The organism is Cyclobacterium sp. 10D3-21 (assembly GCF_055809755.1).
Genome location: NZ_CM147924.1, coordinates 2,710,555 through 2,825,897, shown reverse-complemented (window position 1 = coordinate 2,825,897; position 115,343 = coordinate 2,710,555). Strand labels below are relative to the sequence as shown.

Here is a 115,343-nt window from a genome sequence, read left to right as displayed (position 1 = left end):
GATGTATCCTGAAAACAATAGTTCCAGCCCCACTTTGGTACCAGAACTGTATGGGCATATTATTAAAGGGAAATTGCTCGACAGCGTAATCGATACTGCTGAAGTATTTTATCTTACCGTTCATGGTAGTCAATCCCATATGTTTATCGATAAACCCAATGATAAAGGAGAGCTATATTTTGACACCGGTAATTTCTCTTATTATGATTACGCTATCATCCAATCTGCTCAAACAGGGCAGCAAGTGAACTTCATCCTTACTTCTCCTTTTTGGGAAAAGGTTCCTGAGGGAAATTTTCAACTACCTGTTTTAAATTTAAGTCAAAGCAACGAGGAATTTATTAAGGAAAAGATTTTGGCAAGGGCAAGTCATCAATACTATCTTGGACCAATAGAAATTCCTGAAACACCTTTGCCTTTCCAATACATTACGGATTATAGCTATGCGTTAGATGATTATAATCGATTTGTAGATATGGCCACCACCATTAGAGAATATGTACCTATGGTATTGGTGCGAAGTCAAAATCGTAAAACCATATTTAAAAATTTCAATATCCCTTACAACCTAGTGTTCAAAGAAAGCCCCTTATTAGTCATTGATGGAATGCCAGTCTTTGATAGTGAAGCTTTTGCTAATTTTAATCCAAAAGGCATAGAAAGCATGGACATTATCAACCGGTATTTTTACATCAATGATCAAAAATTTACTGGGATGGTCAACCTCACCTCATTTAAAAATGATTTTGGAGGTTTTGATTTGCCTAAAAATGCCTTGTTTATAACCTATAATGGCATTCAAAAACCCTATCAATTTCATTCTACTTCGGCGTTTGGAAAAGACAATAACCATTTCCCTGATTTCAGAAGCACTTTGACTTGGCAAACGAACAAAGAAACAGATGAAAATGGCAATCTCACGTTTTCTTTTAAATCCTCCCTGCTTAAGGGAAAGTATGTTTTGAGAATTCAATACCAGAACAGTCTAAACAATGCCTTGAAAACTGCCCAGTTTTCTATGGAAATGGATTAGTTATTTTTGCTTAGCTTACCCTATTTTCACCTGTTGAGTTCAAGATAGTTTTCCATTCTTAAGCTATCCTTTCTATCGTACAAATAATTCCATTTCGTCATGTATTCGTCAGCAGGAAGAAACTCATCGTTAGTGGCCTTTAGTTTTGCATTTAAAACACCATCAAGGTGATTTTTTAATTGGCCAAATTGGGGCATGTCCACCAGGTTGTGCATTTGGTAAGGATCCTGTTCATTGTCATACAATAACCATGGTCCCAACAAATCTTTAACATAGGTATATTTTTTAGTCCTGACACCTCTGAATTCCCTCCCGCCATTCATGAACTGCCACTCATGAAAAGGTACAGGAAGCATGATCAAGGCAGCTTCATTTCCCAATTCATCTCCATCGATAAGGGCTTTTGAAAAGTCCGCTCCTTCGATAGAATTAGGTATTTCCAGATCACTTAAGCCTAATAAAGTGGGCAAAAGGTCAGGCGTATTGATAGGGTCGTAAATCTGATGTGCCCTTTTACCCAATTTGTCAGGATACCTAATAAGTAAAGGCACTTTTATGGATTCATCCCAGGGACGTTGTTTCTTTAACACTCCTTTTGACATTAGCATATCTCCATGCTCAGAGGTAAAAACAAAAATTGTATTGTCTGCAATTCCTGCTTCATCAATTGCAGCTAACAATTCACCAACCGAGTGATCCAAGGCAGTACAATGAGCATAATAATTGGCCATAACATTTCTTGCACTGTCTTCAAAATCTTCAGGAACATTAGGTCTTACCTGTATTTTTGAAGCATCATACATCTCTTTATATTCTTCTGGTGCAGTATGGTATGGGTCGTGTGGCGGCCCCCAAGACAACACCAATAAGAAAGGATTGTCCTTGTTTTTGTTAATATAACTTATGGCACTATCTGTTTGAGAAAATGCATCATACCCTTCCCAATATTGCTTTTCATTCTCCTCATCAAAATAAAAAGAGTCGTTATAATTATGGGTAACTTCCCTAACTTTCCAATAATCGAAACCTTGTCTTCTTTCTTTTGGTACAGGTTTATTTCTTGAACTAAAATGTTCCTCTCCACGCGCATGCCCGTTTAAATGCCATTTCCCAATATACCCTGTTTGGTACCCTGCCTTTTTATATATTTTGGCGATCGTCGTGGCCTCAGTAGGAAAAGGTTTGTCATTATAAAAAACCCCATGGGTCAAAGGATACTGGCCAGAAATAAAACTTCCTCTCCATGGTGCGCACACTGCCATCACAGTTACAGCGTTGTGAAACACAGCACTCTGCTGGGCAAGGCTGTCCAGGTTTGGGGTGATTACATCCTCGTTGCCTAGATAACCAATTGATTGTGCCCGCCACTGATCTGCCAAAACAAAAACCACATTTGGTGCAACAGAGGGCTTTTCAATTTTAACCTCTTCTTTTGATTGCTCCTTGCAAGAAAAGCCAAGAATAAGAAAACAGCTAAAAATCAGTGATTTATAAAAATTCATCTTTAGTGAAATTTGGGTCAAGTTGAAATTGGTGAAAATTATAGAAAAATCAATCCCCTCGACTAAAAATTTTTAAAGAATGGATAAACTATTTATAAATCACAGCATTGAATCTATTGCCTAAAGGAGAAGCAAATCATTTGTTCTGGAATAAGCCCAAATCAAAATTTCTTCGCGCGACTTTTCTTTCTGGATGGATTTCATCAAATACCTCTTTTCTTAATTCACTTTCGCTTTTCTTTTTGTACCAAAGTTCATCTGCTGATAATACTATACCAGCTTCATACAAATCCAATAAGTGATCATACGGACCTCTTTTTGCCAAAAGCTTGACCAATATTGGCGCCATTTCTATCATAATAAACAAGGCCATAATTAAGAGGTTGGCCCAATATACTGCGGTGTTTGCGTTGGTGAGTGTATCCAATGCCTGGATCCTTGCCGCCAGCCCATTATTTGAAGTCACCGATACCATTTGATAATCCAGTTCAGCAGCCATTTTTTCGTTGAGTTGGTTGATTTGATCTACTCTATCCTGAATCTTTTCCCGGTTCAAGTTTTGGGTGTATTCCAAGTCCTTTTGGGCTTGGTCCAGTTGCGTTTCTTTTTTCTCAGCATTGATTCCTATACCTGCTCTACCAGTTGTTTCGCCGGTTTTCACGCCAAACCGTTCATTGTCGTATTCTACTTGCTTTTCATTTCTAAAGGCTTCTTTGCTTTTAATTTCAGCATTTAAAGCTTCTATTTCCTCTTCCAACTTGAGTAGCTCCGGGTAACCCGCTTTTATTTCATCTTTACTTTCACTTATAGTTGACAATCGTTGTCTGTCCAGCTCCCGATTGATTTCTTTTTCAAATATTTTCAATTCTAAAGGTTTTGCAATGACTAAGGCAATCAATATTGCCAATATTAGTCTGGGAATTGCCTGTTTAAGCTCCGAAAGAAATTTTTCTCTCTTTTTAAGTGTTGAAACGATATACCTATCCAGGTTAAAAATCATCAACATCCATACAATACCAACAGCAAAAACGGCAAAAATGGATTCAAAAATGGTAAACAGGGCATAGCCTACGGATAATCCAGCAAACACAGCCGTAAATAGAACAGTCCCCCCTATTCCTATAAACTGATGAATGGAACCTGGGCACCGCTTTACCAAAGGAAGGTATGCTCCAGAACAAAATACGAGAAAGCGTTCTAATTTATTCATAAAAGGCTGGTACTTCTTTAGATTTTAAACGAAATACATTTCAAGGACACTGCCAAATATTTTCTTTCATTTAAATTTAAAACGGCTTTTTAAAAAATTATTATATTTATTTGACAATCAATACTTTAAAAAATTATTTTTAGATAAATATTGGTGTTTTATCAATTGTCTTTTCAACTCATGACAATAAAAAACCTTTTAAAAGCACAAAACAGAAAAATGTCCGGTTCAATTGTCCGATAATGATACAATCAAAATATTTTAAAATTCACATAATTAAAGTATTTTGGAACCCAAAACCCATATAAGATTATGAAAAAAAATAATTTCCTTTTAACAGCTCTTTTACTTTTTATAGGTTTGTCGGTTTTTGCACAAGATCCTGCAAGATTTAAGAACCAGGTAGCACAGATTAATAAAGATTATCCAAGCCAGAACAATTTAAATACGATAGTTTTCACTGGTAGTTCTACTATTCGAATGTGGAAAAGCCTTCAGGAAGATTTCCCAGAACACAAGGTTATAAATGCTGGGTTTGGTGGTTCTCAGTCTGCTGATTTACTTTTTTATTTAAACGAATTGGTATTAGATTATAAGCCTTCGAAGGTGTTTATTTATGAAGGTGACAATGATATCTCAGGAGGAAAATCTACAGAAGAGATTTTGGCCAATTATGATCTTATCGTTAGCAAAATTCACCAGGCACTACCAGACACAGAAATTATACTAATTAGCCCAAAACCAAGTGTTTCCAGATGGGAATTAGTTGATAAGTACCTTGAATTAAACAAAAATCTAAAAAAATCAACCAAGGGTAAAAAATACTTGAAATATGCAGATTTATGGAAGCCTATGCTTAACAAGGACAAAGAACCTATGAAGGACATCTTCCTTGAAGACAACCTCCATATGAATGCAAAAGGCTATGCCATTTGGGCCAAAACGATCAAGAAGTTTCTGTAAACCACTTGCCAATATTAAGTCAAATTAGTCAAACGTAAACATCGCATGCTATAAATTGATTGTCAATAAGAAATACTTTCTTATTTAACCTCAAGATGGTTTACTCCGCTATATTTAGCCCGAAATAGGTAAACAACTGCCTAATTCGGGCTAAATTTATTTCTGGCGTTATAGCATTCTCATTCCTTAAAGGCTTAAGTAAAAAAAACATAAAACAGAATGGCGGCCTATTTGTTCCAGTTAATAGTATACAATTCTTTCAAAAGGTCTCGTAAGCCAATATAAAAAACAAGTGAGATTTGGAAAATAGCCGTGTCATTCCTTTATTTGCATTGAATTTCAGGAAACTGATTTATATAGAAGAGGCGAGAGATCAGGCTCTGTGAACCTCTGGCAACCTTCCGAACCAAGGAAAGGTGCCAATACCTGCCCATTAAATAGGGAACGATAAATTAGAAAATATGACAGCACTTACATTCTCCTTCTTTATCTACCTCGTTTATTTTCACTATTCAGCTATTTCGCCGAATGGGTTATATTCATGTATCTACGGTAAGAAAAATTTCTTTTATGGATTATAAAAATTTTGAAACACAAGCAGTAAGAATAGCTGCCTCTTCCTCAAATCAGAGAGAACATTCCGCTCCTATTTACCTTAGTTCCAGTTTCGTATTTGATTCTGCAGAACAAGCCAGGCAAATGTTTGCAGATGAAATTGAAGGAAATATATATTCCAGGTATGCCAATCCGAATACCAGTGATTTAATAGAAAAGGTATGTGCTGCAGAAGGCACTGAAAGTGGTGTTACAACTGCTTCTGGAATGGCTGCAATGTTTGGTAGTATGGCATCATTGTTAAGGCAGGGAGACCATATTCTTGCCTCCAGGTCATTGTTCGGATCTACGCACCAACTTTTAACGCGCATATTTCCTAAGTGGGGAATTTCGCATACCTACGGTGACATATCAGATATTGATCAGTGGGAGCAACTGGTACAACCTAATACTAAGATGTTGTTTATCGAAACCCCATCCAACCCGGGTTTGGAAATTATTGATTTGGAATATATTGCAAAATTTGCAAATGCACATAACCTCGTTCTGGTTGTGGACAATTGCTTTGCTACTCCTTACCTTCAGCAGCCAGCAAAATGGGGAGCGCATATTGTCACCCACAGTGCTACTAAATTCATTGACGGACAAGGACGGGTTTTAGGAGGGCTCATCTTAGGGAAAAAGGAGCTGATAGACGAAGTTCAGTTTTTTATGCGACATACCGGACCATCATTGTCCCCTTTTAATGCCTGGATATTGTCCAAGAGCATGGAGACTTTGGCCGTTAGAATGGACAGACATTGTGAAAGTGCGCTTAAAATCGCCCAGTATTTTGAAGGAAACAAAGAAGTGGAAGTGGTGAAATATCCATTTTTAGCCTCCCATCCACAATTCGACCTCGCTAAAAAACAAATGAAACATGGCGGAGGAATTATCACCTTAACCTTAAAAGGGGGATTAGCCAGAGCTAAAAAGTTTATTGATCAATTACAGATGATCTCTGTCACTGCAAACCTTGGAGATACCCGTAGCATTGTCACCCATCCTGCTTCTACCACACACAGCAAACTTACCCAAGAGGAAAGAGAAAAAGTGGGTATTTTAAATGGATTGGTCAGGCTATCTGTAGGACTGGAACATGTAGACGACATTATTCTTGATATAGAAAGCGCATTGGAGAAATCCAAAAGCTAAAAAGCAGGTTTACAAAATTCCAGGTAGAATTTATGTAAACCTGCTTTTTTAGAAGTATTAAACTTCAACTCAAACCAACAATATGCAATGGATCTCTCCTATTGCATATTGTTGGTTAATAAGGATTATTTTTTATTGTCAGGACCTTCCGGTACTGCAATCGTTACTTCCTTTTCATTTTCAAGTTGGGTACTGACAACAAAATAAGGACCTGTTATCACTTCTTGCCCTTCTTCTAATCCCTCCAGAATTTCGATATTCTCAAAATCAGAAATCCCTGTTTTTACTTCCTGCACTTCAGCCTTATCCCCTTTTTTCAAAAACACCAATTCCTTCATATTTCCCTTGCCATCACCGGATTCAATAACCTGACCCGTTCGAACAGTTACAGCAGCAAGTGGAATGGCCAAAATGCCTACTTTTTTATCTGTGATTATTTCCACGCTGGCAGTCATTCCTGGCCGGAAAGGAAATGGATTCCCTTTACTGACGAGGTCTTTATAAGAATCATTTATAATCCGGATACGTACTTCAAATTCTGTAACCGCATCAGTGCTGACTTTTTCATTGGCTGAATTGGCAATGGCTGTAACTACTCCGGTGAATTTTTTACCAGTAGAAGAATAAGAATCCACTTCTATCAAAGTGGTATCTCCCATGCTTATTCGAACGATATCATTCTCATTTACATTTACCCTCACCTCCATTTTTGACAAATCGGCAATCCTTAACATTTCTGTTCCAGCCATTTGAGCCGTTCCTACTACTCGCTCTCCTTTTTCTACAAGAAGGTTAGAAACAATCCCATCTGTCGGTGAATAAACATTGGTCAACCTTAGGTTTTCACTCGCTTCATCCACAGATGCTTTTGCACTTTTTACAATAAACTCTGATGCAATGACGGATTGTTTGGCTGCTTCAAGGTCATTCTCACCAGTAAGGAAATCCGCCTTTATTTGTTCAAAATCAGCATCAGAAATAACTTTGTCATTGTACAAAGAGAGATTTCTGTCATAATTGAGCTTCGACCTATTAAATTGCGCTTCAGCACGTTTCAAACTCGCCCTTGATTGGGCTAAATTTGCCATTTGTTGGTTTAAATTGGCCTGTGCCCTATCAAGGGCTGAAATGAAATTATCAGGTCTGATTTTAACCAATAAATCACCTATTTTTACAGAATCCCCTTCATTTACATTTAATTCTATAATTTCCCCTGCAACATCCGGGCTCATTTTTACTTCAATTTCAGGCTGAACTACACCCGAAGCACTTACCTTTTCTACGATGTCTTTTTTATCTACCTTACCTATTTGTACCTCTAGTGGTTTCTCTCCTCCTATCCATCCTGCCTGCCTGCCAACGACCATCCCTATTACTAAGAGAACAACTACTCCCAATAAAATGTAAATTAATTTATTTGACTTTTTCTTGGCCATTTTTCTAAACTATTAAAGTGTAAGTGGATTCCCTAAATAAAAATCCAGAACCTTAACGCTAAAAACAAACTGGTACTTTGCGGTGACCAAATCTGCTTCTGCATTGAATAAATTATTTTGTGCAACTTGAAAATCAACAGCATTGATTGCCCCAACTTCAAAACGCTGTTGGGCCATTCTGAAGGATTCACCAAGAGCCTCTACCCTTATCAATGAACTTCTGTAAGATTGTTCGGCCGCTGACGCTGAGGTGAAGGCTGATTCTATATCCTGTCTCAAAACATTCTTTGCTTCTACTTCCTGAATTTCGCTCAAACGTTTCTGTACCCTTGCCCTTTGAACACTTGCCTTGTTTCGGAAATTGGAGAAAACAGGAATGTTCAAACCTATATTTGCAGACTGAGATAGGTTGTTTTCAAATTGTTGTAACAGTGGATCTGGAGTCATAAACGTACTTTGATCAACATAATTTGAAAACACATTGGCACTAAGATTTAAACTGGGTGCAAAGCTCCCTTTAGCTATTCTAACTCCATATTCTGCACTTTTTACGGCCAATTCAGCTGCCTTTATCTGAGGTAATCTACCTTCTGCAATTGAATAAACTTCCCCTACACCAACACTACCTATTTCTAATCCATCTATCCCTACCTCAGGAATTATAATGCCAAATGAATCATCAAATGGTATTTGAAGCGCCTGAGACAAATTTAATTTCGCTATTCTTAAATTGTTTTCAGCATTAATCACTTCCAACTCATTGGTCGCTTTCTGGGCTTCCAAATCCAACTGATCGGCTTTTGGTAAAGCCCCTGCTGCTACCAAGCTTTTTGTTCTTGCCAACTGATCCGTGCTTGTCTTTAATTGAGACTTTGCAATGTTCAATTGCTCCATGGAAAAGGCAATGTTTATAAATAAATTGATCGCATTTAAAGTGATATTATTCCTTGTGGTCTCTACATTTAGCCGGCTAACTTCCACATTTAATTTGGATTGTTGTATGCTGTTTCGCACCCTGCCTCCAGAATAAATAGGTAAACTTGAATTGCCGGAAATATTAACGTTTCCAATTCTTCTACTCTCAAAATCATTGGTAACTGGGTTGATAGATCTACCCCAGCGAAAACCTGAACTAGCACCCATAGAAAATGAAGGCAACATCTGTCCCTTTGATTCCATTAGGGTCGCTTCTGAACTAATCAGGTTCATTTCAGACCTTTTTAAATTTAGATTATTTTCCAATGCTATTGCTACACTTTGCTCTAAAGTCAATTTACCCGAATTATCCTGGGAAAATGCAACCGGTAAGAGCCCAGTAACCAATAACAATAGCAGTAAAATATGCTTTCTCATGAACTTTGGTATTTTATCAATTTTCCAATTAAAAAGTTTATGTTTTTCATCGAGACCTTTCGAAACCTAAATAAACCTGCTTTTATTATGCAAATCAAGTGCTAGTTAGTCATTTACTTTCAAGTTTAAACCTTTCTCTTTAAAAACCAGCTATGAATGGGTATATTTAATTAATTTTAATTTTAAATATTAAGTTAAAATTATAAGTGTTCGATTATGGACATATTACTGTACAAAAATGAGACAGTTTTTCAAAAATAAAACGAGTAGCTTTAGTGAGGTTAGGGAATTACCATTAAACAGAGCACTTCTTTTTGGAGACGGTTTATTTGAAACCATGGTGTTCACCAATGGACATTTTAGATTTCATAAAGATCACCAGGAAAGGGTTAACATGGGGCTCAATATATTACGAATTGAGTCCATTCCGGATCTTCAAGATGTCAAACAATTGCTCAAAATTACCTATGGTGAAAATGCTACCTTGCGAGTGCGCTGGAACATCTTTAGATCGGGTATTGGGAAATACAGTCCAATGGAAAACAATCATTTTGAACATTTGATGGTTACTGATTTTCAGTCTTCACCAGCAGTTAAAAACAATGCCTATATTAGCCAGTCCATTCAAGTCAATGCCTCTCCATGGGCAGGGACAAAAACCTTAAATGCACTTACCTATGTATTGGCTAATATAGAACGCCTGGATAGAGGCATGGATGATGTAATCCTCTTAGACGACAAGGGCAATGTTTCGGAAGGGGGCAGTGCTAATATTTTCTGGGTAAAAAACAACTATTACTTTACCCCCTCCTTACAGACAAATTGCATTGCAGGTATTGCCCGAAAGCAAATCCTGGAGCAACTCAAAAACAAGGGTTTCGCTTGCAAAGCTGGGATTTTCACAGCAAAGGATTTAATGGATGCAGACCAGGTATTTGTAAGCAACGTTACGGGAATAAGTTACTTGCTTAATATCGATGGTAAAACTTTCGACACAAGCCCTGAACCTGCACTCCTTTCCCTTTTTGAAATCTGATTCCTTTTTTAAGCAAATTATACGGTTACCCAATTCCCCAAAATTTGCAAAGCCTCTCTATTATGTAAAGAAGCCACTTGCATAATCCAAGTTATACTGAGACCTCAGCTTTGATCCGTGGATGAGGATCATAATTTAGCAGTTCGATGTCTTCATATTTAAATGAAAAGATGTCCTTTACCTCTGGGTTTAACTTTAGTTGCGGTAAAGGTCTGCATTCTCTGCTTAGTTGAAGCCTGGCTTGATCCAAATGGTTATTGTAAAGATGGGCGTCTCCCAAGGTATGAATAAATTCACCTGGTTCTAGCTCACATACTTGCGCTACCATGGCTAAAAATAGCGCATAGGAAGCAATATTAAAGGGGACCCCTAGAAACACATCTGCACTGCGTTGGTACAATTGACAAGACAATTTGCCATCAGCCACATAAAACTGGAACATTAAATGGCAAGGAGGCAAAGCCATTTGATCTACATCTGCTACATTCCAAGCGCTAACGAGAAGGCGTCTTGAATTGGGGTTTTTCTTGATTTGATCGATTAGATTTTTAATCTGGTCAATCTCTCCTCCTTTACCATCAGGCCAATGCCTCCATTGGTAACCATAAACTGGTCCCAGGTCGCCTTTTTCATTGGCCCACTCATCCCAAATAGACACTTTGTTGTCTTTGAGATATTGGATATTGGTATCACCAGCTAAGAACCAAAGCAATTCATGGAAAATCGAACGGGTATGGCATTTTTTAGTGGTGACCAAAGGAAAGCCTTTAGACAAATCATACCGCATTTGGTACCCAAAAACACTCAATGTGCCAGTTCCTGTTCGATCTCCTTTTTTGATACCATGGTCCAATATATGTTGTAATAACTGATGGTATTGTTGCATAATGTATTGCTTTTTAACTGTAACGCTCTTGGTAATATTTTTGATAGTCACCGGAAGTAACTCCATCTAACCATTCCTCATTTTCCAGGTACCAATCTACGGTTTTCTCAATCCCTATTTCAAAGGTTAGACTAGGTTTCCATCCTAGTTCTTTGTTGATTTTATCTGCATCAATTGCGTACCGTTGGTCATGTCCTGCACGGTCTTTTACAAAGGTAATTAATTGTTCTGATGCACCTTTATCTCTACCAAGTTTTCGGTCCATGATTTCACAGAGCAGCTTTACGATGTCAATGTTTTTCCATTCGTTAAATCCACCAATATTGTAGGTCTCTCCAGTTTTTCCTTTGTGAAAAACCATGTCAATGGCTATGGCGTGATCTAATACAAACAACCAATCTCTAATATTATCACCTTTACCATAGACTGGCAAGGGTTTATTTTGCTTGATATTGTGAATACAAAGCGGGATTAATTTTTCAGGGAATTGATTAGGACCATAATTGTTTGAGCAATTTGATATCACGGTTTTCAAACCATAAGTATTGGCATATGCTCTCACAAAATGGTCTGAGGCAGCCTTAGAGGAGGAATAAGGAGACTGAGGGTCATAAGGTGTGGTTTCAAGAAAAAAACCACCATCATCAAGAGATCCGTAAACCTCGTCAGTAGAGACATGATAAAAGAGATGGTTCTTTAAATCTTTCCAATGGTTCTTAGCGGTGTTCAAAAGATTGACCGTTCCCATGACATTCGTTTTTACAAATGCCAATGGATCAGTAATCGATCTGTCCACATGAGATTCAGCTGCCAAATGGATGACATCTGTAATTTGATAATCATTAAAAACCTCCTTTAATAGCTCTTCATCATTTATATCTACTTTTGCAAAGGCATAATTTTTCTCCCCTTCAACGTCTTTTAAATTCTCCAAATTACCTGCATAGGTCAGGCAATCTAGGTTAACTATCCTGTAATTGGGGTATTTTTTTACAAAAAGTCTTACAACATGAGAACCTATAAAACCAGCACCTCCGGTGATCAATATTGATTTTTCCATAATCCAAAATTTTAAAATAAAATGAGTTTATAAAAGTATAAGTTTAACCTTAAATCGGTGATTTCAATTTTTTAATGGGTTGAAATTACTACACAATCGATTTTACATATTTTTTCCTAATCAAAGGAAAGTTGCTTTAATATTGACTTCGAATTACCTGAAACCAATTAATCAGCAACCTTCACCATAAATTCGATAGTCACTAAGAGGTTTAAAAACGACCTCTAATTAAACCTTAAATTTTGCGAGAAATTTTGCCAGCCAACTTGTTTTGAATTTCTTCTCCTCTGCATAATAACCGTCACCATAGCTATTCTTCATCATATAAGAATAATTGTAGCCATATCCATAATTATACCCACCAAAGTCATAAGTATCTCCTCCACCTTTAAGACCATTAAAAATAGCATAAAAATTTCTCACCTGATCATTTGAGTAGAGGTCATTGATCATTAATAAATGATTTTTATGGGTAAAATCATGCCTTACTATATAGAGGTTGACATCCGAAAAACGTAGTAAATCCATGGTTTCTGACACCAATCCTACAGGAGGGCAATCCATAATTATGATGTCGAAGTCTCGCTCTAATTGCTCTAAAAATTCTCCCATTTTATCTTTCAACAACAATTCTGCCGGATTAGGAGGGACAGCCCCTGAAGGCACCGCATACAGGTTTTCATATTGTGTTTTAAGGATAATTTCGTCAGCTGAATCTTTATCAACTAAAAATGTAGAAAGTCCCTTTTTATTCGATACTCCTAGGTACTTGGCAAGTTTAGGTTTTCTAAGATCAAGTCCAATAATACAGGTTTTTTTTCCACTCAATGCCATTGCTGATGCCAAATTCAAGCTTATATAGGTTTTACCTTCACCTGAAATACTGGATGTCACCAAAATCTTTTTGCATTTCTTTTCACTGGCGATATAGAAAAGCGCAGAACGAAGAGACCTAAACGATTCAGAAGCAAGTGACCGGGGATGTTCTGCAACTAGTAAGTTGGTGTTTTTATCACTAAATCCAATGGTACCTAGCATAGGGATTCTCAACAGGTTTTTTAGCTGTATTTGATCCATTACCCTATTGTTTAGATAATGGAATAAAACTAAAAATCCAAAAGGAAGAAAAAATCCCAGACCAATTGCATAAGTATAATTTTGCGTTTTTTTAGGGTAAATTAGCGTTCCTCTTTTCGCATAATCCACGATACTGTTGTCCGGCACATTTGAAGCTTTCGCTATTCCAGCTTCTGCCCTTTTCTCAAGTAAATAGGTATACAAATTTTCCCTTAACTTAAATTCTCTTAATATATTGGTATAATCCGACTCTGCCTTAGGAAGATTGGAAAACTGTTTGTCAAAAGAATATAATTTCTTTTGATTTTCCTTCTTTTTATTTACCGTATTTGAAATAAGATTCTGGATATTCTCAAAAATATTTTCTTTCAATCGTTCAATTTGCTGATCTAAAACTTTTACATCTGGATGTGTCTCTTTGACTATAGAAAGCAACTTTCGCCTTTCCAATGAAAGTTCTACCAATGACATCGTCATGTCATTAAAAAGTCCATCACCTATTCCAACAATAGAGGGGGCTACAATTTCTTCAAATGAATCCGTTTTAGAGATCAGGTAATTTTTTAAAGTATTGTAATAGGCCAATTCAAAATCAATGGCTTGGATATTTGCTTCCAAAACCTGAATATTATTTAGCACCCCGCCAAATTCTGCATTCACATCCAACATTCTATTTTGCACTTTAAAACGTTGTAAACTTCCCTCCGCAGACTTTAAGGAATCCTCAACAATATAAAGTTGTTCTTCGATAAACTTCAAAGCATTTTCTGAGATTAGATTTTTTTCTTTTAGGTCGTATTCAAGAAAAGCATCCATTAATGCATTGATATAATCACTCCCCTTTTCTTCAATTTTAGTAATCGTACTAATTTCCAGCACCGTTCCATAATTGACAAGTGGCTTTACTTGAACAGCATTAGAATAACGGTCTATTAGTGAAGATGGGGCATGAAGCAAGAACTCATAAGTGTCATATTGTCGGGAATTGTTTTGTAAAAAAATTTTAAACTTAGCATTTTCACCAATAATCTCTTCCCCAAATTTTAAATCTTTTCTGAATATGTCTCTGTCTTCTTCCACGTATCTGTAACTCATAAATAAGTTATCTAAAAACATGTTTTCTCCGGGAAGTAATCTAAAGGTAGAATCAGTAAGAATATTAATTCTAATTTTTCTATTGGTAATTTGTGGGTAGTCCCAATCTACATCTACTTTTATGGGACTATTTTTATACAATTCAATTTCTTTAATGTTGGTAGAAGCAAAATAACTAACATCAAAGTGCAATTTATCCAAGGCTTCAGAGGTCAGGTTTTTGGAAGAAAAAAGCAATATATCATTTGTAAGATTCTCCCCTCCTGAAAAAATATTTGACCTGTCCAGAATTCTAACTTCAGGTGCAGCATTACTTTTAATCATAACACTACCTTTTACCTCAAACTTTTCCATGGTATATCGGTGGAAAAGGAAGACAGCAATCAGCCCGATCAAAATACAAATTAAATACAAAGGCCAATACCTGAAGTATTTGATAAGGTAATATTTAATATCAATGGGCTTCTCCTGTTCGTCAAACTTCGATAGATCTAGATTCTCCATAATTAAAAAAGTCCTGAGGTAATTCCATAGACAAACATCATTGCAGTAATAATGGATATACCTAACTGTAAGCTGGCGGTTAAATTCTCTCCTGAACCAATTTGCCTGATTTGCATAGGTTGCAAATATAAAATGTCATTGGGCTGAATAAAATAATAGGGAGAAGCCAAGAGTCGCCTGTCATTGAGGTTAATTTGATGAATTTTTGTTCCTCCATCATATTGCCTGATCAAAAACAATTCATTCTTCCTGGCTAAAATGCTTGACTCTCCAGCCATGGAAATAGCGTCAAAAATTGTAGCTCGGTTTTTCAAAAGAATTTTGGTCCCTACACTATTAAACTCTCCCATAGTCGTAAACCTAATGCCACCGATCCGAAGTTTTACTTGTACTTCGTCTTTAAAATAAAAATTGATTGCTTCCTGAACTTTATCTCTGGCCTGAATTTCAGATAATCCGGAAATTTTGATCGGATCTAAATTTGGTATTTGAATGTATCCATCCTTATCTATTGAGTATCCGGAAAAATAAAAGATATCCATATTACCTCCTGAACTTCCGCTTCTACCTGAACTTGCGGACTTAGCTCCCTGAAACTCAAAGGCCCTAAGTAATTCCTGATTGGGAGACGCAAAATCCACATCTATGATGTCGTGGGGTTGTAAAATGTACTCATAATCTACCTCTGCATATGGAATAAATTCATCAAGTCCTATAGGCTCATTCCCTTTCAAATTCTGAAGGTAATTTATTCGCTTATTACTTATACAGGAAGTAATTAAAACAAAAATCAAAACCGGTAATACCAGTCTTCTCATATAAAAATAATTTGTAATCACCTTCAAAATTAATTAAATATGAACGTATTGAAAAAAAAGAAGGTAATTAATTTAAAGTATATTATTTCGTGTCCAACAAGCGATTATACGCATTAAAAATCTCCTTTTGTATGGATTTTCTTTCAAATCTATTAATTACTCTTTGGTAAAGATTGTCAGCATAGCCTTGCATATCAGCTCTTTTCACAAATGCGAACTCCATAGCCTCCTTAAGGGCGGACACAAGACCGACCTGAAATACCAGAGCCGTTTTTTTATGCTTCACTAAGTCAGTGTTACCTGGGATATCAGAACAAATGATAGGACAGCACATCGCTCCTGATTCCAATAAGACATTTGGGAAACCTTCCCTATAAGATGGATGGATAAGTACATCTGAGATAGCCATGTAATGCGCTACATGATCTGTCCATGGTACATGTACTATTCGGGGATGATCATTTATCTGATTAATGGTTTTGGGGTCAAGGGGATTAAGGTCTTGCTCAAAATCTCCCAGCAATATTAATTTAGAACGGTTGACTATTTTAGATTGGATAAAAGCTTCTACCAAATCTGCTATTCCTTTATCCTTTACTAACCTACCCACAGTTAACATCAAAAAATCATCATCTCCCGGCACAATTCTCATGGTAGCCGCCACCAAATGGTTTTCTTGAAGATTATTCCTATCAAAGACATTTAAGTCAACTCCATTAGAAGATCCATCACCAATTACCCTAACCTTCTTTGGGTTAACCAATTTTTTTTCCAATATATATTCCATTAAAGAATGGGAATTGGGCCAAACTTCATCTGCAAAACGATAGGTTATTTTCTCTATATCAGATAGAAACTTAGCCTTCTTACCTTTTTCAACTATAAAAGGAAGACCAGCCAATGTATGAATCTTTACTGGAACGCCTGCCAATCGAGCGGCAATCATGCCAAGTAAGCCTGCTTTTGGCGTATGTGTATGTACAATATCAGGTTTTTCCCTTTTAAAAAGTTTGTAAAGTAACCACAAGCAATAAATGTCTTTAAGTGGTGTAATCTTTCGGGTAAAAGGTATTATCTCTTTTCTTATGCCTTTTTCGTTTTTTAATACATCATACCATTCTTTTCCTTCTGCACTTACCATGAGCACGTCAAAGCCAGCATTTGACATGTAACTCATTTGGTTTTTTAGTAATAATTTGAGAGAAATGGGAACAGTAGTGATCCTAATCAATTTTGGCATTCAGCTATTATTTAATTAAAAGGTCAAATATACCTATTAAATCGGTTGAAAAATAAAATATTCAATTCAGTAGTCAGCTATTTTTTCACTTTAGAAACGAATGGAATTGGTAAAAAGTAGCAATTCAAGAGGATTTATTTTTCCCGTTCAAAAGGCAAACTGAATTATACCTTGAAACTAATCAATAAACTTTTTCCTCCGTCTAAAACATTTGATACAAAAGTGGAGAACTTAATCGGAATATCGAGCAATTAGGGTATTTAGATCACCTCTATAATTAAGAGCGTCTTATCCGAACAACAAGAATGTTAGTATTTGTAAAGGGTTACTCACAATTTGTCAATAAAGAGCCTAATAATTTTGGATCTAACCCCTTTATTACGGCTGTTTTAAAATAAAAACATGCTTCCATAGTTTTTTTCAATTTCAGGTAGATTTCACCCTTGGTGGCATAGGCAATTGCATATTCAGCATCAAGTTCAATAGCCCTCTCTATGTCTTCCATTGCTTTTCCAAAATCATTAAGCTTCATATGTGTATCTGCTCGATTATTGTACAATATAGCTTCATTGGGATTAAGGTTTATTAATCTATTAAAATCTTCCAAAGCTTCTTGATATTCACCTTCTAGCTTCTTTAAAATAGCCAAATTCGAGGCAACTGCAAAGCTCTCAGGATTAATTTCAAGGTACGTTTCCAAATCCATTCGAGCTTTTTCCAGATCACCTATTTTTCTAAAAAGTTGTGACCGATTAATGTAAGCATTTTCATTTTCCGGATCCAATATTAGTGCTATTTCGTAATCCTTTAATGCCCCATTTTCATCGCCTAATTGTGATCTCAAAGATGCTCTATTTGTGAAGTAACTAGGTATGTCTGAATTTAAATCAATGGCTTTGTCGTAAGACTTTAAGGCTTTTTCATTCTTGTTTATTCTCCTTTGAACAGTACCTAAATTTGAGTAGTAAGTAGATAGTTTATCCCTTTTTTATCTTTCTTAATAAGTTTCTTTAAATTGATTTCAGTGCATTCGTAATCTTTATTTTCCAAACACCGTGTCAATGAGAGACTTAATTCTTGGATTGACTGAGAATACGTATTTGTTAAAGAAATAATAAATAAAAAAATCACTGATAAAATAAATTTCATAACCTTTTTTTAAAGTGGTTAAACCCACGGTTTAAACAATCTGCGTTTTTAATTATTTAATTTGCACTACAAATCTAGTATGTTTTTAATTATAATTACAATGGCAATTACTTTGAGTATTCAAGTTTATACCCGCGCAATAATTATGGCAGATAAGTCTTAATTGAATTCTAAATTTAGATTCAAGAATAGCATTTTACCTAACAGACTTCACTACTAGCTTATATGCTGAACTGAAACTTATCTGCTTCACTGACTTTCAATATTGATTGCCAAAAAAAGGTTTCCTGGCTCTATTATTAAAGAGTGTAATCACAAGATAGTCAGATTTTGAAGTGATTTTAATACGTGGAAAATAGTCTATTGCATATTTCAAGTTAATTGATTTTAAGGGCATTTTTAATTTTTTCAACCACAATTTGCTTGAAAACATTTTTGAATCGGGGATGAAAATTACAAAAAGCAAAAAGGGTGAGAAAATTCTCACCCTTTTCATAATTAATAAGTTGAAATAAATTAGTCGAATGCTGGGTCTTGAACCAATGTTGGTGAACCATCCTTGAACGAACGTTCTATAGCTTCCAAAGGCACTGGAAAATATTCATGCACTCCTTTGTCAAAATTAGCACTGCTGAGATAGGTTCTTTTCGTACCTTCCTCGTCGAGGTATTCGTTCATTGTTTCCGCTGAAATGCCCCAGCGTTGCAAATCAAAGAACCTATGCCCTTCCATGGCAAACTCAAGCCTGGTTTCCATTCTTACAGCTTTTCTCGCAACAGCCTGATCAGTCCATGGCGAATCATACGTTGATATCATATAATTGGCAGCATATTCTCCATCAACTATTGTATAATCATTTCTTTCAGCTCCCTGAATGGCCTTGGGTACAAAACCTTCAGGATTAGCAGCTCTCGTTCTGATTATATTAACAAGTTCTCTTGCTCTTTCAAGATTTCCAAGCTCCACTTCAGCTTCAGCAAGCCACAAAATCACCATACCCAAACGCATTATTCTATAGTTGTTAGCCGACAGTCTGGGATTGGAACCGATCCCGAAAAACTCAGGTTCTGCCACATGTTTGATTGGGGAATAAGGCCCTGCATAATTTTGGTCCCTAATGAAGTCACTTCCGTGAATTTTATACCTTTTATAAAGCACCCCTCTTCTACCTACTGTATGGTCTAATCTAGGATCTAATGGAGCTGCATAAGCATTGAAAGGATCGTCCCAAGCCAATCCCTGATCATTGTTCACATCACTATCATTGAAAGTGTCCAATAAAGGGAGGCCCTCTGAGGTAGTTTTAAATGCATTTACCAAATTTTGAGAAGGCTGGTAAAATCCGCAACATCCCCATGGATCTGTATAGGGATAATTTAAGGTAGTACCTTCATTGGCAGCAGCTGTAGTTGCACTTGATATAGAAAATTGAATCTCAAATATTGACTCCTCATTGTTCCTTCTTCCTACCAGGAAATTTTCCTCAAAGGTATTTGTCAATGTAAACGGTCCATTGTTCAAGATATCGTCCAAAAGCGTTTTCGCTTCAGCTAAAACTGTGGTATTCGCTACACCTGTAGATTGATCCCAACCTTGAAACATTTTGGCTTTGGCCAGAAAGGCTTGCGCTGCCCATTTAGTAGGTCTACCCACGTCCACTTGAGATTCTGGTAACACATTCATTGCTGCCTCAAAATCCGCCTCAATGTCAGGCCAAATTTCCTTGTCATTCGGAACCTTACTACTCTCCAAATCTATCAGATCGAAAGTATTGTCGTCAATATAAGGGACTTTTCTCCACATTTTTCTGGCTTCAAAATGGAAAAATCCTCGCAAAAACCTGGCCTCAGCAATAACTTGCGCTCGTCTTTCGGCCGATACATCATCGGCATCCTTCAGCGTGTTTAGAACATCATTTGTCCTTGCAACTCCTTTGTAAACGGCCCTCCATTTGTTTCTTAAGTGAAGATTGGTGGGCTGAAAATCAAAAGCTTCTAAAAAGGATTGTTCAGGTTGGTCACCTGCATCTGTACCTTTATAGGCATCATCGGAAACTACTCCCCCATATACCCAATTGTCTATGGTGCCATTCCATCCAGACTGACCATCCAAACCGTATCCATCTATCATTGCATAGGCTCCAAGTAAAAGCCCTTCAACTCCTTGGCCATTTGCCAAATCTACTGTACTGAATTGGCCTTGTGGCACTGTTTCCAAGAACTCTTCCTGACAGGAAGAAATGGACAATCCCAGTACAATTGCTGTAGCTATTTTAAAATATTTATGTCTCATTTGTTTGCTTCTTTATGTTATGATTGATTAAAACGTAACATTTAATCCCAAAATCAAATTTCTGGAGATCGGCATATAACCTCCATCAAACCCAACTGTATTGTTACTTCCTGTTTGAATTTCAGGATTAGTTCCTGAATATTTCGTCACAGTGAACAAATTCTGTCCTTGGAAATAAATGGCTGCATTACTCATACCAATTTTCTTTAGCAAAGCATCAGAAAGGTTATAAGTCAATTGCACGTTTCTCATTCTAAAATAAGAGCCATCCTCAACAAAATAACTGGAAGGTCGGCTACTCACCTGGTCATTTATATCCATGATTGGGAAAGTTCCTCCAGGATTACTAGGTTGCCAAGCATCATACAATGCAGTCTTGGATTTATTCCCCTGAAACGTATTAAAATCAGTCCAGTAATTGATATAATTAAAGATATCATTGCCAACAGATCCATTCCCAAATAAAGCAAGATCCCAATTTTTATACCCTAAACTAAGGTTAATTCCATAAACAAAATCTGGATGAGGATTTCCAATCACTGTCCTATCAGCATCGGTGATCACACCATCCTCGTTAACATCCTGAACTTTGAATTTACCCACAGCATTGTAATTACCGTAAGCGGGATGGGCGTCAGCTTCCTCTTGAGTTTGGAATATCCCCAGGTTGTTGTAACCAAAGAAGGAAGAAATTGGATAGCCAGTTTGTGTGATGGTAACCGATGGCACCCTTGTGGATGTTCCAAACAACACATTGTCATCATTTGCAGCCAAATTATCCACGTTATTTCTGTACATAGAGATGTTTCCAGAAACACCATACCTAAGGTCTCCACCCAATGCGGTATCATCCATTCCTAAATTTAGGTCAATACCCTTATTGGTCATCTGCCCAACATTGAAGAAGGGAGCCGTAGCATCTCCATGACCATAATTAATGGGGGTTTGAAACAACATGTCAGAAGTTACCCTGTTCCAAAGGTCTAATTCAAAATAATACTTACCGTCCATAAACTCTACATCCAACCCTATATTATTGGAGGTAGTTGTTTCCCATTTTGCATTAGGATTCCCAAAACGCTGGGTGTCAAAACCCAATGCCGGAGTAGAACTCGATCCATCAATTGGATAACCTGCATTAAAGATATTAGACCTATAAGTAGTATAAGCATTGTAATCTCCTATCAGTTGATTTCCGGTTTTACCCCATCCGTACCTTAATTTCATATCGGAAACAAAAGGCAATGCCTCAGCTACAGCTGCCTCATCTGATAATCTCCAACCCAAACTAAAGGCAGGGAAGGTCGCATTCCTAGAAGCTGCCAGGAATCTTGATGATCCATCATTTCTCAAAATGAATTGAACCATGTACTTACCATCGTAAGAGTAATTCAATTTACCAAATTGAGAATACAGTCGGTAGTCACTTTCTACACTCCCAAAGTTTGTCGCCGTGTTTGGATCTCCTAAGTCAAGATATGAAATAATTGGATTGGTTTCAAAAGCAAATCGCTGACGGGAGGCACCGAATATTTCTCCAAATTCTTTAATGGATTCTAAGCCCAGATAAGCATCAAAAGCATGAACATCATTAAATGTTTTTGTATAACTTACTGTATTGGTCCATACCCACTGATAAGAATAGGAGTTTTCAGCAGTAGAGCTATTTACAAAATTACCCTCCACATATTCAGGCTGAGGTCTACCTATATACCTTGCTCTACGGTTGTTGGCATCTATACCAAAACTAGACCTGACATTTATATTGTCTGTTAAATCTATTTGCGCATAAACATTACCAAATGCCCTCAACTCAAGATTCCTATTGTCTTTCGCTCTTTCCAAAAAGGCTACTGGGTTGTAGTTGTTCCCAAGATTTGCACCACGGCTTCCAGCAAAATTACCCATAATGTCATATACAGGCAATAGAGGATGTTGGAGGGAGGAACTAAAAACAGCATTTTGCTCTTCATTGTTTCCTCTTGATCCATTGCCAAAACCACCTTTTCTGTTCCCTACTGTCACAGAAAGATTTTCGCCCACAGTAAGTCTATTATTCAGAGCTTTAAATTCTGTATTTGCCCTTAATGAATACCTATCATAGCCAATATTGTTGATTACTCCATCCTGACTGAAGTAATTAAGGGAAAGGGCATACCTTCCATTTTCGGTACCTCCATTAGCCGTTACCTGATAACTTTGAATAGGTGCTGTCCTTGTGGATTCTTTCCACCAGTCCGTATCCGCAGATCGGGTAATCGGGTAAATATTTCCCGGCCTAAGGGCGTAAAGGCTTGGATCTACTCCAGGGTCTCCTTCCATTGCTCCACTTGGGAAAACATAATCCGGAATACTTACTTCACCATTTGGACCCCAGCTATATTGCCCATGAGTCGGAGTAGTATTTGGATTGCCGTAAATATTGGCAAGATACAAATACTCACCTAACTCCTCTGCATTTAGTGGATCAGGACTACGGTCTGAGGTTTGAGTGCCGTAATAGGCATTAAATGAAATTGTTGGCTTCCCTACTTTACCACGTTTTGTGGTAATAATAATCACCCCATTGGCCGCTCTAGAACCATAAATGGAAGCTGCAGAGGCATCTTTTAATATCTGGATGGATTCGATATCATTCGGGTTTAAATTACCCTGTTCCTGAGTTGGAACACCATCAATAACATACAAGGGATCGTTGTTATTAATGGTCCCAAAACCCCTAATTCTCACTGTCGCTCCACCTCCGGGAGTAGCATCATTGACAATCGTGACACCAGCAGCTCTTCCTTGTAACTGTTGGGCAAAGGTGGTAGCTGGAATGGCCAATAATTGTTCAGAATCAACCGAGGTTACCGCACCGGTAATTTCCCTCCGTGATTGAGAGCCATAACCTGTTACAACCACTTCATCAAGACCACTCAGACCTTGCTCTAAAACAACATCAATGGTATTTCTATTTCCAACTACTTCTTCCACATTATTAAAACCCAAAAAGGAAAAAACCAATGTAGATTGTTGGTTAGCAACTGAGATTGTGAAATTACCATCCAGATCAGTGACTGTACCACTAGATGTACCTTTTACTAATACGGCAGCACCTGGAAGAGGGTCTCCCAAGTCGTCCGTAACGGTACCTGTAACTTCTATTTGTGCTAAAGCAAAGCTTGTACTCACAAATATCGAAAACAGTACCAAACTGCATAATTTGTAAATTTTTAACATAAGCAAATTTTAGGTTTAAGTTATTAATCGATTAATTAAAGCTTATTCATTCTTATTGGTATATAACGTAATCAAACAAACCATATAAAACTAATATATGTTTAAAATTATAAAATTTAATTGGAAGATTTTGGCTGAACTCCCATCTTGTAGAAAATCCAATTCCATTATTTGGAAATGTATCCGATATGGATAATAACTAGATTAACATAAATTGTTTAAATTTGGCTGTCTGTTTTAGCTAAACAATAATAAAATTTTTTCGACTAAATTTTAATTAACTATTGATTGCAATTTTACCATTTTTTCCATCAAACAAAAGCATTTTTAGATTATTTTTTCTTCGATAAAAAATTCAATTTTTAATCCTCGATTACATTCATTTTAAAGCAAAAACAATAGTATTTCACCACTTAAAGTTAAAAATATTATATTTTAATTGTATGATTTTTTCATAAAAGTATATGTTTTATTGGGCTAATAATCTGTTTTCAGATTTATATTCTAAACTAATTGTTTGTTTAATTAAAAAATTTTAAACTCAAAATACCACTATTATAAAGAATCAGTCCAATTTAAATTTATTTAGTTGAGGGTTTATCCTATCTCTTTAAGGCTTATTTTAAGCCATTATATATTATAAATTTTGGATGCCAATAAATACATCATTTTCCGGTAAGGTTACCGATCCAAATTCGCTCTATTAAAAAATAATAAATCATAGCTCATCTCTAATGCTGGCTTCTTATAAAAATTCAAATCCTAAGTATTCCACCTTAAATTACTTTTTACCTTAAAGGAATTAAATGGTAGCGTACACATTTTCACTTCCTTAATTGTTAGGACGATTCAGCTTCACACCCCAAACTCAATAAACAATAGTCTATCTAACCAAAAACTCAATGAAAATGCTACCCTAGGAAGTGGTTATTTTATTTTGTGCAAAAAATTATGAACTGAGAAAAATAATTCTATCCTCATTCTATTGAATTTAATTTGAATTTCACCAAACAAATATTAGATTTAACACCTCCACACCAAATCCCAAAATATTGCCAAATTCATTCTTAATTCTAGTGAAGAACTCCTTTTGGTTAGGAATATGGATTAATTGCTTTTTCATGGTAAGTTGTAATTCCCCAAGAGACCAAGGGCCCTCCCCTGCCATGTCACCAGAAGAAGCCCTTCAGTTATTTGAAATAAACAATGACTTATCCATCCAACTTGTAGCAGCAGAACCGTTAATTGAGGATCCTGTTTTTACAAGTTTTGATGAAGATGGTAGATTGTGGGTAGTTGAGATGAGGGGATTCATGAATGACATCGCCGGATCGGACGAATTAGAACCCAATGGTAGAATTTCAATATTAGAAGATCGAGATGGGGATGGCTTAATGGACATAAGCACCATCTATTTAGACAGTATCATTATGCCCAGAGCCCTTGCTGTAGTTAAGGGTGGTGCATTGGTAGTTGAAAACATGTCACTTTGGTGGACCCAGGACCTGGATGGAGACCTAAAAGCCGACACAAAGGTTTTGATCGACCCTGATTATGCTGGAAGTAATTTACCAGAGCATTCGGGTAATGGATTACTTAAAGGGATTGACAATTGGTATTACAATGCTAAATCTAGGTTTCGGTACAAATTCAAAGACAATCAATGGATAAAAGAGACCACAGAATTCCGGGGCCAATGGGGGATTAGTATGGATGATTTTGGCAGGCTTTATTACAATTACAATTGGTCACCCTTACATGCTGACCTCGTTCCTCCCAATTATTTCACCAGAAATGAGCATCATAGCACCACTTCAGGGCTTGACCATGGCCTTACCATAGACAGAGGGATTTATCCCATCCGAGAAAATCTAGCCATCAACAGGGGTTATATTCCAGGGATTCTGGATGAAAAAAACCGATTGAAAGAATTTACTTCAGCATGTTCCCCATTCTATTTTAGAGAAAACGGACTTCCCTCTCAGTACAAAGAAAATGTTTTTGTTTGTGAGCCCTCTGGTAATTTGATAAGAAGAAATGCGATTGTTTCCAATGGAATCCAGCTTTCAGCGGTTTCCCCTGATGTTGGTCATTCAGTGGTTGCCTCACATGATGAAAGGTTTCGACCTGTAAGCCTAACATCAGGCCCTGATGGGGCATTGTACATCACAGACATGTACAGAGGATTGGTACAACACGGTGCCTATATATCCCCTTATTTAAAAGAAATCACGATCGAACGGAAATTGGTGCAGCCTACTCATTATGGAAGAATTTGGCGTGTTACTGCTAAAAATTGGCAACCAAAACCTTTACCGAAATTATCCAGCTACACTGGTCCTGAACTTGTAGAAACCCTGGCACATCCCAATGGTTGGTACAGAGATATGGCACAAAGACTACTAATAGAAAGTAATGATAGCTCGACCTTATCCCTTCTGAAAAATATGGCTTTGAATAAGGAAAATCCAATTGGGCAGCTTCATGCCTTATGGACCCTGGAAGGACTTGAACGATTGGATGAAAACATGCTTTTTACCTTATTGGAAAAACCAGAAAGACAGCATGCGATGGTTTATACACATGCCCTAAGACTGGCAGAGCAGACTTCCAAAACTAACGCTCAAATTAGAAAGCGACTTGAAAAAGTTATTCTTCAAAATTTGAAAAAAATCACCAATGAAGAGTTGGCACTTCAAATGATTCTTTCTGCTGGAAGTTTGTCTCCAGATGTTTCCAATGCCAGTATTTTGGCTATTCTCGAAAACACAATTGATCAACCGATATTCAGGGATGCGGCACTAAGTAGTCTACCTAACCAGGAATTTAACTTTTTGCAATTTTTGATGGAAAATAACGCCTGGAAAGAAAAATCAGCCCCAAAAGCAATCTTTCTGGAAATGCTCTCTTCTGCTATCAGTAAAAAAAATAGCCCTGAAGAAATGCAACAGCTTATAGCCATTTTAGAGCAAAGAAACCCCTCTCAAGATTGGCAGGCTTTATCCATTTTCACTGGTATGGCCATGGCTGGTGCCCAAAACAAGAGCGAACCAATTGACCTAAAATCAGCTCCTAAATTCCCCAACACTATCGCATTTGTCAAAAGTAATTTAAAAACCACAGAATGGGACAACCTATTCAATTGGCCTGGGAAAGAGGTTAAAATTGACTCCTTGTCAAGTATTAACCAATTGTCAGCCCTTGAAAAAGCCTCGTTTGCCAAGGGAAGGCAGTACTTTTTAAGTACCTGTGCAGGCTGTCACGGAGGAAATGGTGAGGGGGTAAAAAGGATGGGCCCTCCGCTAAACAAATCAGAATGGGTAACCGGAAACGAGACAAAGCTTGCCATGATCCTACTTCATGGACTGGAAGGTCCGATTTCAGTAAGCGGAATAAAATACAGTAGCCCTGATATATTACCAGTAATGCCATCCATGGCTAGCCTGGATAACAGCACCATTGCAAACATCCTTACTTATATAAGGAATGAATGGGACAATCAGGCAAAAGCGGTAAAGAGTGGTACAGTGGCCGATATTAGAATTTCAACCCAAGGAAGGGTTTTTCCATGGAAACCTGAAGAACTACTGCTCTTCAAGCCTCCGGTAAATGCCCCTAAATAACCTTAAGCGAATTATGGAAGAAAATATAAAGAATGGCTTTGATTCAAATTCATTTAATGCCCGACGAAAGTTTTTAAAAAATGCTGGTTTGGGCTTATTGGCGATGTCAATGCCTGAGTTGCCTGCAATTTTTGACAAGACAAAATTGGGTATCGTGGTTCATTCCTATGGGAAAAGGTGGCATGCATCCCATCAAAGCAGCAATTACCCAGGATTCTCCGACGCAAGTGATCTATTGACGCATTGTTATGAAATCGGAGCTGGCGGTATCCAGGTGGGTGTCAATGGTTGGACGGAAGATTTTACCCGGAAAATAAGAGACCAGCGGGAAAGTCTTGACATGTACCTGGAGGGGTCAATAGGAATACCTAAAAAAGAAGCTGAATTGTCTGATTTTGAGAAACAAGTAATCCTGGCCAAAGAAGCAGGGATACAAGTTCTAAGAACAGTAAGTCTTGGTCCGAGGAGGTATGAAGCGTTACATAGCCAGGAGGCATTTTTAAGCTTCCAAAAACAGGCAGAGCAGATGCTTGAAAAAACGGAACGAATATTACGCAAACACAAAGTCAAACTGGCTATTGAAAACCACAAAGATTGGCGTGCAAATGAATTGGTTCAATTGATGAAGGGGATCTCGAGTGAATGGGTTGGTGTAACCCTAGATTTCGGGAACAGTATTGCACTAATGGAACAACCTGAACACACCCTCCAACTTTTGGCACCCTATGTATTCTCTACGCATGTAAAAGACATGGCCGTAACTCCTTACTCGGAAGGCTTCCAACTATCAGAAGTACCATTAGGCGAGGGCCTCATTGACCTCAAGAAGATTGTCAACACTTGTAAAGCGCACAATCCATCCATAACTTTTAATCTTGAGATGATTACCAGAAACCCTTTGCTTATCCCTTGTTTGACACCTGCCTATTGGACAACCCTTGAGCAAGTTCCAGCCTCAGAATTGTCCGAAATCCTGGCTTGGGTTAACTCAAATGGCAGCACACTTCCAAGCATCAACGCCTTAGCTCCAGAAGCTTTATTGGCAAAAGAAGAGGAAAACGTTTTAACCTCATTAGCATACAGTAACAAAAATTTAAACCTCTAAATTAAGAATCATGATCAACAGCTTACCAGGAATAAAATTATTTAACCTAAGTGGAAAAACCGCAATTGTAACAGGAGGCTCAAAAGGTTTAGGACTGGCCATGGCCGCAGGGCTAGCCTCAGCCGGAGCTAATCTTCTAATCGTCAATAGAACAGAAAGAGATGGGGAAATAGCTGCTGAAGAAATCAGCAAAGGATTTGGCGTAAAAGCCCTGTCATTTGCCGCTGATATTTCAAAAGAAGAGCAAACCAATGCGATGGCTGACTTTGCTATGGAAGCTTTTGGTAGCATCGATATTTTGATAAATAGCGCTGGAATAAATATCAGGGGGGCAATAGATGAAGTTAGCCTTGAAGATTTCAATAAAGTGATGGAAATCAATGTCACCGGCACCTGGCTTTGTAGTCGTTCAGTGATTCCCCATATGAAAGCCCAAAAGTCAGGGGCAATAATAAATCTGGCGAGTACACTAGGCGTGGTAGGGCTTGCCAACCGTACGCCATACACTTCTAGCAAAGGGGCTATCGTACAAATGACCCGAGCGCTAGGTCTCGAAATGGCTCCATTTAACATTAAAGTCAATGCTATCTGTCCGGGACCATTTCTTACAGAGATGAATATCCCAGTGGCCGATGATCCTGCCACCAAACAATTCATTATTGGTGCAACAGCCTTGGGAAGATGGGGTGAACTAAAAGAAATACAAGGAGCAGCCATATTCCTGGCCAGTGATGCGGCAAGTTATATGACTGGTTCCTTACTGACAGTAGACGGTGGCTGGACAGCTAAGTAAACTTCGTTTTAGTATAAATATTGATTAAGCCAGCACGCTGGCCAAAATCAAAATAATGCCCATTGCCGTAAAGGAAAGAATAACTGTTCCAAGACTATGTGACTGGTAGCCTTGTTTGATATTCATGCCTGACAACTGCGTCATGGCCCAGAAGAAACTATCATTCGCATGGGACACGGCAATGGCTCCGGCACCGGTGGCCAATACTGTAAGTACGCGCATAATCTCTGTATCCAAGCCTAAGGCTGGCATCAAAGGCACCATGATTGAAGCCGTTGTCACCAAAGCGACGGTAGAAGAACCCTGTGCTGATTTCAAGGCAAAGGCCATGGCAAAAGGTAGGAATAAACTTAAATTCCCTGCGCTCATCAAACCACTTATTTGATCAGCAATTCCAGAGTTTTGTAACATTTTACCAAATACGCCTCCTGCACCAGTGATTAGAATTACTGGTGCACCTATCAACAATGCTTCACCAAACCAACCTGAAGAAGACAAAACTTTTTTATCAAGTTTTTCAGGCAAGCTAAATGCTAAAAAAGCACCTAATAACAGGGCTATTATTGGGTTACCAATAAATAAGATCAGAGAGGTAAACAGGTTATCGCCAAAAGGTTGTGTAGGGTATGCTGCTATAGAAGACAGGATAATTAGTACCAATGGAATGATGATAGGCATGAAGGATTTACCTAAGGAAGGATTTTTTGTTGTTTTGCCCAGTTTATCAATTTCAGCAAATACAGGAACCAAATGAATTTTTGAAACCCAATATTTACAAAAGAAATAACATGGCACCAATCCTAGTGCACTAGTAATTAGGCCAAAGAAAATTATCTGGCCTAAATCCGCGTCAAGTATTCCAGCTGCCGCTATGGGTCCGGGGGTTGGCGGCACCAAAGAGTGGGTTGCAGTAATCCCCAATGTCAAGGCTACTGTAGTGGCCGTATACGGCAGTTTTCCTTTAAAGGACAGGGATTTATTGATGGGGTTGAGCATGATAAAAGCACTGTCTCCAAAAACTGGAATAGAAGAAATATAGCCTGTAATCATCATTCCCAGCATGACCGACTTTTTTCCTACCCAGGACAAAACCTTTTGAGCAATTACAAATGCACCACCTGATTTTTCTAAAAAAGTGCCAATTACTACTCCAAAAAGAATCAATAAGCCGATCCTACCCAGCACTCCCCCAAAACCCTCAGTAATAGAACTAATGATCAGTTCTGCAGGCATGCCTGACATAAGACCATACAGGATGGCCCCACAGAACAAAGCAAGAAAAGGATGAATTTCAAATTTGATAATCGCCACAATTATTATGGCCAATGCCAATAGAATCAAAATAAAGATAAACATAGATCGGTTTTTGGGTTTATATTCTATAACAAATAAAGCAATTTTATTTAAACTTCAATCGTTAAACAGAATTTTCATGAAATAGAACGCTAAAAGCTCTATTTTCACCACCCTAACCAATTAGAGTCGTTTAATATATTGTATTTCAACTGGCTCAATCAGGTATTGGGCATCTTCCTTCCCTGATTGTATTATTTTTACTATGTCCATTCCTTTAGTCACCTGACCAAATGCGGCAAAACCGAATCCATCAGCATTTCTCTCCCCTTCGAAGTCCAACTCAGGCTGATCATTAATACAAATAAAGAAGGAGCTTTGCGCACTATTGGGTTCAAACCGAGCCATGGAAAGTGTCCCATCCTTGTGTTTTAAACCTGTTACCCTGGTTGTTTCTATGGGAATTGGGGGTAATAATAAGCTATCAGGAACATCTCCCCCCTGAATTACTTCTATTTGTATTTCCCGGTCTGCCTCATTTTCTGGCGTACAAACTCTGAAAAAGCTGGATTTTAGGTAAGCACCACTGTTAACATAGGCCCGGAAGTTCTCAACCGTGATCGGTGCGATCTCTGGATACACCTCCACATCAATAGTACCGACTTCGGTCACAATTTGGTACTTTTCTATTTGCTGGGCTTGGATTGAACCGCTTAATAAAACCAGCAGCATGCACTTGAAAAATCTAATCATTGTTTTCACATTTAAAGGTATAGAAGGTGCCATTTAAAAATACGAAAAGTAAATGGATTATGGGCTACAACAACTCCTTTGGAATATTAAAAACTGCAATTCCGGGGTCTTCGTCAGTAGTCATACCATAGATTTCATTCGTCTCTTCATTGATCAAGAAATTGTTGATCGATCTATCCAGCATTAACTTCCAGAGTGGTTTTCCTTTGTGATCAAAAACCCAAATTTGTTCAGCCATTATAGCTGTTTTGTTAAATTCAGATGAACTTACTCCTGCATAAGAAGCAAAAATATGTTTTTTAGTGACTACAGCATCTCTATAGTGATAGCGATGGTTCGAACCTAAAAACAAATTACCATCAATTATTTCGAATGGAGGCAATTCCAAAGCTGGCCCATCTATGATGACAAACGATTTGTCTCGATTATCGAAAATCTCAAGTCTGTCCCTTCTAAGGCCAACCCTAATAAATAACCCTTCATCTGCATTTCCTTTAAAAAAACCACCGTTTAATTCTGCCAGTTGATAATCATTCAGGTCAGGCCTATCCTTTTCCTTCTCCCATTCTCCATATCCTCCAATTTTATTTCCAGCTTTATCAAATTCCAGAATTCGGTTTTTAACTTCTTTCGATATACCCAAATAACTACTGTAAGTAGCCAGTTTAAAAGACCGAAGAACCTGCATAGGCTCGGGCAGTTTCCACTCACTTTTACCCAATAATGTAGCATCAGACATTGAATATTCAACCAATCTCCTCCTATTGACTGAATAGACCCAAAAAGTATCGTCGTTTTTTTCGCTATAAACCAAGCCAGCATCGGTTACCTCCAAAGGACCTTCTCCATATTTTCCTTTTGGTTTATCATAAGTCCAATCTTTAGAATCGATAATATGAATACGAGGATGTTCTTGAGGAACTCTCATTCTTTCAAAAAGCAGCACTTTCCTACCTACTAAACCAATATTAGAAGGGCTGAGAACCTCTTCAAAAAAATATTTTTCAGAAGCAATGGACATTACTTTGAAATCCTCCTCCTTTATAATTCTGTAATTACCTTTCTCAGATTCTTTCTGACAAGAAACGAGTGCAAAAACAAATAAGACTAGAATTAATCTGTTCATTCTTAAAGATATAGGTAATCTATCACAATTCCACTTTCAAAAGGAATTTAAACAGCCCAGTCGAAAGCAATTGATTTATTCACAATGGGTAATGCCACTGTCTAATAGTTCTACTGCATGAGCCGTAGGCAGTCCCAAATTAGGGCTTAGGTAAGGAATCCCCCAACCCATACCTCTTAAAACAAATAAGACACCCATAAACATCACAAAATACGGCATTGCCTTGTTCATTTTCATCCTAAAGTTCATCGAAAAAATATCTTTTGAAAACATTAGCAAAATCATCACTGGAAAAGTGCCTAAGCCAAAAACGAACATATAAGCCATCCCCATCACCGGACTTTGTAAAGCTAGAGAGGCGACCAAGGCCATGTAAACCATACCACAAGGCAAGAACCCATTTAGAATCCCTGTCATAAAAAATGCTTTTCTACCACCTCTTTTTATCGATTTCCCCAGCTGCGACTTAATTTTTATTAATGTGGTGGAAAAAGAGGAGCCTGTAATCCATTTTTCAGATTTCTTGTAAAAAAAAGCCAGGCCTATAATTAATAATCCCAATACAATAGAAACCCACTGCTGTATTCCTGCAAGAGAAAGGGAGAAACCGACCATACCTACCAGGCCTCCCAACAAAGAATAAGTCACAGCCCTTCCGGAGTTGTAGAGTAATTTATTGAAAAGGTATTTGTTCCTGTCTTTCCCTGCTAAGGCAAGCGCTATCGGTCCACACATACCTATGCAATGAAAAGAACCCAGTATTCCCCAAATAAAGGCTGTCCAGATCATTTAGATATCAATTTTCTTTTCTTCAAAATAAGCAATTCCATCTGCCTCCCAGGTCATTTTCATTTTCCAGTATCCAGGCGCCAGCTCTTCAAGTGGCAAAACATTGGCTGCAGAATCTTTTATTTCCACTTTAATCTTTCTGTCCAACCTGGCATCCGAAGGCCTAAATAAATGCAATTCTCCACTCGCCCCTACAGGTAATTTGAACTGTAAAGTCTTGCTTACCGCATCAAACTGCATGACCTTACCTTCGGTGGCTTTGGTGTTTGTCACCCTATCAATATGTTCCTGGTATTTGATTTCTTCTGCATAATAATTCTCAGTAACCAAGTGAATATCATCTTGTTTAACACAAATGGTCACCAAAGTGGCCATTAATCCGATAAAAACGACCAATAACAAGAAAATTCCATTTCCCCAATTCATATAGCTCTCATTTAAAATGTGTTATTTACCGACAGGTCCCATAAAGCTGGTGGAAATCCTATCAATTGTTTCCCCATTTTGTTGCAATAAAAGGTCAACATTTTGTTGAGGGACTTTCATGTCCTTCTGTGCTTTAACCAGAAAGAATCTACCTTCAAATTTTGATTGTCCATCAAGACGCCAATCCGTATGCCCCACTTTTTCAATGGTAAAGGTAGGATCATCAGGAACCAGGGTAACTTCTTGTTCCTCGAAAGTCTTATTAATTAAGGTTACTTCATAAAGGTTACTTATTTGCGCATCCTCTCTGGCCTGATAGGTCATTCCTCTAAACCTGGTGACGGTAGCCCCTAAGTCCTCTCTGGTTGATAACAATGCCACAAAACCAATGATCAGCAACAAAAGAATAGCAGAATATGCTTTTACCCTTCCAGTAATTAATTTCGAAGTACCTGTAATTATACTGTTTTCAGAAGCATAACGGATTAATCCTTTAGGTCTATCCACTTTCTCCATTACATCATCGCAAGCATCCATACACGCAGTACAATTAACGCACTCCATCTGCACGCCATTTCTGATATCTATTCCGGTAGGACAAACTTGTACACATAGCGTGCAATCTACACAGTCTCCAGCTGGCTCAGCTTCCACCTTGTTTTTTCTAATTGGAGCCCTGGGTTCACCTCGCTTATAATCATAAGTCACATTAATGGATTGGTTATCGAGCAATACTCCTTGAAGTCGGCCATAAGGACACACCACGATACAGGCTTGCTCTCTAAACCATGAAAATACAAATAGGAAGATTCCGGTAAAGGCCAATAGGCCAAAGAAACCTGCTAAATTCTCCGATGGCGAAGAGGTAACGATCTCCATGACATTGTCAATTCCGATAAGATAAGCCATCACGGTATGTGAAATCAGCAAAGAAATAAGAATAAAAAGAGACATTTTGATTGTCTTCTTTCTTATTTTCTCTCCATTCCAAGGCATGGCATCCAATTTTCGTTGCTGATTGGCATCTCCTTCTATCCAGTACTCTATCTTACGGAAAACCATTTCCATAAAAAGTGTCTGGGGGCAAGCCCATCCACAAAACACCCGCCCAAATACCACCGTGAACAGAATGATAAATACAAAGAAAATCAAAAGTAAGAATATCAATAAATGCGTATCCTGCGGCCAAAAAACCGCTCCAAAAATGATGAATTTTCGCTCAAAGATATTGAACAGTAACCAAGGTCGACCGTCCACTTTGATAAATGGTCCTGCAAATAATATCCCCAGCAATAACCAAGAAAAATAGGTTCTGTATTGATAGAATTTTCCAGATACTTTTTTGGGAAAAACCCAATTTCTCCCTCCATCTTGGTTTACAGTACCGAGTGCATCCCTGAATTTTTCTGGATTAAGATTTTCATTTTTGATAGCCATGTTTTTATGAAGTTTTAATGTGAAATGTCGGGTTTGGAATAAACACCAAACCCGACTTCTAGGCTTTATTCCGCAGGTACTGCACCTAAATCTTCATCTCCCAATGCATCTATTGGTTTCTCGATGGCTGGTTCATATTTCTCACCTTGTGGCTCTTTTGGATTGGCTGGTGAGGTGCCTTGTAATGAAAGAATATAACTGGAAACCTGTTGCATTTCCTCGGGCCCAAGCTGATCCTGCCATGGAATCATTCCCTTTTCAATTACACCATACTTCACCACCTTAAAGACACTCTTGATATCCCCTCCGTGTAGCCAGTATTCATCCGTAAGATTTGGACCTACTCCTCCTCCACCATCCATTGCGTGGCAGGCGGCACAATTGCCCGTAAACAATTCTTTGCCAGCTGCTAATGCTGGAGTAGAGGTATCCTCCTCCACATTGGTTTCATCTATTGATGTCAGCATCATCGCACCTCTTGCTTCTTCTTCTATAGCTGCTTGTTCTAAAGACGCTTCATATTCCTCTATTTGAGTCATCCCAATTCCGAGTACAGAATAATAGAGAAAATAAACAATAGCGGAAAAAATGGTCAGGTAAAAGACATATCTTAACCATGGTGGCATAAAATTGTCAAGTTCCACGATTCCATCATAGCTATGATTCAACTGGATATCTTTCTCTTCTTCTATAGGTTTGAATTTTCCGACCACATATTTGGTCTTGAATTTTTCCCACCAAGAAGGGGCTGCTTCAAGAGCAGGGTTTTCCTTTCTCAACGCAGTCATTAAAAATGAAAGCATATAGATCATCAATCCAATTATGATGACTATCACAAGTAAAACAACCACTATAATGGCCAGAAGGAGCAAAGTGTTGCTATCCATTTGCTGCATTTGTGATGTAAAGCTTGTTTCCGTTTCCTGCGCAAAGCCAGGGACAGCCATCAACAAACACATCAGGGTGACTCCAATCAGTTTAAACGTTTTCATTAGACTTATCGTTTTGAGGTTCATCATTGAATGGCATTTCTTTCATGTGGTCCACGTAGGTTCTATCTACCTTAAGGACCCACCAAAACATTCCGATAAAGAAAATTACAAATATCAATAAGGAAATGATGGGGTATATCTCAACGTTTTCCATCGAGCTTAAAATATTTTTTTTCATCTCTTTTTTATTTTATTCGTTGTCAGGCGAAGCCTTTTTAATATCAGTACCCAATCGCTGCAGGTAAGCAATCAAAGCAATAATTTCAGTATCTGGCAACACTTCAATTCCAGCTTCTTTAAGATTATTTGCGATCAATTGTGCCTGACTTTGAAGGTCTTCAATGGCTTTGACATCATAACCTTCTGGATAAGGAACGCCTAGCTTCTGCATGGTTCGAATTTTAGCTTCGATATTGCTATGATCCATGACATTGGTGGTCATCCATGGATAAGGGGGCATCAATGAACCCGGAGACATACTTCTCGGATCTACCATGTGGTGGTAATGCCAGCTATCTGGGTACTTGCCTCCCACCCTATGTAAATCTGGACCAGTCCTTTTGGAGCCCCACAAAAAGGGTCTGTCATATACAAACTCTCCAGCTTTGGAGTATTCGCCATAACGTTCCGTTTCAAACCTGAAAGGACGGATCATCTGAGAATGACAGCCAACACAACCATTGGAAATGTACAAATCTCTACCCTGTAACTCTAGCGGCGTATAAGGCTGCACACTGCTAATTGTAGGTATATTGGATTTCACGAGAATGGTAGGAATAATCTCTACTATACCACCAATTAAGATAGCGATGGTTGCCAAAATAGTGAAAAACACAGGTTTTCTCTCCCATGCCCTGTGCCAAAATTCCTTTTTATCAGGAACATGTTTTGCCAAGGCTGGTGCCTCATCTTCTTCTTCTTCCAGAAAGGATCCGGCCGCCGCTGTTTTGACAAGGTTATAGACCATCATAATGGCTCCACTTAGATAAAGTAATCCTCCAAATGCGCGAAGCATGTACATGGGAACTATTTGGATAACCGTCTCAAGGAAGTTTGGATAAGCCAAACGGCCTGTGTCTGCAAATTCTTTCCACATCAAACTTTGGGTAAGTGCTGCAACATACAACGGCAAGGCATAAAAGAGTATCCCTAATGTACCTAACCAAAAGTGGGTATTGGCCAATTTGGTTGAGTACAATTTTGTTCTCCACATTCTAGGCCATAACCAATACAACATGGAAAAAGTAAGGAATCCATTCCAACCCAACCCACCAATGTGAACGTGTGCTACAATCCAGTCAGTATAGTGAGCTATAGCATTTACACTTTTAATAGAGAGTAGCGGACCTTCAAAGGTGGCCATACCATAGGCAGTCACAGCGACAACCATAAACTTTAGTACAGGGTCTACCCTAACTTTGTCCCAAGCTCCTCTAAGCGTAAGAAGTCCATTCACCATACCTCCCCAACTTGGAGCAAGCAACATGATTGAAAAGGCAACGCCTAAAACCTGTGCCCATTCAGGCAATGCGGTATATAGCAAGTGATGTGGTCCTGCCCAGATATACAAGAATATAAGCGACCAGAAATGTACGATAGAAAGCTTATAGGAGAATATAGGTCGATTGGCAGCTTTCGGTAAGAAATAGTACATCAATCCCAGAAAAGGGGTCGTAAGGAAAAATGCAACTGCATTGTGTCCATACCACCATTGCACCAAAGCATCTTGAACCCCGGCATACACTGAGTAACTTTTGAACAAAGAAACTGGTAAAGCGAGGGAATTGAAAATGTGCAAAACGGCTACTGTGACAAATGAGGCAAGGTAAAACCAAATGGCCACATACATGTGCTTTTCACGGCGTTTGATGAGTGTACCAATCATATTGGCACCGAATGCAACCCATATGATGGTAATGGCAATATCAATTGGCCATTCCAACTCTGCATACTCCTTTGAAGACGTTAAACCCAATGGAAGGGTAATAACTGCAGAAAGTATAATGGCTTGCCATCCCCAGAAATGAATCCAACTAAGGGTTTTATTCCACATTGGAGCCTTCAGTAGACGCGGCATAGAATAATAAACGCCGGCAAAAATGGCATTCCCAACAAAGGCAAAAATTACCGCATTCGTATGAAGCGGCCTTATCCGACCAAAAGTCGTATAAGGATTGCCTAAATTGGCTTCGGGTAGAAATAGCTGGGTAGCAGCAAGCAGCCCTATCAGCATGCCAGCAAGTCCCCAAATCATGGTGGCCGCGCCGAAGAATTTTACGATCTTGTTATCGTAACTAAACTTTTCAAGTGTCGTTCCTGACATATCACTTCTCTTTTTTAGGTGGTTTTTTGTTCGCTTTATTTTTTGTTTTTTGATCAAATAATATCCTGATAGCTGGTGTGTGTTGGTCATCAAACTGTCCGCTTCTCATCGCTTTAAAAAAAAGCCATAAAAACCCTCCAGCCAACGTCAAACTCACCCCGATCAAAATAAAAATTACTTCCATTTTATTATCTTCTTATCGTTTAATCCTATCCTATACGCCTGATAATTTGTGGCTAATGTCGTAAACAACACCACTGAAATACTACTTGCAGGCATTAGAATTGCACTCAAAACCGGACTTACCAATCCTTGAATTGCAAAAAAGATCCCAACAGCATTGTAGGTAAAACTCAAACCAAAACTGGCTTTTATTATGCTTCTTCCCGTCCGTGCAAACTTTAAGTACTGTGGCAACAGATTAAGCTTGTCTCCATCCAGAATAGCATCACTTGCAGGACTAAAATGAGAGATATTATCGGTAACGGCAATCCCAACTTCACCTGCCTTAAGTGCTCCTGCATCATTCAACCCATCGCCAACCATCAAAACATGTTTGCCCTGTGCTTGCATGTCACGAATATGTGTCAATTTATTCTCTGGAGACTGCTGAAAATGCATTGCCACCTTATCCCCCAGCACTTTCTTTAAGTATTTTTCTTCATGATTATGATCACCCGAAAGCAAATGAACCTCATAAGAATTTGCTAAACCCGGCACCATTTTCTCTATTCCCTCTCTTACACCGCTTGCTATGCTGAAAACGCCCCAATGCATCCCGTCAATTACAAGATACACTTCATTTCCCGTATTAATGGCTTTGTTCTTATCTCCTACTCCTAAAAATAATGCTGACCCTAAACTTATGCTTCTGGATTGGTAATTGGCCGATAAACCTTTTCCCGGAATCTCCTTTACATTATCCAGAACTGCTGGCTTCACACCATTTAGCCATTGATTGATCCTATTGCTCAATGGATGCACAGAATAATTAACCAAAGCCTTAATCATTCGCTTTGATTCATTTGTTAAATTTTCTCCATGATAGGTAACAGTTGCTTTCGACGGAGCTGTGAGGGTTCCTGTCTTGTCAAAAACAAGCGTATCAATACCTGCTAGTTTTTCTATCACCTGGGTGTTTTTTAAATAAAAGCCACCTTTTCCAAAGATCCGCATCACATTTCCTAAAGTAAAAGGGGTAGACATGGACAAAGCACATGGACAGGTAATAATCAATACAGAGGTAAATGCTTTGACCCCAACAGAAATATCATTAAAACTCCAATAAATTAATGCCCCAAATGCAATAAAAAGAACTGTGAAAGTAAACTTTCCACTTATTCGGTTGGCCAATGAAGCCAGAGAGTCTTCCTGATTTTCCTTGGCAAAAGTTTCATGGTTCCATAGGTCCGTAAGGTAACCTTGAGAGGGAGATTTCTGGACAGCTAAGGTAATGGCTGCCCCCTTTTGCCTTCCTCCTGCATATACAAGCTCTCCTTTCTTTACAGGTACTGGTATTTCTTCTCCCGTCACAAAACTATAATCAATAGAAGCTTCATCGGCCAAAAGAAGACTATCTGCAGGTACCAGTTCTTCATTTCGAACTTTAACAATATCTCCCACATTAAGCTTTGTCAAAGGTATTACCTCCTCAAGGTCCTTCACCATTTTAGTAATGGCAATTGGGAAATAGGCCTTATAATCTCTATCAAAGGATAGGGTATCGAATGTTTTCTGTTGATAATATTTCCCTATTAAAAGAAAAAACAACAAGCCACCTAGTGTATCGAGATAGCCTTCCTGCCCAGAGACAAAAATCTCAAACAAGCTATAGGTAAATAAACTAATAATACCCAAGGCTATAGGCACGTCCATATTTACGGAACGATTTTTTATCGCTATCCATGCAGAACGAAAATAATCGGTAGCCGAATAAAAGACGACCGGTAAAGCCAAAAGAATGTTCAGGTAATTGAAAAGGCTATTAAAGCCATTTCCTAACAATTCTGCCTCTGAAAAATATTCAGGAAGACTGAAAAACATCATGTTACCAAAACAAAACCCTGCTACTGCCAATTGGTAGATAAGTCTTTTGTTATTCTGCGGCTTTTTTTTCTCACCCAAATCAGAAAGATTGATTCTCGGCTCATAACCGATATGGGATAGCAAACTAACCACAGATTTAAGACTGGTTTCTTTCAGTTGAAACTTTATTTGTACCTTTTTTTTAATAAAATCTACGCGAGAGGATATCACTCCTGGATTAAGCACGTAAAGGTTTTCCAATAGCCAAATACAGGATGCACAGTGGATCATCGGGATAAAAAAAGTCACATGAGCCTGCTCTTCATCCTTAAAGTCTATCAGCTTATTTATTACCTCTTCATCATCCAAATAATCAAATCGATTTTCTCTTAATGGATTCTTTTTCTGGTTGGTCCCGGGCGTTGTTTCAATATCATAATAATCACATAAATTATTTTCATTCAACACCTCATAAACAGTCAGGCAACCTGTGCAACAAAAATTTCTTTCGTCGTACATAAGCATCTCCTCATCACAGTTTTCACCGCAATGATAACAGCATATAATTTTGGTTTCTTCTGTTTTGCTTGGCATTTCTTGCATTTTCGGACAAGTTAATCCTTTAATATAAGTAAAAACATGACGAATATCATTGAAAACAATAATTTATAAAGCCAGATAAAATGATAATTTCTCGTACCACAGTCCTCCTTTATAAAAGTGAAACAGAACCTTGGCCAAATCGGCTTGATTATTTTTAGTAGTTACTAACACGGTTACCTGTTGTTTGACTGCATAAGACCAGAAATCTCCGATTCTATTGAAATTAAATTTAATGAAGGAGGTTTCAGAGGTACAATTGGTTACTTCCTGTATTATTTCCTGTTCTTCTTTTAATTTTGATTTGGGGATAAAAGCAGGGGATATAATGGTGGCTTTACTGTTTTGAAGGTTATTAGCGAATAAATTCAAGAATTGTTTAATAATCTTAGCTGACGCAGGACTTCCATCATAGTGAAAAAGAAGGCGGTCAAAAGAAAGCGCGCTATCATAAAGTAGTACTGGAATTTCGCATGGATTTTTTTCCAAAGGACTTGGCTGCTCCAACTTGTGTAGCCAATCTAGAATTTTAGGTAAATGTGCCGTATAAAGTACCGGTTGGGTGGCTAAATGAAATTGTTTCTTGCATGCTCCCTCACCAACACTTTTCTCGAAATCTTCTGGTATTGGGATTTCTTGATGTGCAGTAATTAATTCGCTTGGGAAAGCAAATTGTGTATCTAGCTTGGTTTGCATATACCTTTTATTTTCTACAAAGTTACGCTTGTAAATCCGTAGTCGAATTGACATTAAGAAGGTGTTAATATGATTAAAATCATGTTATTAATAGTAAAATATACAAGGAGTGAAATAAGAACTGCTTCAGAAGAAGCAGTGGTTCGTAGGAATTGACAAAGCGCTAAGGAAACATATAGCAGCCTCTCAGCCTATAGTCTATTCAGACTTTAGTTAAACCAAAAACAGGTCCTTTAGGGTTTGTTAATTTTTGCACCTACGCCTAAATAAACAAATCTTTGCCAGCCGCGATATAGCCCTAGGTAGGCTATTCAGTAAATTATTTTAATTATTAAGAGTTATCGTTACAGCCCTTACCTAGGTAAAAAGTTACCAACTTTTAAATTTTGAATTCAATCCGCTGACATCCATTTAATTGCAACCCAATTTAAAAAATCATCCTAATAATTAAAGGTAAATGGAAATAGAACAATTATATTTAAATATAATTATTTAAAGAAACAAAATATTTTTTCTACAATAAAATAGAAACTTATATGTTTTGTCTTTTTAATAATATTATATTGCTTTGATAAACGTAGTTTTACGTATTAATCTAGTTCCAACAAAAACCTCTCTATTTTTTTCTCAGTATAATTCCCAAAAAAGTTCAATAATATTTTTTGGCCAGTAAACGAATTTTAAAAACTAAATCAATATTTCTATACTTAAAATTTACCCAATCAACACAATGAAAAAAAGGAAACATTTTAAATTTCGCAGGATACCCCTGTATTGTGTACTCATTTTAGTATCACAATTGGTATGCTTACATCCGGCAATGGCCACGACGAAGCAGCCTTCCACCACAGTGAAGGCCATGGTAGATGTAACTATTAATGGTAAGGTTACCGATGAAAGTGGAGAACCTATTCCCGGAGTAACAGTATCCATTCCAGGTACCAATATTGGAACAGCGACCGACCTTGATGGCAATTATTCTCTTTCTGTTCCAGAGCAATCCACCTTGGTATTCTCCTTTATAGGTTTTAATTCAAAATCCATTAAAGTAGGTGACCAAAGCATCATCGATGTCGTTTTATCTGAAAACATCTCTTCTTTAGATGAAGTGGTCGTGGTCGGGTACGGTACTCAGAAAAGAGTAAATGTAATTGGTTCAGTTACTACCGTTAGTGCTGATGAGATTTCTGCTGCTCCGGTAGGTTCGGTTTCCAATGCATTAGCAGGTAGGCTTCCTGGGGCTGTATTTATGCAGAGTAGTGGTGAGCCTGGAAAAGACCAGGCAAGCATCAGAATCAGGGGGAATGCTACATTAGGCAACAATTCACCTTTGGTGGTTATTGATGGTATTATAGGAAGAGACTTAAATTCCCTTCACCCCAATGACATTGAGAGTATAACCGTTCTTAAAGATGCCTCCGCTGGTATTTATGGTGCAAGAGCTGCCAATGGCGTAATCCTTGTAACCACAAAAAGAGGGCAGAAAGACACCCCTACTAGAATCACTTATGGTTTTTATAAAGGATGGCTTTCTCCAACCAAATTACCTGAAATGGCAGATGCGGCAACTTATGCTACCATGATCAGAGAAAACCAGTCTTATCGTGGAGTGGATGAATCCAACATGCTTTTTTCTTTAGAAGATGTAGAGAAATACAGATCAGGAGATTACCCCTGGACCCATCCCAACACAGATTGGAACGAAGTAGCATTAAGAGACTTCAGTAGCACCGATCACCATAACTTATCTGTTACAGGTGGTGGAGAAAAAGTGAGTTATTTCACTTCGTTTGGTACGCAGGCGGATGATGGTATTTATACCAATTCCAATACCTCTTATAAAAGGTACAATTTAAGGGCAAATGTTGATTTCAAAATCAATGCGTATTTGGATTTAGGTGTAGACATCTCAGGAATTCAGGAAAACAGAATGTATTCTGGAATGTCCACTTCTAGTATGTTTCAGACCATCCGAAGAATGTACCCAACCAATCATGCCGTATATCCCAATGGATTGCCAGGACCTGATATCGAATTTGGTTACCAACCTATGGTAATGGCCTCAGACCAAACAGGTTTTGATGATGACAAACAATTCCGAAGCAATAATATCTTCTCTGCAAAACTTAGAATCCCATGGGTAGAAGGGTTGTCAGCATCCAGTTATTTTGCGTATGACCTGTATTTTCAAAAAAGAAAGTTGTTCCAAAAGCCTTTCACCTTATATAGCTTCAATGAAGAAGCTTATTTGGCGGATGGGAATACTGGAGTTGAGGATGGATCAGATTATATCATTGGCAGTCAGAAAGGCCCACCAGAGCCTAGACTAACGGATTATTCAAACTATTCTAACACCAGTACTTTCAATTTTAAAATTGATTATACCAAAACATTTAACGAAGTACATAATGTTGATGCCTTTATGGCTTATGAGCAAAATGAAGGGTTTCAGGAAAACTTCAATGCTTACAGACGGTATTTTGTATCTGATCAACTCCCCTACTTATTTGCCGGAGGTGATGCAGAAAAAGACAATTCAGGATCGGTAAGTTTTGGTGCCAGACAAAATTATTTTGGTAGAATCAGTTATAATTTCAAAGAAATTTACTTGTTCCAATTTAGTTTTAGGAGAGATGGATCAGTTAACTTCTCCAAAGAAGCAGGTCGTTGGGGTAATTTCCCTTCTGTTTTGGCAGGATGGCGTCCATCTGAATACGATTGGTGGAAGAACAATTTGGGTTTAATCGACCAATTTAAATTAAAGGCCACCTGGGGACAAATGGGGAATGATTTGGTTTCTCCATTCCAATATTTGGCTAGCTACGGTTTTGTACAAGGACTCGCTTTGGGTGAAAACAAAGCATACCTTCCAGGTCTAAGACAACAAGGAATTCCTAACCCCAATATAACCTGGGAAAAAGCGAGTATCTTCAACATAGGTTGGGAGTCACTTTTATTTGATACCAAGTTAGGTTTCGATGCAGATTTCTTTTACGAAAGAAGGAGTGATATTTTGGTACAGAGAGATGTTTCTATACCTCGTTTCGTAGGTCTTTCTTTACCTGATGAAAATTTTGGTGTAGTAGACAATTATGGGCTTGAAGTGATCATGAGCTATGATGACCAAAAAGGTGACATCGGTTATGGTGTTTCAGGTAATTTTGCTTTTGCACGCAATAGAATCATTGAATCTGATGAACCAGAACGTCCAGTTCCATGGCAAGTAAGAACAGGCCATCCACAAGGTGCCTTACTTCTGTACAATTCAATCGGTATCTTTAGAGACGAGGAACAAGTGAATTCTATGCCACACATCGCTGGTGCTAGACCTGGCGACATTATCATTGAGGATTTTGATAACGATGGAGAAATCACCACAGATGATCGCCAATTGTTTCCTTTGACAACAACACCTGAAATTACATTTGGCTTGAACCTTAATTTTTCTTACAAAAATTGGGAGGTAACGGCTCTTGTACAGGGACATGGCAATGCTATTCGCGGGATTTACGATGATTTACGTTCTGGAACTGCTGGCAATTACTTCCAATATGACGCTGAAGACAGATGGACACCTGAGAATATTGATGCTACAAAACCACGTGCTTACCAATGGTTGGAAGAATACTGGAGAAGTAACCATGTTACAGATTATAACTATGCCAATGTATCTTATGCCAGGCTAAGAAATTTACAGATCAATTATAGGGTACCTAGTAGTGTACTTGATTTTGTAGGTATTGAGTCAGCTAAAGTTTATGCATCAGGCCAAAACCTTTGGTTGATTTATTCGGGGAATGATATCATGGACCCAGAAGTAAGTGGTATGGGAGCTTACCCAATTATGCGAGTTGTTTCAGTTGGTGCTCAAATCTCCTTTTAATTGATTAAAAAACATTACGTTATGAAAACAAATATAAGTAAACTGACAATAGTAGTTGCTTTGCTGCTTGGAAGCTTCTCTTGCAACGATGATTTACTGGAGAGGTCTCCCCTTGACAGCTATTCTGACCCTGTAGTTTGGTCGGACATAAACCTGGTAAAATACTACCTTAACGATCTTTACAACAGTGTGGAATATGGATGGAACCAAAGGAGCCATGGCTACCAGACAGGTCTATTTGTGGGGGAAACCACAATGACAAAGGGGGCTGAGTTGACTGACTATGGTAGAGGAACCATCAGTGCTGGAAATCCAGGTATTGACAGGGGACATTTAACCTGGCAACATTATTCCAATATCCACAAGCTAAATTTGTTTCTTTCCCAGATTGATGCTTTACCGGATGCTTATCCTGATTCAGAAAAACCAAGAATCCAATCAGAAGTAAATGTCTTAAAAGGAGAAGCAATTTTCCTTCGAGCTGTATTTTACAGTGATATTTGCAGATCCTACGGAGGTGTTCCTTTATTGGACACTCCTGCTAAATTGGGGGAAGACTTTTCCGGATACTTGCGAAGCACTTTTGAAGAAACCATTGACTTTATTGTAAAGGATTTAGATGCTGCTGCCGATTTATTGTTGGTGAAAAGCGAAATGGAAATGGGCAGGGCTACCAAAGAAACCGCGATGGCGCTTAAATCCAGGATGTTGTTATTTGCAGCCAGTGATTTAACGGCAGATGGAACTGCTGTGAATGAATATGTAGGTTATGCGAATCCTAACAGGCAGGAACTGTGGACTGCTGCTAGAGATGCGGCAAAAGATTTAATAGATTTCGGAACTGTCTTTTTAGCAGATTTTGGAGCACCGGATCAGGAGACTGCTGCTTATAATTACTTTGCTTTCTTTAAAGCCAGAGATTTATCAAACCCTGAAGTTATTTGGGGAAAAATGCACAGAGCAGATGATGGCCCTAGGATTAACACCAACCTAAGAAATGGCCTCAACGGTTTATCTTGTCATGGAAACAATGCTCCTTATGGAAATTTTGTGGACAGCTACCAAATGGCTGATGGCACAGATTTCTTTGACCATTTTCATTTTAATGCCAATGATGAATACATCAATGTCTCATCAGATTTTACAGATGAAAGTCCTTATAAGCATAGGGAGCCTAGATTCTATGGCAGTATCTTATATGACAGCGCTGTTTTTCAGCCAAGATTTGATGATTTAGCTCAAATAGATCCACTTGGAATCTACGAAAGGAGAACGAGGACAGTAATCGAAAACGGTGTTGTTATAAGCGAACGTTTCGGTTTGGATACCAGACAAGGCCCACTATCTCCTTCCAATGGGAATTATACCGGATACGTGATGAAAAAATTCATGGACGATGAGATTATTGGTAGAGACATGGCCAATGAAAACATCTTTGTATGGATTCGTTATGCGGAAATACTATTGAATTATGCTGAAGCCTCTCTGGAATTGGGAGATACCGAAACGGCTACTACTTATATCAACATGATCCGTAATCGGGTAGCCTTACCGGATTTTACGGGAGATATCATGGAAGCCTTAAGGTATGAAAGAAAGGTAGAGTTCTTCTCTGAAAATGTGGGTTGGTTTGACACCAGAAGGTGGAAATTATTGGAAGAAAATTTTGCTCCTGACCTTTATGGGGTAGATATCAAAGAAGTTACAGAAGATGGTGTTACAACTACCACCTGGAAAAAAATATCTGCAGCTCCTAAAAGAAACTTTTCAGAAAAACTATACTGGGTTCCAATTCAACAAGACGAGTTGAACAGAGCTCCTCAACTGGTGCAAAACCCAGGTTATTAAGAACAAGTTTATAAGGAATAATTTTGGCTAATATAGCCTAGATTATCCCTGAAGAATACAAGCGGTGGGCGTACGAGGAATTCAGTAAAGCTGAAAACTGAGAACGCTCACCGCTTTTTTTATCATGGAAGGCTAGAAAGACTCAAAACAAATCAGCAATTATTACATAATTTTGTGTCTGTATCCCGTATACCTTTAGTAAATAAAAACCTTCCCTATGAAACAGCATCTTACAGCAGTCATTTTTGCCATCGCAATGGTTGTTTCTGCCATTGTTCTAGGCAATGCCTACTGGAAACGAAACCAGGCTCCGGCTAAAATTACGGTAACTGGCCTGGGTGAAACTGACTTTGTCTCAGACCTTATCGTATGGGAAGGTCTATTTGAAAAAGAGGCACTTAGCCTTGGGGATGCTTACTCAGGTCTTGAAAAAGACCGACAGATAGTTACAGCCTACCTCAATTCCAAAGGAATTGCCAAAGAAGAAATTGTTTTTAGTGCCGTAAAAACCCGTCAAAATACCCGCGCAGAATACAACAATCAGGGGGGATTTATGGGCAACACCTTTTTAGGTTATATTCTAAGTCAAACAATCACCATCGAATCCAGAGAAGTGGAAAAGGTGGAGAAAACGGCCAGAGAAATCACCGAATTGCTCAATAAGGAAATTCAATTTTATTCTCAGGCACCTCGCTATTACTACACGCAGTTGGCTGATTTGAAAATTGAATTAATCTCTAAAGCTACCGAGGATGCAAAACTAAGGGCGGAGATGATCGCTAAAAATTCTGGGGCAACGATTAGTAATTTGATATCCGCCAATATGGGTATATTCCAGATTACAGGTCAAAATTCGGGAGAAGACTACTCTTGGGGAGGAACGTTTAATACCTCTGCTAAAGCAAAAACTGCTTCTATTACCATGAAGCTGGATTACAGCATCAAATAAATGCCAAAAGAAAACAAGCTTCCTCCACCCCACCTTCTTAAGGAAGGGGTGCATTACTATTTTGAAGGTGGTTTAATGGTCTTCACCAAAGACTATCATCTACTCCGAGGGAAATGCTGTGGTAGCGGTTGCAGACATTGTCCTTACCCAGCAAAGGATTTGAAACAATAATCGCTATTTACCTAAAAGTCCCTAATTCCTCAACTTTATATCCTTGTGGATAGGTTTTCCGTTTACGAAGTGTGCCTAAAATTGGCTTTTTCCTTTCTGGTAACCATCTCAGCAACCTTCCACGAAAAACCATGGATTGCTTTATGGTTTTTATTAACCAGTTGGGCGGCTTCTTGTACCCCATTGCATCCCTTAAAGGTGCATCCATCAGACACAATGCTACCGGCTTGCCAACTGGAAACAACCATGTAGGTAAATAAAAACCCAGCAGAAGATCAAGCGTTTTATTGCCTATTATGGCATTGGATTCCTGAAATTCAAAATGCTGTTGCTCATAAGCCAGGTTAAACGCTTCAAATTCAGCAAGCGTTTGGGGAATATCAGTGATATGCATCTTTTCACCCAATATTTGATAATTGTAAAGTATGGCTTCTTTTTCTTTAGTAGAGAAAGGCCTCCAGCCCCATTGATCCATCCAGCGAATCGGTTCAAAAATAAAGGTGGAAAGCACATAGAGGTAATCTCTATTCGCAATTTTGTACCTGCCATGCATGTTATTGATCCTGTCAATTGCTGTTGTTCCTCGTTCACTGTCCATTCCGTTTTCCAGAATTTCGTACAACAGAAGCTCCGTATCATCGTAGCGTTTGCGCGTATGCTTGATAAACGCACCCGTAGCAGCGAGCAAACGGGAAACGGACGGAACAGCAAAAGTTCTGAACAAGGCAAATTCCAATGCCTTCTCCATGTCCCATGGGAAGCAATGATAAGTAAGTAAAAAGCAGATTTTTTCAAAATCCTCCTTTGGATCCAGCTTCTCTATTTCTTTGGTAAAAGGCTTATTAGACATCTATCCTAAATGTACAATTAAGGCCGGAATTCTGAAAAGTTATTCCTGTTAAATTAAGGCTGGAGCCATTTTTACAGTAGTAAAAAAGGAAAATTATTCAATTCATCCTTCTTTACTCCTATTGCCGAGGTAGAATAGGCTACCTGGAGAAAAACAAACGGGTAATATAAATGCCTTTTCCATCATCCGCTCCTGCATTGCTCTCTACTCCACTTGCGACAAAGGTGAGTTTCCAACCATCAGCCAACATGGTATTGATTTTAGAAGCAATTACTGCATCATTAGAGGCAATGTTTTGAAAATTAATACCAGTGGCACTAAAAAAGTTTAGCAGCTTGGTTTCTTCCAGTTCATCAACTTTAATATCGGACCTCTTAATTTCCTTTTGGTTACTTTTCTTTCCATCTGTCCTATCAGTGGTGAATTTTTCATAATTATTTTCCGACTGGCTATCAATAATTCGAGACCTCCCAATACCCATAGGTACAATAGATTCTACAACGGTAACAATTTTGAATTCTTGTTGGGCTTTTGCCTCTATCTGAACAGCTCCCAGAATTAATAGGAGTGCAATCATCCCTTTTTTGATCATCTTTGAATAAATTTGAGAAAGATATGTTGAAATAAATATAAATCTAAGACGAGATTGATTTAAAAAATGTTGTATAGAACAGTTAAAACATCCCTTACATTAAGCTTTAAACCGGAAATTCCCCTGCTTTTATTTCAAATTTTACCAGATCGGTACTAATTTGAAAACCATACAGCTATTTTAATTTATCTTTCTTAATTCTCCTTAAATGTGTCTCTCCATCCCTACCCTATTTTTACTCCTATTACAAACCGTAGTTCCTACCAAAAACATCCATCAGGGGGACTATACAATTTACGAGACGGCAACAGGAAATGAGTTGACCCTTGATGTATTGGTAAATAAAATCAACAGTGCTGATGTGATTGTTTTTGGCGAGGAACATGATGACAGTTTAGGGCATGTACTCCAATACCAGTTGTACAAGGGCTTGTTGGAGAACCATGAATCCGTGAGCCTAAGTTTGGAGATGTTTGAAAGAGATGTGCAAATGGTTTTGGATGAATACTTGGCAGGACTGATTACAGAAAGCAAACTAATCCATGCAGGAAAAGCCTGGAGCAATTATTCGGATTATGCTCCTTTGGTAAATTTGGCAAAGGATCGTGATCAAAAAGTAATCGCAGCAAATGTACCTGGCAGGTATGCAAACATGGTCAGCCGGAAAGGGCTTGGCTCTCTAAACCAACTGGACAGAAAAGCCAGTCATCTGTATGCAAAAGTGAAAATCCCTGAAAAAGACGATGCCTACCTCGCGAAATTCAATGCAGCAATGGGCGCACATGCCCATAGCATGGGGCCTACAGTTTTTCATGCCCAACTCCTAAGAGATGCTACCATGGCAGAAAGTATATTAAAGGCATATCGCAGAAACCATAACATCAAAATCCTTCACCTGACAGGCAGGTTTCATAGTGATGAGCGACTTGGGACCCTCTCGGAATTGATAAAAAGGAAACGAAAAATAAAGGTCATTACCATTTCTTGCTTTGCTTCACCAGAAGGGGCAACTAAAGATTGGAGCACAAACAAAGCATTCGCTGATTTTATCATCCTGACGAATTAATGGTATTTTGCATTGTTTCTGGCAATCTAAGCCTAATGTCGGGCAAATGTCGGGTCAAATCCGTTGCAAATACAGGCTGATTCATTGATTTTTAACAGACATTGCAACAGAAATTAAATAGGCAATAACCATGGAACAACCCCAATTAGGAAAGAAAATACTTGAGCTTAGAAAAGCCAACGGACTGACACAGGAAGAACTGGTCGCTCGTTGTAATATCAATGTGCGCACGATCCAACGGATAGAGGCAGGAGAAGTCACCCCCAGAGGACATACGATTCGCTCGATCTTTGCAGCGCTTGACATCGATATCGACCAATGGCAGACAAAAGCTACCGTTCCAAAAGGCGCCAAGAAAGCGGCACAATGGATAATATTGGCTTTCATCAGCGGTTTGGTGTATTTTTTATTGGCTTTCTGGGAGGGATTTATGGACTATCAGCTGACCGTTTCCATGGATGCTGATATTTCTCCATGGGAATATTCCCTGGTCAAACTGGGCATACTATTTTTCTATTCCTGCTTTATGCTTGGTTTTTATCAGGTAGGTAGTCTCTGGGAAAATAACTGGATAAAACCGGCTTCATTACTAGGGATCGCTGGAATTGTGATCTGTATTGTCGCGGACCTGTACTTGTTTCATATCAATGATACCAATGCCATGGCAGTGATGGCCGGCGAAGCCATCGTTTTCGGCAGCATTTACCTTGTTTTTGGTTACGGGCTGGTCAAGTATCAAAAGGAATTTGGCAACATGGCATTGGCTGCCGGAATTGTAGGCATACTGACCGGTTTGGCTTTTATATCTGTTGTTTTTACCTTACTGGGATTGGTCTTGCTGGCAGTAAGTGAGGTGCTAGCCCTTGTGATCTTGTACCGCGCTTATGATAAAATCCGGAATCAAGGGGCATAAGAATCGATATTCACAGACTTATTTAAAAGGGTTAAGCTGAACTACATAAAAAAAGTGAATGGGGGCTATTATTGGTTTGGCCAGTTACCTGGCTTAAACAAAAAAAGTGCGGCAAATAAAACATTGCCGCACTTTCGATGATTGGAAGCCCTTCTTACTTCAACTGTGTCCAAAAACTAGGCACATCAGTTTGTACCATTGTTGCTCCTTTGTCAAGCCATTCTCTGGCCCATTCTTGGTCGGGATTGGCTAGCATTTTTCTATCAATATCACCCAATGCATTGATCCAAAGTCTCACTCCGTATTTCTTGGCGACTGCCACTGTTTTGGGTGTATAAAAACTCGGGTCAATATGCACTGCCCGAGGATTGAATTTCTTTACGGCCTTTTTTATCTCTCTTGTTTTGTAAGTTCTAGGCATGATAAAAGCATCTGGAATCCTTTCTTGAAAAACGGCCAATACATCCCAGTCTGAATCAAAAAATAGTAATTCGTCCGATACATCCATGGCATTAACCACCTCAAGCACCTCTTCCACCTTATCTGTTTTCATGTCCATGTCCACCATAATACGGCCTTTAGTTACTTTTAAAGCTTCTTCCAGTGTAGGGATTTTTTCCTTTGTTGGTGCATTTTTATGCAACAAATGCAAGGTTTGCAAATAGCTATAATCCAATGTTTCAACATCTCCGGTACCAGTGGTGGTTCGGTCTATGGTCTGATCATGCATCAAAACCACTACACCGTCAGCAGTCACCCTGATGTCAAGTTCTATAATGTCTACTCCCATGCGGATAGCTTCTTCGATAGCGATGATACTATTTTCCGGGAAATTTTGATTGGCTGCCCGATGTGCGATCACCATCAAATCATACGAATTAAGAAACTTGTCTTTAATCTCATCGACTTGGGCCTGTCCCAATTGGATGAACAAGAAAAACAATAAAAATGGCGCAAAAATCCTTTTTAAATTCAGGTGCATAGGTTTTTTTTAATCTATTAGTAAAGTAACACCTAGCTATACCTCAAAAGGTAAAAGCAGGCCATTATTTTTTTTTAAAAAAATCATAAAGTCATCAGAGGACTTAACCGGGAACAGCAATGAATTATAATCTATGGCTCCATGGCACATTTATTATTTGCAAAATCCTCCAATGTAGGGTTATAAGCATTCAATTGAGCGATAAAGGTATCCTCTTCTCCCTTTTGCGCTACGAAATTCACCAACGCACATAAGTCCACAAGGGAATCATTAGAATAAACCCTTATATCAGCAGATTTGCTTAAGTTATCTAAACCATCCAATGTTATCAGGTTAATATTATTGGTGATCAATACTTGATTGGCTTCCTGTAATTTTTCCAGCCCATTTAGATTGGTCAGAGATAGGTTATCAAAAAGCACAAATTGCTCGTTCAAGGATGTCAAGGCTTTTAAGCCTTCTAAGGAAATCAATTTGTCATTGTCTTTGATCGACAGTATCCTTGAAACAGCTTGCAAATTTCCCAAACCTGTCAATTCCTTTAACTCAAGGTTGCTTTCAATTTCCAAAAAATCAATTGTTTTTATGTTCTCCAAGCCTTTTAAGCTTTGGAGATTATCATTGTACCGAATGATAAGTCCTGCCACTTCCTGAAGACTTTTCAAGTGGGACAAGTCCTCCACTTCATCGGTATAATGAATGGCCAGAACGCCATTTATTTTCGTATAACCTTTCTCAGCAATGTCCTCAAGATCTGAAAGAGAACGCACTTCCAGGTTCCCTTCATAAACTACGGGCTGTGAAGGCACTTCTTCTTCCGTACAAGCGAGGATCAAAAATAAATAGGCCAAAAACAATGGTTTTCTCATATCATGCAATTTAATGAGGCAAAAGTAATGGATTTTAATGTTTAGGCCAAAGTATTCGTTCTTATTGAGACTTGCATTGATTTCCATTGTATTTCTGGAAGACTCCAAGTGTTTTCCAAATTGGCTCCTATCGGCATTAAACAATTCATGAAGCATTCCTTTTGAATCTCCATTCATTCCTTATCGATACTTATCTGTTTCTTAACGCTTCTCATGCCGTTCTTATTACTTTCGATAGATTCAGCAGAATAGTCATCACCAGAAATAAAATTAAACCCAAATTCGAAGACATGGAAAAATAGGGACAATGATCCAATTTTGCTAAACGCTAATTCTATAGAGAGTTAAATGGGATTTTACAATAAATTTTTCCCTCTCGGACAATAGTCAGAGACAATGCCTATCCTGACTATTGTCAGTGGAAAGGGAAGCAATCAAGTTATTGGGATATTTCAAGTTAAAATTTTATAAAATAATTTGCCTTAACGTAGGAAACATTACCCAAATATTTTAGCGTTAATAATGTCCCTTTTGGCATAAATGTGTACAAAATTCAGCAATAAATAAACTACCTCTATTCGGCATTCATTGGTGATTTTTCAACTTCAATATAGACCCAAATCCTCATCCCCAGAAGCAGGTTATCTTTTCACCTAGGGCAAAAATTCTTTACATTTTTCATTAACATAAAAATTAATTTCTATATCCATTTTATACTAAAAAGATAATCATAGCTTATACCACTTTTTAGATGGCATTAAACCATTATATAAAAATATTATAGTATACATTAATTATTTATTTGTATTTATTATATTTAATGTAATTATTTAATCATAAAAACCATATTATATTTTGTTTGATTTTCTTTTAATTTAAACACATTACTTATGAAAAATAATTTACGTATTAAGGGCTTGGTTTCCCTTTTATTTGTTCTACTCCTCTTTCTGGAAGAGGTAAAAGCCCAGGATGCAATTGTTCGGGGGACGGTAACGTCCTCGGAAGATGGTCAGGTAATTATTGGTGCTACCCTATTATTGCAGGGTGGTCAAAGCTCAAATCAGGGCACAGTGACAGATGTGAATGGTCATTACAGTATATCTGTTCAGGGACCTGAATCGATTCTTATAATTTCAAGTATCGGATATACCCCACAAACCATAAAGGTGGGTAACAGGTCCGAAATCAATATACTATTGGATCCTGAAGTGAGTGAACTTTCAGAAGTAGTGGTAACTGCTTTTGGAATTAAGCGAGAGAAAAAGGCCTTGGGTTATTCTGTTCAGGAAGTGAGTACCGAAGCATTGACCCAGGCAAGAGAACCCAATGTGGTCAATTCCCTCAAAGGGAAAGTGGCAGGCGTTCATGTCAACCCTACCTCTGGTGGTCCCGGTGGATCTTCCTATGTGGTCATCCGTGGAAACAGCTCTTTAACAGGAAACAATCAACCCTTATACGTAGTGGACGGTATACCCATTGACAATCAAACCCTTGATCCTGCATCCAGTTTCTCGGGTTATGACTATGGAGATGGAATAGGCAATATTAACCCCGATGACATAGAAAACATTTCTGTATTGAAAGGACCAAGTGCTGCTTCTATGTATGGTGCTCGTGGAGCCAATGGTGTCATTTTGATCACTACCAAGTCGGGAAAAAAAGGACAGGGAATAGGTGTGGAAATCAATTCCAATTACACCTTCGAAACACCAAGTGTGAACCCAACCTTTCAAAACACCTGGGGAGGTGGATATGATGACAATTACAGTGCTTTTGGCACAGAGGTTATTGATGGGCAAGAAACCTTGGTTTGGCCCGGTTGGTTATTGGACCAATGGGGAGGCGCTATGGACGGAAGACCTGTTATTTATGATTATGCCAGAGATTGGGGAGTAAAACCATACACTGCCCAGCCTACCGACAATATTGAGAAATTTTACAGGACAGGAACGACAAGCACCAATACAGTCTCTGTGTTTGGAGGAAATGAAACCAGTACCTTACGGCTTTCATTTTCAAACATGAACAACAAGAGTATTGTACCCAACAACACCCTTGATCGGCAAACCATCACCCTAAGAGGATCTCACCAGGTTTCTGAAAAGCTGCTTGTAGATGCAAAGATCAACTACACGAGGCAAGAAGGCAAAAATCGAATTCAAAATGGAATCAGCTTCAGCAGTTTACAGTCCAGCCTGGAAGTGATGCCAAGAAGCATAGACCTGGATTGGCTCAGGGAGCATACCAGAGCTGATGGGCTTATGTCAAGTTTTAAGCCTGGCTCACCTTATAACCCCTATTGGATTACTGAAAAATTCAAAAACAATGACACCAGAGACCGGGTAATAGGCATGGCCAGGGTAAAATATGATTTTACTGATTGGCTGAGCATACAAGGTAGAACCGGGACAGATTTTTATACTGACAACAGGTTTGCAATGGTTCCTCAGGGAACTCCTGGAGGGTCCAATCTTAATGGGCAGGTAAGAAATACCATGTGGCGCGTAAAGGAAGAAAACAGTGATGTATTGCTGACCGCTACAGGGGATTTAAACAGTGATTTCAACGGTACCCTTTCTATAGGAGCCAATCATTTGAACCGAGACCAAGAGGTGGTACAAGTAAGTGGTCAAAACCTGGACATTCCCGATTTGTATCACATCAACAATGCCTCTTTGGTTTTCCCACGTAATTATAGCATTCAAAAACAAATGAATTCTGTCTATTTTCAAAGTCAACTGGCATTTAGAAATTACCTGTTTCTTGATATTACGGGAAGAAACGATTGGTCCTCTACTTTAGGAGTGGAAAATCAATCCTTCTTTTACCCTTCCGTTAGTACGAGTTTCGCTTTTACAGACTTCCTGGAAATGGATTCCCCCATCTTAACATTTGGTAAGTTTAGGGCCTCCTATGCAGAAGCAGGAAATGATGCCGATCCTTATTTGACCAGAGCAGGCTATTCTTTGAGTACCCAAACTTTCGACGGCCTTCGCCTGGCTTCCATCCGAAGCAATGTTCCCTTAGAAGACTTGAAAAATGAGCTAACCACCTCTTTTGAGCTGGGCATGGATTTAAGGTTTTTCGACAACAGGCTGGGAATTGATTTCACTTATTATACCCAATCAACCACAAATCAAATCCTTCCTGTAGAGATCTCTGCAGCTACTGGTTTCAATACTCGTTTGATCAATGCAGGCGAAATCCGTAACCAAGGCTTGGAATTAATGATCAATGCCAAGCTGGTAAAGGCAGGCGATTTTACCTGGGACTTGGGCATCAATGGATCTAGAAACAGGTCCGAAGTTGTCTCTCTGGCACCGGGCATAAACAGTCACACCTTATTGAGTGGCACAGGAACTATTGAGGCCAGAGTAGGCCAACCTTATGGTAATATTGTAGGCTTTGCTAAAAAGAGAAATGAGGACGGCAGGATTTTGGTATCAGAACTTGGCAAATGGCAAAGAGCAGACGAAATGACTGTTTTGGGAAATATTCAACCAGATTTTCTAGGTGGCATTACCAATACTTTTTCCTATAAAGGATTTGTATTAAGTGGAATGCTCGACTTTAGATTAGGAGGTCAGGTTTATTCTTACAGTAAATATGATCAGATGGCCAAAGGCACTGGGAAATTTACAGAAGCAAGGGATACGGAGGATCTTATTGTGGATGGTCTGATAGAAAATGCTGACGGAACATTTACAGAAAATAACATTTCCTTATTGTCTCATCAATATTATGCCGAGCAGGGCCCTTGGGGAGGAATTGCTGAGACCATGGTCATCGACGCTGATTATATGGCTTTAAGGGAAGTTACTTTTGGCTATAATTTCAGCAAAGGATTTTTAAGCAAGACCCCATTTATCAATGCCCGCTTATCCATTGTAGGAAGGAACCTGTTGTACCTGTACCGTGATCCTGAATTTAAGTTGATGGGCATCAGCCCTGAAACAGCCTTTAACAGTTCCACAGCGGCGCAGGGGGTAGAAGCACGTGGCCTCCCTACTACCAGGAGCATGGGTTTTAACTTATTTTTGACTTTCTAATCAACTGAGTTATGCAAATAATAAAATTAAACATAAAGAGTAAAAGCATTGCATCTCTTTTGGTGCTGCTTATGATGAGCCTTGCTTGTACATCTGATTTTGACGCCATCAATACGGATCCAACATTGTTGACGAAGGAGAAGATTCAACCCAAGACCATTTTTACCAATGTGTTGAAGAGCTCCATCTTTGAGTCCTATAACAGTGGGACGATCGGAGAGTTTTCAGGGTACTTTGCCAATCAGGCGAGTGGTAATATTTTCTCCAATGCGGATTACACTTCCCCTTTCAATTATTACAGGGATTATATCATCAACATCAGTGAAGTCATGCGCCTCACTGCTGACGATCCACAGAAAAATGACCAAAACGCAATGGCCAGGATCTGGAAAGTGTGGTTGTACCATTGGGTTACAGATGCTTATGGAGACATCCCTTACTTTGAAGCTGCCCAAGGAGTCGAGAATGTGATTAATCAGCCTGTATACAATACACAGGAAGAAATTTATATAGACATGCTCAAAGAGCTGGAGGAAGCAGAAGCGCAATTGGGAGCCCAGGGAGATCAGTTGTCTTTCGGTAATGCGGATATCCTATACCAGGGAAATGTGGAAAATTGGAAGAAATTCGCCAATTCCCTACGTTTTAGGCTCGCCATCAGGGCCCGCTTTGCAAGTCCAACGCTGGCTTCCGAACATATTTCTGATGTGATTAATAGTCCTTTAATTGATGAAAATTCTGAAAATGCCTCATTGCGCACCCTTCCACCAAGTTCATCAGAAAACACGAACAATGTCAATTATATCTGGACCAGAGAATTGACGGCCACTACCCCTATGTTTGTAGGATTCCCTATAATGGATGTTATGATTCCCACTGCCGATCCGAGATTGCCAGTATTGGCCAGTCCTGCACTTGACGGTTCCGGCTCTTTCCGAGGTAGACCTATACAATTACTCCAGGAGGAAAAAGAACCTTATGGACAGGAAATGGTGGCCAGTGTAGGCCCTTTATTAAAAGAGGAAACCTATGATATAATCGTGATGAATGCTGCCGAAGTGTTCTTCCTAAAGGCAGAAGCTGCCTTTGCAGGCATTACCGGAGAAGATGCCAACCAGCAATACCGTCTGGGTGTACAAGCCTCTATGGAACAATATGAGATTTCTGAAACAGCTATACTAGATTTTCTAGGTGGGGCAACAGGAACTTTAGCTGGTACCCAGGAGGAGCAATTTGAAAAGATTGTTACACAAAAGTACATTTCCACCTTTTTCCAGCACTATCAGGGATGGGCTGAATTTAGAAGAACAGGCTATCCAAGGGTATGGATTGGAAGTGATGCGGGAGTTACAAATGGGCAGGTACCAAGAAGGTTGACCTATCCAAATGACGAATACCTCAAAAATGAGGCAAATGTCAAAGCAGCAGCGGATAGAATGGGTGGCAATGAATTGTTGACCCGAGTTTGGTGGGATGCACGCGAAGGTGTACCTTTCAGACATCCACTCCAAGATGTATTCCCTCCAAATTAACATCCATAAATAAAACTTTATTCTATTAAGACAAAAGCCGGCAACAATTGCCGGCTTTTTCTATGTGTATTACCTTTTGAAAGCACTGGCTTCCAGCGATCGGCATGGTAAGTCTTAGGTAAAGCTGAATTTATTTAATCCCATTTCGTAGCAAAATCGTATTCATCCATTCAACTCACCCGTAAAATCTTTTCCATCTTTTTACCTTTGGCCAATTCATCCACCAGCTTGTCCAGCCACCTAACTTGTTGTGTCAGTGGATTTGTGATCTCCTCCACACGGTAGCCACATATGAGGCCTTTAATCAGATGAGCATTTGGGTTTAATATGGCCTGCTGAAAAAATGTTTCAAATGTTACCTTGCTTTCAATAAGTGCGTGCTGCTGTTTCTCATCATAGCCCGTTAACCATTCAATTACCTGGTACAATTCTTCTTTCGTTCTACCCTTCCGCTCTACTTTTGCAACATAATGCGGGTAAACCGTGGCGAATGTCATTTTGGCAATGCGTTCATCGTGGTGACTTGTATCTTTCATAGAAAAAAGGGATTTTATGTTCTTTGATACCTATTCTTGTATTGAAGCTGTCGACAATAGTGTGCTTTTGGCAATCCTAAAAAAGGCCTGGGGCCCCAAACCTACCGAAATGCTTTTGGCTTTAGCTTTTGGCCTGCACTTTCTGCAATCTCCAATACTCTTTTTTCTCTGGTTTCTGGTCTTTTAGCCATCGCAATCCATTGTAGTAAGCTTTTCCTGCCAGATTTACTTAGACTATTGAAGAAGTCTCTTGATCCCGGGAATTCATTGAATTTACTTGCTAAATCCAAGGGCACTTCCAGGGTTTCAGCAGCATCCAAAATAGACCATGAGCCATTTCTTTTGGCAATTTCAACCGTTTTCAAGCCTGCCTCCGACATCAAGTCTTTCTCTAATAAGGCTTTAATTTTGTCTTTATTCGTTTTAGACCAGATACTGTTTGCCTTTCTTTTACTGAAGTATTGTCTATACTTTTCATCATCTATCGGTTTTTTCAAGCTATCTATCCAACCAAACCGCAAAGCTTCGTCTACAGATTCACTCCAGGTAAGGTTTGGAGTGGGTGATTTCTTTTTATAAACAATGAGCCATACCGCCTCTTTTATTATGTGATGGCGTTCTAGCCAATCGCTCCATTCTTCTTTGTTTGATGGACAGAAATCCTCGATTACTACCTTGGTCATGGTTTTAATTCATTCTTTTAACTATTAGCGATTTTCTTGCATACAATCTTCCAAAATATTTGCCCCGGCTTACCTTTTATACTTTTCGAAGGTTCCATTATTTTCTCTGAATCTTGTAAGCCAAAGTCTCCAAATTCATCCTTTACAGCGTCTAAGTTATAAAAAAACAATTCAACACCATGAGGTGTCAAAAATCGGTTCTTGTCAATCACCACCCCTTTCCCAAAAGCATGGTCATCGGTAGAGATCGCCACAAAAACCATATAGCCATTTTCACTGAGCTGATTATAGCAATCAGCGATTAGTTTGGACCTATCTTTCTCATCGAGCAAATGGATCAATGCATAGCAAAAGATCCCGTCATAAGTTTCGTTGTCGAAAGGCATGTCGCTTACTGATCCGTGGTGAACCTTTATTTGGTTTCCATACTCCTTTTTGGCGATAGCAATTGCCGTTTCGGAAATTTCTATTCCTGTCACATCAAAGCCCTCATCCATAAAAGCCTTCGCATTCCTCCCATAGCCAAAGCCGGGAACAAGTACATTATGAAGTCCATGCTCCTTAAACAATTTCACCGTATCAAGGGCAGCATCAGCCGGGCTGAATCCCCACATGGCATGCTTGTATTTAAAGTTTTCTTCCCAAAATTCCGTCATGGTTTTACATTCTCACCAAAATTTTTGGTATGGCTTTTCAATTTATAAATTTTTCAATTGTTATTCCCTGTCTCGTTAAAATTCAGGTATCGCTCCTATGGAGCTGGTGATAATTCAAAAACTTAGTACTACAAAAATGAAACTCCTACGGAGCTTTAATATGCTCCAGAGGAGCAATATTTTTGTAGCCTATTGTATCGTCTTTGATCAGGAGCTCCAGAGGAGCGGCACATTCCAACCTTTCAAAAATGTATTAGTCTTCAGAAATCTAAAACCTTCACTAACTAGAGATTCTTCGTTTCTCACTGCAATAATGCACCGTATTAAATTTGGGTTGTGGTACTCCCTATCTCGTTAAAATTCAGGTGTTTCTACTATGGAGCTTGTGATAATTCAACAACTTAGTGCTACTAAAATAAAACTCCTACAGAGTTTTGGACATAAGTTATTATTAAACTACAAATGTTTAAGCCCTATCGAATCAAATCAAACCATTTTGAAACCAATTCGAAATTACCTGCAATAAATGAGGCAATTACATTCAAAACAAAGAAAAGCCAGACCAATTTAAATTGGAAGATATTACCTTTTAAATCCTTAATAGACAGATCTCTTATCAAATCATCTTTCTTCTCTTTTGATTCAATATTCATTAGGTATTCTCGAACTCCCCCATCAAAGTCAAGCACTTTTAGTCCTTCTATTGAAAGTTCATAGGCGTTCTTATTCTTACACTTAATTAAGCCTAAAATTTTGGCGCGGGTAATGGCTTTATCTCTAATATCGGGAATACTTTGATGAAAGGGAATCATGCCATTTTCATAACATTCAGCCAAAATCAAATTAATTTCATCTTCAATTTGTTTTTCCATATTTTAATCACATAAAATTTAAACAAGTAATTTAGAAATCTCTTAAACTATTAATGCTCCAGAGGAGCATTATTTTTGTAGCCTATTGTACCGTCTATGATCAGGAGCTCCAGAGGAGCGGCACCACATTCCAACCAATCAAACGTATATTGGTCTTCTGAACCCTGAAACCTAATTAGAAATTCTCGGTTTCGTACTGCAATGACGTACTGTATTAAAATTTAGGTACCGCTCCTAGGGAGCTGGTAATAATTCAAAAATCCAGTGCTACAAAAATAAAACTCCTACGGAGCTTAACCACAACTTAATCCATTGAAAATAATATAATTAAACCTAAGAAATAAAACAAATTCGATCGTGTATTGCTAGTTAAATAAACTAATATTTTGTTCTTTCATTGTTCTATATAGCCCCCTATTTACGAACCATTATTTACTCAAACCTAGAAACAAATCCTTCTTGCTCCCCCCATAATTCACTTAGGAATTATGATGCTCCAGAGGAGCAATATTTTTGTAGCCTATTGTATCGTCTTTGATCAGGAGCTCCAGAGGAGCGGCACCACATTCCAACCAATCAAACGTGTATTGGTCTTCTGAACCCTGAAACCTAATTAGAAATTCTCGGTTTCGTACTGCAATGACGTACTGTATTAAAATTTAGGTATCGCTCCTATGGAGCTGATGATAATTCAAAAACTTAGGGCTACAAAAATAAAACTCCTACGGAGCTTTAATATGCTCCAGAGGAGCGGCTCCTCATTCCAACCAATCAAATAAGTATTGATCTTCAAAAGAAACTTCGAATTCTTTCAAAAATGTCATATACTCTTCTCTAAATGATGTTCGTTTATGATGTTCTGGCTGATTATAAATATAATTCACCACCGCGTCTAACTGACTTTTTCCATAGCTAAATGCACCATAACCTTCTTGCCAATTAAATTTCATTTTCCTATGTTCATTAACTCATTTTGTGGTATTTGATTTAATATCCCTAGCTAAATCTGAAATTGACTGTGAAGGGTTTAAGCCTACCAATATATGGCAATGGTCAGGCATATAATAAATGGCCAACATTTTGTGTCTTTTGTTAGATATTATCCCCGAAATGTATTTTTCCATTGGAACCCTGAAACTCTCTTTAATTATTGATTCGCGGCTTTTTACAGCAAAAACGTACTGTATCAAAATTTGGGTATAGGTATTCGCCATGTCGTTAAAATTTAGGTACCGCTCCTAGGGAGCTGGTAATAATTCAAAAATCCAGTGCTACAAAAATAAAACTCCTACGGAGCTTAACCACAACTTAATCCATTGAAAATAATATAATTAAACCTAAGAAATAAAACAAATTCGATCGTGTATTGCTAGTTAAATAAACTAATATTTTGTTCTTTCATTGTTCTATATAGCCCCCTATTTACGAACCATTATTTACTCAAACCTAGAAACAAATCCTTCTTGCTCCCCCCATAATTCACTTAGGAATTATGATGCTCCAGAGGAGCAATATTTTTGTAGCCTATTGTACCGTCTATGATCAAGAGCTCCAGAGGAGCGGCACATTCCAACCTTTCAAAAATGTATTAGTCATCAAAAGGAACATTAAATAAATATAGATACCTACCCATAAAAAACCCTTTGCATCTTATCTCCTATCTCCCTTATTTGGGGAAATAAATGTAAATTGCTTGCAATAAAGGCATTGGCCAGATAAGGCCTGGCCATCGTATCAAAATAACTCCTTACACATGAAACAGATTCTCCTGACCCTCAGCTTTTACCTGGTATTTACCGGAATTATCGTCGCACAAAGCAGCTATAGGCCTGACCTCTTTTTTAGGGAAGACTGGAAAGAAACACCCGCAGAAATACCTGTCAACCAAAACCATGTGCAGAATGAGAATTTAACCGTACAATTATATGGACCGGGAAAAGATGTTATCAAAAAAAGCAACCATGAAAAACCCGTAGACGATCCTTTTTACATCTGGTCAGGTTTATGCGAGGACAACTGGATGCTAAGCCTAAAACACCGCCAACAAAACGTTGACCTTACAGGTTTTGCCAAAGTGAAATTTCGCTCCAAACAAGTCGGCCTTAGGGAACTTAGAATTTCCCTGAAACTGGCTGATGGCAAATGGCTGGTAAGTGACCAATCTGCCGGCGCCTCTAAAGACTGGCGCATCTGGGAATTCAATATACAGGACATCAACTGGCACCACCTGGACCCTACAGGCATAGTAGCCATAGGTCCAGCAACTGATCCAGACTTATCGAATGTTGAAGAAATTGGCTTTACCGATTTAATGCCCGGAGGACAATCCAAAGCTTGCTCAAGACTGGACTGGATAGAAGTTCATGGCCGACCAGTGATAAGGTAATTCTTGACTTAAGCTTATACCCAATATCATAGGAAAATCGTCATTCCGAGACCTAACATTTTCGAAATGCAGCAATCCAGACGCAATATCCAATGTCGCACCCCAGTGGGGTGCAACATTTGTAGCCCTGGGAAAGCCGACGCAGGAGGTGCGACCCAGGGTGTAAATGAGTTGGCATTTGTAGGGCATTAGCCTCCCGTAAGTGCAACATTGAAACCGCTTTTCACTAATGCTAATGGCCCCTTACTCAAGAATTTTAAGATCTGTCATTGGTAGACTTAGAGAGGGCTTTGAGCCGAGAAAGCCGAAGGAATCCCTAGTTAGGAGAGACTGCCACCCCCTTGCCCAGCACTATAACCCCCAAAAAAGGGTTCGCAGTGACGATTCAGCTGGTTATTAAGACGATCTTGGCTCGAAGTCAAATTTATATAGGAAAGATTACTGATACAGTTGGAAATAAAAAAGAGGTCAACAGTGGTAGTTTCAACCCATTCGGGGTTGGGACAAGGGGATTTCACGTTTTACGTGAGTAAAAACCACGGTTATGGTTTTTCAGGCCCTTTAGGCCTGGGAATTCTTGGGGCTAAACAGTTGATTGAAGTAGGTAGAACCTTCTATACAATGCTTTCAAGGAGAGCAATTGTTTTCAGGATGGTTTATTTTACACCCACTTTACATGAATGTAAGTCCAATTTTCTTGTTCAACCCTTGTTCAAAAATTCGGATTAGTGTGGAGAGTTGAATGTTTACTTTCCCATTTTCAAGCTTAGAAATGTAGCTCTTCTTTGTTCCTGATCTCTCAGCCAATTGTTCCTGAGTCAGTTTTGCTTCTTTGCGTGCAGTTTTTAACATTTCGCTCACGATAAACATTTGTGCACCTTCCTCGTATTTATTTCGATTTTCGGTACCAATCTTCCCATGTTCAAGTTCGATTAGCTCATCAAATGTCTTTATATTATTATAGTCTTTCATTATTTTTTTTATCAAAATACTGATGCATTAACCTACTTGCTTTGTCTATTTCTTTTTTCGGTGTTTTTTGGGTCTTTTTCTAGAACATTAGAAAGGATCACTGATTGCATCAATTAAAATAAGAAAATTTAGGGAATAAATCACCAATAGAATAAAGATAAAAAAGCAGCTTAATGGCTATTTTAATAGATAAATCCTGTGTTGGAAATACCCAGTATTGTCTTTACTGAGTTAAAAATTTTCCTACCAAACCCCTGGAATCAATTCATTTTGTTTATATTATTAACCAGTAAATGTTAATTATATAAACAAAATGCACCTTAACTGCCACAGTCACTACAGCTTCAAGTACGGCACACTCTCTGTTGAACAGCTTGTAGTGGAAGCCAAGAAGCAAAAACTCGACGCCCTGGCCCTGACAGATATCAATAGCTGTTCGGGGGTGTTTCCTTTTATCCGAGAGGCCCAAAAAAATGGCATTCATCCAGTCATAGGAATAGATTTTCGCAATGGCAGCAAGCAGCAATTTATCGGTTTGGCCAAAAATCAAGAAGGTTTTTATGAACTGAACAAGTACCTTTCCCACCACCTGATGAACAAATTGCCTTTTCCCGAAAGGGCACCGGCATTCGACCACAGTGTGCTGATCTACCCTTTCACGGAAAGGGTCTTTGACCTGAAGGAAAATGAATACCTTGGCATACATCCTTCGCAACTCAATAGGCTTCCTTACAGTCCATGGGCCAAATACAAAGAACGCCTGGTACTTTTGCAACCGGTTTCCTTTGCCAGCAAAACGGCCTTCAACGCCCATCGCCTGCTACGGGCCATGGATGGCAATACCCTACTCAGCAAGCTTCCGCTTAGCGAACAAGGAGATCCTACAGATCGGTTTTATGGCTATGCCGACATGGTTGGGCGCTGTGAAGGACACAGTTACCTGATTTACAATTCTCAAAAGCTTCTGGAGCAGTGCCAATTTTCCTTTTATTTTCAAGCTGTAAAAAACCGTAGAGACATTCTGGGATCTGATTGGGAAGACTTTGATTACCTGCGACAGGAAACCTACAAAGGCGCCCTTCGCCGCTATGGCAGCCTGGATGAAATCAAAGAAAAACGTATTATAAAAGAGCTGGAGATTATCCAACAAAAAGGCTTTGTTTCTTACTTCCTGATCAATTATGACATTGTCAATTTCGCGCAGCACAAAAACTTCTTCTATGTAGGTCGGGGCAGTGGGGCCAACAGTATCGTTGCTTATTGCCTGGCCATCACAGATGTGGACCCCATTGAGCTGGACCTGTATTTCGAACGTTTCATCAACCTTTACCGGGAAAACCCACCGGATTTTGACCTTGATTTTTCATGGAAAGATCGGGATGAAATCACCCACTATATATTCGACACCTATAACCGACCCAAACAGGACCATGTATGTCTATTGGCCACATTCAACACCTTCCAATACAATTCCGTCCTGAGGGAATTGGGAAAGGTCTTTGGCCTACCCAAATCGGAAATAGAATCCCTGATCTACTATGGTGACAAGCTGGAGAGCAGCAATTACATTCCCGACCAATATGGAAAACTGATTTATCAATATGCCAAAGTGATCCGCAATATGCCCTCTCATTTGAGCATCCATGCCGGAGGAATATTGATTGCCCACAAGCCCATCCATTATTATACAGCCACCGAACTGCCGCCCAAGGGCTTTGCTACTTCACAGTTTGACATGCATGTGGCAGAAGACATTGGTTTGCATAAATTCGACATTCTCAGCCAAAGGGGCCTTGGCCACATTAAAAGTGCACTGGAGATTATCCATACAAACCAGGGAAAAACGGTGGATATTCGTCAGGTGGCTGCATTTAAAAAAGACCCCAGCATCAAAGCGCATCTTCGTGAAGGCCGTACCATCGGGGCATTCTATGTAGAATCTCCCGCCATGCGTATGTTGCTGGCCAAAATGAAAGCCGATGAATACCTGGAGTTGGTAGCGGCCAGTTCCATCATCCGACCTGGTGTGGCCAGGTCTGGCATGATGCGGGAATACATTCTGAGACATGTAAACCCCGCCCGTAGAGAAAGGGCCCATCCTGTATTGAAAGACATCATGCCTGAAACTTATGGCATCATGGTCTACCAGGAGGATGTAATCAAAGTGGCTCACCATTTTGCTGGGCTCACACTGAGTGAAGCCGATGTCCTCCGACGCGGAATGAGTGGCAAATCCCGCTCAAAAGGAGCCATACAAAGGGTCAAAGAGCGCTTCTTTAGCAACTGTAAGGAAATGGGCAGGGATGCAACAGTAACAGGGGAAGTATGGCATCAGATCGAAAGTTTTGCTGGATACTCCTTTGCCAAGGGGCATTCGGCCTCTTTTGCTGTAGAGAGCTACCAAAGCCTGTACCTGAAAGCGCATTATCCTCTGGAATTTATGGTGGCCGTTATCAATAATTTTGGTGGTTTTTATCATACAGAGTTTTACATACACGAGCTGCGAATGAATGGCGCAGATGTACAGGCCCCACACCTAAACGAAAGTGACTATTTCACCAATATCAAGGGAAAAACAGTTTACCTGGGCTTTGTACACATGAAATACCTGCAACAAGAAACCTCCAACAGGTTATTGGCTGAAAGGCAAAAGGCTGGCCCCTATGCTGGACTGACTGATTTTATCTCCAGGGTAGACATCAGTCTGGAGCAAGTGCTGATTTTGATCCGAATCGGTTGCTTTCGTTTTACAGGAAAGAGCAAACAAGAGAGTTTATGGGAAGCCCATTTCATTATGCACCGCAAAAAAAGCCCTGTTGGTGGAAGTCAGCGTTTATTTGCAAGTGCGGGCTTTCGCGAGCTAAAGGCGCCCGTGCTGGAAGATTTGGACCTAAGGCAGGAGATTATCGATCAACTTGAAATATTGGAATTCCCGTTGATCAGTCCTTTCCACTTGGTGAAAGATCAGAAAACTTCGGGAATTGCCGCTTTGGAAATGAAGCAATTCCTAGGCAAGCGGGTACAACTTATTGGCTACCTGGTCACAGTCAAATACACGCGTACCGTTAAGGGGGATGTCATGAATTTTGGCACTTTTATAGACAAAGACGGACATTGGATAGACACGGTACACTTTCCTCCGGTGGTAAAAAAAACACCCTTAAAAGGGAGGGGCATCTATCTTCTCAAGGGCAAGGTAACCGAGGAATTTGACTTTTATAGCATAGAGGTGAGTAGCTGCGAAAGAATGGCGTATTGGAATGCAGATGATTGACAGTAGAAAAAACGGGAAAGAATGGACACTTCATGCGTCCCATTAGAAGGGAATCCTCAGAGATTACTTGCTTCTTCCTTCCAACAAAATGAATATCATTCCTATTCAAATTGGATTTACCTTATTTATTATTAATTTAATAGTCCAAATATGATGGTATGAAAAAATTAATCCTGCTACAACTGTGTCTGGTCAATTACCTCTTTTCATGTGGCCCCACTGCAATAGATAAGGTAACAGCTACCTCCTACGCTTTAGAAATAGTGGATTCAGTACAGGTGGATTTTCTAGGAAACCTGCAACTTTATGCCGTTCATTCTACAAAGGATTTGTTCCTTTTCCATGAATTCCAGCAAAATCAATTCATCCTCACGGATAAAAACGGGGAGGTTCTTTCCACCTTCGATCAACCGGGCGATGCCCCCAGCTCCTATGGCAATACCGCTTGTTCCGCTACTTTTGTAGGAGACAGTATTGTTGTCATGGGGAGACAAAAGCTGGTGATATATAACCTTGATTTTGATTATATTAAAAGTCATCAAAAACCCTATGAAGGTCAAGGTATGACTTACTCCGGCTACGACCATTTGCATAAGGCCAATATAGCCGATAAAATAAATTTAGTTGCCTTTACCGGAGGGGCCCAACATCCAGTCGCAACAAATCAGGAGGCCTATTACAACCATTTCAACACCTTTGACCTTATCAGCCTTGATTCAGGGGGCTTCCTACCCATTACTCCCCTGCATCCCAAAAGCAGGTACAAACAGGGTAAGGCTTTTAATTTTATCAGGCCAATGTTTCAGGTAAATGAAGACAAGATTCATTTTGTTTTTGCCACAGACACCTTATTTCATTCCCATGACCTGAGCAAACCGGTAAATGGATTAACCGCGGAAGGTATCCCATTTGATGATTTTATCCTTAATCCGGGATACCCATTTGGGGGAAGTGAAGATTATGACACCCCAAAACCTAGGAAAGGTGTAGTAGAAAGCTATTTTAAGGTGGATGAGAAAGACCTGATCCTTTACCGGTCTGGCCTGTCTCTTGATGTAATTTTTGCCAACAGAACGGCTACTCAGGAGGAAGCCAACAAAATTAACGCCCGGTTGAACCCCCTAAAGTTTCTGGTGAGAGAAGCTGAAGGGATATACAGCGAAGTTGGCCTCTGTCCCACCAATTTTACACCTACGCATGTGGATGGTAAAAATCGATTGTGGACGCGACAGCATGTTGAGCTTTTGGATCAGGAGCCTGAATTCTATACCATCTATCAGGTAGCATTGGTCCCGCAGTAGAAGTCATTGCTGGAAATAGCGAAAAAAACAAAACCCCCAACTCTGGAAGGAATTGGGGGCTTGGTATTTTTCGTTTTCCGTAGGTTTCCACGGTTATTGTTCTTCAGAAAATAAAATAGGAGTGAAATCAATTACTCACTGCTATCGGCTTGACTTCGACTGTTAGAGAATCTATCATATTGACTTCATATCCAAGGTTGACCTCTATTAGACTTGCTTCCTCCATGAATTTGGTCGCCCCTTCTTTGCTCACCTGTGTGTTCCAGGCATACAAACGTCTTAGGCTCGGTAATTTAGACAGGTGATCAAGTCCAGTATCCGTAATTTTAGTACCATAAAGGTTTAGGGATTCTAAATAATTCAATCCTGCCAAATGGACCAAGCCTGCATCAGTGACCGATGTCTTTTCAGCTCTTAAACGGGTAAGGTTCTTGAATTTCCCTACCGCTTCCAATCCTGCATCAGACAATTGGGTATCTTTAACATCTAACCATGTAATCTGATCAGGAAAATCGGTAGCCAATCGCTCAAGTAAGGCATCTACCGAATCCTTTCGATACAAAGTCACCTGAAGCCAGTTGTCTTCATTTGAAAGCCGCTTGATGGCAATGCCTTCATTCACATAAGCATTTAATTTTTCTTCGTCAAAAGGACTGGTACCTTCTGCAAGTAGTATCTCTACAGCCGTTTTATTGGCATTGGGGTCAGATAAAGTAAGCAATACGGTTTTCACTTCCTCATCTGCCTGAAGTTCAGCGACTTTTTTATCAAAAGAGGCGCCTTCATTGATCCACCATTCAAGCAAAAGCACCTGGTCATCAGTCAATTGAGACTTTCCTTTGGGCGGCATATGGTCGTCATGATTTTCCTCCAAATGAACCCTTTTGATCATCTCACTTTCAGCAGCACTTCCAGGCTCGAATATGGCACCATTTTCCCCACCTTTCAAAAGCGCTTCCTTAGTGTGCATTTGTAAGTCTCCCTTCTTTTTGCTGGCATTGTGGCAGGAATTGCAACGCTGCTCCATGATGGGATGAATGATATCTACGTATACAACTGCTTCATCCAGGTTCTCTATCAATTTCGGTCCCTTGGCTTCAATAGGTATACCCGCCAACTTTTTCATGGTATCAGGCATGTACTGGGTAAGGAAGGTAGAGCCATGTGTTAGCGATCCGCCATAGTGCCCCGCTCCCGCCAGGAGCAACATCATTATAGAGAGTGTACCTATATAAGCCCTCTTGATTTGGAGGGTAGGTTTTTTCTCTCTTTTGAAGTGCAAGCCCCAGGCTCCAAAAGCAAAAAGCACCAATAATATTCCTGACCATTTGTGAATAAACAGCAGGTCTTCCCCATAATCTCCAGCCTGGGCCAACATCAAACCAAGTATGGCTGTTACCAATGCAGATAGGGCTCCAAGGGCTAAAACAAACCCTATAGCTGGTTTAAGGTAGGAAAACTGATCCCTCCGGGACAGCAATTCCATAAGAAATCCCAAGGCTAAAAACCCGATAGGTAAGTGTAAAAACAGGGGGTGAAACCTGCCAAAGAAAATGATAATGTCTGATCCTTGCTCCATTTAACTTATGCGATAACTTTACTAACTACTTTACCGGACACGTCCGTCAATCTAAAATCTCTTCCCTGTGCAAAATAGGTAAATTTTTCATGATCCATACCCATTAAATGCATAATTGTTGCCTGCAAATCATGCACATGCACTTTATCTTTGATGCCATAATAACCTATTTCATCGGTTTCTCCTAAGGTAAAACCACCTTTTACGCCACCGCCAGCCATCCACACAGGAAAAGCTTCCGTATGGTGATCTCTGCCCTTATATGGCCATTCTTTTCCCCCTCTATTCTCTTGCATGGGCGTACGCCCAAACTCTCCACCCCAAACTACCAGGGTATCATCCAACAAGCCCCTTTGTTTCAAGTCCTTGACCAAAGCGGTCATGGCTTTGTCTATAGGCTTACATTTTATTGGCAAGCCAGTGTCCAGCGCTTCCCTTTCTGCTACACCGTGCATGTCCCAGCCCCAATCGAACAACTGAACAAAACGGACGCCCTTTTCTACAAGTCTTCTGGCCAGCAGACAATTATTGGCGAAGGAAGTTTTACCTGGTTCGGTCCCATACATTTCATGAATGTAATCAGGTTCATCATTGATGTCCATCACTTCAGGCACAGAAGTTTGCATGCGGTAAGCCATTTCATATTGAGAGATTCTGGTCAGGGTTTCCGGATCTCCAAATTCCTTGTATTCATTCTCATTGATATTATTGATAGCATCTATGGTTTGTTTGCGAAGGCTTCCATTTATACCTGATGGATTGGAAACAAATAGCACGGGATCGCCTTCAGACCGACATTGCACGCCCTGATAAACAGAAGGTAAAAACCCACTTCCCCAGACAGATTTCCCTGCATCAGGGGTATTCCCACCTGAAACCAAAACCATAAATCCGGGTAAATCTTCATTTTCAGAACCTAAGCCATAGGTCACCCAACTTCCCATACTTGGGCGGCCAAGCCGTGGTGAACCTGTCTGCAAAAGCAATTGTGCCGGAGCATGGTTAAATTGGTCCGTATGCATGGTTTTAATCAAAGTCACATCATCTACAACGGACGAAAAATGAGGCAAATTGTCTGAAATCACCATGCCTGAATTTCCTCTTGGGGAAAAAGCGGCTTGTGGCCCCAACATTTTTGGAACGCCCTGAATGAAGGCAAACTTCTTTCCCTCCAAAAGCGACTGCGGGCAATCTTTTCCATCTAATTTTGCCAATTCCGGTTTGTAATCAAAAAGCTCCAATTGAGAAGGAGCTCCTGCCATGTGCAGGTAAATGATCCTCTTGGCGCTGGGAGCAAAATGTGGTACTTGTTCACGAATATAGGATTCCAGGTCTGGTCCCGAAGGTACTGAGGTTTTTCTGTCGCAACCCAATAGGCCTCCCAAAGCTATGCCCCCTAAGCCAGTTGTGCATTGCTTGATAAAATGCCTTCTGGTCCGGCTTTGCATTTCCCTGTATTGGTATTCATTGGTTAAATCGATCCTTCTACTCATGATTTCATCAGAAATTCGTCCAAATTCATTATTATATTGGCCATTACTGTGTATACAGCAAGCGCCTTATCCTCTTCTCCGGTTAGTTTACAAATTTCTTCCGGGCTATTTTCAAAATAGGTCATAGTTTGCTGGTAAATGTTTTGCAGGGCCGCCAGTTTTTCTTCACTTATACCTTTTATCATCGCCATACTATAAAGTAGTGAAAGCCGCTCTTCCTCATCGCTATTCGAAGAAAGGAGGACTTCCCTACCCAAAGCAACGGCAGCATCGAGATAAACCGGATCATTTAGCGTAACCAAGGCCTGAAGCGGTGTATTGGTCGCTATCCTCTTGGGCAGACAAAACTCCCTACTTGGCGCATCAAAGGAAATAATGGATGGATAAGGACTGGTCCGGCGCCAGAAAGTATACAATGCCCTTCTGTATTTTTCACTGCCCTTACTTGTCTCCCATTTTGTACCACTGTAAACGACCTGCCATATACCATCTGGCTGTTCAGGCATTACGCTTTTGCCTAACATTTTCTCACTTAATAAACCAGAAACTGCCAAAGACTGATCTCTCACCTGCTCTGCACTTAACCTAATTCTAGGGCCTCTTGCCAGCCATTCATTCAAAGCATCCTTTTCTCTACTCTCCTTAGTAAAGTGTGAGGACTGCCTGTAAGTAGCAGACATAACAATCTCTTTTATTAATTTTTTAAGATCCCATTCAAAATCATCCCGGAACTTTATCGCCAACCAATCAAGTAGCTCTGGATGTGTGGGGGCGAAACCTTGGGAGCCAAAATCCTCCAGAGATGAAACAATCCCTCTACCGAAAAATTGTTCCCAAATCCTGTTAACCATCACACGAGAAGTAAGCGGGTTCTTTTCATCAAACAACCATTTGGCCAGCCCCATTCGGTTTTCTTCATACTCATTAAATGAGTTCCAAATCTCCGGTACTCCTACATTTACTTCTTCCCCTGGCACCATCCAACTTCCCTTCTCAAAGACCCTTGACACCCTATGTTGATTTTCTGGTAAATCAACCATTACAGGAGTAGCTTCCATTTCATTTTCGGAATTAAATAGCGCATACATGGCCTCCTCTATCTCTGGGAATTTTTTATCTTCCTCGCCTGGTAGTGCATGATGAAGCATCAACCATTCAAAGGTGCTCGTCTGTTCAATATCTGCTTTTCCCTCCCATACCATATAAAGGTCATGCTTTCCCTTTACTGGTTTTATAGGCAAGGAGATGACCTCGTTGAGGTAATAGGTAACATCCTTTTTTTCTTCCTCATCATACTCTATTTTAAACTTGGCCTTCACTTTCCATTCGGCAATTTGTCGCCCATCGATACTGTCCAGGTGAAACGAAATCTTACCCTCGCTTCCATTTGTTCTTGCCTTAAATACCAACCTATCTTCCCCTTCAAATGGTAAGTCTTTTGTAAAGGAGTAAACTTCCTGATCCACCTTAAATGTAGCTGTTCCTCTTATAGGAAGGCCTTTGTCCATTTGGTAAAAATAATGCGCATATAATTTGGGAACGCCCAATCTCAGCAATCGATCATAATATTGGCCATTTCTTGCATCTGTACCATGCTCATTGGCCCAGTTCTTTATTAATGTTAGCTTTTCTATGTCCTCTTCCTCTTTATAGGAGACAAGTACTGGCGCTTCGCTGGGAACGTCCGCATCCGCTGTTTGATTAAAAAATGCCAGACTTCGGTAAAAGTCTTCATGCCTGATCGGATCATAGGGATGGCTGTGACACTGTACACATTCCATCGTGGTACCTTGCAAAACCGTCCATGTGGTATTGACTCTGTCTAGTACTGCTGCCACCCGAAATTCCTCATTGTCAGTACCTCCTTCATCATTGTTCATCGTATTGCGGTGAAAAGCTGTCGCAATAAAATCCTGATCTGTAGCGGCTGGCTTCAGGTCCCCTGCCAATTGTGTAATTACAAACTGGTCATAGGGAATATTTTCATTGAATGCATTGATCAACCAGTCTCTGTATTTCCAGATTTCTCTGGCCCTGTCTGCTTCATATCCTTTCGAATCAGCATACCTTGCCAAGTCCATCCACATGGCAGCCCAGCGCTCACCATAAGCGGGCGAAGCCAATAAGCTGTCCACTACTTTTTCGTAAGCCTTATTAGAATTGTCATTGATGAAATTCTGCATTTCCGTTATCGTCGGAGGTAAACCAGTAAGGTCAAGGCTAAGTCTCCGGAGTAGGGATTGCTTGTCCGAGGATGGATTTGGGCTAAGCTGCTTTTCTTCTAATTTGGCCTGGACAAAACGATCTATATCATTTTTGACCCATGCATTATCTGTTTCAGGTACAGTTTGTTTTTCAGGCGCTTTATAGGCCCAATGATCATCCCACTGTGCTCCTTGATTGATCCAACGGGAAAACAAGGCTATTTCTTCATCAGAAAGCGGCGTGGATTCTAATGGCATGCGGTACTCCGGGTTTTTATGAGAAATCCTTTGGATCAACTCACTTTTCCTGACATTTCCTGGAACAATGGCCCTTTTTCCGGATTCATTGGCCTCCAATGCTTCTTCCTCAAACAATAAACTGAAACCTCCTGAACGCTTCACGCCTCCGTGACAAGCAATACATTTATTGTTGATGATGGGCCTAATATCATGATTGAAATCAACCCTTTCCCCAAGCAACACCTGGGGCAAAAACTTATGTTTATTCTCCAAAGGAATTACCCAAACTATCCACCATAATAACCCTAAAATAAAAGTGGATGATACAATGTAAACTAATGCTTTTTTTCGGCCGATCATACTCATGTTTTGCCCAATCAATCTAATCACGAAACAAAGTAATTAAAAACACCCTTAATTCAAATATAAGATTTCATGAAAGGCCAAATACTAAGACATTTGTGATAAAAAAAAGGTAAGCGCCGAACACTTACCTTTATTAAAAAGAAGGATAAAAAAATCACCAACTAGTCTTCCAACACCTTTGCTTTTAACCCAGCTAGATGTTCGTTAATATTGTCTTTCATGGTTTCCCAAACCTTTTCATTGTTACTTTTATCTCCTAAGGAGGTGTTTTTTTCAGTCATTATGGCGGGAATTACCTTTTCACCAATCGTCCCAAATTGGTTGTGACGTAACTCATGGCGCTCGCAAGCAATGCAGATGAACAACAGCAATAAAACATCTGGTAGAAACAGTAATTTACTTTTCATTTCAATAATTGGATAGTGGGTTCTTAGTCCTTACGATAGCTTTTTATTCTTTGTCCTGAAAAAGTGAAAAAATTTCGTTTTATTATTCTGGCTTTGCCTAATGGCTTGAGTTATAATAAAATCGAAACCTGTTGGCTTAGGACGGACTTTGGGCAGAAGAAGTTATTGGTATCCCCTGCAAGGAGGGACTGCCACAGCCTTTCCCGCCTCTACTGCCCCTAACAAGGTTTTGGATTAACGATTCATCTGCTTTAAAATGATCTTACACGAATTAAGGTTAATAATAACTTCAGTCCCTTAACCCTAACAAGAACACGGGTTATTTTATATTCTAAATATTTCCTTTAGTAAATGCCTATAAGGCTTGTCATTGCCAAGACATAAACACTTAGAGTAAAAAGCAATAAAAGAGGTAAATCATCCATTTTTTCAAGCACCCTATATCTAATTAGAATTCGAATTAAGTGAAAAGGTTAGAATATAATTCGGTTAAATTTTTAAAGTGAGCAATTATTATGTTGTAAATTAGTTTTCCCCACGCAACCAATCATTATCGTTTGTTGTATAGACGGATACAAACTCAGCAAATGTGGATAAATACCTGACAAAAGAACTTTTAAATGGAATTTCCAGTGGTGACCGGAAGAGTCAGGAGTTGTTGTACAAACAATTTTACAGTTATGGAATGAGTATTTGCCTGCGCTATACTGCTAATAGGCAGGAAAGTTTGGAAATCCTTCATGATGCTTACCTGAATGTATTTCAATACATCGACCGCTACGATCCCCATAGACCTTTTACACTTTGGTTTAGAAGAATATTGATCAATGGTGCCATAAATTATTACAAAAAAAACCTTAACCACTCCCAAAATATTGGTTTAGAAAATATTTCGGAAATCCCGGATCAGGGAAACAACGCATCAAATGAGGTAAAATACAATGAAATAATCCTAATCATACAAGCACTACCTATAAGGTACAGAACGGTATTCAACCTTTATGCCATTGAAGGCTACGACCACCAGGAAATTTCCGATTTATTGGGCATATCTGTAGGAACGTCAAAGTCAAACCTCCATAGAGCAAGACTCAAGTTGAGGACCATGTTAACAAGTAGAAATCATGAAGAAGCAAGTATCAAAAATGAATGATAAAGAGCTGGATGATTTCTTTAAAAAATTATCCTCTAAACCAGACATCCCTTATGTTCCTCAAGATTGGGACAAGTTTGAAAAAATATTGGCCAAAAATAAGGGAGGTCATCCTTTGAATGGAGCCAAATGGATCCTATTGGGATCTCTTGCTTTGGTAGGATTTCTTGTAGTGGTTTGGATGATGGTTTCCAATAACCAAATTCAGCCATTGGTTGGGAGTAATTCCCAAATTAAAGCTTCTTTATTTCAGACGGAACCAGATGTTTTTCAAAACAATAAAGTTAAAACCTCGGATGTACCTATTTATTCATTTGAAATATCTAAGGAAAATGAGGATCCGGATGGAAGCAGAGGTTCTACAAAATTTAGTCAAACCAAAACTAACCTTCCATTAACCAATGCAACTGAAAAAATTGAAAAACATCAATTCCCTACTTTTAGTTGGAATACTGGTTCAAAGTGGGAAGTTTTTGAGGAATACAATCGCCTAATCACATGGGATAAAGATTCCAGAATTCAAGGTAATTCCGTGGATCAGGTGCAGGATAAATCCGAGCTTGTTCGTAAAAATAAAATCGCCCTTTTGCTAATGGCTTCACCTGATTTTAGCGCTGTACAATTTAATCATATTCCATCTTCAGGAAGAAACTTTGGTGCTAGTCTGGAATATTTTCTTGGCGAAAGTTGGAGCATTTCCTTAGGTGTGATCCATGATCTGAAAACCTATCGTCAGGGTGAAGGGTATTGGGAAGGATATAATAAAGCCCATAAGTCTTTGGTAGGAGACTGTTGGATGATAGAAGTACCCTTGAATTTCAGGTATTATCCGATAAAAAGATTGAAACACAATTGGTTTATCAGCACAGGTATGTCTTCCTATTTCATGTTGAAAGAAAAATATTCTTTGTTATATGAATATAAAAATGGGAAACCTTATTCGGAGGATATTGAGATTAACGGAAATAACCAACATGTTTTTGGAATATGGAATTTCGGGTTTGGTTATGAGCAAAAATTAAGCGAAAAATTTGCTATTCAGGCCGAACCCTATTTTCGGCTGCCCTTGGTGGGAATTGGACAAGGAAACCTGGACTTAAAAAGTATGGGGATTTTCTTTGGTATAAAATATTATCCATCCAATCACTTTAACAAATTTTAGAAAGCATGAAAACGATCAAATCAACAATTAAAATCTTTTTGTTGTTGGGCCTTTTCACAGGTGCCTGTGAAAAGGAAAGTGAAAGTCCTGAAAAAACCCAACCAAACTATATACCCTTTAACTATGAAACCATCACTTTCACCAAAAAAGGTGAAACAAACACCCTGAATCGAATTGAGTTGAAGGGAACGGAAATGGAGAATTCCACTCCTGTCCATATACAAACCAATGCAGCTACCGATGGCGGAGGCATGTCTATTAGAGTAAATGATGTGACAAGGAAAACAGAGATAAGTGGAACCCTAGTTACCCAAATGATCGACGGTGCGGCCATAGATTATGGAGCGCTACTTAATCTTGATGGCCATCTAAGTACTCCCTCTATTTCAATATTAAATTCACAGGGAAATAATGGTAATAACAACCAGACAATCAATAATATTCATGCCAAATCCAACAACAACTATGACTATTAAAAATTATTTATTTGCAGCAATATCGGTATTCCTTTTATTCATTTCTTTCTCCTGCTCAAATGAAAATGAAGACGATATATTACCGAAAGAGGAACGATGCGAAGAGCAGGCAGCTACGCTATCTGGTGATATCATTCCAATTATCAGCCAAAACTGTGCTTTATCAGGCTGTCATGCATCAGGGTCAGGCCGGGTAGATTTTTCTGTTGAAGAAAATATAATCTCACAGGCGAATCGGATTAGAGATTTTACACAAAGTGGTTTTATGCCTCCCAAAGCATCTGGTAAACAACTTAGTGATATAGAAAAAGAACTCATTTACTGCTGGGTAGATCAAGGCGCTCTGGACAATTAAAATAATATGAAAAAATTCCTACTTATCAGCATTTGTATGTTTTCCCTTGCCTATTTACACGCGCAAGGCTATAAAACAACAGAAGGAAAAGTCACCTTTTTCAGTAGTGCTCCGGTGGAAGACATCAAGGCTGAAAACCAAACTGTTTCAGGGTTATTTGATGCTCAAACTGGTAGTCTTGCTTTTTTGGTACCTATCAGTGGTTTCCGTTTTCCGAAAGCCTTGATGCAAGAGCATTTTAATGAGAAATTCATGGAATCTCATAAATTCCCTGAGGCCACATTTGAAGGGAAACTCGTCGGATTTAACACTTCGAAAGCAGGGACTCAAATTGTCCAAGCCAAAGGAAAATTAACGATTCATGGGCTTACAGTTAATGCCAATATCTCTGGCAACATGGAATTTCAAGAAGATGAAGTCCTTATGGAAGCAGTTTTCCCCGTAAAATTGGTAGATCACGCAATTCAGATACCCAAAGTTCTCTTTTATAATATTGCAGAAGAAATAGAGGTAACTGTCAACTTTGTTTTAAAGAAAATAGAAAAACAATGAAAAAATTCCTCATCCTATTTAGCCTCTTTTTCCCATTCATTATAACTGTTCAGGCTCAGGAAAACCTATTGGATCAACTCAAGAAAGAGAATGATACCGAATGGACACCCCTTTTATCCACTTTTAAAGCCGTCAGGTTGATCAATGGCCACACAGTAGAAACCCGAAAAAAGGGAAATCTGGAATTCTTGATTTCCCATCGTTTCGGAAGGATCAACACTGGTGCTTATGAATTTTTCGGCATGGATGAGGCAAACATGAGGTTAGGTTTGGATTATTCCATTCAGGATTGGTTAACCATGGGGGCGGGGAGAAGTTCTTTCAAAAAAATTTATGATGGATTTGCCAAAATCAGCATTTTCCAACAACAGCAGAATAAATCCAAAATGCCGATATCTGTCGTCTGGGTCTCGAACACAGCTATCAATACCCTAAAACGTCCGGAATTGCCCATGAATACCCAACGAAGGTTAAGTTTCTCTCATCAAATATTGTTGGCCCGCAAAGTGAATCACAAAGCATCAGTTCAACTGATGCCAACCTATATCCATAGAAACTTAGTAAAGGAGAGAGAAGAAAACAATGACTTATTTACTTTAGGAGCAGGATTAAGTTATAAAATCACTAAAAGTATGCACCTAACTATGGAATATTATCATCGCTTAGCCGACCAGAACCAGGATTATTCAAACCCTCTTTCTTTGGGTGTAGATATAGAGACCGGGGGTCACGTTTTTCAGCTACATATAACAAATGCTCAGGAAATGACTGAAACTGGTTTTATTCCTTCAACTACGGGAGATATTTTCAATGGAGATATTCATTTCGGTTTTAATATCACCCGTAATTTCCAATTGAAATCCCATTAAGACATTCATGAATTTATTTAAGCATGGGATGCGCTCTTTTACAGAACTGGATAGCCAGTCCCCAAGGGTCTCTCATCATCAATAATCTGGTACCGTCTTCCAAGGTATCGTCACTCACCAATACAGCTCCTGCTTTTTGCAATCTATCTTTTTCTTCTTCCGGATTTTCAGATACAAATGCCAAGTGCACCATTAAGGGATTTAAATTGGCATAATCTAATATTTCAGCATCGGGATTATTGTACAATTCAATCATTGTTTTCCCACTATTGTCCGCTAAAAAGGTCATATAGGGAGAGGTAGTCATTTTCTTTACCACCTTCATACCCAAATGTTCCTCATACCAATCTGAAACGGCCAAGGGATGTTTTACATTAAAAGCGATGTGTTCAATTTTCATGTGTCTTTATTTTTCTATAAAATGAATTGTTAACAACTTATTTGTGCTTATACAAAAAACCCCTCCATGGATCGTTAAATCTTTATGGAGGGGAAAAATAAAAATAATCTTTAATGATTCTTTAAGTGTTATTTATAAATCAGCGCAACTTTTGTTCGATTTTTGAATCGCTACTTAAAATACAAATGTAGAGAAATGTCTGATGGAAACTTGAAAACTTGTTTTCCAAGAAGATAGCGACCTGAAAATTAGCACACCACCTCATATTTTTTAAATATATAATATATTTCACATATTTAACCATAAATTACAAAAAAATCAAATTTTCCCTGATAGAAATACGTTTTTCGTCTCCAACCTGCCTCTCGAATAGGGGCTGAAGGAATGGCTAAATTCAAACCTTTAGAGATGGATTCATCAACTCATATATTATCTAACGAAGTGAAATCGACACATTTCGCTCCCTTTTTAATGCCTTTCAGCTTTTAAAAGAAAAGCAATTGAATAATATTGATGCATACAAATACTTGGCAGAAAGAAGACCGCCTTCCTTTTGGCTTTGGATGACAATAATATTAAATTGCTTCAGTAAATGTTCCCCAAGGATAAGGGGCTAATAATTCTAAATTTTCTTTAAACTCGAACACCAATGAAAAAAAAACTGAAGTGGGGGGTACTTAGTACTGCCAAAATCGCCAGGGAAAAGGTCATTCCTGCAATGGCCAATAGTGATTTGTATGAGATTTATGGCATCGCTTCCAGAGACTTGGACCGAGCTAAAGAAACCGCAAAAAGCCTGGGAATTCCCAAAGCTTATGGCTCCTATGATGAACTTATCAAAGATCCTGAAATAGACGTTATTTATAACCCACTGCCAAATGACATGCATGTACCATATACTCTCAAGTGTATCGAGGCAGGGAAGCACGTACTCTGTGAGAAACCTTTTGCATTGAATAATGAGGAAATCGATGGGCTAATTACCGCTAGGGACAAATTTAATGTAAAAGTAGGTGAAGCCTTTATGGTCGCTTCAAACCCACAGTGGTTGAAAGCCAGAGAACTGGTAAGAAGTGGTTATTTAGGTAAGATAAAAGCGGTTCAAGGTTTTTTCAGTTATTTTAATGACAACAAAGACAATATCAGAAATATCGAAGAAATGGGAGGCGGAGGCGTTTGGGACATTGGCTGCTATCCTGTATTTACCTCTAGGTTTGTTCTAGATAAAGAGCCTGGCAGACTGGTCTCAATGCTGGAATTTGACCCTCAGTTCCGTACCGATAAATTAGGCTCTGTTTTGCTAGATTTTCATGAAATTCAAATGACATTCACCATTAGCACACAGCTGACAGCTTATCAGCGGATGCTGTTTTTTGGTGAGAAAAAAATATTGGAAGTCAGGATTCCATTCAATGCGCCTTCTGATCAACCCAATGAAATTTATATTCATGAGGGTGACTTCTCCAAAGCCTATGTTGAAAAAATTGTCCTTCCTGTTAGCAATCAATATACCCAGCAGGCAATAGATTTTTCCAATGCGGTTCTTGAAGACAAAGAGGTCCCTGTTTCTTTGGAAAATACCAAGGCCAACACAAAGGTGCTACAAGCCATTTTCCAATCTTCCAGCAGCGAAAAATGGGTGAATATTAATTGATTATCAATCCATACTAAAACCCTTCCTATAGCTAAATGGGCTACAAAAAGTAGACTGGTCATTGCCTTAACCAGTCTACTTTTTGTGGCTTTTTTTTGATTTTAGGCGAAAACTATTTTATTAATAGAGATAATCGCTTCAAAATTGATTAATTCGGATGCTATTGGAAATTCTGATTTGATCTTCGCAACCACGGAATGGATTGAACTAAAGTTCGAAAAAGCTTCCCAAAAAGTGAAAACTTAAAAAATTAATTCCTTTAGTTAAAGGAATAAAATTCAGAAACAATTACGCCCCTGCTTTGTGAAAAACAGAGGCGTAATAAAAATTTGATTGGACACCTTAGCTTCTTAAATAATCAAGCAGGGGTTCCATTTATAGTTCTAATTATTCATTGACTTTAGTAGACTCAGTAACAATGCGCTTTTCACTGCTCAGGTAACTTCCTACTGCGGAGATTCCAAGAACAATAAATAGCAACAAATCTAGACGCATTCCAAAATACATGTTAGGAATTAATCCTCCCAAAGACATTAAGAATATGGCCAGTCCACCTAAAGACAAGTAAATCATTACAGGTGAAATTTTCCTATCGCTCAAAATCCCCAATAGAATCATTGGCCCCATAATACCAGTACCTGCAAAACTCACCCTTGCAAGCAATACCAACTGATCGAAAACGATGATTGAGAAGATAAAAGCAATGGTTGAGAAAATGAATATCCCAATTTTTGTTCGCTTCATAATCAGGTTCTCTGCACCTGTAAGTAATCCTCTTAATTCTGATCCCATTGCAAAAATCATCGCATTGGTAGTGGATAACCCGGCGGCAATCAATCCTATAATGGCAAGGGCCGCAACAGCCTCATGTTGGTCATTTAAGAATGCCATAGCAAAGAATTCTTCACTGCTGTACTCACCATAAAGATCAGCGCCATACATACCAATGAATATTGTAGGAAGGATCACCAGGATAGCAAATGCTCCCAATGACACTGCCATCAATTTCATGGTCTTCATACTCTTCATCACCACAATCCTGGTAGTAAATTGAGGTTGGGTGACAGGAATCATCAAAATGGCGATAAGTGAAGCAAGTAGAAACTGGGGAGTTAGCAATCCTTTTGGTCCTGGTGTAGAAAGCAATTCTTCTTTTACCGAACCTACTTTTTCAAACATTTGTCCTATGCCACCAAAGTGATCAAGGCAAGCCCATCCGATGATCCAAATCACAGCTAGCAAAAGCACGCCTTGAATAGCATCACTAAAGATAATTGCCTTTAGTCCTCCAATTTCACTATAGGTCAACATGATAAGTACAATACCTAAAGACCAACCCCAGGCTGGCAATGATTGTGGAAATGCTGCGTCAAGGAAAATGGCAATCCCTTGGATTTGAATCCCTACATAGGGAATCAAAAACAAAAAGGCACTTAGAAAGAAGGTATACCCCGCCAATTTATTTTCATAACAGCGAGAGATTAGCCCGGAAACTCCTCTAAACTCCATTCCTCTGACCTTTTTACGGATTTCATAGCCAAACCAGAGTAAAACAAACACCATTGCACCATCTGAAACTGCCAGAAAGATCCATGCGCCTATTCCGTTGATCCTGAAGAAATCAGGCATTCCCAAAAATGTAAATGTACTAAAAAGTGCTGCAGCAAAAGTCAGCACCCCCAAAGACAGGCCAATATTTCCGCCTGCCATCATAAACTCCTCAGAAGATCTCCCTTTCTTATATGACTTGAGAGAAGCAAAAACCAGAAGGCCTGCGTATATCAGACCGAAAACCCATACCCAGAAAATCATAAGTCTTCCTCCTCATTTTGCAAGCCCGGATGTACCCTGGTACCTATAAAAGTAAGGGTAACCAATAGCACTGTAATAATAAAACTTGTCCAAAGGCTATAAGGAACTCCTCCCAGCATAGGCTTAGATACTCCTTGCGGAATCACCAAAGGAGTATAAGTTAGGATGCATAAGAAAATGGCTGCGAAGCAGCAAATTCTCCAATATAATTTCTTTTTTTCCATTTGAATTGGGTTTAATCTTTTAATTGACAATATACAATTGTTGATTGATTCTGCGCAATTATTTATTTAAAAGGCCAAATGGCCGGAGAAACTCCGACCATTCGGTAAAATCTTAAAGTCTGGGAAGCGTCAAACCACCATCCACCATAATCACCTGACCAGTGGAATAAGGAAAATCGCCTTTTGCTAAAGCAGTAACCGCTAAACCTACATCTTCTGGCAAGCCCCATCGTGGTTGGACCATAAGGCCTTCACCGATTAATTTGTCATATTTTTCTTTAACACCTGAGGTCATGTCTGTTGCAATTACTCCTGGTCTGACTTCAAATACAGGAATATTGAATTCTCCAAGTCTAACGGCAAACAATTGTGTAGCCATACTCATTCCAGCTTTGGCAATACAATACTCTCCTCGGTTTACGGAGGCTACTGTTGCTGAAATTGAGGAAACATTAATAATTGAGCCTGCAAAATCTTCTGCTTTACTCTTCTGTTCAATCATCCAATTTGCCGCCAATTGAGACAAGAAATAAGCTGAGTTTAGGTTGGTTTTCAACACATAGTCAAAACTCTCCTCGGTTGCATCCAGTATATCTTTTCTTTCCTTAGGTGCTACACCTGCATTATTGACCAAAACATTCAATCGACCATAGTGAGATTTGATCTTGTCCATAATCCCCTGTCTTTCTTCAGCACTGCCAACATCTCCCCGGCAATAAAGCACATCTGCTCCCAAGGCTTTCAATTCCTCAAGGCTGGATTGGGTGTCCTCTTCCTTACGCATGCCATTGATGGCCAAGTCAAAATTTTGACTGGCCAGGCATTTTGCTATTCCTAATCCTATTCCTCGGGATCCCCCAGTGACTAAGGCTACTCTTTTCATGGGTTTATCTGTTTATAGTTCAGGGATATCCAACCAGGTTCTTTTCTCCCAGCTTTCCAATCCTTTTTCGGCCAATTGAACACCTTTGGCTCCTTCTTTCATGTCCCAAGGGAAAGGTGAATCGGTTACAATGTGTTTTAAGAACATCTCCCACTGAACTTTAAAGGCATTGTCCATTGGTTCTTGTTCAGGCACTTTAGCCCATCCTTCATAAAATTCAATCGGTTGAGCGATATCAGGATTCCATACAGGTTTAGGTGTATTACCATAATGCTGAATATAACACTCTCTAAGACCAGCTACTGCTGAACCTTTGGTACCATCCACCTGGATTGTAAGTAGGTCATCTCTTCTCACCCTTACGGTCCATGATGAATTGAACTGGGCAATTACTCCTCCTTCTAATTCAAAGGTAGCATAGGCAGCATCATCTGCAGTACACTTATAAGGCTTGCCTTGCTCATCTACACGTTCCTTAATATGCGTGGCTCCTAAACAAGATACGGCTTTCACTTTGCCAAAAATATTGTCCAAAACGTATCTCCAATGGCACAACATATCCACAATGATACCACCATCATCTTCTTTACGGTAGTTCCAGGATGGTCTTTGACCAGGCACAGAATGTCCTTCAAAAACCCAATAACCAAATTCTCCTCTTACAGAAAGAATCTCGCCAAAGAAACCATTTTCAATTAACCTTTGTAGCTTTCTTAATCCTGGCAACCACAATTTATCCTGTACAACACCATTTTTTACGCCTGCTTTTTGACAGATTTCATGCAATTCTAAAGCCGTTGCTGTATCTACAGCCACAGGTTTTTCACAATAAATATGTTTACCGGCTTTTACGGCTTGCTTTACTGCATCGGCTCTTCTGCCAGTGGTTTGGGCATCAAAGTAAACGCTGTATTGGTCATCATTCATGACACTGTCCAAATCAGTAGTGTATTTGGACACCCCAGAACGCTTGCACAAAGCCTTCAATTTTGCCTCATTTCTACCTACCAAAATTGGGTCAGGCATGATGATGTCACCATTGTCAAGCTTTACACCACCTTGTTTGATAATTTCTGCGATGCTGCGCATCAAATGTTGATTGGTACCCATCCTTCCGGTGACACCATTCATGATAATTCCTACTTTGTGTTCCATTTCTATATTTTTTTAACTCTTGTAATAACTTTCAACAATCTTATCCAAAAACGCCTTCTGATCTCCAGCCCAATGCCTATCTGAAAAAATTTCCACTTCATTAAACCCAGAAAAACCTGCTTCCTCAGCCCATCCTCTAATGGTTGGGATATCGATACATCCTTCTCCCATCAAACCTCGGTCATTTAAGAAATCTACTGTTGGGCACATCCAATCACAAATATGAAATGCATAAAGATTTCCATTGCGTCCACACCTTAACAGTTCCTCTCTCAAATCAGGATCCCACCACAAATGATAGACATCTGCGGCAACACCAACATGATCTGACCCAATTGCCTCCGCCATTTCATTGGCCTGACGCATGGTATTGACGGCAGACCTGGTGTCAGCATACATAGGATGCAAAGGTTCAATGGCAAGTTTTACCCCATGCTCAATTGCAAAGGGCAATACTTTCTCTATACCTTCCCTGATTTGTTCACGTGATTTAACCAAAGATTGGCCTGGATCTGCACCACAAACCAATACGATCATTGGCGCCCCTAGCGCAGCTGCTTCTTCAATGGCAACATAGTTGTCCTGAATGGCCTGGTCTCGGGTCTTTTGCGAAATGGAGGGGAAAAACCCACCTCTTACCAAGGACACGATTTCCAGTCCATGACTCCGCAACCTATCTCCTGAGGCCGCAATGTCTCTACCTTCAAGGTATTGACGCCAAACAGAGATCCCCTTAACCCCTACTCTTTCATAGTTTTCAGCAGATTCTTCTAAGCTCCATGGCTTTGTTGTAATCGTATGTATACAGAGCTTACTAAGGTCTTTTATTGGTTCTACGCTCATGATAGACAATTGAAAAAAGTATAATAAGTATCCTTATCTATGATTCTTTGAACATATAGGGCCAATTCTCTGGCATGGTAATCACCCCACATGCTGGATTCATTACAAGCAATTTTTTGTCCGGCTGGCACATTGTCCCATCCATTGGGCTCATGATAAATGGAGTGCAGGATCAAACCCTGATGGTTTTTATCTGTACTAAGATAAGGTTCGCCCAATAATGTTTTTAACACCGTAAGGCCTGCTTTCCAATACTTATCTCCTTTTTCTGTATCACCCTTTTTCTTTAGGTAATGACCAAGTCTCAATAAACCTTGTGCACCAATGGCTGCTGCAGAACTATCTACCGGTTCAAAATCATTGTAAGGGTCTGCAGGACGAGACAAATAATCTCCCAATTTATGTAGATTGGGTGCTCCAGTATCCCAGTAAGGGATCCCATCCGTTGGTGTATGTTCGATGTAGAAGTCACAGGATGCAGTAGCAGCTTTCAACATAAAAGCTTTTATTTCGGCAGGATCACCGAAGGCTTTAAGAGAAGTATCTGATAAAGTCTCAAGGTATTCTAACTCCTCAGCAAAACCACACATGGCCCAAGCCAATCCCCGCGTCCATGTTGAGAATCCGGTATATCCCTGTTGGGAATTAGGGCAGCGATAATTACCATCGTTGGTATTGAAAACACTCTCATGAGCAGTTCTACCCCACAGGTCATAACGGTCTCTACCTTCTCCGTAATAGACAGCGTAATCTGCCGTAGCTTTGGTATGTTGTAATCCCCTTACCAAAAGGTTTACTTTTTTGTCATTTTCTTCTTGAAGTACGTGTCCCAAGCTATGGCTTAGCATAAGAATTCTGACAGTACGAATAGTGTCCACAAATAAGGAGTGTGGACCATTAAAGGAATACATATAACCACCATCCTTTATAGGAGACCATCTACTGGCCTGAACAGCACCAGAAATCTTTAGTGCCAATTCGTAATAATTTTTTTCCCACTCTACATAAGGAATTTTCTCCTCCACCATTAATCTCAATAGATTGCCATAGGTACTGACATTATTGAAGCCATGATCGTGAACACCAGTATGACTGATATGCGGTGCCATGTATTGATGTGTTTTTAGTTTTCCTTTTTCCAGAAAACTTTTCTCTCCTGTAGCATCAAACTGTAAGATGGAAGACCCAAATTGAAAGCCTTGCGTCCATTCGGTCCATCCTCTGGTAGCGTATTTACCATTAACGGTAAAAACAGGCGAACCTTGATTTTGGGGGTATTCTTTTTCAATTGCGGAGATTTTCTCAGCAGAAAGTTGCCAAAATTTATCCAAAGCCGATTTCAGATCTTTGGCTTGAATTTCAGAATCAATTGCAATCATAAATTTAATGGGTTTAAGTTTATTTTGGATTTGAGATTTTCATCCCAAGAATACAGAATTATTGTCTGAATTTCAGACGATCAAACCATGCACTTTTTGTTTAATATGATAAAGATATCTCAAATATCACCAAATATAAAGGCATTATTCAATCTATTGCTGGTACTTTTGATTTTCCAACCACCTAAACTCGGATGGTGAAACACCTGTTTTCTTTTTGAAAATTCTGCTAAAGTAAGACGGATCCGGGTAATTCAATTGATAGGCAATTTCCTTATTAGAGAGGTCTGAATGGATAAGGTATCTTTTTGCCTGAAGCATCAAACGTTCCAAAATCACCTCCCCAGCAGTCATACCGGTTATTTTCTTTACATGCTTGTTTAAAATATTCGGCGCAAGTTTCATCATCTCCGCAAAATCCTGAACCTGATGCACTTGCCTAAACTTGTGCTCAACCAACGCATTGAACTGTTGTACCAGGGCAAAATCCGGATCAAGCGTGTTTTTTTTATCAGCAAAGTACCTGAGGTAATATTGTTTGCATTTGATCAGGAAAATCTGAAGGTAATTGTTCAAAATAGCCGTAGTAAAGCTATTCCATTGTTTGTATTCTTTGCTAATGACCTTTATCAAATCGGTGAGGTCCTTGAAATCAACCGAATTCAAATTGAGAATTGGTACCAAGGTGGGGTTATTAAAATAGGGAAGTTGAAAAAGAAATTCTTCATTCTTGGTATCTAAGGCATAAAATTCTCTGGAAAAAACCATCAAATAACCATGATAATCATTTTCTCTGCTTATTTTATGCACTTGTCCTGGAGAAAGGAAATGTACACTATTCGAATGGATAGAATGTTCATTAAAGTCGATCTCATGCTTTCCCGCACCATTAACAAAAATACATATTTCATAATATTTATGCCGATGCGGCCTATCGGTCTCATGAGGATACGTCCTGTTTTGTATGGTTTTCCCTTGTACCTCATAAATTTGAAATGCCCTTTTGTTGGTTATCTCTGGCATTTCGTACGTTTTGATCGGTTCTTCCATTGCAATCCTTACATTCAACTCCTAAGATAACCAAAATAATAAAACCTATCTTTTAAAAATCGTCAATAAAGCCCGTTAAAAATCAAGTCATTTTATTGTATTTATATTTAAAATGTTATTTTATTAAAAATACTATATTTTTTTAATTTATTTGTTGCCATATTTTTAAAAATCAAGGTTATACATTACCTTTGAAATATCAAACAGAGACAAATGGTCTCTTATACTGTAGGATGATGAAACTGGCAGACATGCCCTCCTGTCTCGAGGGTGGAGATCACAGAACAAAGAAAATAGCGAGCTCGTATTTTTCCTAACTGCTCCGTGGAGGTTCGACTCCTTCTCCTACAGCAGGTTATTTTGGGTTTATTGTTAATTGACTAAAGCTATGAGACATTGTTTCATAGCTTTTTTTTATGCTCAAAAGATTCAAGAGAATTAACTTTACTTTTTGAAATGCAAAATAGGCAATAACCAATCTTTTTCGAATTGAAATCAATCCAAACACTAACCTACATTACAAATATCGAGGCTACATTTCATCCTGAGGAAGGACATGGAATCGTATTGGTAAATACATATTAAGTAAATTATTAATGCCTTTATTGAAAAAATTAGCTTTAAAATAAAAAAGCAGGAGAATATCTCCTGCTTTTTATTTTGAAAACTAAACCAACTATTATTTAACTACCATAATACAAACAAAATTAACAATAACTGATTAAAAACCAAATTTTGAAGATAAAATATGGGGAATTATCTATTTTTTGTTACCTACTTTATACAATATGCCTAATGAAAGGCCTTGACTATACTGTATGGCAGCATCCTGATCGATATCATAAAGAGATATTCCCGTGAAGGTTACGTTAATGATGTTTGATATTTTTGCTGTAAGCGTTAAATCTAGTCTGTGGTCAATGTTTTTCATGGAAAGGGTCTCGTAATTGGCAAACATTGTGTACCGAGACTTAAGGTTTAGATTTTCAGATAGATCTTTGTCCAGACTTGCAAATACCTGCATGGCCAACCACTCTATCCTTACTGTTTCACCTGGCAAAACGCCGTAATTGGATGGTACATTGTTTATAATCTGGTCATCAGATACAAAAGTAAACCTTGGTGAGAATGGGCCAATTCTTACGAAGAATTCCTTACTTGGTTTAAATTCAAAACCAAGAGAGGTCGTTAAATACCCAGGAGCCATAAATTTTGAAATCAGCGATTGTGTATCATCATCATTGTATTTATAACCTTCCGCAAATTGTGAAAGATAATTTACTGAGAAGTAACTTGACCATTTAGAATTCAATTGGTATCCCAATTTTGAATCCAGAAATATTCTGTCATTAGACTTCCTAGTGCTCTCCCCCTCATTGCGAACGATTCCAAAGAGTAATTCCAATTCATTGTCCCAAGATATTTTATCTTTCTGGTAAAGGGCTTTTCCAGCTATTATACTCCCAAAGGCCACTGAATTAACGCCTCCCGCTTTCCAGTTGCTGCTAAAGCCTGCCTGATTAAAATTTAATCCGGCACTAAACTCGGATTGCCAGTAAGTAGTGTCCACAGGTACTTGCTCCAGCGAATCTGAAACCACCTGGGCTGTTATTATATTCGTTGTTATCACAAATACCAACAAGGTCAGTAGAGAATTTTTCATGCGTTGTCTTTTAGAATTTAATTATTGTATGTTTTATTCGAAATTATTTCAAAACTTAAAATTTAATTTGAATCGTTTTTAATCTAAAAGATGAAAAAAAAATTTAAATTAAATGGAAAATAAAACCAAAGAGCAAATTTATGGAAAATCAAACAGAAGAAACACTGATTGTTAGAGATTTTTTGGCTAGGCAACGAACAAAACTAGCCAATGAACGAACCCTACTCGCTTATATAAGAACGAGTTTATACTTTATAGTTAGCGGTACGGCTTTAATCAAGGTTAATGACCTTCAAAACGTAAAAGGCCTTGGGTATTTCTCATTTATGATAAGTGTTATTTTATTGATTGTAGGATTTATAAATTTTTTCCATCTTAAAAGAAAATTATCAAAGGGGAAATATGAAAAAATGTAAGTGTATTGGAAGCAAAGAATGTTTATTTCTAATTTGGTAAGCTATTTGTACGCTAAAAATTGAAAGCAAACTTTATAATGATGAAAATTTTAGGAATAGTTTTGATTATTGCAGGAATAGCCATGTTTTTAATGACAGGTTTCTCGTATACCACTGAAGAAACTGTGATAGATGCCGGGCCATTGAAATTAAGTGCTGACAAAGAACAAAGTATCCACTGGCCACCCTATGCTGGAGGAATTGCTGTAATTGCTGGTTTTGTTTTATTGGCTGTTGGCAAAAAGAAATAACCCGCTTAAAAACGCAATACAATGGTCGAATTGCAAGCACAGATACGCGATGGTCATCTTTCGGGTTATGGAGCCAATCTATAAAAAATCGCCACAACCTATGGATTGTGGCGATTTATAAAGCCAAGGTTTAATAATTAGGTCATTCGATCAGTTTTACATTTTCGATCATTTCCGGTTCTAGTTCAAAAAACCTTTGGTGGATATTAAATATCTCTTCTCCTTCTTTAGGTTTTTTACTAATGTATTTTCCATCCTCCTGCATCACATAGGCATTTACATTGTCCAAAAGATTGTACTTTAAAATATTCATCAATTGCTTCTGAAGGAATTCATTTTCCACCTTAAATAAAGATTCAAGACGCTTATCAAAACTCCTAACCATGGCATCAGCACTACCTACATAAATCGTGGGATCCCCATTATTATGGAAATGATAAATCCTGGAATGCTCAAGAAAATCCCCCACAATTGAGATGACTTCTATATTTTCACTCAGGCCTTTCCTACCAGGCCTTAAGCAACAAATACCTCTTACGATCAATTTTACAGGAACTCCTGCCTGAGAAGCACTATAGAGGGCATGGATAAATTCAGAATCCTCCAGGGAATTGATTTTTATAAATATACCTGAAGGCAATCCTTTGCTTGCATTTTCCGATTCTATATTAATAAACTCTATCAAATTATTTCTCATATCACGTGGTGAGGTGATAAGGTTTTGATAGCTTGTTGGAGCTGAATGACCAGTTATAACATTGAAGAATTCAGAAACATCATTTGCAAGGGTTTCATCCGTTGTCAAAAGCCCAATATCTGTATAGATACGACTTGTTTCTTCATTGTAATTCCCTGAACCCAGATGAACATAGCGGGTAACTCTATTTTCTTCCTTCTTAACGATTAAAAGTAATTTAGTATGCGTCTTGAAATTACTCACCCCATAGATCACAAAGCAGCCTGCTTTCTGCATTTTTTTTGCTTCTCTGATATTGTTCTCTTCATCAAATCGAGCTTTGACTTCAAACAAAACAGAAACGTGCTTGCCATTTTCTACCGCTTTGAGTAAAGCACCGACAATCCTTGAATTTCTTGCCAGGCGATAGATTGTCATCTTGATGGCCATCACATGGGGATCATCTGCAGCCTTATCAAGAAGTTCTAGAATAGGCTCCATATCATTATAAGGATGATGAAGCAAGACATCTTTGTTCTTGAGTACTTGGAAAATATCTTCTGATGCTGCTTCAGGATAAGACAATGGCGGTATTGGATCATGGATAGCTGGCATCCTGTCTTTAAATCGCTTGTTGCCAATCACCTGCCATAAGCCAGTAAAGTCCATTAAGCTTTTACGCTCAATTTTAAATATACTGTCATCATTGAGTGTCCAGCGCTGCTTCAGCAAATTGACCATGTACTTGCTGTAGCCTTCTTCGATTTCAATCCGGACAACTCTTCCCGTTTTTCGCTCATTGAGTTTCCGCTTCACTTCCTCCAAAAAATTGGAGTCCATGTCCTCACTTTCCTCTAAGGTAAAATCTCCATTTCTGGTTATTCTGAAAAGATTAATTGATTCAATGTTTACATTTCTAAACAAAGACACAATATGTTCCCGTATCATCTCTTCAATCGGCACATAGATGGTCATGTCCTCTCTTTCCAGCTCAAAAAATCGTGGAATATTGGAAGGTATCTGTACAAAAGACAGCTTCTTATTGTCTTTTTTCTCCCCAGGACCTATTGTTACCACCCCAAAAATCAACAATTTGTTCATCAAAATGGGAAAGGTATGATAGCCATCGAAAACCATGGGCGTCAACATAGGGTAAACTGCCTTGTAAAAATAGTCTTCAATTGTCTTTTGCTCTTCAGCTAAAAGATTGCGCACATTGCTTAATTGGAAACCGGCTTCTTTGGTAGTAGTGAGTAATTCATCGACAAATTGTCGTTGGAGGTTGACATGAAATTTCTGAGATTCAATCATTAGCTTCTTTTTAAAGCTATCTTCTCGTAAGCCAGAATAGTCAATTCGTACCTTGTCATAATCAAGGTAATTGTACAAAGAGCCCACCCTGATCATGAAAAATTCATCCAGGTTTGATGCAGCAATTGCGAGAAATTTAAATTTCTCAAAAATATTCCGTTTGTCTTTTTTAATCTGATCAACAACCCGGTCATTAAACTTCAACCAGCTAAGGTCTCTGCTGATTAATTTACTATTATTAATGGTTTCTTCAATTTTATCGAGTTGGATCAATTTCATGTTTCTTTCATTAAAATGGGAAAAAGTAGATCAATGATACTAAATTATTTAGAGAATAAAAAAAAGGGCTAAATGCCCTTTTCTTTATTCTCTCCGGAAAACCAATAGGCAACCATTTAGGTATCAATTTTGGCATATTTAGCATTTCTTTCAATAAACTCTCTTCGAGGAGCTACTTCATCACCCATAAGCATGCTAAATAGATGATCAGCTTCTGCAGCGGAATCAATGGTTACTCTTTTCAAAGTCCTGGACTCCGGGTCCATAGTAGTCGTCCAAAGTTGCTCAGGATTCATTTCTCCCAGTCCTTTGTATCTTTGAATACCAACACTATCTTCTTTACCGTCAGGAGCCATTTCCTTAATAGCCCTTTGTCTTTCTTCCTCAGTCCAGATGTATCTTTCCTCTTTTCCCCTTTTCAATAAATAAAATGGTGGAAGAGCAATGTAAAGATATCCATGTTCAATCAGGCTTCTCATGTACCTGAAGAACAAAGTAAGGATCAGTGTTCTAATGTGAGAACCATCAATATCAGCATCCGTCATAATGATGATTTTATGATAGCGGAGTTTAGACAAATCCAATTCCTTTTCATCATCCACAGTACCAAATTTAACGCCCAAAGCCGTTAAAATATTTTTGATTTCCTCATTGTCGTAGATTTTGTGCTCATGCGCTTTTTCTACGTTTAATATTTTTCCTTTTAAGGGTAAAATCGCCTGAAAATCTCTATCTCTCCCCTGTTTGGCTGACCCTCCAGCCGAGTCCCCTTCCACTAGATACAATTCACAAACAGCTGGGTCGGAATTGGCACAATCCGCCAACTTACCAGGAAGTCCCCCTCCACCTAGTACATTCTTACGCTGAACCATCTCCCGGGCTTTTTTGGCTGCATGCCTGGCCTGAGCTGCCAGCACTACTTTGCCAATTATTATTTTAGCCTCTTTGGGATGTTCTAAAAGCCAAAACTGAAGTGTTTCTGAAACTGAAGCATCTACTGCTCCTGTTACGTCAGAGTTACCCAATTTGGTTTTGGTTTGCCCTTCAAATTGTGGCTCTGCCACTTTTACGGAAATTACAGCTGTCAGCCCCTCTCGGAAATCATCGCCTGAAATTTCTAGTTTCAACTTATCAAGCATTCCTGACTTATCAGCATAGCTTTTAAGCGTTCTGGTGAGAGCTCTTCTAAAACCTGAAACGTGTGTACCACCTTCATAAGTATTAATGGTGTTAACATAGGAAACAACATTCTCTGTATAGGAGTTATTGTAGCCCATGGCCACCTGAACAGGCACACCATTCTTTTCAGACTCTATATATATTGGTTTTTCAATTATCTTTTGTTTGTTTTCATCCAAGTACTCAACAAACTCAACCAAACCACCTTCAGAATAGAAATCATCAGTTCTGAAGTTTCCATCATCATCTTTTTCTCTAAGATCTGTTAAAGAAATCCTAATGCCTGCATTTAAGAAGGCCATCTCACGTAAACGGTTTGCAATTGTTTCGTACTTGTATTCCAACACCTGGAATATTTCATGGTCAGGCTTAAAATGTACATGAGTTCCACGATCATTTGTTTTCCCTATCTCCCTAACCACATATTGAGGAACACCTCGAACATATTCTTGCTCATGTACTTTCCCATCTCTCTTGACTGTTACCGTCAAGGTAGAGGAAAGGGCATTCACACATGAAACCCCCACTCCGTGAAGTCCACCAGATACTTTGTAGGTATCTTTGTCAAACTTACCCCCGGCGTGTAAAACGGTCATTACCACTTCTAGTGCAGACCTGTTTTCTTTCTTGTGAAACTCTGTAGGTATACCCCTACCGTTATCCTGTACCGAAACAGAATTGTCTTCATGAACAGTGACTGAAATGGTGTCACAATGACCGGCTAGTGCTTCATCAATAGAGTTATCTACTACCTCCCAAATCAGATGATGCAACCCTTTAAAACCTATATCACCAATGTACATGGCGGGTCTTTTTCTAACCGCTTCCAACCCTTCCAACACCTGAATATTCTGGGCTGAATAATCGCTTTTATTCGACGCTTTTTCCTGACTCATAGTTAGACTTTATGGCAAAAGAAGTGCCATTTCAAATTCAAATATTTTAAACTAAACTAAAGACAAAAATACATAAAAAAAACGAGAATGTAATCCTTTTAATGGCTATTGTTACTATATTATGCGCCTCCGGTTACATTAAGTCGGTGTATTAGATCATCGCTTACAAAAATGTACTAAAATTAAGAAATATCTTAAAAGTCAATTGCCACTCCACTGATGACAGTATCTATTGTGATTTAAAAAGCCTGCTGTTTTCATCGGGCATAAACAGCCAATTACTAGCGATTACGAATACTTTTAAATCTCATCCTTTCGTTATTAATACTGCCCCGTACTCAACAATACAAGCGTACAAGCTGGCAAAACGGCGATGCCTTTATCTATGGCCAAATCCATTAATTCCTGATTTTCAGTCCCAGGGTTAAAAATAATTCTTTGGGGTTCAAGAGAAAGTATGTACGTATACCATTCTGCTTGATTTTGAGGTCCTATATAAAGTGTAATAGTGTGGACATCTGACAGGGCTGGTTTTTCTCTCAAGTTTAGAATTTTTTCTCCTGAAGTTTCACCAGTCTTGATCCCCACTGGAATGAAAGGTATATCTCTTTCCTTAAGCATAATAGCTGCAGTGTGTGCGTATCTCGAAGGATTTGGACTTGCACCCATAATCACTGTTCTTTTATTTTTTTCCATCTTACACTTCTTGTTTAAAACCTAATTCTCACGATTCCTGGTTTTGCCATACTTTTCAATCAATTTTTCGGCACATCGTTCACCATCCATGGCTGCCGAAACAATACCTCCTGCATAGCCGGCCCCTTCCCCACATGGATAAAGCCTGCTAATCTGTGGGTGTTCAAAGCCCTCTTTGCTTCTCGGTATTCTTACTGGCGATGACGTCCTGCTTTCCACACCTATTATTTGCGCTTCATTGGTATAATACCCCTTCATTTTTTTATCCAAAAGCGGAAGGGCCATGGCCAAACGTTTGGCGATAAAATCAGGAAGAAAATCGTGAAAATTCACACTCTTTAGTCCCGGCTGGTAAGAAGTTTCTAATAAGTCTTCACTTTGTTTTTTATTAACAAAGTCCACCATTCTCTGTGCCGGAGCCACCTGGGATTCCCCTCCTGCCGCCCATGCAGCCTTCTCCACTTCCTGTTGAAAAACCAAAGCTGCAAGTGGGCCATATTTTTGATAAGCCGGTAGGTCTTCCAACTCCACTGCCACAACCATACCAGAATTGGCAAATTTGCCATCTCTTCTACTTGGACTCATTCCATTAACCACTATTTCTCCCGGTGATGAAGCCGAGGGCACGATAAAACCTCCAGGGCACATGCAAAAAGAAAAAACACCTCTCTGCTTTCCATCCAGGACGGTTTGTTGCACCAAACTATAGGAGGATGCAGGCAAAAATGGGCCCCTCTCAGAATCGCAATGGTATTGAATCCTATCTATTAGTTTTTGATCATGTTCTATTCGAACGCCCAAGGCAAAAGGCTTTGCCTCTATCAAAACTTTCTGTCGCATGAGGAGCTGAAAAACATCTCTGGCAGAATGGCCAGTAGCTAAAATCACACCTATCCCTGTGATTTTTTCTCCCTCACTTGTAATAACGCCCTTTATATTGTCTTTCTCTAAAAGGAAGTCGGTAACCTTTGTATTGAATAAAACCTCACCCCCCGCTTCAATAATGCTTTCACGAAGCCGGGTAATTAGCAAGGGCAATTTATTTGTACCAATGTGTGGGTGCGCATCCACCAGAATATCTTCATTGGCACCATGAGCGACTAAAATTTCCATTATACGCCGTAAATCACCTCTCTTCTTGGATCTGGTATATAATTTACCATCAGAATAAGTCCCTGCACCACCTTCTCCAAAACAATAATTAGAATCAGGATTTACGATATGTTCTTTGTTCAGTGCCGCAAGGTCTCTCCTTCTGGCCCGGACGTCTTTTCCCCGCTCAATAACTATGGGTTTTATACCAAGTTCTATGGCCCTAAGTGCTGCAAAAAGACCTGCAGGACCTGCACCTACAATTATTAATGGATCCCTGTTTTTAACATTGGGGTAATCTTTACCACTATTTATCAATGGTTCAGGGCTTTGACCACTATAGACTTCTACTGTTATATTAATTTTAACCTTTTTGCTTCTTGCATCAATGGATCTTTTTGTAGCCCTTATGATTAAGTTTTTCTGATCAGAAAATCCTGATTTTTCCGCTGCTATTTTTTGGAACAATGATTCATCATAGGCTTCCTCAGGGCTGAGCACCAGCTGCAATTCTTTTTTCATATTCTATTTTTCCACCACGTCAAGCAATTCAGTCTCTACCCACCGTTTGCCCCAATCCTTGATTTCCAAATCAGTCCACAATTCAGGATAAAAGATTACTTTTTGAAATCTGGGAGGCAAAAACTTTTGCCAATTGGTGCCACCAGTAGCGGCGATATCTGTAGGATTTTTTTGCAGGTATTTAACAGCTGATTTATAATGAGCAAGTGGCCAATAGACGTTGGCTTTCTCATCCAGTTCTTTCATTAATTTGGTCAATTCATCATCCTTTTCTGCTAAATAAACGTACTTTTTCCACAAGTTGTTCTTTCTGAATTTTGATATTAACTCTTTCAATTCACCGCCATACTTTTCTTCAAATGATTTGAGCGTTAGGGTCTTTTCACCAGTAGCCAACTCCTTGGCCCCGTATTGCCAGTAAAGGATATCAAAAAGGCTGTCGATACTCGTTAAATTAATGTCCTTATAATCTTCCCGCTCTTCCAGATATACAAGGTTTTGAATATCTGTACACATGATTTCAATCATTCTATATTGGGCACTTTGAAAACCACTTGCTGGAAGCAAAGACATCCTAAATTTCATAAATTGTTCCCTTTCCATGCCTTTCCACATTACGGCAAAAGAGGAGATCAATAGGTCAAAATACATAATGACCCTTTTTAGTCGCTCTTTAAAAAATTTCAGCTCAATATTTTCAACTGCAGCCATTTGTTCTATCTCCCAAAGGATAAGGTTAAAATACAGCTCGGTAATTTGATGGTATATAATAAAAATCTTTTCGTCCTTAAAGGATGTTCGGGGTTGCTGTAGTGTAAGGAGCGTATCTAAATTTATATAATCCCAGTAATTGAGATAATCCGCATGCAACAGTCCTTCCAAATAAGAGGATAAATCCTGTCCAGAAGCCCTGAATTTTTCTTCCAGTAGTTTAATTTTATCTACGATTTCCTTCTCGGGATATTTTTTTTCCATGCAAGGTGCCGAAGCATTAGTTTATTAATATACTCTAAAGAGAATGATTTTCTGTACAAGGCGAGCAAAAATTCTTTTGAAAAGGCAAATTAATAAGTTTTTTTTTGAATCAAGGCCCCTTTAATCCAAAAATAGCCTAACAATGACCTGAATCATAAAATAGCCACGATTTGTAATTTTAGTTTATCCTGCTTTTGATAACCACAGTCTTGGTAGGTGTCAGCGGATCGTTACTGAAAAAGGTTATGGTTTTATGGTCAATACCTCGTCTTCCTTTTGGATCAAAGGTAAATACAAGTTCAACTTTTTCCCCACCTTGTAAGTCCATTTTAGGAAGATCAAAAATCAAACATTCACAATTGGTAACAATCTTTCTAATGTTTAGTGGTTTTGGTCCATCATTCTCCAAGGTTAAAATTCGAGAAACCACATTTTTAGCACTTATCTTTCCCAAATCTATTTCCATTTCTGCAATTAATAATTTGGGTACCTCATCTACTTGACTCACGGGCAAAGGATCAAAGTGCTCATGAATAGTTGCTAATAAATTTACAGGTATTTCAAAATGCTCACCGGATAAAAAAGAGAGCATAAATGAATCGCGAATAAAACCCAAATCATTTCTTTTAATTGGATCGTACTCAATTTCCAAAACACCCCTGCTGTTGCTTTCTACCACGGAAGGCACCATTCGAACTTGAACATAAGATGGGATACTATCCTGGTTTAAATTCAACTGAACAGGAAAATCATTGAAATTATAAAAGTCCACTACTTTAAATTTAGGTTTATTTGTATAAAGTGTACCTAAATTGTTTTGATCAAATACAAATCCCAAACCGCCTTTTCTTACTTTATAATAGGTTTCAGGATCGTTTGGATAGTGGACATTAACCCCTTCTATAAACAAGGAGTCGCCCATTGGTTTAACATTGGTTTTAACCAGAATCATTTTTGAAAAAGTCCCACCACGAGATTCTGGGTCAAAGGTGACTTGAAGGTGACCAATTTTACTAGGCGCTAATGTATCCTCAGAATACGCAACTACTGCACATCCGCAATCTGTAATTACCTCCTTTATATAGGCGTTGGAATCAGTTTGGTTCAAATAATAGAAATCTGCAATCCCCTCTCCTTGCTCTGGCATTACTGCACCAATATTTATCAGATTGTTTTCCCAAACCAATCCTCCAAGCTCAACTTCCTGACTATTAACCTCTACTATAGAGGAAAACAAAAAAACACTGACTTTTAATAAAAACACTGTGTACTTCATAATGGCAAATAACGATAAAATAACCACAAATTATTGTTTAAATTCCTTAAATTTGTGTCAAAAACACAGTAATGGCAAGAGTACTCACAGGTATACAAAGTTCAGGAAAACCGCATTTAGGTAATATTTTGGGTGCAATAAAACCAGCCATAGCCTTAACCAAAAATGAGGACAATGAGTCTTATATTTTCATAGCTGATTTCCACTCCCTCACCACAATTAAAGACCCTGTGACGAGGATAAACAATGTCAACGCCGTAGCTGCAGCCTGGTTGGCATTTGGATTGGATATCAATAGGTCCGTTTTTTACCGGCAGTCAAGAATTCCTCAGGTAACAGAACTCACCTGGTACTTGAGTTGCTTTACCCCTTACCCTATGTTGGCCAATGCCCATAGCTTTAAAGATAAATCTGATCGTTTATCTGATGTGAATGCAGGGCTATTTACTTACCCAGTGCTTATGGCAGCAGACATTCTTCTATATGGAGCCGATCTTGTGCCTGTTGGGAAGGACCAATTGCAACATTTAGAAATTTCCAGAGACATCGCCAGCACCTTTAACCATCGCATTGGAGAGGAGCTGCTAAAAGTTCCTGAAGCCCGAATCAGTAATGAGGTAATGATTATCCCAGGTACTGATGGACAAAAAATGAGCAAATCTTACAACAACTATATTGACATCTTTTTGCCTGAAAAGCAATTAAAGAAAAATGTCAATACTATAATTACAGACAGCACTCCTCTGGAAGAACCCAAAGATCCGGATGTCTGTAATGTTTATAAATTGTATAAGCTAATCGCCAGTAAGGATCAAACTTCCACCTTGAGAGAAAAATACCTGGCAGGCAACTTTGGTTATGGTCATGCCAAAAAGGAATTGTTAGGATTAATACTGGACACCTATCAAAATGAGCGAGAACAATTTACCTATTATATGAATAACCTTCCCGACCTGGAATCTAAACTTATGGATGGTGAAGAAAAAGCCAGAGAGGTAGCCAACAAGCTTTTGGTTACCCTTAGAAAACGACTTGGTTTTGGATAGCCTGTTGAATTCAAATCCCCCTTTCAAATGGGTTATTATATTTAAAAATTGATACTACAGAAAATCAGATGTGTTCACATCTGATTTTTTTTTTGCTGAACCCAAGATATGCAATAGCTATTTTATAAAATGATGGAATCCTTCCGAAAATAGAAAGGAGAGGCTATTGCAATAGCCCGGTTAAAAATTATAAGGCATGTGTTTTTTTAATTATTCAGCAAAAAAAATGGTAATCAGTTCTAACCGATAAATATCCGTTTAAACCAATTACCATTTGTAAGAAATCTTAAAGACAGTACTTATCTTGATCTCCAAAGGTCTTTTAACGATCTGCCATTTATAACCATAACAAATCTGGTTGGGTTGGGCACCAACACAATTCTTACATCCTGACCATCAAACTGTTCCGACTCTATTGGAACACCCTCTTTACCCTGAACATCATAGGTGATTACTCCTCGGGCATCAGGTAGCATTGGTACGTATTTATTGGCCAAATACGCAGAAGGAAGTAGGACATCATTGTCCGACACCAAAGTGGCATAAATATCCTCAAGTTTACTTTCCAGTTCATCTCCAAACTCCTCATTCAGATCATCTTCAAGGTCATGCAATTCCTCCTCAATGTCATCATAATTCGGGTCTGCATAAGTTATTTCACTCAACTTAATTCGCAACTTTACGATCTTGGAGAGCTCCACATCTAATTTTTCAAAATCCATATAAGCTATTACTATTATATTTTTAAATACATGAAGGTAAATAATATGAAATCATATTCCAACTTAGAATTATTAAAAGTACTTAAGGTATGCTATTAATTTGATGCAATTAAAAATCTAAAGACTCCGCAAGGCTAAATCCATATAATTGCTTATATTTTGACCGTAAATCTCAAACCGAAAATAATTTTTTTCAAAAATGACAGATTCATCCATAATCAACAAAGCGGAAGCTTGGCTTAATAGTAACATCGACGAAAAGAGCAAACAAGAGATAAAGGACTTGCTAAACGCTCCAGACAATACTGATCTTATCGATTCTTTTTATAAAGATTTAGAATTTGGAACTGGTGGACTCAGGGGCTTAATGGGAGTAGGTTCCAACCGGATAAATGTTTATACCATCGGAATGGCCACACAAGGTTTGGCTAATTATTTGAAAGCAAGCTTTCCGGGGGAAGAAATCAGTCTTGCCATCACCAATGATTCCCGGATCAACAACACCCTATTTGCAGAAACTACTGCTAATGTTCTTACCGCCAATGGCATAAAAGTGAAATATTTCAGGGAAATGCGACCAACCCCCATGCTCTCCTTTGCGATAAGGCATTATGGTTGTAAAAGCGGTGTAATGGTAACCGCTTCACACAACCCTAAAGAGTACAATGGCTACAAAGTCTATTGGGATGATGGAGGTCAAGTAGTGTCTCCACATGATAAAAATATCATCTCAGAAGTATTAAAAATCAAGTCTATCGATGATGTTAATTGGAATAAAAACGATGCCCTTAAAGAATTTATCGAGAAAGATTTTGATCTTTTCTATTTAAACGAAGTCAAAAAATTAAGCATGTCTCCGCTAACTAATTTGGCAGAAAAAGACATGTCCATTGTGTTTTCACCCATACATGGTGCATCGGGAAAAATGGTCCCTGCTGCTTTAAAAGTTTTCGGATTTGAAAACATCCATGTGGTAAAGGAACAAATAGAGCCTGATGGTAATTTTCCAACTGTAAAGTACCCTAACCCAGAAGAACCCGAAGCATTAGACCTATCTATAAAACTGGCCAAAGAAATAAATGCAGAACTTGTTCTTGCATGTGATCCTGATGGGGATAGATACGCTGCCGTAATTAAAAACGAAAAAAACGAATACGAATTACTAAATGGCAATCAAACGGGTGCACTTATTATATATTACCTGCTATCCATGTACCGTGAGCAAGGCAGACTTACAGGAAATCAATTTACTGTAAGTACAATTGTGACGACAGGTCTCTTAGGAGAAATCAGCAAAGGCTTTGATGTCACCTATTATGATGTCCTTACAGGGTTCAAAAATATTGCCGCAGTAATACTTGCCAATGAAGGTAAAAAAGAATTTATCGCAGGTGGCGAAGAGAGTTACGGCTTCTTGGTAGGTGATTTTGTTAGAGACAAGGATGGGGTTTCTGCCTGTGCTATCGTCGCTGAGATAATGGCTTACTACAAGCAGAAAAACATGAATATAATCGATGTCTTGGCAGAGATATACATGGAATATGGTTTTTACAAAGAATCACTTATCTCTATCACCAAAAAGGGAAAAGACGGTGCCGAGCAAATACAAGAATTGATGAAAGGCTTCAGAACCAATAGGCCAAAATCAATAAATGGAATCGCTATTAGTAAAATTGTGGACGTTCAGGAAAGTAAAATCTACGACATGATAGAGGGAAAGGAATCGAAATTAGATTTGGAAAAATCCAATGTGATCCAATTTTACCTGGAGGATGGCAGTAAAATTTCTGCAAGACCATCTGGCACCGAGCCAAAAATCAAATACTATATCTCTGTCAATGAGAAATTACCCAATAGGGAAGCTTATAGAGCTACCGAGGCCTCTCTTGAAGGAAAAATTAATGCTTTGAAGAAGTTTTTTGAATAAAAACCACCACCTTCAAATATGCCGGTTGCTTTACCGGCATATTATAGGCCTTCCTTAACCAAATAATTAGTGTCAATAAGCCAGAATATGCAATAGACAGTCTATTGCATATTCTGGCTTATTGTATTCTATTCTTGTTTTTTCTTAGCATAAACACCAAATAGATAGGAAAATATCACAATTCCACCTGATATGGTAGGTATATAAGGATGGTAAATGACCCTGAAAAAATAAAGAATGTATACAATGGCTGCTATCAGACCAATGACCGAAACCGTGATTTGGAGATTTTTAAACATTATAATTTCAAACTAAAGCTAATTGTATTTTCCCCTGAAGTCAGTTCAAAGGCAGCGCTTTCAAACGAGGGGGCAGAAAATTTACTCCGGGCATCATTAGAGAAGCCATAAGCATCTTTAGGAATTCCAAAGAGTGTTTTTCTCATTTCACCATCCGCATCCCCATCATGAAAAGCAGCAACCGCATAGGTTCCTTCAGGTAAATTTTCAAAATTAAAAATAGCCTTTCCGTTTTCAACCTTGGCTATATTTTTTGAAACGGCTTTTTCGTGAACTTCAGGAAATCCTTCCTCTCCATCAAAAAGCAAAATCTGTACTACGCCTTTTGCATTCTTGTCCAGGTTTACAATAATGGTAAGCTGCGAATCTTCCACCAAACTTGACATGGCGATATAAACAGCGATCAGGGTAAGAGACAAATATTTCAACATTTTGCTAAAGTACGCAATTGATCTATCTTTCCAGAGGAGGTTAAAGTAAATTTAGGAATAAACAAGATTTTTTTAGGGCAGTGAAATTTAGGCAGTACCGTCTTTCCTTCCTCCAAAAACAAATCAATTTTACCTGGCAATTCCCTTCCTTGGATGACAAGCGTAAGTGATTGCCCCAAATTTTTATCCCCCATACCGGTCAGGAAAAATAATCTATCAGGAAAATAAATGTTCATTAATTCTGAAATTTCTAGAGCTATTTCCTCAGGATGTAATTTTACTCCCCCTGAATTGACCACCTGATCAGCCCTGCCTTTCCATATAAAGGTGTTTTCACTCTGGAGGCTTACTATATCGTTGGTTTGTAGCCATATATTTCCACCCATAAGTGCATGAACCAATAGCCGGTTTTGCTTGTCTACTTTTATTGCTACACCGGGTAAAGCCTTATAAAGCAATTCTCCCCTATCTTTTAGGTTGGCCAGGGCAATGTGTGAGACGGTTTCTGTCATACCAAAGGTTTGAAAAACCCTGCCTGGTAAACGCTTAACCTTTTCCCTCAACTGAGAAGAAATGGGTGCACCACCTATAATAATGTTGTGTATTTGTTCCAGCGCTTTTGTTCCATTAGGGGAGGATAGGCACTTTTCAATTTGCAAAGGAACCATGGCAACGAAATCAAAAAATTCATTTCTAAAATCCTTCAATGGGTTCAATTCTGGAGGAATCACCCTTAAATCACCCTCCCACTCCATGGCTCTCACGAGCATCATTTTTCCTGCTACCTTATTCGTATCCAGACAACAAAGCATTTTACACCTCTCTTTAAAACCAAAAAACAATTTGGTAGCCTTTGCGCTTTCAACAAGTTGGGTCCTCGAAACCAACACGTTTTTGGGTGGGCCGGTAGAACCGGACGTTTGAAGGATAAAATCACTCTTTCCATTCAACCATTCAAAACAAAAATCAAATGCTTCCTCATAAAATGGAGAAAGCTGTTTTTTATCTCCTATTTGTATTTGATTAAGTGTAAAAACTGTAGTTCCGAATGTTATCATAGGTCTTCTGCTATACAAAATAAATAAATTATCGCCTGTCATCCATATTCCACAAGCTTAATTTTACAAAATTAAATTAGCCTGTTAACTTGCAATAAAAAATTAACCTGGAAATGATCAATTGGAAAACAGTAAAAGAATACAAAGACATCACCTACAAAAAATGTGATGGTGTGGCCAGAATTGCATTCAACAGACCAGACATTAGAAATGCCTTTCGACCACAAACCACAAGTGACCTTTACGATGCCTTTTTAGATGCACGTGAGGATGTAAATATCGGTGTAATTTTATTGTCTGCAGAAGGCCCCTCTTCAAAGGATGGGGTTTATTCATTCTGCAGTGGCGGAGATCAAAAAGCCAGAGGCCATCAGGGCTACGTTGGTGAAGATGGAATGCATAGACTAAACATACTTGAAGTACAGCGACTCATTCGTTTTATGCCCAAGGTAGTCATTGCTGTGGTCCCAGGATGGGCTGTAGGTGGTGGTCACAGTCTTCATGTCATTTGTGACCTTACACTGGCGAGTAAGGAGCATGCCATTTTCAAACAAACTGATGCTGATGTAACTAGTTTTGATGGGGGCTATGGGTCTGCCTATCTTGCCAAAATGGTAGGGCAAAAAAAGGCCAGAGAGATTTTCTTTTTAGGTCGGAATTATTCCGCTCAAGAAGCTTTTGAGATGGGAATGGTAAATGCCGTGGTGCCACACGACGAACTGGAGGACACCGCTTTTGAGTGGGCGCAAGAAATATTGGAAAAATCCCCTACCTCAATCAGAATGCTCAAATTTGCATTTAACCTAACAGACGATGGCATGGTAGGTCAGCAGGTATTTGCTGGTGAGGCAACCAGGCTAACCTATATGACTGAGGAAGCAAAAGAAGGAAGGGATGCATTCCTTCAAAAACGCAAACCTAATTTTAAACAAATTAAATGGATTCCATAATTGGCTCATTTTTGTGCAGATAAATTTGATAAATCCATTTGGACAAACAAGCTCCCAATTTCATTTAAATAAAAAGCAATCCTATTTGAAGGGTTTGATTCATGGAACACAGCCTAGAGAGACTTAGTATCACTCAAGGCTGTTTTCATTGATTTCCCGGTATTTAAACTTCAAAACCATTAGTTTTTTTATGTTTTTTCATGACTTTCGTCATAGCTTAGCCATCATGTTCTTGGTATTTTTATGGAATTGCAAATGGGAACTAAATTAGAAATATAGGATTATGGATTTTGATTTAAAAAAATACGAGATTAAAGTAACCGATATCTTAAGGAATGGTGAAACTGCATTATTGTATGAAGCAGCCTTAAAGTTGGAAAAAGGATCTGCCATCTCAAGCACAGGGGCATTAATGGTTTTATCAGGCAAAAAAACGGGAAGAAGCCCCAAGGACAAGAGAATAGTAAGACACCCTGAATCTGAAAAAGACATCGACTGGGGATCTGTCAATTATGAAATGACTGAGCACACCTTTATGGTAAATAGAGAGCGGGCCATTGATTATTTTAACACCAGAAAACATCTCTATGTCGTAGATGCATATGCCGGATGGGATCCAAAATTCAGGATAAAGGTAAGGATTATTTGCACCCGTGCTTACCATGCATTATTTATGCAAAATATGCTAATCCTGCCTACAGCTGAAGAGCTAAAAGATTTCGGCGAACCAGATTATGTTATTTTTAATGCTGGAGAATTTCCTGCCAACCACTTTACAACTGACATGACCTCAAAAACCAGCATAGGAATCAGCCTGGAAAATAAGGAGGTTGTGATCTTGGGGACAGAATACGCTGGAGAAATGAAAAAAGGCATTTTTTCGATCATGAATTATTTAATGCCTGAACAGGATGTTTTATCAATGCATTGCTCGGCCAATGTAGGAGAAAAGGAGGATGTTTCTTTACTATTTGGGCTTTCTGGCACTGGTAAAACCACTTTAAGTGCTGATCCTTCTAGAAAGCTTATAGGTGATGACGAGCATTGCTGGCACCAAGAAGGGGTATTCAATATAGAAGGGGGATGTTATGCAAAAGCCATAAATTTAAGTGAGGAAGCCGAGCCAGATATATTTGGTGCCATTCGTTATGGTACAGTTTTGGAAAACGTTGTTTACGACCCTTTGACCAGAGAAGTAGATTATTCAGACACTTCAATCACGCAAAATACACGCGCCGCCTATCCAATTGATTATATTGAAAACACAAAAATCCCTTGTACCGCCGGCCATCCCAAAAACATTATTTTTCTGACCTGCGATGCTTTTGGGGTATTGCCTCCTGTTAGTAAACTAAGTCCAGAACAAGCCAGCTACCACTTTATTTCCGGATATACAGCCAAGGTTGCCGGAACGGAAATGGGTGTAAAAGATCCGGAAGCCACTTTTAGTGCTTGTTTTGGTGCGGCATTTATGATGTGGCACCCAAATAAATATGCTAACTTACTGGCAGACAAAATAAAAAAACACAATGTAAAAGCTTGGTTAATCAATACCGGATGGAGCGGCGGTTCATATGGAGTAGGCTCCCGAATTAAATTAAAGTACACACGTGCCATATTGGATGCGATCCATAATGGGGATTTTGACAAGGTAGCATTTGTAAAAGAAGCGGATTTTGATCTTCAGATTCCGACAACTTGCCCTGAAGTGCCTAGTGAAATACTAATTCCCGAAAACACCTGGAAAGACCAGAATAAGTTTCGTGAAGTAAAAAATAAATTGGTCAATCTCTTTAAAGAAAATTTCAAACAATTTGAAAGCCAGGTTGATGGAAACATTACCAAAGCAGGTCCAAAATAAATAGCGAATGAGAAGAATCAGGTATTACAGTGCAATCATTGGTATACTAGGAATGCTTCTGGTACAATGCCAGACAAAAGAAGGGGAAACTAACAGCCCCCCTTCTTTTTTAATTGACAATACTTCCCTCCTCCCATTTGATAACATAGTTGCTGAAATTGAGTTTATCCCGCTAGTGGCTCCAAAAGACACTTTGATAAACCTTTCCTGTAATGAAAACGAGTTGGTTGTCAATGATCGGATTTTTTATGCCAACAGGTGTTATAAAGACCTTTCCATTCATTCATTCGATTTAGCAGGCAATCACCTTCGGAGCTGGAACAAGAAGGGAGAGGGCCCTGGGGAATATCCAGCAATACATGGTTTGATTGTTAATAATAATGAACTTTACATCAGTACAGGAAGAGGGTCCATCTTAAAATACAGCTTACCTGGGTTTGGTTTCAAAGAGGAAATTCAGTTGGGGGATTATAATTTTGTTCCAACAGTGTCTCTTATTTCACCTGAAAGCTGGTTGATTTCTTCTGAACCTCCAGGCAATGCGCGTGAAAAGATATTCCATGTTGTGGATTCAGAATCAGGGGAAGCTAAAACGCTATCCATTTTATCTCTCCCATATAGTGGGGAATTAAACCCCGGAATGATTGCAAGCATGAAAGAAGGGAAATTGTTAAATTTTGGCCTATCAGACACCATTTATAGCTATCAACATGATTCTGTTAAGACATTTATCACGTTGAATTTTGGTGACAAAAGCATAACGCCTGATGATTTTGAATTGGAAGGAGAAGCATTTATAGAAAAAATCCTGCTTTCTCAAAACTACGCCTTTAATACAGGACAAATAGACTTTAGTGAAGGCACCCTGAAATTAATGACTTACGGTATCGAAAAAAACCCAAATTTTGAAATGGGAGACCTTTCGACCTTTCCTTTTTATGATGTGTTTATTTCCCGAAGTAGCGGAGAACTAAAAATCACAAAGTCATTGTTAAATGTCAGGAACAACAGTTATTCAGCGGGAGGTTATTTTTATCAGGTAATGCAACAAAAGGATTGGCAAAGGGCATTGGATTTAAGCTATTTTGGTAAATACGAAGACAAGCTCCTGCAAAGTATTGAGCAATTATCTGAAGAAGAAGACCCTATAATTTTAAAATTTAAAGTTGCTTTTTAGCGGAAATCAATTCATTTCTGAATAAAGAATCAGTATCGATACTTAATGGCAAATAATCCCTAGATTACTATTGACTAGATAAGTTCAATTGTTGATTGACATTATCTGGTCTATATTTTTTGATTAGAGTTTCACCCTTTATTAGCCTTTAAAAGCCAAAGTCTACCATGCATTTAAATCTTTGTGTAAATTAAGTGGCCATCATAAAACAGTAATCACATGAAAAATAAAATCCAATCCCTTCTCTTCACTTTAATTTTCACGACTATACTTTTGAATCCCTTCTCAAGTAGTGCCCAAAACCATGTAGAGGAAACCTATAAAATAGCAGGAAATGACACCTTGAAAATGGACATCTACCTCTCGGACGAACAAAAGAAAGGCAAACCTGCCATTGTTTTTTTCTTTGGTGGTGGTTGGGTTTCTGGAAGTTGGGATCAATTTCGACCACATGCGCTTCACTTTTCTCAAAAAGGTTTTGTAACCATCTTGGTCGATTACAGGGTTTCCTCTCGGCACCAAACCAGCCCATTTGAGGCGATTGAAGATGCAAAGGCAGCAATGAAATATGTCAAAAAGAATGCGGAAAGGCTGGGCTTGGATAGTGCTAAGGTCATTGCCTCCGGAGGTTCTGCGGGTGGCCACCTGGCAGCGGCAACAGCCACAATTCAGGGTTTTGAAGGACTTGAAAACAGGGAGATCAGTTCCAAGCCTGTTGCATTGCTCTTATTTAACCCTGTAATAGACAATGGCCCTGCTGGATACGGTTATGATAGGTTGGCAGAGAGGTACAAAGAGGTCTCTCCTCTCCACAACCTTCACAAAGGTGTTCCGCCAACACTTTTTTTGGTAGGAACCAAAGATAAATTAATCCCTGTGCCTACGGCTGAGTATTATAAAACAGCAATGAAAAAATTAGGGAGCTATTGCGAATTAATTTTATACGAAGGGCAGCCACATGGTTTTTTTAATTTTAAAAATCGAGAAATTTACGACCAAACTTTAATAGAAACGGAAGCATTTTTAAAGAAAATAGCGCTCTTACCCCTAAACTAATAGTGATCAAATCAATCGTTAACAACTGAAACAATGAGAGGATATAATACAAATAAAAGTTATTTTTATCCTGATATATTTCGCAATTTCTCCCTTTAAAAGTGTATTAAAAACACTTAATAATGGTTTTTGAAAAAAAAATAATAGAATATAATTTGGTGTTTACTCAAATAATAAAATAATTGATTTTTTTTTAACTTAACGAAAAGATAAGCTAATAGGATGTTTGCGCTTCCATTTGTTTTTATTAAGTTTAAAAAATCATAACAATTTAATTACTTACTCAGTAAGGCATTGCGCCAAAAATATAGCTGTAGTCGGTTAAAATAAACCCACCTAGAAGCCTTTGTAACCAAAGGCTTCTTTTTTTATTTTAAAAGCAATGCTTCTAATACATCTCCTACAAAATAAGCAACCATAGCCGCTATAAAACCAAGTGAAAGTGTCTCTAATACACTTTGCCAAATCCCTGTTTGGTTGACCCAGCTTTTCAATGTCCCCACCAATATAAATGCCACTGCAGTGAGCAGACAGGTCCATAAAAACACATCAAAATTAGCTTCATAAAAGTAATCCCACACGTATACTATAAGTGGAATAAAACCTACAACTACAAAAGAAATCAAGGTCGCTAGCCCAATTTTAAAAGGACTCTTTACTTCTTCAATCAAATTGAGTTCATCCTTCATCATTTCATTTACCCATCGCTCTCTGTCGGAAACAATTACATCAACCACCTTTTCCAAAAGCACTCCTTCAAAACCTTTTTCTTTATAAATAGTGACAATCTCTTCACGTTCTTTCATTGGAAGATTGTCTACCTCCCAATATTCAATATTTTTATGTTTCTGATAGTTCTCTTTTTCTGATTTGGAAGAAAGATAGGCTCCAATGGACATGGACAATCCATCTGCAAATAAATTGGCAAAGCCCAAAATAATAATTACCATAGGATCCAAACTCGCCCCTACTGCTCCTGCAACTACCGCAAAAGTGGTTACGGCGCCATCTATGCCTCCATAAACAAATTCCCTAAGGTAATCCTGAAGATTTTTAAAAAAAGGTAACTCCTGATGCAAAACTGATTCTTCCAAAATATGTCTATTTTATTTCCCCAATTAATATATGTTTTATGGCCAAGTCAAAGTGAATGCGTTCACGAGGCGTTTTGAATTTACAAAAAATCAGTTAACATGGAAAATGTTAAACAGCTGTACCGAATGATTCTTTTAAACCGATATAAAAAGGACCATCCAATTTAATAACCACCGCATAATTTCATTTAGGTCAATTGTTTTTGTTCCAAATATTGATTCAAAGTCAGTTTTTAAAACGGAGCAACACCTCTTGCGAGGCAAAAAATTCAGCACTATTATGTATTTTCTGCATGAATAGAGAGGGCCCACTAACCTTTTCAATGCATTGGGTCAACCTTTGCCATCGTTGGAAATAGGTAATCTTCACCTGCACTCTTTTTAAATCGCTACAAAACAAAGAGCTTTTCAAGATTGGTAAAGTTTAAACGCCCTTATTTTATTCCTGAAACCAAAATACTTTGGGCTGTCCACAAGTCAAGAGTTTGCTACCAAAATTCTTTTCTATAGCTTCTACAAATACGGTCAAGAACCATATAAATAAGAAGACTGAACTTAAATAGCTACATTTTTCAAAAAACTGCAACGGATGATAGGCATCCAATAGGCACTTATTGATATTGGAGTAGGATTGAAAAATCAAAATTAAAATTAATCTCCTTGAATATGAAAGCGATAAAGCAAATGATCTCTTTTTTTTCGCCCTACTATTGTAAAAAAACAAACATTCTTCTACCTTTGTATCACTTCAAACGAGGAGTAATAAACAAACAAAAAAACGGAGTGGTAGTTCAGCTGGTTAGAATGCCTGCCTGTCACGCAGGAGGTCGCGGGTTCGAGTCCCGTCCATTCCGCTAAAAAGCCTTGGTTTTCCAAGGCTTTTTTTTGCTTAGATATTAAGATCAAACATTTTATTAGTCTTTGTTTCAATTCAAACGAAGACTAATAAACTAAAAAAAACAGAGTGGTAGTTCAGCTGGTTAGAATGTCCCGACTCGTCGGGAAGGTCGCTGGATCGAAACTTAAGAATAAAAATATTGGAGTGGTAGTTCAGCTGGTTAGAAATGTCCCGACTCGTCGGGAAGGTCGCTGGATCGAAACTTAAGAATAAAAATATTGGAGTGGTAGTTCAGCTGGTTAGAATGTCCCGACTCGTCGGGAAGGTCGCTGGATCGAAACTTAAGAATAAAAATATTGGAGTGGTAGTTCAGCTGCTTAGAATGTCCCGACTCGTCGGGAAGGTCCCTGGATCGAAACTTAAGAATAAAAATATTGGAGTGGTAGTTCAGCTGCTTAGAATGTCCCGACTCGTCGGGAAGGTCCCTGGATCGAAACTTAAGAATAAAAATATTGGAGTGGTAGTTCAGCTGCTTAGAATGTCCCGACTCGTCGGGAAGGTCGCTGGATCGAAACTTAAGAATAAAAATATTGGAGTGGTAGTTCAGCTGGTTAGAATGCCTGCCTGTCACGCAGGAGGTCGCGGGTTCGAGTCCCGTCCATTCCGCAACACCAACCCAAATTAGCTAATCTTTTAGCTTTTATGGGTTGGTGTTTTACTTTAGGGGTCATGAGATTAGACTTCAAAAAAATCCACAAGGAATACCTAAATCACTTCCTTCACCAGAGCAATAATCCTCGGAATGCAATTGATAGGCCTAGGGCCCATCAATTGATAATCTCATTTTAGCTCCCCGTCACTTCTTTAATCACACGGAGCCAGTTCAAACCAAGAATTTTTTTGATTCGCTGATCGCTATAACCCAGTCTTTGCATCGCCATGGTGATTTGTGGATAATCGCTGATGTCTTTAATTTCTCGTGGCAATTCAGGTCCTCCATCCAAATCACAACCCAGCGCCATATGGTCTTCTCCTACTAAATTCACCCCATAGTCAATTACTTTGGCCAGCTGGTCTACATGCATCCAATATTCGTCAGGAATGGTGCCATTGAAGACCAGCGGAACTTCTTTCCTTACTGCATCATCAACCTCTTCAATTGTATTCATGGAGGTTGATTCCTTCACTGATTCGGGAGTAGTTTCTTTAGGGGCTGTTTGCCAAGCCCAGTATTTAGGATTGTTAAATAAACTGCCAAAGTGAATCCCGATCACGCCCCCTTTTGATGCCACCGCTTTTGCCGCCTCGTCGGTAATACAACGCGGATGAGGGACTATACCGTAAAAACCGCCATGACTGTAGGT

90 protein-coding genes, 2 tRNA genes, 1 pseudogene and 1 riboswitch (2 of these 94 only partly in view) are annotated in these 115,343 nt (G+C 38.8%); of the genes and pseudogenes, 35 read left to right on the top strand and 58 right to left on the bottom strand.

Annotated elements, in window-relative coordinates; all coding sequences use genetic code 11:
• Positions 1-1,033: the 3' portion of a hypothetical protein gene (locus AC0L7T_RS11420; RefSeq protein ID WP_473342765.1), read on the top strand. It extends 617 nt beyond the left edge of the window; only the last 1,033 of its 1,650 coding nucleotides appear in the window; its start codon lies beyond the left edge, outside the window; it ends in the stop codon at positions 1,031-1,033.
• 26 nt (positions 1,034-1,059) lie between these two features.
• On the opposite strand, the gene AC0L7T_RS11415 is transcribed toward AC0L7T_RS11420, so the two are convergent.
• On the bottom strand, positions 1,060-2,535 hold the full coding sequence (locus tag AC0L7T_RS11415) for a sulfatase family protein (protein ID WP_473342764.1): 1,476 nt from the start codon (positions 2,533-2,535) through the stop codon (positions 1,060-1,062).
• 136 nt (positions 2,536-2,671) lie between these two features.
• Positions 2,672-3,745, bottom strand: a complete 1,074-nt coding sequence (locus AC0L7T_RS11410; RefSeq protein ID WP_473342763.1) for a DUF4407 domain-containing protein — start codon at positions 3,743-3,745, stop codon at positions 2,672-2,674.
• Positions 3,746-4,057: 312 nt separating this feature from the next.
• On the opposite strand from AC0L7T_RS11410, the gene AC0L7T_RS11405 reads away from it, so the two are divergent.
• Both AC0L7T_RS11405 and AC0L7T_RS11400 read left to right on the top strand, forming a co-directional pair.
• A complete protein-coding gene (locus AC0L7T_RS11405) occupies positions 4,058-4,708 on the top strand; it encodes an SGNH/GDSL hydrolase family protein (RefSeq protein ID WP_473342762.1) in 651 nt (216 codons plus the stop codon).
• A 349-nt stretch (positions 4,709-5,057) separates the two neighbouring features.
• A riboswitch (SAM riboswitch) is annotated at positions 5,058-5,162 on the top strand.
• A gap of 116 nt (positions 5,163-5,278) precedes the next feature.
• Complete coding sequence (locus tag AC0L7T_RS11400; RefSeq protein WP_473342761.1) at positions 5,279-6,457, top strand: O-succinylhomoserine sulfhydrylase; 1,179 nt, start codon at positions 5,279-5,281, stop codon at positions 6,455-6,457.
• A gap of 125 nt (positions 6,458-6,582) precedes the next feature.
• Here AC0L7T_RS11400 and AC0L7T_RS11395 read toward each other — a convergent pair whose 3' ends face one another.
• Positions 6,583-7,893: an efflux RND transporter periplasmic adaptor subunit gene (locus AC0L7T_RS11395; protein WP_473342760.1), complete on the bottom strand. Its 1,311-nt coding sequence runs from the start codon at positions 7,891-7,893 to the stop codon at positions 6,583-6,585.
• Positions 7,894-7,905: 12 nt separating this feature from the next.
• Positions 7,906-9,246 (bottom strand): TolC family protein, encoded by a 1,341-nt coding sequence (locus AC0L7T_RS11390; protein ID WP_473342759.1) that lies wholly within the window; start codon positions 9,244-9,246, stop codon positions 7,906-7,908.
• Between the two features lie 238 nt (positions 9,247-9,484).
• On the opposite strand from AC0L7T_RS11390, the gene AC0L7T_RS11385 reads away from it, so the two are divergent.
• Positions 9,485-10,282 (top strand): aminotransferase class IV, encoded by a 798-nt coding sequence (locus AC0L7T_RS11385; RefSeq protein ID WP_473342758.1) that lies wholly within the window; start codon positions 9,485-9,487, stop codon positions 10,280-10,282.
• Between the two features lie 91 nt (positions 10,283-10,373).
• Here the strand turns inward: AC0L7T_RS11385 and AC0L7T_RS11380 are convergent, their stop codons facing one another.
• From AC0L7T_RS11380 to AC0L7T_RS11345, 8 genes are all read right to left on the bottom strand, one after another.
• Positions 10,374-11,168, bottom strand: coding sequence for a thymidylate synthase (locus AC0L7T_RS11380; protein WP_473342757.1), 795 nt, complete (start codon positions 11,166-11,168; stop codon positions 10,374-10,376).
• A gap of 13 nt (positions 11,169-11,181) precedes the next feature.
• Positions 11,182-12,228, bottom strand: coding sequence for a dTDP-glucose 4,6-dehydratase (rfbB, locus tag AC0L7T_RS11375; protein ID WP_473342756.1), 1,047 nt, complete (start codon positions 12,226-12,228; stop codon positions 11,182-11,184).
• Positions 12,229-12,456: 228 nt separating this feature from the next.
• Entirely contained in the window at positions 12,457-14,904 is a 2,448-nt protein-coding gene (locus tag AC0L7T_RS11370; RefSeq protein ID WP_473342755.1) for a GumC family protein, read from the bottom strand.
• 2 nt (positions 14,905-14,906) lie between these two features.
• Positions 14,907-15,722, bottom strand: a complete 816-nt coding sequence (locus tag AC0L7T_RS11365; protein WP_473342754.1) for a polysaccharide biosynthesis/export family protein — start codon at positions 15,720-15,722, stop codon at positions 14,907-14,909.
• An 82-nt stretch (positions 15,723-15,804) separates the two neighbouring features.
• On the bottom strand, positions 15,805-16,962 hold the full coding sequence (locus tag AC0L7T_RS11360) for a glycosyltransferase family 4 protein (RefSeq protein WP_473342753.1): 1,158 nt from the start codon (positions 16,960-16,962) through the stop codon (positions 15,805-15,807).
• A gap of 325 nt (positions 16,963-17,287) precedes the next feature.
• Entirely contained in the window at positions 17,288-17,806 is a 519-nt protein-coding gene (locus tag AC0L7T_RS11355) for a tetratricopeptide repeat protein (protein ID WP_473342752.1), read from the bottom strand.
• 821 nt (positions 17,807-18,627) lie between these two features.
• Positions 18,628-20,403, bottom strand: a complete 1,776-nt coding sequence (locus AC0L7T_RS11350) for a RagB/SusD family nutrient uptake outer membrane protein (RefSeq protein ID WP_473342751.1) — start codon at positions 20,401-20,403, stop codon at positions 18,628-18,630.
• A gap of 27 nt (positions 20,404-20,430) precedes the next feature.
• Positions 20,431-23,625: a SusC/RagA family TonB-linked outer membrane protein gene (locus AC0L7T_RS11345; protein WP_473342750.1), complete on the bottom strand. Its 3,195-nt coding sequence runs from the start codon at positions 23,623-23,625 to the stop codon at positions 20,431-20,433.
• Positions 23,626-24,746: 1,121 nt separating this feature from the next.
• Between AC0L7T_RS11345 and AC0L7T_RS11340 the strand changes: the two genes are divergently transcribed.
• The 3 genes from AC0L7T_RS11340 to AC0L7T_RS11330 are packed head-to-tail and all read left to right on the top strand — an operon-like array spanning position 24,747 to position 29,146.
• On the top strand, positions 24,747-27,248 hold the full coding sequence (locus tag AC0L7T_RS11340) for a DUF7133 domain-containing protein (RefSeq protein ID WP_473342749.1): 2,502 nt from the start codon (positions 24,747-24,749) through the stop codon (positions 27,246-27,248).
• 13 nt (positions 27,249-27,261) lie between these two features.
• Positions 27,262-28,353, top strand: coding sequence for a sugar phosphate isomerase/epimerase family protein (locus AC0L7T_RS11335; protein WP_473342748.1), 1,092 nt, complete (start codon positions 27,262-27,264; stop codon positions 28,351-28,353).
• A 10-nt stretch (positions 28,354-28,363) separates the two neighbouring features.
• Positions 28,364-29,146 (top strand): SDR family NAD(P)-dependent oxidoreductase, encoded by a 783-nt coding sequence (locus AC0L7T_RS11330; protein ID WP_473342747.1) that lies wholly within the window; start codon positions 28,364-28,366, stop codon positions 29,144-29,146.
• 24 nt (positions 29,147-29,170) lie between these two features.
• On the opposite strand, the gene AC0L7T_RS11325 is transcribed toward AC0L7T_RS11330, so the two are convergent.
• From AC0L7T_RS11325 to AC0L7T_RS11270, 12 genes are all read right to left on the bottom strand, one after another.
• On the bottom strand, positions 29,171-30,502 hold the full coding sequence (locus tag AC0L7T_RS11325) for a GntP family permease (protein WP_473342746.1): 1,332 nt from the start codon (positions 30,500-30,502) through the stop codon (positions 29,171-29,173).
• Positions 30,503-30,622: 120 nt separating this feature from the next.
• Complete coding sequence (locus AC0L7T_RS11320; RefSeq protein ID WP_473342745.1) at positions 30,623-31,192, bottom strand: peptidylprolyl isomerase; 570 nt, start codon at positions 31,190-31,192, stop codon at positions 30,623-30,625.
• A gap of 64 nt (positions 31,193-31,256) precedes the next feature.
• On the bottom strand, positions 31,257-32,318 hold the full coding sequence (locus AC0L7T_RS11315) for a BF3164 family lipoprotein (RefSeq protein ID WP_473342744.1): 1,062 nt from the start codon (positions 32,316-32,318) through the stop codon (positions 31,257-31,259).
• A 75-nt stretch (positions 32,319-32,393) separates the two neighbouring features.
• On the bottom strand, positions 32,394-33,107 hold the full coding sequence (locus tag AC0L7T_RS11310; protein ID WP_473342743.1) for a sulfite exporter TauE/SafE family protein: 714 nt from the start codon (positions 33,105-33,107) through the stop codon (positions 32,394-32,396).
• Positions 33,108-33,533: a FixH family protein gene (locus AC0L7T_RS11305; protein WP_473342742.1), complete on the bottom strand. Its 426-nt coding sequence runs from the start codon at positions 33,531-33,533 to the stop codon at positions 33,108-33,110. It abuts the gene before it with no gap.
• Positions 33,534-33,554: 21 nt separating this feature from the next.
• Positions 33,555-34,970: a cytochrome c oxidase accessory protein CcoG gene (gene ccoG, locus AC0L7T_RS11300; RefSeq protein WP_473342741.1), complete on the bottom strand. Its 1,416-nt coding sequence runs from the start codon at positions 34,968-34,970 to the stop codon at positions 33,555-33,557.
• A gap of 65 nt (positions 34,971-35,035) precedes the next feature.
• On the bottom strand, positions 35,036-35,962 hold the full coding sequence (locus AC0L7T_RS11295; RefSeq protein ID WP_473342740.1) for a cbb3-type cytochrome c oxidase N-terminal domain-containing protein: 927 nt from the start codon (positions 35,960-35,962) through the stop codon (positions 35,036-35,038).
• Positions 35,949-36,140 (bottom strand): cbb3-type cytochrome c oxidase subunit 3, encoded by a 192-nt coding sequence (locus AC0L7T_RS11290; protein ID WP_473342739.1) that lies wholly within the window; start codon positions 36,138-36,140, stop codon positions 35,949-35,951. The genes AC0L7T_RS11295 and AC0L7T_RS11290 overlap by 14 nt, the downstream gene beginning before the upstream one ends.
• A gap of 12 nt (positions 36,141-36,152) precedes the next feature.
• A complete protein-coding gene (ccoN, locus tag AC0L7T_RS11285) occupies positions 36,153-38,285 on the bottom strand; it encodes a cytochrome-c oxidase, cbb3-type subunit I (RefSeq protein WP_473342738.1) in 2,133 nt (710 codons plus the stop codon).
• Between the two features lies 1 nt (position 38,286).
• Entirely contained in the window at positions 38,287-38,469 is a 183-nt protein-coding gene (ccoS, locus tag AC0L7T_RS11280) for a cbb3-type cytochrome oxidase assembly protein CcoS (RefSeq protein WP_473342737.1), read from the bottom strand.
• Entirely contained in the window at positions 38,460-40,913 is a 2,454-nt protein-coding gene (locus AC0L7T_RS11275; protein WP_473342736.1) for a heavy metal translocating P-type ATPase, read from the bottom strand. Before AC0L7T_RS11275 ends, ccoS begins: the two co-directional genes overlap by 10 nt.
• 63 nt (positions 40,914-40,976) lie before the next feature.
• Positions 40,977-41,606 (bottom strand): hypothetical protein, encoded by a 630-nt coding sequence (locus AC0L7T_RS11270; protein WP_473342735.1) that lies wholly within the window; start codon positions 41,604-41,606, stop codon positions 40,977-40,979.
• Between the two features lie 820 nt (positions 41,607-42,426).
• On the opposite strand from AC0L7T_RS11270, the gene AC0L7T_RS11265 reads away from it, so the two are divergent.
• The 4 genes from AC0L7T_RS11265 to AC0L7T_RS11250 all read left to right on the top strand — a co-directional run bounded on the left by AC0L7T_RS11265 (position 42,427) and on the right by AC0L7T_RS11250 (position 48,457).
• Positions 42,427-45,489: a SusC/RagA family TonB-linked outer membrane protein gene (locus AC0L7T_RS11265; RefSeq protein WP_473342734.1), complete on the top strand. Its 3,063-nt coding sequence runs from the start codon at positions 42,427-42,429 to the stop codon at positions 45,487-45,489.
• 21 nt (positions 45,490-45,510) lie between these two features.
• Positions 45,511-47,337: a RagB/SusD family nutrient uptake outer membrane protein gene (locus AC0L7T_RS11260; RefSeq protein ID WP_473342733.1), complete on the top strand. Its 1,827-nt coding sequence runs from the start codon at positions 45,511-45,513 to the stop codon at positions 47,335-47,337.
• A 217-nt stretch (positions 47,338-47,554) separates the two neighbouring features.
• Entirely contained in the window at positions 47,555-48,286 is a 732-nt protein-coding gene (locus tag AC0L7T_RS11255) for an SIMPL domain-containing protein (protein WP_473342732.1), read from the top strand.
• Complete coding sequence (locus AC0L7T_RS11250; protein WP_473342731.1) at positions 48,287-48,457, top strand: DUF5522 domain-containing protein; 171 nt, start codon at positions 48,287-48,289, stop codon at positions 48,455-48,457.
• Between the two features lie 7 nt (positions 48,458-48,464).
• Here AC0L7T_RS11250 and AC0L7T_RS11245 read toward each other — a convergent pair whose 3' ends face one another.
• On the bottom strand, positions 48,465-49,307 hold the full coding sequence (locus AC0L7T_RS11245) for an oxygenase MpaB family protein (protein ID WP_473342730.1): 843 nt from the start codon (positions 49,305-49,307) through the stop codon (positions 48,465-48,467).
• A gap of 139 nt (positions 49,308-49,446) precedes the next feature.
• Entirely contained in the window at positions 49,447-49,899 is a 453-nt protein-coding gene (locus AC0L7T_RS11240; RefSeq protein ID WP_473342729.1) for a hypothetical protein, read from the bottom strand.
• A 208-nt stretch (positions 49,900-50,107) separates the two neighbouring features.
• On the opposite strand from AC0L7T_RS11240, the gene AC0L7T_RS11235 reads away from it, so the two are divergent.
• Together AC0L7T_RS11235 and AC0L7T_RS11230 are read left to right on the top strand one after the other, a co-directional pair.
• Entirely contained in the window at positions 50,108-50,965 is an 858-nt protein-coding gene (locus AC0L7T_RS11235) for a ChaN family lipoprotein (RefSeq protein WP_473342728.1), read from the top strand.
• A 130-nt stretch (positions 50,966-51,095) separates the two neighbouring features.
• Positions 51,096-51,878, top strand: a complete 783-nt coding sequence (locus AC0L7T_RS11230; protein ID WP_473342727.1) for a helix-turn-helix domain-containing protein — start codon at positions 51,096-51,098, stop codon at positions 51,876-51,878.
• Positions 51,879-52,032: 154 nt separating this feature from the next.
• Here the strand turns inward: AC0L7T_RS11230 and AC0L7T_RS11225 are convergent, their stop codons facing one another.
• Positions 52,033-52,860 (bottom strand): glycerophosphodiester phosphodiesterase family protein, encoded by an 828-nt coding sequence (locus AC0L7T_RS11225; protein WP_473342726.1) that lies wholly within the window; start codon positions 52,858-52,860, stop codon positions 52,033-52,035.
• A gap of 131 nt (positions 52,861-52,991) precedes the next feature.
• On the bottom strand, positions 52,992-53,906 hold the full coding sequence (locus tag AC0L7T_RS11220) for a receptor L domain-containing protein (protein ID WP_473342725.1): 915 nt from the start codon (positions 53,904-53,906) through the stop codon (positions 52,992-52,994).
• Positions 53,907-54,619: 713 nt separating this feature from the next.
• On the opposite strand from AC0L7T_RS11220, the gene AC0L7T_RS11215 reads away from it, so the two are divergent.
• Complete coding sequence (locus AC0L7T_RS11215) at positions 54,620-57,781, top strand: SusC/RagA family TonB-linked outer membrane protein (protein WP_473342724.1); 3,162 nt, start codon at positions 54,620-54,622, stop codon at positions 57,779-57,781.
• Positions 57,782-57,792: 11 nt separating this feature from the next.
• Complete coding sequence (locus tag AC0L7T_RS11210) at positions 57,793-59,313, top strand: SusD/RagB family nutrient-binding outer membrane lipoprotein (protein ID WP_473342723.1); 1,521 nt, start codon at positions 57,793-57,795, stop codon at positions 59,311-59,313.
• Positions 59,314-59,483: 170 nt separating this feature from the next.
• Here AC0L7T_RS11210 and AC0L7T_RS11205 read toward each other — a convergent pair whose 3' ends face one another.
• The 5 genes and pseudogenes from AC0L7T_RS11205 to tnpA all read right to left on the bottom strand — a co-directional run bounded on the left by AC0L7T_RS11205 (position 59,484) and on the right by tnpA (position 63,274).
• A complete protein-coding gene (locus AC0L7T_RS11205; protein WP_473342722.1) occupies positions 59,484-59,849 on the bottom strand; it encodes a DUF2200 domain-containing protein in 366 nt (121 codons plus the stop codon).
• A gap of 101 nt (positions 59,850-59,950) precedes the next feature.
• Complete coding sequence (locus tag AC0L7T_RS11200; RefSeq protein ID WP_473342721.1) at positions 59,951-60,532, bottom strand: YdeI/OmpD-associated family protein; 582 nt, start codon at positions 60,530-60,532, stop codon at positions 59,951-59,953.
• A gap of 17 nt (positions 60,533-60,549) precedes the next feature.
• Entirely contained in the window at positions 60,550-61,188 is a 639-nt protein-coding gene (locus AC0L7T_RS11195) for a class I SAM-dependent methyltransferase (RefSeq protein WP_473342720.1), read from the bottom strand.
• Positions 61,189-61,661: 473 nt separating this feature from the next.
• Complete coding sequence (locus AC0L7T_RS11190) at positions 61,662-62,060, bottom strand: hypothetical protein (RefSeq protein ID WP_473342719.1); 399 nt, start codon at positions 62,058-62,060, stop codon at positions 61,662-61,664.
• Between the two features lie 758 nt (positions 62,061-62,818).
• Positions 62,819-63,274 (bottom strand): annotated as a pseudogene (gene tnpA / locus AC0L7T_RS11185) (IS200/IS605 family transposase).
• A gap of 539 nt (positions 63,275-63,813) precedes the next feature.
• Here tnpA and AC0L7T_RS11180 point away from each other — a divergent pair.
• Entirely contained in the window at positions 63,814-64,446 is a 633-nt protein-coding gene (locus tag AC0L7T_RS11180; RefSeq protein WP_473342718.1) for a hypothetical protein, read from the top strand.
• A 672-nt stretch (positions 64,447-65,118) separates the two neighbouring features.
• Here the strand turns inward: AC0L7T_RS11180 and AC0L7T_RS11175 are convergent.
• Positions 65,119-65,418, bottom strand: a complete 300-nt coding sequence (locus tag AC0L7T_RS11175; RefSeq protein ID WP_473342717.1) for a helix-turn-helix domain-containing protein — start codon at positions 65,416-65,418, stop codon at positions 65,119-65,121.
• A gap of 313 nt (positions 65,419-65,731) precedes the next feature.
• On the opposite strand from AC0L7T_RS11175, the gene AC0L7T_RS11170 reads away from it, so the two are divergent.
• Positions 65,732-68,692: a DNA polymerase III subunit alpha gene (locus tag AC0L7T_RS11170; protein WP_473342716.1), complete on the top strand. Its 2,961-nt coding sequence runs from the start codon at positions 65,732-65,734 to the stop codon at positions 68,690-68,692.
• 158 nt (positions 68,693-68,850) lie between these two features.
• Positions 68,851-69,993, top strand: coding sequence for a hypothetical protein (locus AC0L7T_RS11165; protein ID WP_473342715.1), 1,143 nt, complete (start codon positions 68,851-68,853; stop codon positions 69,991-69,993).
• A gap of 127 nt (positions 69,994-70,120) precedes the next feature.
• Here AC0L7T_RS11165 and AC0L7T_RS11160 read toward each other — a convergent pair whose 3' ends face one another.
• From AC0L7T_RS11160 to AC0L7T_RS11145, 4 genes are all read right to left on the bottom strand, one after another.
• On the bottom strand, positions 70,121-71,572 hold the full coding sequence (locus tag AC0L7T_RS11160; protein WP_473342714.1) for a c-type cytochrome domain-containing protein: 1,452 nt from the start codon (positions 71,570-71,572) through the stop codon (positions 70,121-70,123).
• A gap of 5 nt (positions 71,573-71,577) precedes the next feature.
• The gene (locus AC0L7T_RS11155) at positions 71,578-73,065 is read right to left on the bottom strand and encodes a DUF1501 domain-containing protein (protein ID WP_473342713.1); all 1,488 of its coding nucleotides are present in this window, start codon (positions 73,063-73,065) and stop codon (positions 71,578-71,580) included.
• Positions 73,062-75,899: a DUF1553 domain-containing protein gene (locus AC0L7T_RS11150; protein ID WP_473342712.1), complete on the bottom strand. Its 2,838-nt coding sequence runs from the start codon at positions 75,897-75,899 to the stop codon at positions 73,062-73,064. Before AC0L7T_RS11150 ends, AC0L7T_RS11155 begins: the two co-directional genes overlap by 4 nt.
• Positions 75,900-76,036: 137 nt before the next feature.
• Complete coding sequence (locus AC0L7T_RS11145) at positions 76,037-76,282, bottom strand: hypothetical protein (protein WP_473342711.1); 246 nt, start codon at positions 76,280-76,282, stop codon at positions 76,037-76,039.
• A gap of 589 nt (positions 76,283-76,871) precedes the next feature.
• Here AC0L7T_RS11145 and AC0L7T_RS11140 point away from each other — a divergent pair.
• Genes AC0L7T_RS11140 through AC0L7T_RS11115 form a run of 6 tightly spaced genes read left to right on the top strand, consistent with a single transcriptional unit; the run spans position 76,872 to position 80,849 of the window.
• The gene (locus AC0L7T_RS11140; RefSeq protein WP_473342710.1) at positions 76,872-77,435 is read left to right on the top strand and encodes an RNA polymerase sigma factor; all 564 of its coding nucleotides are present in this window, start codon (positions 76,872-76,874) and stop codon (positions 77,433-77,435) included.
• On the top strand, positions 77,407-78,597 hold the full coding sequence (locus tag AC0L7T_RS11135) for a porin family protein (protein ID WP_473342709.1): 1,191 nt from the start codon (positions 77,407-77,409) through the stop codon (positions 78,595-78,597). The genes AC0L7T_RS11140 and AC0L7T_RS11135 overlap by 29 nt, the downstream gene beginning before the upstream one ends.
• A gap of 5 nt (positions 78,598-78,602) precedes the next feature.
• On the top strand, positions 78,603-79,073 hold the full coding sequence (locus tag AC0L7T_RS11130; RefSeq protein WP_473342708.1) for a hypothetical protein: 471 nt from the start codon (positions 78,603-78,605) through the stop codon (positions 79,071-79,073).
• Positions 79,063-79,428: a 2-polyprenyl-6-methoxyphenol hydroxylase gene (locus tag AC0L7T_RS11125; protein WP_473342707.1), complete on the top strand. Its 366-nt coding sequence runs from the start codon at positions 79,063-79,065 to the stop codon at positions 79,426-79,428. Before AC0L7T_RS11130 ends, AC0L7T_RS11125 begins: the two co-directional genes overlap by 11 nt.
• Positions 79,429-79,434: 6 nt before the next feature.
• The gene (locus AC0L7T_RS11120) at positions 79,435-79,980 is read left to right on the top strand and encodes a YceI family protein (protein ID WP_473342706.1); all 546 of its coding nucleotides are present in this window, start codon (positions 79,435-79,437) and stop codon (positions 79,978-79,980) included.
• Positions 79,977-80,849 carry a DUF5777 family beta-barrel protein gene (locus AC0L7T_RS11115; protein WP_473342705.1) on the top strand — a complete coding sequence of 291 codons (873 nt, stop codon included), beginning with the start codon at positions 79,977-79,979 and terminating at the stop codon, positions 80,847-80,849. Before AC0L7T_RS11120 ends, AC0L7T_RS11115 begins: the two co-directional genes overlap by 4 nt.
• A 13-nt stretch (positions 80,850-80,862) precedes the next feature.
• On the opposite strand, the gene AC0L7T_RS11110 is transcribed toward AC0L7T_RS11115, so the two are convergent.
• A complete protein-coding gene (locus AC0L7T_RS11110; protein ID WP_473342704.1) occupies positions 80,863-81,249 on the bottom strand; it encodes a VOC family protein in 387 nt (128 codons plus the stop codon).
• A gap of 649 nt (positions 81,250-81,898) precedes the next feature.
• On the opposite strand from AC0L7T_RS11110, the gene AC0L7T_RS11105 reads away from it, so the two are divergent.
• On the top strand, positions 81,899-82,903 hold the full coding sequence (locus AC0L7T_RS11105) for a Gfo/Idh/MocA family protein (RefSeq protein WP_473342703.1): 1,005 nt from the start codon (positions 81,899-81,901) through the stop codon (positions 82,901-82,903).
• A gap of 387 nt (positions 82,904-83,290) precedes the next feature.
• On the opposite strand, the gene AC0L7T_RS11100 is transcribed toward AC0L7T_RS11105, so the two are convergent.
• The 8 genes from AC0L7T_RS11100 to AC0L7T_RS11065 all read right to left on the bottom strand — a co-directional run bounded on the left by AC0L7T_RS11100 (position 83,291) and on the right by AC0L7T_RS11065 (position 91,912).
• On the bottom strand, positions 83,291-84,715 hold the full coding sequence (locus tag AC0L7T_RS11100; RefSeq protein ID WP_473342702.1) for a sodium:solute symporter family protein: 1,425 nt from the start codon (positions 84,713-84,715) through the stop codon (positions 83,291-83,293).
• Entirely contained in the window at positions 84,712-84,939 is a 228-nt protein-coding gene (locus AC0L7T_RS11095; protein ID WP_473342701.1) for a hypothetical protein, read from the bottom strand. The genes AC0L7T_RS11100 and AC0L7T_RS11095 overlap by 4 nt, the downstream gene beginning before the upstream one ends.
• A gap of 112 nt (positions 84,940-85,051) precedes the next feature.
• On the bottom strand, positions 85,052-85,822 hold the full coding sequence (locus AC0L7T_RS11090) for a 3-ketoacyl-ACP reductase (protein ID WP_473342700.1): 771 nt from the start codon (positions 85,820-85,822) through the stop codon (positions 85,052-85,054).
• 12 nt (positions 85,823-85,834) lie between these two features.
• Positions 85,835-86,977: a Gfo/Idh/MocA family protein gene (locus tag AC0L7T_RS11085; protein ID WP_473342699.1), complete on the bottom strand. Its 1,143-nt coding sequence runs from the start codon at positions 86,975-86,977 to the stop codon at positions 85,835-85,837.
• A 12-nt stretch (positions 86,978-86,989) separates the two neighbouring features.
• A complete protein-coding gene (locus AC0L7T_RS11080; protein ID WP_473342698.1) occupies positions 86,990-87,820 on the bottom strand; it encodes a sugar phosphate isomerase/epimerase family protein in 831 nt (276 codons plus the stop codon).
• On the bottom strand, positions 87,817-89,199 hold the full coding sequence (locus AC0L7T_RS11075; protein ID WP_473342697.1) for a glycosyl hydrolase: 1,383 nt from the start codon (positions 89,197-89,199) through the stop codon (positions 87,817-87,819). Before AC0L7T_RS11075 ends, AC0L7T_RS11080 begins: the two co-directional genes overlap by 4 nt.
• A 153-nt stretch (positions 89,200-89,352) precedes the next feature.
• Positions 89,353-90,249, bottom strand: a complete 897-nt coding sequence (locus tag AC0L7T_RS11070) for an AraC family transcriptional regulator (protein WP_473342696.1) — start codon at positions 90,247-90,249, stop codon at positions 89,353-89,355.
• A 760-nt stretch (positions 90,250-91,009) separates the two neighbouring features.
• Positions 91,010-91,912 (bottom strand): DUF3078 domain-containing protein, encoded by a 903-nt coding sequence (locus AC0L7T_RS11065; protein WP_473342695.1) that lies wholly within the window; start codon positions 91,910-91,912, stop codon positions 91,010-91,012.
• A gap of 140 nt (positions 91,913-92,052) precedes the next feature.
• Between AC0L7T_RS11065 and AC0L7T_RS11060 the strand changes: the two genes are divergently transcribed.
• Positions 92,053-92,328, top strand: coding sequence for a DUF202 domain-containing protein (locus tag AC0L7T_RS11060; protein ID WP_473342694.1), 276 nt, complete (start codon positions 92,053-92,055; stop codon positions 92,326-92,328).
• Between the two features lie 77 nt (positions 92,329-92,405).
• A complete protein-coding gene (locus tag AC0L7T_RS11055) occupies positions 92,406-92,618 on the top strand; it encodes a hypothetical protein (protein ID WP_473342693.1) in 213 nt (70 codons plus the stop codon).
• Positions 92,619-92,760: 142 nt separating this feature from the next.
• Here the strand turns inward: AC0L7T_RS11055 and ppk1 are convergent, their stop codons facing one another.
• The 6 genes from ppk1 to AC0L7T_RS11025 form a co-directional block, all read right to left on the bottom strand.
• Positions 92,761-94,884 (bottom strand): polyphosphate kinase 1, encoded by a 2,124-nt coding sequence (gene ppk1, locus AC0L7T_RS11050; RefSeq protein ID WP_473342692.1) that lies wholly within the window; start codon positions 94,882-94,884, stop codon positions 92,761-92,763.
• Positions 94,885-95,000: 116 nt separating this feature from the next.
• On the bottom strand, positions 95,001-96,959 hold the full coding sequence (gene gyrB, locus AC0L7T_RS11045) for a DNA topoisomerase (ATP-hydrolyzing) subunit B (RefSeq protein WP_473342691.1): 1,959 nt from the start codon (positions 96,957-96,959) through the stop codon (positions 95,001-95,003).
• Between the two features lie 321 nt (positions 96,960-97,280).
• Positions 97,281-97,655 (bottom strand): CoA-binding protein, encoded by a 375-nt coding sequence (locus AC0L7T_RS11040; protein ID WP_473342690.1) that lies wholly within the window; start codon positions 97,653-97,655, stop codon positions 97,281-97,283.
• A gap of 21 nt (positions 97,656-97,676) precedes the next feature.
• Positions 97,677-99,269, bottom strand: coding sequence for an NAD(P)/FAD-dependent oxidoreductase (locus AC0L7T_RS11035; protein ID WP_473342689.1), 1,593 nt, complete (start codon positions 99,267-99,269; stop codon positions 97,677-97,679).
• A 3-nt stretch (positions 99,270-99,272) separates the two neighbouring features.
• Entirely contained in the window at positions 99,273-100,244 is a 972-nt protein-coding gene (locus AC0L7T_RS11030; RefSeq protein WP_473342688.1) for a tryptophan 2,3-dioxygenase family protein, read from the bottom strand.
• 178 nt (positions 100,245-100,422) lie between these two features.
• Entirely contained in the window at positions 100,423-101,520 is a 1,098-nt protein-coding gene (locus tag AC0L7T_RS11025) for a DUF1573 domain-containing protein (RefSeq protein ID WP_473342687.1), read from the bottom strand.
• Positions 101,521-101,591: 71 nt separating this feature from the next.
• Here AC0L7T_RS11025 and trpS point away from each other — a divergent pair, with 71 nt between their 5' ends.
• The gene (gene trpS, locus AC0L7T_RS11020; RefSeq protein ID WP_473342686.1) at positions 101,592-102,566 is read left to right on the top strand and encodes a tryptophan--tRNA ligase; all 975 of its coding nucleotides are present in this window, start codon (positions 101,592-101,594) and stop codon (positions 102,564-102,566) included.
• Between the two features lie 299 nt (positions 102,567-102,865).
• Here the strand turns inward: trpS and AC0L7T_RS11015 are convergent, their stop codons facing one another.
• Positions 102,866-103,288 (bottom strand): hypothetical protein, encoded by a 423-nt coding sequence (locus AC0L7T_RS11015; protein WP_473342685.1) that lies wholly within the window; start codon positions 103,286-103,288, stop codon positions 102,866-102,868.
• Between the two features lie 199 nt (positions 103,289-103,487).
• On the opposite strand from AC0L7T_RS11015, the gene AC0L7T_RS11010 reads away from it, so the two are divergent.
• Positions 103,488-105,215, top strand: coding sequence for a phospho-sugar mutase (locus AC0L7T_RS11010; protein WP_473342684.1), 1,728 nt, complete (start codon positions 103,488-103,490; stop codon positions 105,213-105,215).
• A 298-nt stretch (positions 105,216-105,513) separates the two neighbouring features.
• Here the strand turns inward: AC0L7T_RS11010 and AC0L7T_RS11005 are convergent, their stop codons facing one another.
• The gene (locus AC0L7T_RS11005) at positions 105,514-105,945 is read right to left on the bottom strand and encodes a DUF2141 domain-containing protein (RefSeq protein WP_473342683.1); all 432 of its coding nucleotides are present in this window, start codon (positions 105,943-105,945) and stop codon (positions 105,514-105,516) included.
• Positions 105,939-107,003, bottom strand: coding sequence for an AMP-binding protein (locus tag AC0L7T_RS11000; protein ID WP_473342682.1), 1,065 nt, complete (start codon positions 107,001-107,003; stop codon positions 105,939-105,941). Before AC0L7T_RS11000 ends, AC0L7T_RS11005 begins: the two co-directional genes overlap by 7 nt.
• Positions 107,004-107,116: 113 nt before the next feature.
• Between AC0L7T_RS11000 and AC0L7T_RS10995 the strand changes: the two genes are divergently transcribed.
• The 4 genes from AC0L7T_RS10995 (at position 107,117) to AC0L7T_RS10980 (ending at position 112,047) form a co-directional block, all read left to right on the top strand.
• Positions 107,117-107,953, top strand: a complete 837-nt coding sequence (locus tag AC0L7T_RS10995; protein ID WP_473342681.1) for a 1,4-dihydroxy-2-naphthoyl-CoA synthase — start codon at positions 107,117-107,119, stop codon at positions 107,951-107,953.
• 283 nt (positions 107,954-108,236) lie between these two features.
• On the top strand, positions 108,237-109,814 hold the full coding sequence (gene pckA / locus AC0L7T_RS10990) for a phosphoenolpyruvate carboxykinase (ATP) (RefSeq protein ID WP_473342680.1): 1,578 nt from the start codon (positions 108,237-108,239) through the stop codon (positions 109,812-109,814).
• A 7-nt stretch (positions 109,815-109,821) separates the two neighbouring features.
• A complete protein-coding gene (locus AC0L7T_RS10985; protein ID WP_473342679.1) occupies positions 109,822-110,991 on the top strand; it encodes a 6-bladed beta-propeller in 1,170 nt (389 codons plus the stop codon).
• Positions 110,992-111,210: 219 nt separating this feature from the next.
• Positions 111,211-112,047 carry an alpha/beta hydrolase gene (locus tag AC0L7T_RS10980; RefSeq protein ID WP_473342678.1) on the top strand — a complete coding sequence of 279 codons (837 nt, stop codon included), beginning with the start codon at positions 111,211-111,213 and terminating at the stop codon, positions 112,045-112,047.
• 368 nt (positions 112,048-112,415) lie between these two features.
• On the opposite strand, the gene AC0L7T_RS10975 is transcribed toward AC0L7T_RS10980, so the two are convergent.
• The gene (locus tag AC0L7T_RS10975) at positions 112,416-113,141 is read right to left on the bottom strand and encodes a VIT1/CCC1 transporter family protein (RefSeq protein WP_473342677.1); all 726 of its coding nucleotides are present in this window, start codon (positions 113,139-113,141) and stop codon (positions 112,416-112,418) included.
• A gap of 780 nt (positions 113,142-113,921) precedes the next feature.
• On the opposite strand from AC0L7T_RS10975, the gene AC0L7T_RS10970 reads away from it, so the two are divergent.
• A tRNA-Asp gene (locus tag AC0L7T_RS10970) sits at positions 113,922-113,995 on the top strand.
• A 576-nt stretch (positions 113,996-114,571) separates the two neighbouring features.
• A tRNA-Asp gene (locus AC0L7T_RS10965) sits at positions 114,572-114,645 on the top strand.
• A gap of 179 nt (positions 114,646-114,824) precedes the next feature.
• On the opposite strand, the gene AC0L7T_RS10960 is transcribed toward AC0L7T_RS10965, so the two are convergent.
• Positions 114,825-115,343 carry the 3' end of a dipeptidase gene (locus AC0L7T_RS10960; protein ID WP_473342676.1) on the bottom strand. Its footprint extends 726 nt past the window's final position, so 519 of the gene's 1,245 nt are visible here — the last part of the coding sequence; its start codon lies beyond the right edge, outside the window; the stop codon is at positions 114,825-114,827.

Coding starts and splice junctions, on each gene's coding strand:
- AC0L7T_RS11000 (WP_473342682.1), bottom strand. CDS start 107,003: ATGATAACATTCGGAACTACAGTTTTTACACTTAATCAAATACAAATA.
- AC0L7T_RS11350 (WP_473342751.1), bottom strand. CDS start 20,403: ATGAGACATAAATATTTTAAAATAGCTACAGCAATTGTACTGGGATTG.
- AC0L7T_RS11070 (WP_473342696.1), bottom strand. CDS start 90,249: ATGGAAGAACCGATCAAAACGTACGAAATGCCAGAGATAACCAACAAA.
- AC0L7T_RS11235 (WP_473342728.1), top strand. CDS start 50,108: ATGTGTCTCTCCATCCCTACCCTATTTTTACTCCTATTACAAACCGTA.
- ccoN (WP_473342738.1), bottom strand. CDS start 38,285: ATGTCAGGAACGACACTTGAAAAGTTTAGTTACGATAACAAGATCGTA.
- AC0L7T_RS11345 (WP_473342750.1), bottom strand. CDS start 23,625: ATGTTAAAAATTTACAAATTATGCAGTTTGGTACTGTTTTCGATATTT.
- AC0L7T_RS11220 (WP_473342725.1), bottom strand. CDS start 53,906: ATGAATGGAGATTCAAAAGGAATGCTTCATGAATTGTTTAATGCCGAT.
- AC0L7T_RS11365 (WP_473342754.1), bottom strand. CDS start 15,722: ATGAGAAGACTGGTATTACCGGTTTTGATTTTTGTTTTAATTACTTCC.
- AC0L7T_RS11125 (WP_473342707.1), top strand. CDS start 79,063: ATGACTATTAAAAATTATTTATTTGCAGCAATATCGGTATTCCTTTTA.
- AC0L7T_RS11410 (WP_473342763.1), bottom strand. CDS start 3,745: ATGAATAAATTAGAACGCTTTCTCGTATTTTGTTCTGGAGCATACCTT.
- AC0L7T_RS11370 (WP_473342755.1), bottom strand. CDS start 14,904: ATGGAGAATCTAGATCTATCGAAGTTTGACGAACAGGAGAAGCCCATT.
- AC0L7T_RS11225 (WP_473342726.1), bottom strand. CDS start 52,860: ATGCACCTGAATTTAAAAAGGATTTTTGCGCCATTTTTATTGTTTTTC.
- AC0L7T_RS11210 (WP_473342723.1), top strand. CDS start 57,793: ATGCAAATAATAAAATTAAACATAAAGAGTAAAAGCATTGCATCTCTT.
- AC0L7T_RS11145 (WP_473342711.1), bottom strand. CDS start 76,282: ATGAAAAGTAAATTACTGTTTCTACCAGATGTTTTATTGCTGTTGTTC.
- AC0L7T_RS11295 (WP_473342740.1), bottom strand. CDS start 35,962: ATGAAAACGTTTAAACTGATTGGAGTCACCCTGATGTGTTTGTTGATG.
- gyrB (WP_473342691.1), bottom strand. CDS start 96,959: ATGAGTCAGGAAAAAGCGTCGAATAAAAGCGATTATTCAGCCCAGAAT.
- AC0L7T_RS11245 (WP_473342730.1), bottom strand. CDS start 49,307: ATGTCTAATAAGCCTTTTACCAAAGAAATAGAGAAGCTGGATCCAAAG.
- AC0L7T_RS11320 (WP_473342745.1), bottom strand. CDS start 31,192: ATGATTAGATTTTTCAAGTGCATGCTGCTGGTTTTATTAAGCGGTTCA.
- AC0L7T_RS11325 (WP_473342746.1), bottom strand. CDS start 30,502: ATGTTTATCTTTATTTTGATTCTATTGGCATTGGCCATAATAATTGTG.
- AC0L7T_RS11180 (WP_473342718.1), top strand. CDS start 63,814: ATGAAACAGATTCTCCTGACCCTCAGCTTTTACCTGGTATTTACCGGA.
- AC0L7T_RS11055 (WP_473342693.1), top strand. CDS start 92,406: ATGATGAAAATTTTAGGAATAGTTTTGATTATTGCAGGAATAGCCATG.
- AC0L7T_RS11385 (WP_473342758.1), top strand. CDS start 9,485: ATGAGACAGTTTTTCAAAAATAAAACGAGTAGCTTTAGTGAGGTTAGG.
- AC0L7T_RS11230 (WP_473342727.1), top strand. CDS start 51,096: ATGGAACAACCCCAATTAGGAAAGAAAATACTTGAGCTTAGAAAAGCC.
- AC0L7T_RS11080 (WP_473342698.1), bottom strand. CDS start 87,820: ATGAGCGTAGAACCAATAAAAGACCTTAGTAAGCTCTGTATACATACG.
- AC0L7T_RS11110 (WP_473342704.1), bottom strand. CDS start 81,249: ATGAAAATTGAACACATCGCTTTTAATGTAAAACATCCCTTGGCCGTT.
- AC0L7T_RS11405 (WP_473342762.1), top strand. CDS start 4,058: ATGAAAAAAAATAATTTCCTTTTAACAGCTCTTTTACTTTTTATAGGT.
- AC0L7T_RS11040 (WP_473342690.1), bottom strand. CDS start 97,655: ATGGAAAAAAATAAAAGAACAGTGATTATGGGTGCAAGTCCAAATCCT.
- AC0L7T_RS11255 (WP_473342732.1), top strand. CDS start 47,555: ATGAAACAGCATCTTACAGCAGTCATTTTTGCCATCGCAATGGTTGTT.
- AC0L7T_RS11100 (WP_473342702.1), bottom strand. CDS start 84,715: ATGATTTTCTGGGTATGGGTTTTCGGTCTGATATACGCAGGCCTTCTG.
- AC0L7T_RS11105 (WP_473342703.1), top strand. CDS start 81,899: ATGAAAAAAAAACTGAAGTGGGGGGTACTTAGTACTGCCAAAATCGCC.
- AC0L7T_RS11330 (WP_473342747.1), top strand. CDS start 28,364: ATGATCAACAGCTTACCAGGAATAAAATTATTTAACCTAAGTGGAAAA.
- AC0L7T_RS11195 (WP_473342720.1), bottom strand. CDS start 61,188: ATGACGGAATTTTGGGAAGAAAACTTTAAATACAAGCATGCCATGTGG.
- AC0L7T_RS11360 (WP_473342753.1), bottom strand. CDS start 16,962: ATGCCAAAATTGATTAGGATCACTACTGTTCCCATTTCTCTCAAATTA.
- AC0L7T_RS11265 (WP_473342734.1), top strand. CDS start 42,427: ATGGCCACGACGAAGCAGCCTTCCACCACAGTGAAGGCCATGGTAGAT.
- AC0L7T_RS11250 (WP_473342731.1), top strand. CDS start 48,287: ATGCCAAAAGAAAACAAGCTTCCTCCACCCCACCTTCTTAAGGAAGGG.
- ccoG (WP_473342741.1), bottom strand. CDS start 34,970: ATGGCTATCAAAAATGAAAATCTTAATCCAGAAAAATTCAGGGATGCA.
- AC0L7T_RS11395 (WP_473342760.1), bottom strand. CDS start 7,893: ATGGCCAAGAAAAAGTCAAATAAATTAATTTACATTTTATTGGGAGTA.
- AC0L7T_RS11240 (WP_473342729.1), bottom strand. CDS start 49,899: ATGATCAAAAAAGGGATGATTGCACTCCTATTAATTCTGGGAGCTGTT.
- AC0L7T_RS11340 (WP_473342749.1), top strand. CDS start 24,747: ATGGTAAGTTGTAATTCCCCAAGAGACCAAGGGCCCTCCCCTGCCATG.
- AC0L7T_RS11400 (WP_473342761.1), top strand. CDS start 5,279: ATGGATTATAAAAATTTTGAAACACAAGCAGTAAGAATAGCTGCCTCT.
- AC0L7T_RS11165 (WP_473342715.1), top strand. CDS start 68,851: ATGAAAAAATTAATCCTGCTACAACTGTGTCTGGTCAATTACCTCTTT.
- AC0L7T_RS11170 (WP_473342716.1), top strand. CDS start 65,732: ATGCACCTTAACTGCCACAGTCACTACAGCTTCAAGTACGGCACACTC.
- trpS (WP_473342686.1), top strand. CDS start 101,592: ATGGCAAGAGTACTCACAGGTATACAAAGTTCAGGAAAACCGCATTTA.
- AC0L7T_RS11270 (WP_473342735.1), bottom strand. CDS start 41,606: ATGCAAACCAAGCTAGATACACAATTTGCTTTCCCAAGCGAATTAATT.
- AC0L7T_RS11200 (WP_473342721.1), bottom strand. CDS start 60,532: ATGACCAAGGTAGTAATCGAGGATTTCTGTCCATCAAACAAAGAAGAA.
- AC0L7T_RS11290 (WP_473342739.1), bottom strand. CDS start 36,140: ATGAAAAAAAATATTTTAAGCTCGATGGAAAACGTTGAGATATACCCC.
- AC0L7T_RS11175 (WP_473342717.1), bottom strand. CDS start 65,418: ATGAAAGACTATAATAATATAAAGACATTTGATGAGCTAATCGAACTT.
- AC0L7T_RS11030 (WP_473342688.1), bottom strand. CDS start 100,244: ATGGAAAAAAAATATCCCGAGAAGGAAATCGTAGATAAAATTAAACTA.
- AC0L7T_RS11120 (WP_473342706.1), top strand. CDS start 79,435: ATGAAAAAATTCCTACTTATCAGCATTTGTATGTTTTCCCTTGCCTAT.
- AC0L7T_RS11010 (WP_473342684.1), top strand. CDS start 103,488: ATGACAGATTCATCCATAATCAACAAAGCGGAAGCTTGGCTTAATAGT.
- AC0L7T_RS11065 (WP_473342695.1), bottom strand. CDS start 91,912: ATGAAAAATTCTCTACTGACCTTGTTGGTATTTGTGATAACAACGAAT.
- AC0L7T_RS11315 (WP_473342744.1), bottom strand. CDS start 32,318: ATGAACAGATTAATTCTAGTCTTATTTGTTTTTGCACTCGTTTCTTGT.
- AC0L7T_RS10985 (WP_473342679.1), top strand. CDS start 109,822: ATGAGAAGAATCAGGTATTACAGTGCAATCATTGGTATACTAGGAATG.
- AC0L7T_RS11305 (WP_473342742.1), bottom strand. CDS start 33,533: ATGAATTGGGGAAATGGAATTTTCTTGTTATTGGTCGTTTTTATCGGA.
- AC0L7T_RS11035 (WP_473342689.1), bottom strand. CDS start 99,269: ATGAAAAAAGAATTGCAGCTGGTGCTCAGCCCTGAGGAAGCCTATGAT.
- AC0L7T_RS11415 (WP_473342764.1), bottom strand. CDS start 2,535: ATGAATTTTTATAAATCACTGATTTTTAGCTGTTTTCTTATTCTTGGC.
- AC0L7T_RS11015 (WP_473342685.1), bottom strand. CDS start 103,288: ATGGATTTTGAAAAATTAGATGTGGAGCTCTCCAAGATCGTAAAGTTG.
- AC0L7T_RS11205 (WP_473342722.1), bottom strand. CDS start 59,849: ATGAAAGATACAAGTCACCACGATGAACGCATTGCCAAAATGACATTC.
- AC0L7T_RS11190 (WP_473342719.1), bottom strand. CDS start 62,060: ATGGAAAAACAAATTGAAGATGAAATTAATTTGATTTTGGCTGAATGT.
- AC0L7T_RS11310 (WP_473342743.1), bottom strand. CDS start 33,107: ATGATCTGGACAGCCTTTATTTGGGGAATACTGGGTTCTTTTCATTGC.
- AC0L7T_RS11085 (WP_473342699.1), bottom strand. CDS start 86,977: ATGGAACACAAAGTAGGAATTATCATGAATGGTGTCACCGGAAGGATG.
- AC0L7T_RS11090 (WP_473342700.1), bottom strand. CDS start 85,822: ATGAAAAGAGTAGCCTTAGTCACTGGGGGATCCCGAGGAATAGGATTA.
- AC0L7T_RS11155 (WP_473342713.1), bottom strand. CDS start 73,065: ATGAGTAGAAGGATCGATTTAACCAATGAATACCAATACAGGGAAATG.
- AC0L7T_RS11060 (WP_473342694.1), top strand. CDS start 92,053: ATGGAAAATCAAACAGAAGAAACACTGATTGTTAGAGATTTTTTGGCT.
- AC0L7T_RS10980 (WP_473342678.1), top strand. CDS start 111,211: ATGAAAAATAAAATCCAATCCCTTCTCTTCACTTTAATTTTCACGACT.
- AC0L7T_RS11095 (WP_473342701.1), bottom strand. CDS start 84,939: ATGGAAAAAAAGAAATTATATTGGAGAATTTGCTGCTTCGCAGCCATT.
- AC0L7T_RS11390 (WP_473342759.1), bottom strand. CDS start 9,246: ATGAGAAAGCATATTTTACTGCTATTGTTATTGGTTACTGGGCTCTTA.
- AC0L7T_RS11215 (WP_473342724.1), top strand. CDS start 54,620: ATGAAAAATAATTTACGTATTAAGGGCTTGGTTTCCCTTTTATTTGTT.
- AC0L7T_RS11260 (WP_473342733.1), top strand. CDS start 45,511: ATGAAAACAAATATAAGTAAACTGACAATAGTAGTTGCTTTGCTGCTT.
- ppk1 (WP_473342692.1), bottom strand. CDS start 94,884: ATGAAATTGATCCAACTCGATAAAATTGAAGAAACCATTAATAATAGT.
- AC0L7T_RS11380 (WP_473342757.1), bottom strand. CDS start 11,168: ATGCAACAATACCATCAGTTATTACAACATATATTGGACCATGGTATC.
- AC0L7T_RS11115 (WP_473342705.1), top strand. CDS start 79,977: ATGAAAAAATTCCTCATCCTATTTAGCCTCTTTTTCCCATTCATTATA.
- pckA (WP_473342680.1), top strand. CDS start 108,237: ATGGATTTTGATTTAAAAAAATACGAGATTAAAGTAACCGATATCTTA.
- AC0L7T_RS11160 (WP_473342714.1), bottom strand. CDS start 71,572: ATGGAGCAAGGATCAGACATTATCATTTTCTTTGGCAGGTTTCACCCC.
- AC0L7T_RS11075 (WP_473342697.1), bottom strand. CDS start 89,199: ATGATTGCAATTGATTCTGAAATTCAAGCCAAAGATCTGAAATCGGCT.
- AC0L7T_RS11135 (WP_473342709.1), top strand. CDS start 77,407: ATGAAGAAGCAAGTATCAAAAATGAATGATAAAGAGCTGGATGATTTC.
- rfbB (WP_473342756.1), bottom strand. CDS start 12,228: ATGGAAAAATCAATATTGATCACCGGAGGTGCTGGTTTTATAGGTTCT.
- ccoS (WP_473342737.1), bottom strand. CDS start 38,469: ATGGAAGTAATTTTTATTTTGATCGGGGTGAGTTTGACGTTGGCTGGA.
- AC0L7T_RS11130 (WP_473342708.1), top strand. CDS start 78,603: ATGAAAACGATCAAATCAACAATTAAAATCTTTTTGTTGTTGGGCCTT.
- AC0L7T_RS10995 (WP_473342681.1), top strand. CDS start 107,117: ATGATCAATTGGAAAACAGTAAAAGAATACAAAGACATCACCTACAAA.
- AC0L7T_RS11335 (WP_473342748.1), top strand. CDS start 27,262: ATGGAAGAAAATATAAAGAATGGCTTTGATTCAAATTCATTTAATGCC.
- AC0L7T_RS11025 (WP_473342687.1), bottom strand. CDS start 101,520: ATGAAGTACACAGTGTTTTTATTAAAAGTCAGTGTTTTTTTGTTTTCC.
- AC0L7T_RS11275 (WP_473342736.1), bottom strand. CDS start 40,913: ATGCAAGAAATGCCAAGCAAAACAGAAGAAACCAAAATTATATGCTGT.
- AC0L7T_RS11005 (WP_473342683.1), bottom strand. CDS start 105,945: ATGTTGAAATATTTGTCTCTTACCCTGATCGCTGTTTATATCGCCATG.